This window comes from Labrenzia sp. CP4 (assembly GCF_001579905.1).
Lineage (GTDB): Bacteria > Pseudomonadota > Alphaproteobacteria > Rhizobiales > Stappiaceae > Roseibium > Roseibium algicola.
In genome coordinates this window covers 4,840,410-4,953,156 of the sequence record NZ_CP011927.1, presented here as the reverse complement: position 1 = coordinate 4,953,156, position 112,747 = coordinate 4,840,410, and the positions used below count along the sequence as shown (strand labels likewise).

The following is a 112,747-nucleotide window of genomic DNA, read 5'->3' as shown; positions in this document are numbered from 1 at the left end:
GCTGTTTACACCTTGTGGGTTTTGACCTTCAAAAGATGGTGGACTGCAGACCAGACCGGAATTCAGGAACCGCCACGGTCATCGTTACCTGGCCGGCGACCAAAGTATTTGATCAGGATCGCATCCAGCGTCCCGTCAGACTGCATCTCGCGAATGGTTTCGTCGTAGCGTCCGGGAAGGCTTTTGATGTCCGGGTAAGTCGAAGCTTTGGCAAAGACGTTGTAGTAGGGCTTCGTTATCAGCGGCAGCGGTAACGTCGCCAGCTGGTCCAGCCTCCCGGCCTTCTTTTCCTCGTAGAGCGTGCTGATGGTGTTCATGGGAACGGCATCCACACGCTTTGCCAGCAGCATGCCGATCTGGAGATTGTTGCTGGCGACCGTCTGAAAGTCGAGGCCGGCGTTGAGGAACTCCGGCGTATAGGCGAAATCCTGCGTGATACCGATCTGCAGCCCCTTCAGGTCTTCGTAGCCTTCGAAACGGATTGTTCCGGCATCTTCGGCGCGGATGAAGAAGCTCCAGCTGATGTCGATGTAGCTTTCGTCCGGATAGTTCAGGTACTCCATCCGGTCCGGCTTCTTGGAAAACAATAGCAGCATGTCCGCCCGTCCGGCGCGCGCTTCCTGTTGGATGCGAGTTCCGGAATCGATCAGTTCCAGCGAATAGGAAAGGCCGAGACGGCGCATGACTTCATCGAGTACTTCGACGTCGATACCCTTGTAGACCCCGTCTTCGACAAACTTGTATGGCTCTTCCGGGGTTGCCAGCACCACGAGGTCTCGGGCCGATGCTGTCCCGGCCAGCAAAGCCAGGGACAGAACAAACCCGGCGAGCCCCATCAAGATCCGGCCGAGCGTCTGCGTCAGGTATCCTGCGCCTGAAGTTGGCTTTTGATCGGGTGTCGTCATGGCGCGATCGCTTGGGTTCTGGTCGAAGTAAGAGCTTTCAGCTTTGGTATGCACTCTTAAGATAACATGAAATCCGGCACTTCCATTTGCCAGAGAGGGGCTATTTTCCTGAAAACCGTCAAATGGATACCGATCGGTTTCACACTGGAGCAACTTTTCACGGCCCTATGACAAATGTGAAAGAGGTACTGCTACAGCTTTCGCCCGGTCTTTTCTTTTCATGCAACCAAAGTAGACATTACCTGGCGATATATATCGCGAAGGTTGGTGACCGATTATTGGAGTTTGTTAAGAACCCCAACAAAAAACAGCTCCCGCTTCGTCACCGACACTCGCACTTTGAAAAAAATCATGTAAAACTTGAGATCATGATCAGCGTCATCATTGCGACAAGAAATTCCGAAACCGAGCTCGTTCACGCGCTTTCGGCCCTGGTGCCGGCAGCTGCAGAGGGCGTCATCCGCGAAGTTATCGTGGTCGATGGTGGTTCGTCGGACAATACCGAGAAGGTTGCCGACGCGGCCGGGTGTGTCTGGATCGGCCGGGGCAATGCTTCCCGCAGCGAACGCCTTGCCTATGGCGCCTCCATGGCGAGCCGGGGCGACTGGCTATTGTTCCTGCGGCCGGAAACGCTTCTGGAAAGCGGCTGGCATCATGAGGCCCAGGCCTTCATCGAGCGGGCAGCCCGTGCCTCCAACGGTCCACGGACCGCCGCAAGCTTCCGCCTTCGCTATGAGGCTTTCGGGCTCAGTGCGCGGGTAAGCGAGTCTTTTGCAGCCTTGCGGTCCCAACTGCTTGGCATGCCTTACGGCAACCAGGGCCTGCTAATCTCCAGGCAGTTTTATCAGAAGCTCGGCGGCCATCGGCCGTTGCCGGAGCTGGAAGATCTCGATATCGCCAAGCGTATCGGACGCGGGCGGATGGTGTTCTTGCGCGCTGCCGCGGTCTCTTCGGGTGAACCCGAGCGGGAAGGGCTGTTTTCCAGGTTCCGCCAGGCCTTCGCACGCTTTTGCGTCGGTACCCTGCGCATTCCAGCGAGCGTTGCCGTCAAGCTGCACGGCTGAACAAGGCACTGCAGAGTTCTGGGCGGATACGCTCTTCTTCGGTGTGGTGGGCTCACGCCTCCCGCAACTTGCCGCGCTTCAGGTGCTCGTCCAGCCTGGGCATGATCTCCACGAAATTGCAGGGCATGTGACGATAGTCCAGCTGCCATTTCAGGATACCGTCCCAGGCGTCCTTGCAGGCGCCCGGGGAACCGGGCAGCACGAAAATATAAGTCGCCCCGGCGACGCCGCCGGTCGCACGGGACTGGATCGTGGAGGTGCCGATCTTGTCGTAGGAGATTCGGTGAAAGACCTCCGAAAAGCCGTCCATGCGTTTTTCGAACAGAGGCTCCATAGCCTCCGGTGTCACGTCACGGCCGGTAAAGCCGGTGCCGCCGGTCGAGACGATCACATCCACGCCCTTGTCATTGATCCAGCTTTTGACGACCGCCTGAATGGCCGCAACGTCGTCGGTGACGATCTGCCTGTCCGCAAGCGTATGTCCTGCCTTTTCGATCCGGTCCACCAGCGTATTGCCGGAGCGGTCTTCTTCCAGCTTGCGCGTGTCCGATACCGTCAGCACAGCAATGTTGAGCGGAATGAACGGACGGCTTTCATCGAGACGGGACATGGCGAACTCCTTTGCTCTCCAGACATAGGCAATAGCCGCAATGGCTTCCAGAGGCAGCAAGCAAACTGTCGCGGCATTTTGATATTGAAATAAAATTACAAAAAATAACAAGATTGAGACACTTGCAAAAAAGTTAGGTCAGTATTATTGACTTAAATAACCAATCCAAAAATGCAACGAGCCAACAATGACAACCTGGGAAAGCCTATACGCCCGACGCGCCAGCCGCATGCGCGCCTCGGAAATCCGTGAACTCCTGAAACTGCTGGACCAGCCGGATGTGATCAACTTCGCCGGCGGTATTCCCGACCAGGCTCTGTTCCCCGCCGAAGCGTTCAAGGCAGCCTATCAGGAAATTCTGGCAGGTCCGGACGCGGGCCGCGCACTGCAATACGGCATGAGCGAAGGCAGCGCCCGCCTGCGTAACTGGATCGTCAACCACATGCGCCGCCTTGGCGTCGAGTGCGGGCCAGAAAATATTCTCGTCACCTCCGGGTCCCAGCAGGGGCTCGATTACATTGGCAAACTGTTCCTGACGGAAGGCGACACCGCGCTGGTGCAGTGGCCGACCTATCTGGGCGCGTTGCAGGCTTTCAATGCCTATGAGCCCGGTTACGACCGGCTTGACCCTGGAGCCAACCGCCCTGCGGAAGATTATGCGGCAACCGCGCGCGAAAAGGGCGGACGGATCAAGTTCGCTTACCTTTCTCCCGATTTTGCCAACCCCACGGGCCTGACGGTGGATCTGGCCGAGCGACAACGCCTTCTGGCACTGGCCGGAGAACTGTCCTGTGCAGTCATCGAGGATTCGCCCTACGAGGCGCTGCGCTATGACGGCGAACCGTTGCCACCGATGCTGGCGCTTGATTGCGAAGCCTCGGGGGGCATCAACAACGCCCGCACACTTTACTGCGGCAGCTTTTCCAAGTCGCTCTCACCGGGATTGCGCCTCGGCTGGATCTGTGCGTCGGCTGAAGTCATCTCCAGGCTGGTTCTGATCAAGCAGGCGAGTGACCTGAATTCGCCGGTGCTCAACCAGGAAGCCATGGCCCGGGTCGCCGAAAATGTCTTTGAAGCGCATACGGCAAAGACGAATGCGGTCTACAAGTCCCGACGCGATGCAATGCTGGCCGCGCTTGAGCGACACATGCCGGCTGGTGTCAGCTGGACCCGCCCGGAAGGGGGCATGTTCATTTGGATGACCCTGCCCGAAGGTATGGACGCGGCAACTTTGCTGGAAACCTCCATTGAAACGGCGCGTGTCGCCTTCGTTCCCGGCCGTGCGTTCCATCCGGATGGCACCGGGGCGAACACCCTCCGGCTCAGCTTCTCCTGCAACGACTATCAGAAAATCGAAGAAGGTATTTCAAGGCTTGGCCGCTTGATTACCGAAACTGTCACGTCCAAGTTGTAAGTCCTTCGAGGGAAGAAGCAGGGGCGGGTGTTGGAGCCAATGGCGCTGACCGACAAGCTGGACAATTATTGTGAGCGGATCGGGCCGGAGTTCTGGTCCGAGCCGCTCAATGCGCTCACCAATGCGGCTTTCCTGATTGCGGCCCTTGCCGGATACATGCTCTGGCGCCGCAAGACACCGGACGATCTCTTTGCCCTTGTCCTGATCGGCATCGTCTTCGTGACCGGCCTGGGGTCGTTCCTGTTTCACACCTTCGCGACACGTTGGGCGAGCCTTGCCGATGTCATCCCGATCGCGCTGTTTATCCATGTCTATCTCTTTGCGGCGCTGAACCGGTTTCTGGGTCTGTCCTGGTGGGCGGCGCTAGGCATCGTTATCGTGTTTTTCGCAGTCACGCCCTTTGCCGGGCGCGCAGTCGCACCGTTGGTCGGCTCATCTGCAGGCTATGTGCCTGCGCTGCTGGCGATCTTCGTGGTGGGGGCACTGTTTCTTCGCAAGAATGCGCGGTTCGGGCGCGAGGTGTTGCTGACAGGTGTCGTCTTTGCCGTATCACTGACATTTCGGACGCTGGACGGCCCGGTTTGCGATCAACTTGCCATTGGCACGCATTTCCTGTGGCATATCCTGAACGGGGTCGTACTGTTTTTGTTATTACGGGTTCTCATCAGGCAGCGCGCCGGTTAAATCACACAGAGTATTCACGAAATTGCAGATCATCCTTGCGGACAAGCCGCAGAGCTTTGCAGAAAAACAATATGACCTTAGGGAAGAGGCAGGAGACAGGGACCGTCATGAGCGACAGCAGCAAGACCGGAAGTGATCTGACCGAAGCGGCCCTGTTCTATCACGAGCATCCGCGCCCGGGAAAACTGGAGATCCAGGCAATCAAGCCGCTGGGCAACCAGCGCGACCTGGCGCTGGCCTATTCACCCGGCGTGGCCGCGCCGTGCCTTGCGATTGCCGACAATCCGGCACTGGCAGCCAATTACACCTCGCGCGGCAATCTAGTCGCCGTCATCTCAAACGGCACGGCAGTGCTCGGCCTCGGCAACATTGGTCCGCTGGCATCCAAGCCGGTGATGGAAGGCAAGGCGGTTCTCTTCAAGAAGTTCGCCGGCATCGACGTCTTCGATATCGAGGTGGCCCAGACCGACGTTGAAAAATTCGTCGATGCGGTTTCGGTTCTGGAGCCGACCTTTGGCGGTATCAACCTGGAAGACATCAAGGCGCCCGAATGCTTCATGATTGAATCGAAGCTCCGGGAACGTATGAAGATCCCGGTCTTTCACGACGATCAGCATGGCACGGCGATCATCGTCGGCGCCGCGGTTCGCAACGGTCTGGACCTTGCCGGCAAGAAGATCGAGGAAGCCAAGATTGTGGCGTCCGGTGCGGGCGCGGCTGCGCTTGCCTGCCTCAACATGCTCGTCTCGCTGGGGGCGAAGCGGGAGAACATCTGGGTTACCGACATTGAAGGCGTCGTCTATGAAGGCCGCGAGGCGCTGATGGACGAATGGAAGGCGGTCTTTGCCCAGAAGACGGATTTCAGGTCGCTCGATCAGGTAATCGACGGCGCCGATGTCTTCCTGGGGCTGTCGGCTGCCGGCGTGCTGAAGCCGGGCATGGTGGAAAAGATGGGCAAGGGCCCGCTGATCCTGGCGCTCGCCAACCCCAACCCGGAAATCATGCCGGAGGACGCCAAGGCTGTCCGTGACGACGTGGTCATGTGTACCGGACGGTCCGACTACCCGAACCAGGTCAACAACGTCCTGTGCTTCCCCTACATCTTCCGGGGCGCGCTCGACGTTGGGGCGACCACCATCAATGAGGAAATGAAGCGGGCCGCCGTCGAGGCAATTGCCGGCCTTGCGCGCGAGGAACCGTCCGACGTTGCAGCCCGTGCCTACGGTGGCAAGACCGAAACCTTCGGGCCGAACTACCTGATCCCTTCGCCGTTCGATCAGCGCCTGATCCTGCGCATTGCACCGGCTGTTGCCAAGGCGGCCATGGCAACAGGTGTCGCCACGCGCCCGATCGAGGATTTCACGGCCTATCTGGACCGGCTGAACCGTTTTGTCTTCCGGTCCGGCCTCATCATGAAGCCGATCATCCAGAACGCCAGCAAGGACCCGCAGCGGATCATTTATGCCGAAGGCGAGGACGAACGTGTTCTTCGTGCCGCTCAGGTGCTGATCGAAGACAATATCGCCAAGCCGATCCTGGTTGGCCGTCCGGACGTCCTGCAGCAACGCTGCGAACGCTTTGGCCTGCGCATTCGTCCCGATGTCGATTTCGAGTTCGTCAACCCGCAGGACGATCCGCGCTACCGTGAGTATGTCGACGAATATTTCGAGTGTGTCGGCCGCAAGGGCATGCCGCCCAACGCGGCGCGGACGGTCGTGCGCACCAACACCACGGTGATTTCCGCCCTTGCGGTGCGCCGCGGCGATGCCGATGCGGTCATTTGCGGTCTGGAAGGCCGGTTCATCCGCCATCTGCGGGATATCAAGCAGGTGATCGGCGTTTGCGAGACGGCCAGGGACCTTTCGGCCATGTCGCTGCTGATCAACTCGCAAGGGGCCATATTCCTGTCGGATACCTTCGTGACGGAAGACCCGACCGCAGAAGAGATCTCCGAAATGGCAAACCTCGCGGCAGAGGAAATCCGGCGCTTCGGTATTGAACCGAAGATCGCCCTGCTTTCGCTTTCCAACTTCGGTTCCCGCGACACGGCGTCCTCGCGCAAGATGCGCGAAGCGCTGGAGATGATCTGGAAGCGCTACCCGGAACTGGAAGTCGATGGCGAAATGCACGGCGACAGCGCGCTCAGCGTGGAGCTGCGCGAGCGGGTGATGCCGGGCAGCAAGTTGAAGGGAGAGGCCAACCTGCTTCTGTTCCCGAACCTGGATGCGGCCAACATTGCCCATAACCTTTTGAAGGTATCGACCCAGGCGCTTCATGTCGGACCGATCCTTCTGGGTACGGCCAAGCCCGCGCATATCCTGACACCGTCTGTCACCTCGCGCGGCGTGGTGAACATGTCGGCGCTTGCCAGTGTCGAGGCACAGACCCGGTCCGCCGGCTAGTCCTGCTTCAAATCGCGCCTTCTGTTGAACAAGGCGGACCGGTACAACCGGTCCGCTTTTCCATTTTTCAAACGGCCTGCCATGACCCTTGTGAAACAGCCAGCCGACTGCGTCAGCAAAACGGATATCCGCACCGCAATTGATGCGCTTGACGAAGAACTCCTGCAGCTCTTCGCCCGTCGCCAGGGCTATGTCCGGCGGATGGCGGACCTGAAACAGCATCCTGATGAGGCCTTTGATCACCAGAGGATTGAAACAATGGTGGCTGCTCTGAAAGACCGGGCGGAAGAATTGGGGCTGGAAGGCGCGCAGGCGGAAGCGGTCTGGCGGACGCTGATCGACTGGAACGTGGCCTTCGAGAAGCGAACGATCGCCGCACGGCTTGAGGCGCTGCAGGACGGGCCGACGAAACCGGGCTCCGATTTTTAGCACCGTGCCGGGTTTTCCAGACCGTTCGGGCTCCTACCTATCAGGGAGTATGGATCGTCCGTGGAGCCCCAATGACCCTGAATTCGCATCTTCTTCCAGGCGTGGCCGCAATGGCCGCAGCGCTCGTCCTGCCGATTGTCCCTGCCGCTTTAGCCCAGTCCGGGGTTCAGCTGGAAACCGTTGCCGCGGGATTGTCCTACCCATGGAGCGTCGCTTTCCTTCCGGAGGAGGGCTACCTGGTGACGGAACGCGACGGCACGGTAATGCACATTGATCCCTCCGGCAGGCAAAGCGAAGTTGGCGGTGCGCCGGAAGTGTTTGCGCAAGGGCAGGGCGGCTTGCTGGATATTGCCCTCAGCCCGGATTTTGCGTCGGACCGCACGGTGTTCCTGACCTATTCCCAAGGCTCGCCCGCTGGTGCCGGCACGTCCTTGTTCCGGGCAAGGCTGTCCAATGCCTTTGAAGGCGGCTTTGTGCTGGAAGACGGGCAGACCATCTTCTCCGGCAACAACAAGTCCTACGGTGGCCGCCACTTCGGATCGCGCCTTGCCTTTGCGCCCGATGGCACCTTGTTCATGACAGTCGGCGAACGCGGAGATGGCGAGCGCGCGCAGGACACATCGGACCACGCCGGGTCGGTACTGCGCCTGACGCGGGACGGGCAACCAGCGCCCGGCAATCCCTTTATCGGGCAGGAAGGCTACAAGCCGGAAATCTGGTCCTATGGTCATCGCAATCCGCAGTCGGCTGCGACCCATCCTGAAACCGGCGTATTATGGACAGTTGAACACGGGGCACGTGGCGGCGACGAAATCAATATTCCCGAAGCCGGAAAGAACTATGGCTGGCCGGTGATTTCCTACGGACGTCATTACTCAGGGGCAACCATCGGTCAAGGCACGTCGAAGGAAGGCATGGAACAGCCGGTTCACTATTGGGATCCCTCCATCGCGCCGTCCGGCATGGCCTTTGTAACCAGCGACCGATATCCCGACTGGAAGGGCGACATGCTGGTCGGTGCGCTGGCCGGGCAACACCTTGCCCGTGTTGACCTCGACGGCGGAACGGTTGTCGGCGAGGAAAAGCTGCTGACGGATCTTGGCGAGCGGATACGCGATGTCCGGCAGGGCCCCGATGGCTACGTCTATGTTCTGACAGACAGCGACGATGGCCGGTTGCTGCGACTGCAACCTTGAGGCAGGCCGAACTTTTTGAGCTGTAAGCGCTTTTGCGGCTTCTCTGCTTGACATTGGGGCAGTTCCCGACGATATACCGCACTGCAACCGCTGCCGCGTGAGCAGAGAGTGCGCCCCGGACAAGAGAAGTTACTTGGCGGGCAGTCGCAAGAGGGTTGCCACTTCAAGAACCCAATGAGGGGTTCAACCAGTTCCCAATTCACGCGAGGGTCTGGCGGCAGAGAGACCGGGTAGCGATGGCTGCCGGCTGTGCCGCATTCCAACTTCAAGTCGCACCGTCAATGACGTGCGGCTTAACAAGCGTTTGTTTCGCTTGAACCAAGGATTTTATATTGACCGACTTTCAAAGCCTGGGACTCTCCAATGGCCTTGTGACTGCCGTTACCGAAAACGGCTATGACGCTCCGACACCGATCCAGCAAAAAGCCATCCCGTTGATCCTGGAAGGCCGGGACCTCATGGGTCTGGCACAGACGGGTACGGGCAAGACGGCTGCTTTCGGCCTGCCGTTGATCGACCGGCTTCTCCTGGAGAAGAAAAGAGCCGTTCCCAAGGGCACACGGGCGCTGATTCTGGCCCCGACCCGCGAACTGGTGAACCAGATCGCAAAGAACCTGATTTCCTTCCTGAAGCATACGCCGCTGCGGGTTTCCTCCGTTGTCGGTGGTGTGTCCATCAACGGCCAGATCAAGCGGCTCTCAAAGGGTACCGACATTCTGGTGGCAACACCGGGCCGGCTGCTGGACCTGGTAGATCGTGAAGCGATCGACCTGCGCACCGCTTCCTACCTGGTGCTCGACGAAGCCGACCAGATGCTCGATCTGGGCTTCATTCATGCCCTGCGCCGGATCGCGGGCCTGGTGGCCGACAAACGCCAGACCTTGCTGTTCTCCGCGACCATGCCGAAGCAGATCAACGAGCTGGCACAGTCCTATCTGCGCAACCCGGAGAGGGTCGAAGTTGCTCCGGCCGGCAAGACCGCTGACAAGGTTACCCAGTCTGTTCATTTCATGGACAAGAACGACAAGGGCGACTTCCTGGTCGATCAGCTTCGTGACAAGCCGGACGGGCTGTCGCTGGTGTTCTGCCGCACAAAGCACGGTGCGGAACGGCTGATGCGCAAGCTGGCGCATTCCGGAATTTCCGCTGGCTCGATCCATGGTAACAAGAGCCAGAACCAGCGTGACCGCGCGATCAAGGACCTGCGGGAAGGCACCATCAACGTGCTCGTGGCAACCGATGTTGCCGCTCGCGGCATTGATATCCCGGGTGTCAGCCACGTTTATAACTTCGAGCTGCCGGAAGTTGCAGAAGCCTACGTTCACCGAATTGGCCGTACGGCCCGCGCCGGTGCGGAAGGTGAGGCGATTGCCCTGTGTGCTCCGGAGGAAATCGGTCTCTTCCGCCAGATCGAGAAGCTGATCGGTATCGATATCACGGTTGCCGGTGGTGAAATTCCGCCGATGTCCGCGGCTGCCGGGCGCGCAAAGCGCGGCGGAAACCGGAATGGCAACAGCAAGCCGGGCGGCAAGAAGCCGTTCCGCAAGCAGTCGTCCTCCGGCGCCAACGACAACGCGTCCGAAAACCGTCGTCCTCCGCGTCGCCGTCGTCAGAACACACGCAGAGATGCAGCCTGACGCCTGACGGGTTACGTCGCAGTTCATTGTGATGTGAAAAAAATTGCACCGGGAAGTGGCCTTCCCGGTGCCGAACCTTGTGGTCGATGGGTTTCAGAACTGTTGAAACAGTGCTGAATGAATTTGGTGGATGAACCGCCTGATCCGAACCAGAACCGCCGCCGGCTGGTTATGACCCTGCTGTCTTCCTGTCCACAAGGTATCCAACCGCTTGCGCGGCTCGATCTCGTTAAGCTTTCGGGAAAACCGCGGGAACTCCGCGAAGAACTTGTAGAAAGTCACCAAGATCTTGGTGATTTGCTACAAATTTGCCCCGTGAAAGTAAAAGTAAATTAACCAACGCGAGACTGCAATCACAACCAGCTGGTCGCTATTTGGTATGTGGATAAATAGATTTATCAGTAATTTCAGCTAGTTAGTTTGTTTTTGGTGAAATGGCGATGGATTTGACGAACAACCTCAGATGGAGTTGATGGTTGAGCTGTTGAAATAAACGCTTAGATTTCAAAGAATTGGCTAATTCATTTTCTTAATTTATTGTTATATAGAAAAAATTTATAGACCCTCTGAAGGTCGATAAGTTCCTTATCACCTTGTTTGTAAACGGAAAAAACCGGCAATAGTTATACTGTCAAATATCGCGATGTATTGATCGGTATTTTCGAACAACCCTTATTTTCCAGGCTCCGTGTTTTCAGTTGAGGCGTATTCCAGACGTTTTTTGACCAGTTGGTATAATTTTGTCTTTTGGAGTCATAACAAGTTTTTATTCGTCTCATTATTTATTTGACCTTGCCGTAGGGGGAGTTTATTCCGGCGCCATCACGGTTTTGGTTAACAGAATTAAACAAATCGAAACCCGAAAAAAATCCAGATCATCTCTGGGATAAATGTGCACGCTGGCTCCATCGGGACCAACGACCTCATAAGAATTGCCCGTTGTTAATACGGGTACGAACTTGTGGCGCGGGCAACCACGCGGCAGCAAGCGGAGTGGCATGTCCACTCGGCCTTGTCCGTGTGTTTGACAACCGCAACAGGCTGGACCCCCACATACGCTAGCCTGATTACGACCCATCGGCCGCAAGACTGCAGCACCGGGAAGGCTTCCTTTCCGGTGCTGTTCGTTTTTTCAAGGCACAAAAAAACCACGGGTTTCCCCGTGGCTTTCAATGTTTTCCAGTTTGGCAGCGAACCTTACATGTTCGGATAGTTCGGGCCACCGGAGCCTTCCGGAACGGTCCAGTTGATGTTGCCGTTCGGATCCTTGATGTCACAGGTCTTGCAGTGGACGCAGTTCTGCGAATTGATCTGGAACCGCGGCGCATCTTCGCCTTCCTCGATCCACTCGTATACGCCAGCCGGGCAATAGCGGTTGGACGGACCGGCGAAGACATCGTGTTCCGAGCGCTTCTGCAGTGCCTCGTCCTTCACCTTCAGATGGATCGGCTGATCTTCTTCATGGTTGGTGTTGGAGAGGAACACCGAAGACAGCTTGTCGAAGGAAACGACACCATCCGGCTTCGGATAGTCGATCTTCTTGCAGTCCTTGGCCGGCTTCAGGGTGTCGGCGTCCTTCTTGCCGTGTTTCATTGTGCCGAAGAAGGAGAAGCCGAACAGCTCGTTGGTCCACATGTCGAGACCGCCGAGGGCAACACCGATAGCGGTGCCGAATTTGGACCACAGCGGCTTTGCGTTGCGCACACGCCAGAGATCCTTGCCGATCGGGCTTTCGCGCCAGGCAGTGTCGTAATTGGCCAGCTCGTTGTGTGCTTCGCCGCGGCCGATTGCGGCCATTACTTCTTCTGCCGCCAGCATGCCGGACAGCATGGCATTGTGGGAGCCCTTGATCCGCGGCACGTTGACGAAGCCTGCGGAACAACCCATCAGCAGGCCGCCGGGGAACGAGAGTTTCGGCACGGACTGGAAACCGCCTTCGGTAATGGCACGGGCACCATAGGAAATGCGCTTGCCGCCTTCGAAGGTGTCACGGATTGCCGGGTGGGTCTTGAATCGCTGGAACTCGTCAAAGGGCGACAGCCAGGGGTTTTCGTAGTTGAGGTGAACCACGAAGCCGACAGCGACCTGATTGTCTTCCAGGTGATAGAGGAACGAGCCGCCACCGGTCTTGCCGTCAAGCGGCCAGCCGAAGGAATGCTGTACCAGGCCAAGCCGGTGCTTCTCCGGGTCGATCTGCCACAGCTCCTTGATGCCGATGCCGAATTTCGGCACGTCGCTGTCCTTGTCGAGGTCGAATTTCTCGATCAGCTGCTTGGCCAGAGAGCCACGCGCGCCTTCACCGATCAGAGTGTATTTGCCGCGCAGCTCCATGCCGCGTGTAAACATGGCATTGGGTTTGCCATCCCGGCCGATGCCCATGTCGCCCGTCGCAACACCAACCACGTTGCCATTGTCGTCATAGAGGATCTCGGCAGCTGCAAAGCCCGGATAGATTTCAACGCCGAGCGCTTCAGCCTTTTCGGCCAGCCAGCGGCAGACATTGCCAAGCGAGACGATGTAATTGCCGTGGTTGTTCATGAGTTTCGGCATGAACATGTTCGGCAAACGCATGGAACCTGCCGGCCCCAGCACGAGGAAGTGGTCGTCGGTAACCGCCGTCTTGATCGGCGTGTCTTCTTCGCGCCATTCCGGGAGCAGCTTGTCGAGAGCGATCGGATCAATCACGGCGCCGGAGAGAATATGCGCGCCGACCTCGGATCCTTTTTCCAGTACGACAACGCTCAGCTCTTCGCCCTTGTCGTTGGCAATCTGTTTCAGCCGGATCGCAGCTGCAAGACCGGCAGGCCCTGCGCCTACGATCACAACATCCACATCCATGCTTTCGCGTTCGCCAAGCGCTTCTTGTTCGCTCATCTTTTTCTCCCTCCGCCCAAAGGGCAACTTCTGCGCCGCCAGGTGCTCAAATCAAGTGAACCAGCGTATGGATAACGGCTGATGCCCAATTGTTAGAGCAACTTACCTGCGTCCGTTCGGAAGCAGCGCCTATTAGCCCTTACCGCCTATTTGCCCCATTTTGCAGCGCAAAACACGACATTTTTCATCGGCAATTGCGAAATTTCGCCGCTATTCCTTCAGTTGGGCATCAGATAGACCAAAGCAGGCGCAGGGCGTCAAGTGCTTAGTTAACGTTTACGTAAACGTAATTCGAGCGCATTCCCGACAGTTTCGAAAATGTGCACAGGCTTTGGAAAACCGGCCGGATTGGAGACGGTCTTGCGCTGCAAGCTTGTAGAAATGACCGGGGTGGTTAAACTCCGCGCCGGAGGCAGCCTCTTGCAACAGATCCCGAACGACCCGAGACACCTTGAAGCCCTGCTGGATTTTTATGCCGGTGCGGGTGTCGATTGTTTTCTTCAGGACGAACCCGTCGATTGGGTAGCGCTGACGCGTGCCCAGGCAGCGCAGCGTGCGCTGGCCGGTCAGCATGCGGCAGCTCCCACGCATGCTCAGCAGCCCCGGCAACAGGCCCCGGCAGGCAATTTCCAAGGGCAGACAGGCTCTCCCGTTCCGGCAGCTCCCGTCGCTCCCCAGGCGATTTCCGTGCCGCCCGCAGTTGCGGGGCAAGCGCCGGTCTTGCCTGACAGGGAAATAATCGCCGCAGCCCGGGATCTGGCGGCAACTGCCCCGACTCTCGAGGAACTGCGCAATTGCCTGGGCGGTTTCGACGGCTGCAACCTCAAACTGACCGCCAAGAAGCTTGTGTTTGCCGACGGCAATCCACAGGCAAAGCTGATGTTTGTCGGCGAGGCGCCGGGCCGCGACGAGGATCTTCAAGGCCTGCCTTTTGTTGGCCGTTCCGGCCAATTGCTGGACAGAATGCTGGGTGCGATCGGTCTGGATCGATCATCGGCCTATATCGCCAACGTGGTTCCCTGGCGGCCACCTGGCAACCGGACACCGACACCGCAGGAAACCGAGATCTGCAAGCCGTTCATTCTGCGCCAGATCGAACTGGTCAATCCGGACGTGCTCGTCTTTCTCGGCGCAGCATCCGCCAAGACTCTGCTCGGGGTACAGGACGGCATCCGAAAGATGCGCGGGCGCTGGATGACCTATCCCTGCAAGGGCAGGGAAATCTCGGCTATCGCCACTTATCATCCGGCGTATCTTTTGCGCAGTCCGCTTGAGAAACGATTGTCCTGGCGTGACTTTCTGGCGATCAAGCAGAAGTTGGAAGAAAAATCAGCGCATTAACCATCGGACCGCATGGATTTCTGCAATCATCCAGACGTTTCCTCGTTTGCTCGACCCTGCCTGGCAGGGTGGTTGAGCTTTCAGATTGCCCTCTTTATTAGATCGAAAGTGACCTTGCGTTAACTTGGGTTTCAGCCTACAGGTTGTATCGTTGAGTGTGTAACGCTGTGGGTGATTCCAACAACCGGTCATGACGATGGATGCAGACAAATGCATTTCGGCGCTCGTCGTCGACTTGGCGGACATGTCGTGTTTCGAAGCAACGGCCTATGATCTGACAGAGAAGGGCTGTTGGATTGCGTCCGACAGGGTTGACCTCCTGAAGGAGGAGGTGGGCTTGCGCTTGGCCGGATTCGACAAACTGGTCCGGGGGACCGTGATTGCCTACGGCGATCAGCAGGCGCAAATTTCTTTTCAGACCAAACGAGAGACGTCAGGCGAAAAACGCCGCGAGATCCGGCGGCAAGTCTGGATAACGGCAATCGTTTGCGGCAAGACCAATCCAGCGACAATGAGATGTCGGATCGTTGATGCCAGCAGGTCCGGATGCCGACTGGAAGGCGACAAGCTGGATCGACTTCCCGATGACATCGAGGTCTCCATTCCCGGTCTCGATCTGCCGATCAGTGCAGAAATTGTCTGGCGCAAGAACAACCAGGCCGGTGTCAGGCTCACCTGGCCGTTCGAAGCGTCGCCCAAGCCCAAACCGGAAGACGTTCTGGAGCGCATGAAAGAAGAAGACGAAAAGCCGAAACGCAAGCGCAAAAAGAAGATCAGCGCTTTCGGTGGTTGAACAGCGCTTGGGCGCGCAAAATCGTGCGACAAGGTTTTGACGGCCTGGAGTCTTTGCAAGCGGGCTTTGCGTACATATATCGGATGGAGTTTGTGAACTCTTTCAGGGCCTATTGCGCGTGATTTCATCCCTTCGCCGGTTTCTTCCCAAACCCTTTCGAAACGATAAGCCTGTCATTCCGGTCGTGCGCCTGCATGGGGCAATCGGTGGCGGTGGGCCGCTGAAGTCCGGATTGTCCCTGGCGACCGCGTCCATCTCCCTGGAAAAAGCCTTCTCGATGAAGAAAGCACCGGCGGTGGCCCTGGTGGTCAATTCGCCGGGTGGCTCACCTGTTCAGTCGAGGCTCATCTTCAAGCGGATCCGGGATCTGGCCAAGGAAAACGAGAAGGACGTTCTGGTTTTCGTTGAGGATGTGGCTGCCAGCGGCGGTTACATGATTGCGCTCGCAGGGGACGAGATCTTTGTCGATCCGTCATCCATCGTCGGCTCGATCGGTGTGGTTGCAGCCGGGTTCGGGTTCACGGAGATGATCAAGAAAATCGGCGTTGACCGGCGCGTTTATACCGCAGGTGAAAAGAAGGTGACGCTCGATCCCTTCCAGCCGGAAGTGCCGGAAGACATCGAATACATCAAGAGCCTGCAGCTCGAGATCCACGAGACCTTCATCGACATGGTGAAATCGCGTCGCGGTGACGTGCTCGCAGATGATCCGGATCTTTTCACGGGCAAGTTCTGGACCGGGCGCACCGGTGTTCAGCTTGGGTTGGTCGACGCGATCGGCGACCTGCGCGAAGTGATCAAGGACCGGTATGGTGACAAGGCCGAGCCGAAATTGATTTCGGCACCGCGTGGCCTTTTTGGCCGCAAGGCCGGACTTGGTGTCGGCCTTGCAAAGGGCCGACTGCTGGACGGGGTCGGCGAGGAGTTGATCTCCTCTGTCGAGGAACGGGCAATGTGGATGCGCTACGGCCTTTAAAAAGGCACAATGCCTGTGTGAAAATCGGGTGAGCAAGGGGAAAAGAAATGACCGAATTGATAGGCGTCGCCGCATTGGCTGTGGGAGGTTACTGGATCGTGCAGCGCGTGAAACGCAAGATGGCCGAGGTTGAGAACCAGATTTCCAGGGCAGCTGCAAAAGCCGATCCCAATGGCCGCGGTGCCAAGCTTGTGCTTGACCCGGTGAGCGGCAAGTACCGTCCGCAAGCCTGACGCAACGGCGGGCAGTTTGCCCGCCCGCCGTCAGGTGCTTTGTTTCAGCGGCTTCAATTTGCCGGTACCGCCCGGAAAAGCCCCCAGCGCGCTGTCCCGGTGCGCGCGGTAATCCCGAGCAGGACCAGCGTCACCACCAGCAGCATCAGTTCCGCCAGCGGACTGGACAGCCAGATGCCGCCCTCTCCGAAATAGACCGGCATAACGAACACCAGCGGCAGGAAGAACGCATAAGGCTTGGCAAGGCTCAACAGCGCTGCCCGGGCAGCGTCCCCCAGCGCCTGAAAGTAGGTCGCAACCATGAACAGCGGCCCCGCGACAAAGTAGAGCGCCATTATCACCGGAAGGATCCGGCCGACTTCCGCCGCCACGCCTGGATCATCGACAAATGCGAAACCGACCTGGTGTGAGAACAGCGTGAGCACGAGTTCGGCAAGGCCGCAGTAGACAAGGGCCACAACCAGGCCAGCCCGCAAGGTGCTGTCCGAGCGATGCCACAGACCTGCCCCGAAATTGTTTCCGATCATGGACTGTAGCGCCTGGGCAAGGCCCAGGAGAGGCAAATAGCAGAAGGTCATGACCCGGGTAACGATCCCGAATGCGGCGACCGTTGCCTCGTAACCGCTGGCACCGGCCGTCTGCAGCGCGGCGATGGTTGCGGCGGACCCCAGGGCGATGCCGATGAAGCTGAGGCTCTGAGGTGCACCAAGCATCAGGATATCGCGCCAGAAAGATGTCAGCGGATATCGCAGGAGCGCGGACGGTGACAATTCCGTTTTCCCGCTCAGTCTCAGACCCAGCATGATTGCAAGCGCCAGAGCCTGTGCCAGCACGGTTCCGGCCGCACTTCCGGCAACACCGTAATCGTAAACCGCGATCAGCAGATAATCGAAGGCGATGTTGGCCAGCGAAACAAGCAGGCTGAAGCCCGCCATTACCACCGCGAGGCCTTCGTTGCGCAGCGCGTCAGCATTTACCGACAGCACGAACATCAGTGGCGTGAAGGCAACCGTGATGGCCATGTAGGTATGGCTCATACCGGCAATCTCCGCCGAACCGTCAGCGGCGGCCCGGGTGAGGCCGTCACCTACACCCAGGAAGAGGGCGATCACGATGCCAGCGATGGCAAGTGCCAGGCCGTGGGCGCCGGCAAAAACCGCTTCGGCATCGGCACGAAGGCCGGCTCCGAGTTTGCGGGCAAGCACGCTGGACATGCCGCTGGCAACAAGTGTCGCCAACGCCGCAAGCAGCATATAGGCAGGAAACATCAGCGTGACGGCGCTGAGCGCATCCGGCCCGACGTAATGGCCGAGGAATATGGCATCGACCACGGTCAGCAATCCGTTCATGCTCATCACCAGGATGATGGGCAAGGCGGTTCTGGCAAGGGTCGGAAGGATTGGCCCATGCGTATAGGCGTTGGGCCGGGATATGTCGGAAGACATTCCGTTCTCCATCTATGGGCATTTCGATCGGGAAGGAGGGGCTCGCATTGCCACCAGCGCGAAATGCGTGGGGAACAGAAAGTCTTGAAGACCAGAATTTCACCGTGACTGTCGTCCGCGAGCGGCAGGCATTCTGAAGCCGGTGCGAGGGATACCTTGGTGCCGGCGCTCCGTCAATCTGAAACAGCCACGCCCGCTTCGCCTTGACCTTGCACCGACATCGTGGCACCTGTCGCCCAAACCGGCGATACGTGCACGCCGGGCACAGCCATATTTGCGGAACATCTTCATGTCGACTGAAACCCTGCCGGCGCACATGCGGCCGGAAAACTCCTTTCAAGGCCTGATCCTGACCCTGCAGCGCTACTGGGCCGACCAGGGCTGTGTTGTGCTTCAGCCTTACGACATGGAAGTCGGCGCCGGTACGTTCCACCCGGCGACCACGCTGCGTTCACTCGGCCCGCGTCCGTGGCGAGCTGCCTATGTGCAGCCGTCGCGCCGCCCGACCGACGGCCGTTACGGTGAGAACCCGAACCGTCTGCAGCACTACTACCAGTTCCAGGTTATCCTGAAGCCGTCACCGGCAAACCTTCAGGAGCTCTATCTGAATTCGCTCTACGCGATCGGCCTTGACCCGAAGCTGCACGATATCCGCTTTGTGGAAGACGACTGGGAAAGCCCGACCCTGGGGGCCTGGGGCCTCGGCTGGGAATGCTGGTGCGATGGCATGGAAGTCTCCCAGTTCACCTATTTCCAGCAGGTGGCAGGCTTTGAATGCTCGCCCGTCTCCGGCGAGCTGACCTACGGCCTTGAGCGCCTGGCGATGTATATTCAGGGCGTCGATAACGTCTATGACCTCAACTACAACGGCATGGAAGGCGATGCCAAGGTCACCTATGGCGATGTTTTCCTGCAGGCCGAGCAGGAATACTCGCGGCACAATTTCGAGCACGCGGACACCGAAATGCTGTTCCGCCATTTCAAGGATGCCGAAGCCGAATGTCGTTCACTGCTGGAAGCCGGTGCGAAAGCACGTGAAGCTGCCGGTGCCAATGTCCATCAGGTGGTGCTGCCAGCCTATGACCAGTGTATCAAGGCCAGCCATGCCTTCAACCTGCTCGACGCGCGCGGCGTCATCTCCGTGACCGAGCGCCAGAGCTATATCCTGCGTGTCCGCGAACTGGCCAAGGCCTGCGGCGCTGCCTTCCTTGAAACGGAAGCCGGCGGTGTCGGCTATCACAACCAGGCTGCGGAATAACGCATTCCGGCTTGAGGCGGATCTTTTTGATCAATCGAATGCGGGGCCAGGTTGGCCCCGTTTTCGTCAGGCAATATCCAGGTTGTTCATTTTACCGCTACCAGCAACCTGTGAAGGCTCACTCGGGTTCCGAGCCCGGCTCGGGCTCCAGTTCACAGGCGAAGCGCATGTCGCCGATGTCCAGGTGGCTTGCCTGTCGATTGCCGGAAAACCGGGTGTTTCCCCGCTCGAAACTTTCTCCCGAAGCGCCCGGAACCGGGTCAAGCAGGACTTGCGTATGTGCCTTTCCGCCAACAGGTCCGGAAAGCGTCGCGGGCCCTGGTTCCTGTGGGGAGAAGATGACGTGAAAGACCAGATCGCCATTCGAACAGCGATATTGGTCAGCAAGCGAAGCATGGGCCTCTTGCGTTGCCAGCACCAACGGCAGCACCGCAAGCGCTGGGATCATTCTGCAAAGTTGCAAGACGCACATTGGTGGCCGACCTTTCGTTCAGGCGTTTCGGGCAAGCTCGCCCAAGCTTATCTGCAATCCTGTGTCGAAGATTACAGAATGACTCAATTCAGGGGTCGGTCGCTTGAAGAAGATGACAAGTCAGCACCTCCCGGTTAGCTTCCAGAACACATTTTCTGGAGGTGATTGTCTTGTCCTGGTTCTTTCTTGCAGCGCTGATTGCGCTATCTGTTTTTGCGATCGTTCTTTACAACGGACTTGTCAAGAAACGGCAGATGGTCGAGGAGGGCTGGAGCGGCATCGATGTCCAGCTCAAGCGGCGGGCAAATCTCATTCCCAACCTTGTCGAGACCGTGAAAGGCTACGCCTCGCACGAAAAGGAAGCGCTCGAGGCCGTAACCAGCATGCGCGCGCAAGTTTCGGCAGTGCCCAAGGATGACGTTGCTGGCCGTGCAAAGGCAGAAGGAGAACTCAGTCATGCTCTCGGCCGCCTGTTTGCAGTTGCAGAAGCCTATCCAGACCTGAAGGCAAGTCAGAACTTTTCCGACCTTCACAATTCGCTGGACGAGATCGAAAACGCCATCCAGATGGCGCGCCGTTATTACAATGGCGCGGTCCGGAACCTGAATGTTGCGGTCGAGAGCTTCCCATCCAATCTGATTGCCAACCAGTTCAAGTTCGAAAAGGCCGAGTACTTCGAAATCGAAGACGAGGCTGACCGCGCGGTTCCCAAGGTCCAGTTCTGAGGTGCGCGCAATGCTGAACCGGATCACCGCGGGCATCCTGGCCGCCTTCGTCCTGCTGACTGCCGGACTTTGCGCGCAAGCTGACGAACGCATCTTGAAGTTCGTTTCCGACATTGACGTTGCGAGCAATGGCACGCTGACGGTCACGGAGACGATTACCGTTCGTGCGGAAGGCGATCAGATCAAGCGGGGCATTTTCCGCGATATTCCGCTTGCGGTGGAGGGGGCAAACGGGCGCATCTACAAGGCCGGCTTCAAGCTGCTCTCGGTGCTGCAGGACGGCACCCCGGCCTCCTACCACACCAACGAGAACAGTCGGGGTGTGCGGATCTATGTGGGGGATGAATACACCTTCCTGTCTCCGGGCAATTACACCTACAGCTTCACCTATGAAACCAATCGGCAAATCCGTTTCTTTGAAGACCATGACGAGGTCTATTGGAACGTGACAGGCAATGAATGGATCTTCCCCGTTGATGAGGCCATTGCGCGGGTCGTTTTGCCGGAAGGGGTGAAAGCCAGCGCATGGACGGCCTATACGGGCGGCTATGGCGAAACTGGAAACGCCTTTGAGGCACAGAGCGCCCAGGGTGGTTCTGAGATTATCTTCCGGACAACCGAGGTTCTGGGGTCCTACGAAGGCTTGTCGATCAACGTCAGCCTTCCGAAGGGCGCAATTGCAGCGCCTACGGAAGCCGAACAGCTGGAGTATTTCGTCGAGGACTACAGATCGGAGCTGATCGGCGGAGCAGGTATCTTGCTGGTGCTGCTCTATTATTTCGCAGCCTGGTGGATGGTTGGCCGGGACCCTGCCCAAGGTGTGATCTTTCCAAGGTTTACCCCGCCTGCGGGCATTTCTCCGGCACTTGCCAAGTATATCGTCAACCGGGGGTTCGGCGATGGCGGATGGGTGGCGTTATCGGCGGCCTGTCTCAGCCTGGCGGTCAAGAAGCGCTTGCGTCTTCGGGAAACGAATGGCGATACCTCCCTTGAGCTGATCGGCAAGGGACGGAAAGGAAAACACACGGAAGTGGAGCTGCCGCAAGGCGAGGCGGCGCTTGAGGCCTGGCTGAGCGGGCGCGGCAAGGCGTTGACGCTCAACAAGGACAACGGCACCTCTATCCAGACTTTGGGTCAAAAATTCCGTGCGGCAATCGAGCGGGAAAGCAGGGACGTCTTTTTCAAGGCAAACAAGGGCTATCTCATACCCGGTTTCATTCTGAGCCTCGTCACCATTGTTGCGCTTCTGGTCGTCGGTGGACTGCAACCCGGTCAGGAAGGGTTCGTCATCGTCTTTTTGGTCTTCTCTGTATTCGCAAGCCTAATGGCGGTCAGTATCGGCAAGGCCATTTTTCGCCTCTCCAGCATGAAATTGCGCATGGGGCTGATCTTCGTCGTTTTCGGCATTGCCGTTTCCGGCGCGGTCTTCGGTGCTTACCATGTGAATGGAGGGGTCGAATCCCTTCCCGTACTTCCGTTCATCGCGGTGGCACTGGTTGCCCTCAACATCCTCTTCTTCTTCCTGCTCGGCGCACCGACGGCGCTTGGCCGTCAGGCACTCGATGAAATCGAAGGCCTGCAGATGTATCTGAGCGTTGCGGAAAAGGAACGGCTCAACATGGAAAAAGTCCCGGACATGACCACTGAGCATTTCGAGGAGCTTCTGCCTTATGCCGTTGCACTGGGGGTTGAAAAGCCCTGGACAAAGGCCTTCGAAGCCTGGTTGACGACAGCGGCAGGGGCCGCCGCGGCGGCCAGCTACTATCCGGGTTGGTATTCCGGCAACCGTTTCGACGCCCGGCACGTGTCCGACAGCCTCGGCCGGACGGCAAGTGCTATGGCAGGCTCCTTCCAGTCGTCGCTTCCAGCTCCGAAATCGTCCAGCTCCGGATCGTCGGGTTCCTCCGGCGGCTTTTCCGGCGGCGGTGGTGGCGGTGGCGGTGGCGGCGGCTGGTAACGAGCTGAGGATCGTCAGCTCCGCCTTGCGCAAGCTGCTTCGAACGGCATAGTGGAAGCATCAAGCAGGAGCGGGGGTGCGGATGGCCGGCGAAACGATCACGCTAACGGAATTTGTCAGTTTCAATCTGGCAATCCTCGTCTACTTCCTGGGCGTGCGGCTGAACAAGAAGATTCTGGTTCTGGACAGGTTCAACATTCCGGAACCGGTCTCAGGCGGGCTGCTGGTCGCGTTCCTGTCCCTTGTGGTTTATCTGGGCCTTGGAACGGAAATCGGGTTCTCCCTGCAATCGCGTGATTACCTGCTGTATTGCTTCTTTACGGCAATCGGCTTGAACGCCCGGTTTGCAGACCTGGCCAAGGGCGGCAAGCCGCTCCTGATCCTGCTGATGCTCACCGTCTGTTACATGCTGCTGCAGAATGCGGTCGGCTCGGGCATTGCGGCGGCGCTGGGTCTGCCCACAGGGTTCGGCCTTCTTGGAGGCACCATTTCGCTGGTTGGCGGCCACGGCACGGCAATTGCGTGGGGGCCGAAGCTGGCCACCGACTATGGCGTTCCAGGGGCGGTCGAGATCGGTGCTGCGACGGCGACGCTCGGCTTGATCGCCGCCAGCCTTCTTGGCGGTCCGGTGGGCAAGTTCCTGATCGAAAAACGGGGAGGCAAACCGGATCCGAACCGCCCGGAAGAAGCCCCCATGATCGGCCTTGAGATGGAACGAGAGGCAGACACGAGCGTGACCCACACCGGGCTGATGCGCTCGCTGCTGGTTCTCAACATCGCCATTGGCCTCGGCGTCGCGCTTCAGGAAGCCTTAAGCGCGGGAATAGGCCTCGATCTGCCGGTGTTCGTCTGCTGTCTCTTCTGTGGCATCGTGCTGTCAAACACCGTGCCGCTGGTCTTTCCGAAAATGACCTGGCCGGCCCGGTCCAAGTCCCTGGCGGTCTTGTCGGACCTTGCACTTGGCATTTTTCTGACGATGTCACTCATGAGCCTGCAGCTGTGGACCATTGCGGGACTGGCGGGGCCGATGCTGCTCATTCTTTTCACGCAGGTCGTCGTTGCGGCCGCCTTCATCATCCTGGCGCTTTATCCGTTGATGGGCCGGAACTACAACGCGGCGGTGCTGGGGGCGGGCTTTGCAGGGTTTGCACTGGGCGCGACACCGACGGCCATTGCCAACATGACCGCAATCACCAAACACTTCGGCCCGGCAACCCAGGCATTCCTGATCCTGCCACTCGTGTCCGCATTCTTTGTAGATCTGGCCAATGCGGTCATCATCCTTCTGTTTCTCGGAGGATGAGGGGCGCGGTCAGGCGGCGTCTGTCTTCTCGCTGAAGGGAAACCGTCCGTCGACCTGGGATTCCAGCAGACTGCAGGCTTCGTCTGAAGTAACGGCCGCTGCATAAAGGAAGCCCTGACCGTAGTGACAGCCGTTGGAATTCAACGCGTCATGGACCGCGCTTTCCTCGATCCCTTCCGCGACAGCGTCGATGTCTAGCCCCTTGGACAGGACCAGTATGGCCTCGACGATGGCGGCACACTGCTTGTCTTCCAGCATGCGTTCGGTGAAGGACTTGTCGATCTTGACCTTCTTGATCGGGAAATCGCGCAGATAGCTCAGGCTGGAATGGCCTGCGCCGAAATCGTCGAGCGCAATGGAAATGCCGGCTTCCGTCAGCTCGGTCAGGATGCGTTTGGCCGATTCCGGGTTCTTCACCAGCGACGTTTCGGTGATCTCCAGCACCAGCCGTCTGGGCGGAAATTCGAATTTCTTCAAGATGGCATTGATCTGGGTCGGCAAGGCCGGATCCTGCAACTGCACCGGCGACAGATTAAAGGACAGGTAGAGATCGTCCGGCCAGGTGGTAGCGACCTTGCAGGCGTCCTCCAGCAGATGCTGGGTCAGCTCGGAGATGATGCCGCAGTCTTCGGCAATCGGGATGAACTGCAGCGGCGGTACCTTGCCGAAATCGGCATCGGTCCAGCGTGCAAGGGCTTCGAAGCCTGCGATGCGGCCGGAATCCATGTCCAGGATCGGCTGGTAATAGGCCTTCACCTCATGTTCCGAAATTGCGCGGCGCAGACGCTGTTCCAGTAGCGTGCGATGCAGGATCGAGGCATCCATGTCGACCTCGAAGAACCGGTAGGTCGAGCGCCCAGAGGATTTGGCCCGGTAAAGGGCAATATCGGCCCGGCGCAATAGCTCCGTGACCGCGTGGCCGTCGTGAGGGTAGAGGGCGATGCCGATACCGGTGCCGATGGAAATCTGGCGGTCGCCGAACTCGAAACGATCGTTGATCCGCGTCAACAGTCGCCTGGCGAAGCCGGCTGCCTCGGATTTGTCCTTGAACACAGGGGAGACGATGGCAAATTCGTCCCCTCCGAGACGGGCGACAATGCCTTCCTTGCCGAGAGTTTCGGCCAGTCGGTCGGCAAAGCTTCGCAGCAGATTGTCGCCAAAGGCATGACCATAGACGTCGTTGATCGGCTTGAACCCGTCAAGGTCGAGCATCATTACGGCACGAAAGCAGTCAGGCTTCACCTCACGGGTCAGATCGGCAAAGGCCTCCAGCAGCCGGCGGCGATTTGGCAGCCCGGTCAGCGGGTCGTGCTGGGCAAGGGCCAGGGCTTCGGAATGAGCCGACGATCTTGCCTTCAGCTCCTTGCGCAAACGGCGCGTTGCCCACGTGCCATATCCCAGACTGAAGATGGCGATGCCCAGAAGGAGGCTGGTGACCACGTCGAACGTCATTTGCGAATTATGAATTTGGTAGGTCGGGAAAAGTACTGGAAGGACCTTAACCCCAGTAAAAATGACAAGAACTATCGCAAGTAACGCAACTATAGATCGTGTCATATATCTGTTGTCTGCAACTTCCCGGTTCGCCACAAGGTCGGTCCCAATACATACAACTGCTAACAAGTCGCGCAGTTTCACATGCAATCCTTGAAGAAGAGTGAAACAAAGCAGACGGACTGGCGTCAAAATGGGCAGGTCGCCCGTTGTCCGGTTCCGCGAAAGGGGGTGACAAGTCTCCGTTGTCTTGGTAACGGACGGCGCAAACCGTTTCCGGTGTTATTCCACCAGACCAAAGGTCCAGATATCCATGCCCGATCTTCTGCTTGAACTTTTCAGCGAAGAGATTCCGGCCCGCATGCAGCGCAAGGCGGCCGAAGACCTGAAATCTCTCGTGACCAATGCCCTGGTGGATGCCGGTTTGCCGTATGAGGGTGCTAAGGCCTTCGCGACACCGCGGCGTCTGGCCCTGCATGTTGCCGGTGTTCCCGCTGGCTCTGCCGCCACGCGTGAAGAACGCAAGGGACCGCGCGTCGGGTCTCCCGAAAAGGCACTGGAAGGCTTCCTGAGAGGCGCCGGGCTGACGTCGATCGATCAGGCGACCATTCAGACGGACCCGAAAAAGGGCGATTTCTACGTTGCGGTGATCGAAAAGCCGGGCCGTTCGGCGATCGACGTCATTGCCGAGTTCATGCCGGGCATCCTGCGCAACTTCCCCTGGCCGAAAGCCATGCGCTGGGGCACTGGATCCACACGCTGGGTGCGGCCGCTGCACTCAATCGTCGCGACCTTCGGTCCTGAAACGGAAGAACCGGACGTGGTTCCGTTCGAATTCGATGGCATAAAGGCGGGCAAGACCACACGCGGCCACCGCTTCCTGGCGGATGAGGCCTTCGACGTGCGCCGTTTCGACGACTATGCGCCTTCGCTTGAGAAGCACAAGGTCGTGCTGGATGCCGACCGCCGCAAGGACATCATCCAGAATGACGCCAAGGATTGTGCGCTGGCGCTAGGCCTCGATCTGGTGGAGGATCCGGGTCTTCTGGAAGAGGTTGCCGGGCTGGTTGAATGGCCTGTGGTGCTGACGGGCAGCTTCGACGAGGATTTCCTGACGATCCCGGACGAGTGCATTCAGCTGACCATCAAGGTCAACCAGAAGTGCTTCGTGCTGAAGAACCCGGCCACCGGGCGCCTTGCCAACAAGTTCGTGCTGATTTCCAACATCATTGCCGACGATGGCGGCAAGCTGATCGTGGCCGGAAACGAGAAGGTTATCCGCGCACGCCTGTCCGATGCCCGCTTCTTCTGGGAAACCGACCTGAAGTCGAAGCTTTCGGACAACCTGCCCAAGCTGGATGAAGTCAAGTTTCACGAAAAGCTCGGCAGCGTTGGCGAGCGGGTGAAGCGTTTGATCGCGCTTTCGGCCGAACTGGCTACGGTTGCCGGGGCGGATGAAACCAAGGCCAGACGCGCGGCGGAACTCGCCAAGGCGGACCTTGTCTCCAACATGGTGTTCGAATTCCCGGAATTGCAGGGCCTCATGGGCCGCTACTATGCAACAGCCCAGGGCGAGGATGCGTCGGTGGCAACGGCTATCGAAGAGCATTACAAGCCGCAGGGACCAAGTGACAGCGTGCCGACCGACCCGGTCGCCGTTGCCGTGGCCCTTGCCGAAAAGCTGGACCTTCTCGCAGGTTTCTGGGCCATCGATGAAAAGCCGACCGGCTCCAAGGACCCTTACGCGCTTCGCCGCGCGGCTCTGGGCGTGATCCGGATCATTCTGGAAAACAACCTCAGGATCAGGCTGGGCGATGCCATTCGTTCCGCTCTGGATCTTCAAGGTGTTGAAGCGAGCGATCCCGCAGCTCTTGTTGCCGATCTGCTGTCCTTCTTCGGCGATCGCCTGAAAGTCCACTTGAAGGATGAAGGCGCGCGCCACGATCTGATCGACGCGGTCTTTGCATTGGTAGGCCAGGACGATCTCCTGATGGTGGTTCGCCGCGTCGAGGCGCTTGGCAAGTTCGTGTCGTCCGACGACGGCACCAACCTGCTGGCTGGTTACAAGCGTGCGGTGAATATTCTGAAGGCCGAGGAAAAGAAGGACGGTAGCCCTGTTTCCGGCAAGCCGCATGCGGATCACTTCCAGGAGCAGGCCGAAATCGATCTGGCCGCTGCCATCGATGTGGCCCGGGCTGAAGCGGCCGACGCCGTGGCAAGCGAGAACTTCGAAGGGGCAATGGAAGCGCTGTCGAAATTGCGTGCTCCGGTCGATCGTTTCTTCGACGATATCCTGGTCAATGCCGAGGACGCCACGCTGCGCATGAACCGCCTGCAGCTCCTTGCTGAAATCCGCGATGCGACCCACGTGGTGGCGGACTTCTCGAAAGTGGCTGGGTAAACGGAATTAGCCGGTTAAGCGAAACGGAACTGACAAACAAAAAGGCGGGCCTTGAGCCCGCCTTTTTCGTTCTGTGTCTCAACGTTTAAGTTTGAAGGTCCGGCGTCTCTTACTCGGCAGGTGCAGCAGCGAGCCGGTCAACGGGTTTTTCCTGGATCGGCCAATGCACGATGGCGGCGAAGATGCCGAGGGCGATGCCCAGCCACCAGATGGCGTCATAGGAGCCTGTTTCGTCGTAGATCTTGCCGCCGAGCCACACACCCAGGAACGAGCCGACCTGGTGCGACAGGAAGACGAAGCCGAACAGAGTTGCCATGTAGCGCGGCCCGAACATGACGGCAACGAGGCCGGATGTCGGCGGCACGGTCGACAGCCACAGGAGGCCCATCACACCGGAGAACACGAGCACCGAGGCAGGCGTGACCGGCAGCATGATGAAGGCGAAAATCGCGACGGCGCGGCCAAGGTAGATCAGCGACAGGAAGATCGGCTTGGAATAGCGGCCGGAAATATATCCTGACAACAGCGAACCCGCGATGTTGCAAAGACCGATGAGGGCGATGGCCGTGGCACCCCAGGCGGGGTCAAGGCCAAGGTCGGCGATATAGGGCGGCAGGTGCACCGTGATGAAGGCGACGTGAAAGCCGCAGACGAAAAAGCCGAAGGTGAGCAGGATAAATCCGCGTGTTCCAAAGGCTTCGGAAATGGCGGAGGTCAGCTTCTGGTCATTCGCCGGATTGCTGTCTTTCGGCATCTCAGACTTGCCCTTGAGCGCGATCGCCAGAAGCGGAACAATTGCCACAAGGCCGGCGAAGACGATGAGGGTCTGCTGCCAGCCGATGCTGGCAATCAGCGTGCCGCCAAGTGGGGCAAACAGGAACTGGCCGAGAGATCCGGAGGCTGTGCCGATACCGAAGGCCAGCGTTCTCTGTGATGGCGAGACGGCGCGGCCGAAAGCCGCCAGAACCAGCGAGAAGGACGAACACGCAATGCCGAGCCCGATGAGCACACCTGCTGAAATGTGCAGGGCGACGGTGCTTTCCGCGTCGATCATCAGCAAAAGGCCGGCACAGTAGAGGACTGCGCCAAGTGTCATGGTCTTCCAGGTTCCGAACCGGTCGGCCATCATGCCGGCGATCGGCTGTCCGATGCCCCACATAAGGTTCTGGATCGCCAGTGCCAGTGCGAAGATCTCGCGGCTCCAGTCCCTGGCCTCGGTCATGGGCTGAAAGAACAGGCCCATGGCAGAACGCGGCCCGAACGAAATGAGGGCGATCAAACAGCCGCAGGAAATCACCAGCGGTATATTCGGGCCGACCCGGCCGGTGGAAGAAGCTGTTGTCATGGATGAGTCTCTGATCGTGAAATTACGATAGGTATAGTCTGAAGCAGTCCAATCGCAAAACGCGTAATTTTGATGGATTGATCAACGTTGCAAATGGAACAGCAAAACTTGGATCACGCCAGTGCGTCGCGCGTTCGCGGTGTAAACGCAGCAACAGATGCTGTGAGAGCCCGGTTGGTTTTGCCGTTTGCATCTCGTGTGTGAAGGCGATAATTGTTAGCCGGCTTTCCGGAAATGGAAAAGTTGCGCCTTAAGCTCAGGAAAACAAAGGCAAATCGGATTTCCCGCGAGAATTTTTCGGATTTTTGTAGATTTTCGATTTGCTGATGACTATATAAACTCCTAAAGAGCAAAAGTATGGGCATCACCGCCCGTTTTCTTTTGCCTCTGATATGCTCAAGTTGAGTATAATTAAATAGCGGCACAAAATACCCCTCGCGCCGCGCAAAAAAGGGAGGTCGCCATGACCATTGCCCAGACCAAAGCACCGGTTGGAGCACCGATTGCCGCCGGACTGACGGCACTGGAGCGTTTCGGCAAGCTGGAGCGCCCGGACCTGCGTTATACGCCGGAGGTCGCAGAGGCGACTGCGCCGATCTACGAGAAGGTCAAGCACATCATCCCGGCCATCGAATGGCCTGCTCTGGCGCCGACCATCCACGCGATCAACAAGCTGAAGAAGCAGCGCAACGCGGTTATCCTGGCGCACAACTACATGACGCCGGATATCTACCATGGTGTTGCCGATATTGTTGGCGACAGCCTGCAGCTGGCCATCGAGGCGACCCGCACCGATGCGGAAGTCATCGTCCAGTGCGGCGTGCACTTCATGGCCGAGACCTCGAAAATCCTGAGCCCGGAAAAGACCGTGCTGATCCCGGACATGCGTGCAGGCTGCTCGCTGGCTGAATCCATTACCGGTGCCGATGTGCGGGCTCTGCGCGAACGGAACCCCGGCATCCCGATCATCACCTACGTGAACACGTCTGCCGATGTGAAGGCGGAATGCGACATCTGCTGCACGTCTTCCAACGCGCTGCAGGTCGTGGAAAGCTTCGGCGTCGACAAGGTGTTCCTGATCCCGGACAAGTATCTGGCCGCAAACGTCGGCAACAAGACCGACGTCGAGGTTCTGGTCTGGGACGGTGCCTGCGAAGTGCATGAGCGCTTCACCGCGGAAGAGCTGCGCGACTATCGCAAGATCGAACCGAATGTGAAGATCATTGCCCATCCGGAGTGCCCGCCCGAAGTGGTCGCGGAAGCCGACTTCGCCGGTTCCACCGCGCACATGATCGACTGGGTCAAGACAAAGCGTCCGGAAAAGGTGATGATGATCACCGAGTGCTCCATGGCGGACAATGTTGCCAGCGAAACGCCGGGTGTCGACTACATCCGCCCTTGCAACCTTTGCCCGCACATGAAGCGGATCACGCTGAACAAGATCCTCGACACTCTCCTGGAGATGAAAGAGGAAGTGGTCGTCGACCCGGCGGTGGCCGACAGGGCCCGCACCGCGGTCGAGCGGATGATCAACTTGAAAATCTGACCGGCTTCGGTCTAAACCGCATCTATGCGATTGCTTCCGGGCCTGCCGGCCCGGGAGTTTCTTTGGGGCTCTGGCCCCGTCTGTTCCAGGAAGTTTCCCATGGCCGTGTCGGTTGAGGATTTTGCACCTGCCTATATAGGCAAGGATGTGGATGATGTCGTCATTCTGGGGGGAGGTCTGGCAGGCCTTTTCTGCGCGCTGAAGCTCAGCCCGCGTCCGGTCACCGTCATCACCAACGCACCGATCGGGCAGGGAGCGTCCTCTGCCTGGGCGCAGGGCGGTATTGCCGCTGCGATCTCCGAGCAGGACTCGGTGGAAAAACACCGCGACGATACGCTGGCCGCCGGCTGCGGCATCTGCGAGGAAAAGATCGTCGAAGAGATGACCCGCGAAGGCAGTGCCCGGGTTCATGACCTCTTGTCCTATGGCGTTCCGTTCGATCAGGATCTTGAAGGCCGACTGAAGTTTTCACGCGAAGCCGCTCATTCCCAGAGCCGGGTCGTACGTGTGCGCGGCGACATGGCAGGCCGCGCGATCATGGATGCCCTGATCGCCGCTGTTCGCAAGACGCCGTCGATCCGCATTCTGGAAGGCTACATCGGCGAAAGCTTCATTGGCGAGGGACGGTATGTAACCGGGGTCCTGGCGCGCCGGCGCGGCGGCCTGGAACGGCTGATTTTCCCGGCAAAGGCCGTGGTGCTTGCTTCCGGCGGCATCGGTCACCTCTACGAACTGACGACCAACCCGCACGAAGCCAACGGTCATGGCCTTGCCATGGCGGCCCGCGCCGGTGCGGTGATTGCCGATGCCGAATTCGTGCAGTTTCACCCGACCGCGCTTGATCTCGGCAAGGATCCGGCACCGCTGGCAACCGAAGCCCTGCGCGGCGAGGGAGCTACCCTCGTCAACAAGGCCGGCGAACGCTTCATGGAAGGTGTTCACCCGGAATTGGAACTGGCGCCGCGCGACATCGTTGCCCGGGCCATTCACCGGGAAGTGTCCGAAGGCCGAGGGGCCTTCCTCGACTGCCGGACAGCGATCGGCGAAAGGTTCAAGGACGATTTTCCGACCGTCTTCGCGGCAGCCTCCGCAGCAGGCATCGATCCGGCAAAGGATCTGCTGCCCGTGGCGCCCGCGGAGCATTACCACATGGGCGGGGTCCTGACCGATGCCAACGGCCGGACGTCGCTTGACGGTCTGTGGGCCGCGGGTGAGGTGGCTTCAACCGGTGCCCACGGCGCCAACCGCCTGGCATCCAATTCGCTGCTGGAGGCCGTCGTTTTTGCCGCGCGCATCGCGGAAGATATCCAGGGCCTGATGCCGACCCCGCGCAGTGCCTACTGGAACGAGATGGACGATGCTCCGGGCTTGCCGAGCCAGCGCAACGTCGAGGAGCGGGAAGCGATCACCGTTCTGCGCAAGACACTGGCGCGCAATGTCGGCGTGCTGCGCGACGCGGCCGGCCTCAAGACGGCCCTGGCCGATATTGCGCAGGTTGAACAGAATTGCGTGCGCCAGTCGATCCTCAACATGATGGTCGCCGGGCGTATCATCACCGCGGCGGCACTGAAGCGCGAGGAAAGCCGTGGTGGGCATTTCCGCAAGGATTTCCCGCAGGAAAACCCTGACATGGCAAGCCGCTCCTACACCACCTTGAAGGAAGTCGAAGCCATCACCGCCGAGGCCCTGGAAACTGCCTGACCGGAGAGGCGCATGACCCGTAGATTTTTGCCCGAGCTGCCACGCCTGATGGTGGATGAAGCCGTCAAGGCCGCTCTTCTGGAAGACTGGGGCCGGGCGGGTGACATCACCAGCCAGGCAACGCTGCCACCCGATGCAAAAGCCTCCGCCGTGATTGCCGCGCGCAAACCGGGGGTTCTCGCCGGATTAGCCTTCGCCGAAAGCGCCTTTCGTCAGACGGATGCCGGTTTGCATTTCGAGGCCGATCTGGCAGATGGTGACCGGTTGTCGCCCAAGGCAGTTGTCGCCCGGATCGAGGGGCCAGCCCGCGCGCTTCTCGCTGCCGAAAGGGTGGCATTGAACTTCCTGGGTCACTTGTCAGGCATTGCGACGGCTACGTCGAAATTCGCCGATCTGATCGCACACACCAAGGCGGACATCGTCTGCACCCGCAAGACGACACCGGGTCTGCGTGCGTTCGAGAAATATGCGGTCAAATGTGGCGGCGGTTCCAACCATCGCTTCGGTCTCGACGATGCGATCCTGATCAAGGACAACCACATCGCGGTCGCCGGCGGTGTGACGCAAGCCATCGAAGCCGCCAAGGCTTTCGCCGGTCATCTGGTGAAGATCGAGGTGGAAGTCGACACGCTGGAACAGCTGGACGAGGCACTTGCCGCCGGTCCTGACGTGGTCATGCTCGACAACATGCCGCCCAAAGTCCTGAAGCAGGCTGTTGCAAAGGCCGGAGGCAAGGTTCTGCTGGAAGCATCCGGTGGAATAGAGCTCGATACGGTCAAGGCCGTCGCCGAAGCCGGGGTTGACCTGATCTCCTCAGGCTGGATCACCCATTCGGCTCCGGTTCTGGATCTGGGTCTGGATATCGAGATCGGCTGAGATCCCTTTACCGGCTACCCGTTCGGTGTTCTGCCCTGTCTGCCATCCCGTCTCTAAGTCATCCTGAGAAGGACCGTCAGGTCCATCTCGAAGGATGGGCTGCTTGCTCTGAAGTTTGCCGGCCATCCTTCGAAACAGCGCTGCGCGCATGCTCAGATGAGGGGGAGCAGTGGGACGACAGTCGCGTCTGTTTTAATCAGTCACCGAACTCACGCAGCTGCAAGATACAGCCCGCCGAGTGCCGTCAGCACACCCAGGCTGCGAATGATGCGTGGTGCCCAGGCGGGATCGTTCCGGGTGGCCACATTGGCGCCGTAGCCAATCAGGAGCCCGGCTGCATGCAGAAGCGCGGTCGCCAAAACAAAGCCACCGGCATAGGAAAGTTCGCCAGCCGAGCCGATTTCACCGCCGTGGGCATGGCCGTGACAAATGCCGAACACACCCACCAGTGCCGCACACACGCCAAGTGGCAGGCGCAAGGCAAGGGCGACGACGACACCCAGAACCACGACCGATGTCAGAATGAACGGTTCGACGTAGGGCAGCGGAACGCCGGCAAGCGAGAGCAGGAATCCGACGATCATCGCACCGACGAAGGCGGTCGGCAGAGCCCAGACCGCGCGCCCGCCAAGAAGGGCGGCCCAAAGGCCAACGGCAATCATCGCCAGCACGTGATCGGTGCCGAACAGTGGATGTGTAAAGCCGGCAGCAAAGGAACCGTGTTCGGACGGATCCAGATGGGCAAGGGCGGGAGAGGCGGTCAACAGGCCGAACGCGGTGGCAAGGCCGAGGCGGTAGAGCATGAAATGTTCCTTCGGTTGGTCACTCCGGTGCCCCGGGATGGGTCGCACCGTTCATGAAGAGCTCAAGACCTGTGTACTATCGATGATTCTGGGAGCCTGTAAACCACAACGGCGGTCTCTTTCGTGAGGCGTGTGCCGGGTAGCGCAACGGAAGAACTGCGACAATGTAGTCCGGTTTCCCGATAGGGAGCAGCTTTTCAGGCTGCTAAATTTCCGGCTGAAGATTCTTCAAGATCGGTTCGAGCCGATGAAGATGGTGAAGGCAGGATACCTGTGAGCGCTAGATTGGACGAAGCACAAGTTTCCCCAGGGCGGAAATCCTCTCCGGCCCCCGGCCGAAGCGAAGGGGATGACGGCGGAGAGGCGCTTGCCTCGCGAACCGTCGAGATCTGCTTTCTGCTCATGAGAAATTTTTCCCTGCTCTCCTTTGCCTCTGCAATCGAGCCTCTGCGGATCGCGAACAAGGTGTTGAAACGCAAGGCCTTCACATATCGCTGCTGCAGTCTGGACGGCAGCGATGCCGTTGCCAGCAACGGCAGCACCATACGAGCCGACTGCGCCATCGGCGATGTCGAACGGCCGGATCTTCTTGCGGTCTGCAGCAGTGACGATGTGGAACGCATTGGGCTGACACTGGCTCAGAAGGTTGCCATCCGGAAACTGGCCAACCGCTCCAGCCGGATCGCAGGCATCTGCACTGGTGCCTATGTGTTGGCCGACTTCGGCCTGCTGGACAACAGGAACTGCACGATCCACTGGGAATATGCCGATTTCTTCAAGGAACGGTTCCCGGATGCGCGGCTGGTGGACAGCCTCATTCAGACGGACGGCAAGTACATGACCTGTGCCGGGGGAACCTCCGCGCTCGATTTGATGATCGGCTTTGTGGCCCAGGTCCACGGTGGCGCGGTTGCTGCGGACGTCGCCGAAATTGCCCTTCATCACGACTGGCGCAGTGGCAACGAGCGGCAGCACAAGCACATGCGTGATGATCTGGAATCCGTCTCGCAGCGGGTGCGCAGCAGCATCGCCCTGATGACGGAGAACGTCGTCGAGCCGCTCTCCTTGCAGGAGATCGCGCAGAAACTGGACGTCAGCCCCCGCCAGTTGCAGCGGGAATTCCAGAAATATCTGAAGTGCAGCCCGCAGGAATATTACGCAAAGGTTCGTCTGGACATTGCTCGCCAGCTCGTCTGCCGCACCTCAATGCGCATGATCGACATCGCGATGGCCTGCGGCTTTGCCAGCGCGTCCCATTTTTCGAAACGCTACCGGTCTGCCCTCGGCACAAGTCCTGCCGCGGACCGTCAGCAGCATGGCCGGGTTTTCGAGTTCTAGAAGGGCTTACTCGGCTGCGGGCTTCAGGCTTGCCATCAGGTGATGGAATTTCTCGCCCTGTACGGAAACGTGCCGACGGATGGCAGCCGCCGCCCGTTCACCGTCGGCAGCCTCGATGGCGGCAACGACGTCTTCATGTTCGGCCATGGATTGTTTCATGCGCCCGCGCACGCGCAGCTGCACCCTTCGGAAGGGCTGCAGACGCCGTTGAAGGCGAAGGCATTCCTGCTCCAGAAAACGGTTGCCTGACTGGCGGTAGATGATGGCGTGGAACTGCTCGTTTTCCAGATAGTAGCCATCCGTGTCCTGCGCCTCGACGGCATGTTTGCAACGCTCGTTCGCAGCGTGAAGATCGGCAAGGGCAGTTTCGGAAATACGCGCGGCAGCCAGGCGCGCACTCACGGCTTCCAGCTCTGCCATCACTTCGAACATTTCGATCAGTTCCACCGGACCGGGTTGCCGGACGAAGACACCGCGGCGGGGTATCTGCACGACCAGACCGGACTGGGAAAGCCTGTGAAGGGCTTCCCGGACCGGTGTTCTGGAAACCGAAAACCGGCCTGCAAGCTGAACCTCGTCCAGCCTGTCGCCATCGGCGAAAGTGCCGTCGAAAATCAGCCCTTCAAGCGCATCCGCGATGCGGTCGGATCGTTTTCTTTCCATGTTTCGCATTTAGCATAGGAGTTTTTCGCGCGCAATATTGTCGATCTTGTATACAAAATTACTTGACAGAAAAACATCACATGAGGGTAAGATCAAATTCCGGTTCCCGTCCGGAACCATCAGGGAGGAAAAAATGAACTTCAAATTCTCAGCGTCGGTTGCTGCCGTGACGCTTTTCGCCAGCGCGCTCACCGCCAACGCGACCGAGCTGCGCCTGTCTCACCAGTGGTCCACCGGCGACGTTCGCCACAAGGTGGCCCAGATGGTTGCCGACGACGTGGCGGCGGCCGGTGTCGATCTCGACATCAAGATTTTCCCGTCCCAGTCGCTTTTGAAGGCGCGCGAACAGTATAAGCCGCTGTCTCGCGGTCTGCTGGACATGACCGTTCTGCCGCTCAGCTATGCCGGTGGCCAGCAACCTGCCTATAACCTCACCCTGATGCCGGGTCTGGTGAAAAACCATGACCATGCAGCCCGCATGAACGAAAGCCCGTTCATGGAGGCTATTGAAGGAATCATGGCCGAGGACGATGTGATCGTGCTGGTGCACGGTTACCTGGCCGGCGGCTTTGCAGCCAAGGACAAGTGCATCACCAAGCCGGAAGACATGCCGGGTCTTCAGACCCGCGCTGCGGGCAAGGCCTTTGAGCAGATGCTTGCAGGCGCAGGCGCTTCGATTGCCTCGATGGCGTCTTCGGAAGTCTACAATGCCATGCAGTCCGGTGTTCTGGACGCGGTCAACACCTCGTCCTCGTCCTTCGTCAGCTATCGCATTTACGAGCAGGTGTCCTGCTACACCCCGGCTGGCGAATATGCGCTCTGGTTCATGTACCAGCCGCTCCTGATGAACAAGGCCAAGTTCGAAAGCCTCACCGAAGACCAGCAAAAAGCGCTGCTGGCGGCTTCTGAAAAGGCGCAGGCTTTCTATCTCGAAGAAGCCAAGAAGGAAGATGCGGCCTCTGCAGAAGTCTTCCGTGAGAACGGTGTCGAAATCGCCGAAATGACCGCAGCGGACTTCGATGCCTGGCGGGCTCTTGCCAAGGAAACCTCCTACAAGGCGTTCGTGGAAGAAACCCCGAACGGTCAGCAGCTTCTCGATCTGGCATTCGCCGTCGAATAAGCGACTGAACTTGCGGGGCGGCCTGAAATCCGCCCCGAAACCTGTTCCAAAGGACCTCATTTCAAGGAGTGACCCATGGCGGGCCACAGTACGGCTGCGGTAGCGCATGCCGGCAGCAACCCCTTCTTGCGCGTTGTCGCAGCGATTTCGACCGTGGCCGGCTGGTGTGCGGCAGCGATGATCGTTGTCGCAGTCGTCGTCACTTGCCAGATGATCTTCGTGCGCCTCGTGCTCAACGCTTCCACCGTCTGGCAGACCGAAACGGTCATTTATCTGGTCATCGCCGCAACCCTTGTGGGGCTGCCTTACGTTCAGCGGCTTCGGGGGCACGTCAATGTCGACCTGTTTCCCCTGTCGCTGGCACCACGTGCCCGCTTCGTGCTGGCCTGCATCACGCTGTCAATCTCGATCCTGGTCATGGCGATGATGCTCTTCTACGGCACTGAATTCTGGTACCTCGCCTGGTCGAAGGGCTGGACCTCAGACACTGTCTGGGGCGTCAGGCTCTGGATCCCGTATCTGTCGATCCCCGTAGGGTTCGGACTGCTGTTGCTGCAGCTCGCCGCAGATCTTTACGCGGTTCTCATCGGTATCGACAAACCCTTCGGTCTGGAGGACAAATAATGGATCCCTTGCTGCTCGGCGCCCTGGTGGCGGTCGCCACCATCCTGGTCCTCTTCTCCGGCATTTCCGTTGCGATCGGTCTGTTGATCGTTTCCGCCGGCTTCCTGCTGGCATTCGACGGCTTCCGGTCGCTCGAACTGATGCCCGAAATCCTGTTCGGCAAACTTGATAACTTCGCCCTTCTGTCGATCCCCATGTTCATCATCATGGGCGCCTCCATCGCCTCCACTCGGGCGGGGGCCGATCTCTACGAAGCTTTGGAACGCTGGCTCACCCGGGTACCCGGTGGACTGGTCGTCTCGAACCTTGGTGCATGCGCCCTGTTCGCTGCCATGTCCGGGTCTTCACCCGCCACCTGTGCGGCCATCGGCAAGATGGGTATTCCGGAAATGCGCAAGCGCGGTTATCCGGATGGTGTCGCCGCCGGCTCCATCGCCGCGGGGGGCACGCTCGGCATCCTGATCCCGCCGTCCGTCACGATGATCGTCTACGGCATTTCAACCGAAACCTCGATTGGTCGTCTGTTCCTGGCAGGTGTCATTCCCGGCCTGATGCTGATGGGCCTTTTCATGGCCTGGTCGCTCTATTCGACCTGGCGCAGCGGCAATGCCAGCGTGCTCAGCGCGGGCAACTATTCCTGGGCGGAAAAGTTCGAGATCCTGCCGCGCGTCCTGCCGTTCATGCTCATTATTCTGGGTGTGCTCTATGCCATGTACGGCGGCATCGCGACACCGTCTGAAACCGCTGCCGTCGGCGCTTTGCTCTGTCTGCTGATCGCGGTCATCATCTACCGGCTCTGGAGCCCGAAACTGCTCTGGACGGTGCTGCGCGACAGTACGCGGGAAAGCGTGATGATCCTCTTCATCATCGCGGCAGCCGGTGTCTTCTCCTACATGCTGTCGTCGCTTTTCATCACGCAGGCGATTGCAGAATGGATCGGCACGCTGTCCGTCAACCGCTGGATCCTGATGGCGGCAATCAACGTCTTCCTGCTGATTGCCGGGTTCTTCCTGCCGCCCGTCGCGGTGATCCTGATGGCGGCACCGATCCTGCTGCCGATCATCACCACAGCCGGCTTCGATCCGATCTGGTTCGCGGTTGTCCTGACCATCAACATGGAGATCGGTCTGATCTCTCCTCCGGTCGGGTTGAACCTCTACGTGATCAACGGCATCGCTCCGGACATTTCCTTGAAGACGATCCTCACCGGGTCCCTGCCATTCGTGGCGTGCATGTTCGTGGCGATCGTCATCCTCTGTCTGTTTCCGGAACTGGCCACCTGGCTGCCGGACGTGGTGATGGGAGAAGCGCGGTGATGTTTCTGGCCGATCTGCTGACGACCGTTTTCGAACGAAGATACCTGTCGAAGGGGGCGGACAAGGCGGATGACCGTCCGCTCGAGGCGCTCGTCGCCGATCTGATCGGTGCAACCGGGGAAGTCTCCGGGCAAAATCTTGCCCGGCAGATCCTCAGCCGGTATGGCGCCCTCAATGACGAGGAAAAACGTGCCTTCTTCCGTCATCTCGCGGACGGTCTGGCCGTATCGGCTCCGGCTGTCAGATCGGCGTTGGAGCATTATGAGAAGGGGCAGTCGAAGGCCAGTTACCGCGAATTCATGGAGGCTGTCGAACCGCCGCGGCAGGAACTGATCCGGCGGCTCAACCAGGTTCCGGACGCAACCCGGCTTCTGGTCGGCATGCGCGAGGACCTGTTGCGCCTCAGCAAGGGCGATGATGCCCTTCAGGCGCTTGATCTGGACTTCCGGCATCTGTTTGCCAGCTGGTTCAACCGCGGGTTCCTGGTGCTTAGGCCGATCAATTGGGAAAGCCCGGCCCAGCTTCTGGAAAAGATCATCGCCTATGAAGCCGTTCACGCGATCGACAGCTGGAGCGATCTTCGCCGGCGTCTGGAACCTGTCGACAGACGGTGCTTCGCGTTTCTGCATCCGGCAATGCCGGACGAGCCTCTGATCTTCGTTGAAGTTGCCCTGACAAAGGGAATTCCAGGCTCCATCCAGGGTCTTCTTGCCGAAAACAGAACCCAGATCGAAGCAGATACGGCGGATACTGCGGTGTTTTATTCGATCTCCAACTGCCAGGCCGGCCTTGCCGGCATTTCCTTCGGCAACTCGCTTATCAAACAGGTGGCCGCGGATTTGTCGCTTGAGCTGCCCAAGCTCAAGACATTCGTCACCTTGTCGCCGATCCCGGGGCTGGTCCGCTGGCTGGAAGGCGAGGGGATCGACCACGGCTCTGCCGACGAGGATACCTTGCGCAAGCTTGCTGCCCGGTACCTGATGACCGCAAAGCGCAAGGACGGTCTGCCGCTGGACCCTGTTGCCCGCTTCCACCTTGGCAACGGCGCATTGGTTCACCAGGTGCACGCAGGCGCGGATCTTTCCGACAAGGGAATGAAGCAGTCTGCCGGCGTCATGGTCAATTATCTCTACGATCTGGAGAAGGTAACCCAGAACCATGAGAGGTTCGCTTCGACCCGGACAATTGCCGCTTCATCTGAAATCAAATCACTCAGCACTGCTGGAGAAAATGCGTTCACTTTAGAGCTATCCGCACTGAACTGAATGCGGCTAATAAGCTCTAACAATATAGAATCGATCAGCTTTTTGGCCTTGCAAGGTTAGATCGAAAGCCTGCTGATCCAGGAGCCCCATAGATGACAAACCCACTCTACGACCAACTGTTCGGAAAGCATGCCGGCAAGAACACACCCTTTCTGATCTTTCAGGACGGCTCCATCCTGACCCATGCTGCGTTTCTGGAAAGCGCGGCGCAGATTGCCCATGTTCTGACCGACAACGGCATGGTGGCTGGCGACCGGCTCGCCGCCCAGGTCGAAAAGTCAGCCACGTCTCTGGCTCTTTACGCGGCCTGTGCTCAGGCGGGGATCGTGTTCCTGCCGCTCAATACGGCCTACACCGTCGATGAGCTCAGCTACTTTATCGAAAACAGCGGTGCCAGGACCGTGGTCTGCGACGGTGGCAGCAAGACCTTGCTGGACCCTGTCGTCTCTAAACTCGGCGCCCGCCTCGAGACGCTCAACGCTGACGGAAGCGGGTCGCTGACGGATCAGGCCAAAGCCAAACCCCCGGAATTTGCAACAGTGGAACGGGCGCCGGACGATCTGGCCGCTTTCCTTTACACCTCCGGCACGACAGGGCGGTCCAAGGGGGCAATGCTGACACAGGCGAACCTGTTGTCGAATGCCGCCACCCTGGCGGAACTCTGGCGCTTCACCGACAAGGATGTGCTGCTGCATGCCTTGCCGATCTTCCACACTCACGGGCTTTTCGTTGCGACCAACGTGTCGCTGGCTGCTGGTGGTGCCATCCTGTTCCTGCCGAAATTCGATCTCGACGCCATGATCGATCTGATGCCCAAGGCAACGACGATGATGGGTGTGCCGACCTTCTACACCCGACTGCTTCAGGACGAGCGTTTTACGGCGGACCTCACAAAGGGCATGCGGCTGTTCATTTCCGGAAGCGCGCCGCTGCTTGCCGAAACGCACCGGCAGTTCGAGGAAAGGACCGGTCACCGGATCCTGGAGCGATACGGCATGACCGAAACCAATATGAACACCTCCAACCCGTATGAAGGCGAGCGCCGCGCCGGGACGGTCGGTTTCCCGCTCCCGGGCGTGGAACTGAAGATCACGGACCCCGCGACGGGCGACACGTTGCCGGCCGAAACGGTTGGCCAGATAGAGGTGCGCGGCCCGAACGTCTTCAAGGGGTATTGGCAGATGCCGGAGAAGACCGCTGCCGAATTGCGGGAGGACAGCTTCTTCATCACCGGTGATCTCGGGATGATCGACGCAGACGGCTATGTCCATATCGTCGGGCGCAACAAGGACCTGATCATTTCCGGCGGCTACAACATCTACCCGAAGGAAATCGAGTTGATCCTGGATGCCCAGCCCGGGGTTCGGGAAAGCGCCGTCATTGGTGTGCCGCATTCCGATTTCGGAGAAACAGTGCTGGGCCTGGTGGTGCCGGATAGCCCGGAAACGCCCGATCTGGACGCGATCCTTGCTGTTGCCGGAACATCGCTCGCCCGTTTCAAGCATCCGCGGAAGCTTGTTCTGGTCGACAGCCTGCCGCGCAACACCATGGGCAAGGTCCAGAAGAACGTTCTTCGCGAGCAGTTCAAGGACACTTTCGCAACCGCTTGATCTCAACCGTTTGATCCGGCCGGCGTTAGATGCCGGCCGTGAATGCAGTTTGCAGGCCGACCTTCCGGGTTGGTCTGCAATCCATACTCGTGCTAGCTCTGAAGAAGGACAGTCGGGGCAGGCACATGAGTGAACGTGAGAACGAAGACCGCAAGATCTCGGCAAGCGATCCGGTAATCAGGCTGACCCGCTACGCGCAGGTTCCGATCCTGGCCGGTCTGTCTGTTGCCATGGTGCTGTTTCTCGTCACCTTCTTCGTCGATATCTACGACGCGATCCAGAGCTTCGAGTTTCTGGACCGCAAGAAGACGATCCTGCTGATTCTCAATCTGCTCGACATGGTGTTCATCGCCAATCTGGTGATCATGGTGGCGACCAACACCTACAACACCTTCCGGCTGAAGGCCCTTGTGCAGGGCGATGACTACATCCAGCAGGGCGAGAAGGCCTACAGGCGGATGAAGCACCGGATCGTTTCGACGATCATCATCATCTCATCGATCCACGTATTGAGCGAACTTCTGGAATTTTCCCAGACCACACCGCTTCAGGTTGCCGCCCTTCTGGGGTTTCATCTCGTCCTTCTGGCAACCTATGTGGTCACCAACGTCTTCAAGTCGAGCGACTGACGGGAAAGCACGGGCCACAGGCATCTGAGGACGCCTATGGCACGAGCAGGCCGAAGAAGGACGTGGGGAAGGCCCCGGGCGGCAGGATCAGTTCCAGCCGCCGGCGTAGGTCTTGTAAAAGATGTGCAGGCCGACTTTGCCGCGTTTTGCCATGGACTTCGCCCACCGCGGGTTGACGTAGGTCGCATGATAGTGGGTCGAAGCGTCGACCATCTTCGAATAGCGCTTGCCGTCAGCGACATCCCTTGCCAGCTTCTGGGCGGTTGCCCAGGCGGTCGGGCTGGAAATGCGATCCTTGATACCATCGCAGGCAAAGGAGAACTGGCAGCGGTTGCGTTTGTGGCGGTTCTGGTAAACGACGCCGCAGATGCTGTCCGGGTAGGCCGGGTTCTTGACTCGGTTCAACACGACCTGCGCGACGGCCACCTGGCCATCTTCGCTTTCACCGCGAGCTTCGAAGTAGATGGCCTCGGCAAGGCAGCGCTGCTCTTTCTTGTCTCCAACGGACAGTGGCAGGGGCTTTTGCGCCCACCAATGCGGGTTGTCGGGATCTTCCGGCGGCGGCAGCTCCTGCTCGTACATGGCAGCGCCGAACAGCGCGTCGAAGGGTTCCTTGGTTTCCTTCACGCTTTCAGGAGCGTAGGCGGAAACGAGGGAGAAGCTGGCGGCAGCGGCATTGCGCGCCATCATGACCTTTTGCAGGTCCAACGGCCCACCTTCCGGGAAACCATCCTTGCCGTTGCTGGCGAGCATGCTGGTTTCCTGGGAGTTGAGCGGCTGTGCCTTGACGAAGGCGACGCGCGGCAGATCCTCGTGTTTCTTCTCCGTCGAGATCAGGCTCGACATGGCGTAGAGATTGCCGGCTGCCCTGTCGACCATCTGGCGGTCCGGCGCCATCGTGATCAGGCGGTCGCTTTTGGCGGTGCTGTTGGTGAGGATCGTATCGGGCACTTCGGTCGGCCTGGCGTTCATGGCGACCTCTTCAAAACCGACGAGTGGCCTGGCCTCGAAATCTTCATCTGCCGACGTCAGTGTCAGGATCGGTGCAGAGATATGGTCGGGTACCGGCGTCGTGCCGAGCGCCAGTTTCGGTGCAACCTTCGTCGTGAAATTCGCTGGCTCAAGATACATCATCCAGCGCGGCGATTCCGCCTTGCGCGAGTTGACGAGCGAAAAGATGTCCTGGTTTCCAACCGATCCGCCGATACCGAGCCAGACCAGTGGGCAGGCAACAAGAACATATTTGAGCCGGCGCATACGCGCACGGACCGGGCCGAAATCTTGTGTCACTTTAGAAGAAAACCGCTTTCCGTTGCGGGACTTAAGGCCAGACATACGCAGCCAACTCCAACTCGTTACACATCGTCCCGAAAACGCCGGACGAACAGCGTGAACGCTGTGTAAACAACGACGCTGAAATTGAAGATGTCTGCTTAACCTTGAAAGAGCGTTAATAAGACTGGAATTCGTGGAAAATCGTGGAAGTTTTCGCGCCGATAGGAGGAGTTATGGTTAATATTACTAAGGACTTAACTTTAATGGCCGTGTCGAAAAAAATCGCAGAAAGCCGTCAGCGCCCGCCTACACGAAGCCCGGGGGCAGGCCGTTCGCTCAACAATTGGTGGCGGAACCGGAACAGGGCGGCCGGGCGGCCCCCGGTCGCGGTCGACGTTGCACCGGTCGGTTCGACAAGGTCGGCGTTTTCTACCAGGCGGCGGAAATTCTGCTTGTGCAGATGGCGTCCCGAAATGGCCTCGACAGAGGTTTGAAGCTCGGTGAGCGTGAAGGTCTCCGGCATCAGTTCGAAGATCACCGGTCGGTATTTCAACTTGCCGCGCAACCGGGAAATGGCTGTCGCCAGCACCCGGCGATGGTCGAAGCGCATCGACGCGCCGAGAAAAGGCAGGTTTGACCGCCGCAGGGCCGCTGGCCGTCCATCGGTCCGGGCTTCTTCGACGAGGCCAGCCTCATAAAGAAGTTCGAACCGCTCCAGCGCCCTTTCTTCATCCCAGGAAGTCCCGCCGGTGCCAAAGGCAAGGCGCACCCGTTCCTGACGCCCAAGTGGTTTGGGCGGCTCACCCGAAGGCGGCGGTTCGCTGGACCAGGCGTCGAGAGCCGGCAGAATGTCCCGATCCAGGACATCGGGACGCCCGGTGCGCCAGTCTTCCCAGGGGAAATAGTCGTACCAGGAACGCCATGCCGAATCGTGCCGCAGGAGCATGCTTTCCGAATCCGGGGTCTGACGTGTCAAAGCCAGATATCCGACCGAAACCACATGCGGTCCTTCATCACCGAAGACCCGGTGCCGGCCACGGTCGCCGAAAGTGTAAAGCTGTTCGACATATCCCAACCTCAGCGCGGTCTGGTTTTCCACCCAGGAACGCAGGCCGATTTCGAAGGTGCGGTGACGGATCGGGTCGAATGGACCAAACGGAAGGCTGTCGAGTGTTGCCTCACCCGGCGCGGTCGTGCCGCTCTCTCCTCCGGTTTGCTGGCCTGTCTGTGTACTGGCCTCCTTCGCATCGTTCACGTGAACGATCTGGGGCAGGCCTCCGGCAACCGATACGATGACGGCATTCAATCCGATTTCAATATTGGCTTGCCGGTGGGGCATTGCGTCTCCGTGGTTGGTCGTCAGTCGATTGGCATGACAAAGGGGTTGCCTTCAAAGGCATTTGCACCGCGGCCGATGCCCCGGATCGCGTCGATCATGCGGCCATCACGGCCGAGGATCTTGTCGCCCATCGCAACAATCCGGGCGTTCGGTGTGGCCGACGGCGACCGCGCCCGAAGGATCTTCGCAAGATCGTATTCATCCGCATTCGGGTTGAGCGCACAAGCTGCCACATAGGCACCGGCCGTCGAGCGGCTGATGCCTGCCCAGCAGTGTATCACCAGCGGTTCCTGCCGGTCCCAGGATCTCACGAAGGACAGAAAAGCCTCCACTTGCCTTTCACTGGCCGGAATCAGCCCCTTCACCGGCGTTACAATGTCGTTGAAGGCAAGAAACAGATGGCGCTCCGGCAAGATACCGACGGGTGTCGGCACGTTCATTTCGGCGTTGATCAGGGTGATCACGGATTTGGCGCCGGTGGAGACCACCGTTTCGGGCAATTTAGACAGGGAACAAACGTGCAGCATGACAGAACCGGTTCTTCGTATCCGTCAATAAACTAGGGTCATTCGTGGGCAAGGTCACCCGTTAGCTTGTCTGCTTTTCGGGTTGTTCCCAGCTTCGCGCAGGGCTTCGATCGCTTCAAAGCGCTGCATGAACATTTCCTGGGCAGATTTCACCGGCAGAGGCTCAAGGCCGTAACGCAACTTGCCGTTCGCATCGAGCGGAAAACCACGTGGCTTGCCGAAAATCTTGGCAGCTTCGTCTTCGTCGAAACCGGCCAGTTCCACAGCCTCGAAATAGGCACAGATGATGTCGGCGCGCTTTGCGAGCTTCTTCACGGTCACGGGAATTGCCGCGGGCAGACCGAACCGCAGATGGATTGCCCCCTGCAGGCGGGATTCCACTCCCTTGTAGGCTTCACCGATGACGGACTTGAAGGGAGATATCATGTCACCGATGACATATTCCGGCGCATCATGCAGCAGAACAGCCAGGCGCCAGTGCGGCGGCAGGTCCGGTTTCAGCATCATGGCGATGTCTTCTACGATCAGCGAATGTTCCGCGACCGAGAAGGCATGGTTGCCATAGGTCTGTCCGTTCCAGCGGGCGACACGGGCAAGGCCGTGAGCGATGTCGGAGATCTCGACGTCAAGCGGTGAGGGGTCCAGAAGATTGAGCCGTCTGCCGGACAACATGCGCTGCCAGGCGCGCGGGGGCTGGTCGGTTCGGGCAGAGGCCATCGGTCCTCAAAGATCTCGCGGTTTCAGTCCGCGGTGCTGGGCTCCGGCAAGGAAAACGATGCCCAGTCGGGCACCTTGACCAGAATCTCCGCGTCACCGCATTGCAGAGGGATGCCGTTGTCCTTGGCTTGGGCTACCTTGTCAAGACGGAGCAGGGCAAGGCCCACAGCGCTGTCGCCGGTACCGGCACTGGACCCGAGCGCCCCGACGGATTTGCCGCCGGCCATGATATCGGCGCCCTTTTCGGGGAGCATCGCGCCGCTTTCGATCTGAACGAACCGCTTGCGGGCGCTGCCCCGGTGCTGCATGCGCGAAACCACTTCCTGACCGACGTAACATCCCTTGGAAAAGGAGACACCGCCAAGCTGATCTAGATCGGCATCGTGAGGGAAAATATCCGAGTAGTCGTAGTCTTTCAGACCTTCCGGCACGCCTTTTGAAATGCGGTGAAGATCATAGGCTGCAACGTCCGCGGGTGAACCGTCGAGCATTGCGGAAAGATCAGCCACTGAACCGGAAATGCGCATCCCGAGCGCTGGCAGCCGCGGATCCGTGACGCAGGCCAGGGCTGCCTCCAGACCAAGGTTCAAAGCGTTGCCCGCTTCCGAAGCGTCATCCCAAACCGCAATCACTCCGACGTCTTCAGGCAGCAGTTCCAGTTCCACCTTTGCCCGCAGCCGATAGAATGTCAGCCGTTTCAGAAGGTCGGCTGCCGTTTCAGAGGGGGCATCCAGCAGATACCCGGTTTCGACGCGGTAAATCAGGAAATCGAACAGGATCTTGCCCTGGGGCGTCAGCAGGGCACCTGCGCGTGCGCCGCCTTCCGTCATGCCGTCGATATCTGCCGTCACCAGGTTTTGCAGGAAATGCTGTGCCTCGGCACCGCCAACGCGGATCAACGAGCGGTCGGACAGGTGGGCATAGGACAGGGTCGACACGGCAGGCTCCATGGAACGGATGACTGATTCAGAAAGGTTGACTGGCCAGTTTCACTTGAGTGCCACATAGGCGCTTTCCCCACCGTGGGCAAGGTTCTGAATCTGTCGACCCCTGTCTGGTCCTTTGCCGCAGGGCCGCGTATAAGCCCGTTGAATAGACCTGCCGATAGACCCGAATTAACGCGGAGGAGCCACATGAGCGCGACCTATGACCTGATCCTGAAGGGCGGAACCGTAGTCAATCAGGACGGCGAGGGGCAGCGTGATGTCGCTGTTCGCGGCGGCCGGATTGTCGGCATAGGCTCCTTCGACGCTTCACAGGCAGGCGAAACGGTCGATTGCACGGGGCTGCATGTCCTGCCGGGCGTTATGGACACCCAGGTGCATTTCCGCGAGCCCGGTCTCGACCACAAGGAAGACCTGGAATCCGGTTCCCGTGCTGCCGTCATGGGCGGCGTTACCGCGGTCTTCGAGATGCCGAACACCAATCCGCTGACGACTTCCGAGGCAGCCCTTGCCGACAAGGTGCAGCGCGGACACCACCGCATGCACTGCGACTTTGCCTTCTGGGTTGGCGGTACGCGGGATAACGTCAAGGACATTCCTGACCTGGAACGACTGCCGGCGGCAGCGGGCATCAAGGTGTTCATGGGGTCTTCCACCGGCGACCTTCTGGTGGAAGACGACCAGGGCGTGAAGGAAATCCTGTCCGTAACCCGCCGCCGGGCGGCCTTCCACTCCGAGGACGAATTTCGCCTGCGCGAACGTCAGGGAGAACGTGTTGAAGGCGACCCAAGCTCCCATCCGATCTGGCGTGACGAGATCGCAGCACTTCAGTGCACCCAGCGTCTTGTGGGCATTGCGCGCGAAACCGGCGCCAAGATCCACATTCTGCACCTGTCTACGGCAGAGGAGGTCGATTTCCTGATCGACCACAAGGATGTCGCCTCCATCGAGGTGACACCGCACCACCTGACATTGACGGACGAAGCCTACCACCGGCTGGGTACGCTGGTTCAGATGAACCCGCCGGTGCGTGCACCGCGCCACTCGGAACGTCTCTGGTGGGCCTTGCAGCAGGGCATTCTCGACATCTTCGGTTCCGATCATGCCCCGCATCTTCTGGAAGAAAAGCAGAAGCCCTATCCGGCGTCCCCGTCGGGAATGACCGGTGTGCAGACGCTGGTTCCGATCATGCTGGATCACGTCAACGCAGGCCGCCTCAGCCTCGCGCGTTTTGTCGACATGACCAGTGCAGGCCCGGCCCGTCTTTTCCAGACGGCGCTCAAGGGCCGGATCGCAGTCGGCTACGATGCCGACTTCACCGTGGTGGACATGAAGCGCAAGGAAACGATCCGCAACGAGTGGATTGCCTCCAAGTGCGGTTGGACACCTTATGACGGCAAGGACGTTACCGGCTGGCCAGTTGGGACTGTTGTCCGCGGGCAGCGCGTCATGTGGGACGGCGAGCTGACGACACCTTCGCGCGGCGAACCTGTCCGTTTCCTGGACGGACTGAAAGCCTGAGAAAAGCCACTCCTGCGGGAACCGTTGGCGTGAATGGGCCGTTTTTCCCATTCAGGCGCCGTTCACGTTGCGGCTGCTAGCTGTACAAAATGTGATGTGAATAACAGCCGCGAGCTGGGTAATGTGCGACTTTGCGGCTGAAAGGTCGAAGGAAACCAATAAGTAACCGTGTTTCCTAACCCGATCTACACAGATGTTGGTTACAGTTTTAATCGAGCTTTATGGGTATTTGCGTTGGGGAGCTCAGGGATGTTGTCTTTGGAAATGAATAGCCGGAGCAGGCACAAGCGCTCGCTGCTCAACTTGACCGGTGCCGCAGTTATTTCGTTCGCCGCCATGTCGGCCGCATTCGCGCGTGACGCCGCTCCGGAAACGGATGTGGCAAGCGAACCGCCATTGCACATGCTGGTGTCGCTGGACGAGCAGAAGATCAAGGTCTATCGCGGCCTGGATCTGATCGAAGTGTCGTCGATTTCCTCCGGGAAGCGCGGCCACAGCACACCGACCGGTGTGTTTTCCATTCTGGAAAAGAGGCGCAAGCACTTTTCCAACCTCTACGACAATGCGCCGATGCCATTCATGCAGCGTCTGACATGGTCGGGTATTGCCCTGCATGTCGGCAGGTTGCCCGGCTATCCGGCTTCGCACGGTTGCATTCGTCTTCCGAAAGCCTTTGCACAGTCGCTTTACAGCATGACCGAGCGCGGCATGCATGTTGTCGTGACACGGGGCGAGGCGAACCCGCTTGGTGTGCATCACGCTGTATTGCCGCAGCCCTATGTGCCTGAAACCGAGGTCGCAAGCCTGACGGACGAGACCATTGCAGCCGATCCGGCTCTGCGTGGTGCCATTCAGGAAGCGCCCCTGCAGGCTAACCTGCCGGCAGTACAGCCGGAAAATCCTTATTTCGATCAGCCTCTTCGGATGATCATCACGCCGCAGAAAGCACCAAGCCGCATTCAGGTGCTGCAACAGCTGCTCAACCAGATGGGCTTCAATGCCGGTCCGGAAGACGGTGTCATGGGCCGCAAGACCCGTGCAGCAATCAGCCTGTACCAGGAAGGTGCCGAGCTGCCGGTAACCGGTCATCTGACCAATGCGCTTGAGTTCCGCATCCATGCCGATGCCGGATACGAAGAGCCGAAGAATGCAACGCTGCGGATCCGTCGCAAGTTCCGCGATGTCTATTCCGCCCCTGTCTCGATCAAGGATATCGACCAGGAAATCGGAACGCACGTTTTCACCGCCATGGATTTCAAGCCAGGAGACTCGTCGGTCGAGTGGATGGCGGTATCTGCCGAAGGTGAACGCGGTGGCGCGTCGATGGACGTTCTCGACCGGATCGAGATGTCCAAGAAGGTCGCGCTTGAAGTTTCCAGGATGCTGACCCCGGGTTCGTCCCTGACGGTCACGGACCGAAACTTCACCCGCAACACGGGTCTTGGCACCGACTTCGTGGTTATCACGCGCTAGGTTCGGATCTCCCAACGGTCTGGACGGAAATACAGCCCCCGCTTCGGCGGGGGCTTTTTTGTTTCGTTTCCGCTAGGAAGGCTTCCCATCGATGAAGACGCTCCTGACTGCCGAGGCAAGTCTTCACCGGCGGTTTATTATCCGGATAACGGCTCGATTCTCCGCAAACGTCACCAAACTGTCGCGTCCGTCACGTATCGGAAGGCAGTTTATTGGCGCAGGTGACTCGGGAGAAAGACATGGCGCAGAGCACGCTCACCGCATCGAAGAAACGTCTCAAGAATGCGGTTCACCGTTCCGAAGCCACCTCCAAGGACGGTTTTCTCGAGCGCTTGTTCACATTCGCTTTCAAGGGCCTTGTCTATCCACAGATCTGGGAAGATCCGGATGTCGACATGAGGGCTCTTCGCCTGACGCCGGACTCCCGAATGATCACGATCGCGTCGGGCGGCTGCAACGTCATGTCCTACCTGACGGCAAATCCGGCCGAGATCACTGCGGTGGACCTCAACCGTGCACATGTGGCGCTGGGCCGGCTGAAACTGGCGGCAGCCAAACATCTGCCGAATTACGAGGTCTTCTACAGGTTCTTCGGTGAAGCAGACGAAAAGGCCAATGTTGCCGCTTATCAGCGTTTCCTGAAAGACAAGCTCGATCCTGAAACGGTCGCCTACTGGGAAGGCCGTGACATGGCCAATTGGGGCCGCAAGAGGATCACGCTGTTCTCGCGCGACCTCTATCATCACGGTTTGCTGGGCTATTGCATCGGGGCGGGACACCTGATCGCAAGGCTCTATGGCATCGATCCGAAGCACATGGTCAAGACCAGGTCGCTGGAAGAACAGCGCACCTTCTTCGATACCGCACTGGCACCGCTGTTCGACAAGCGTCTGGTGCGCTGGGCTACGTCCAAGAAGATGTCGCTCTACGGCCTCGGCATTCCGCCGGCGCAGTATGACGCCCTGGTATCGGCCAGTGCCGAACGCGACATGTCTGCGGTTCTGCGTCAGCGGCTTGAGAAACTCGCTTGCGACTTCTCCATGCAGGACAACTATTTCGCCTGGCAGGCCTTCGGCCGTGGCTATGCTCCAAGCGGTCAGGACAGCACCGGTCCGGCCGGGCCTTTGCCGCCATACCTAAAGCGCGAGCATTTCGAGGAAATCCGTCAGCGTGCGGGCCGGGTCCGTGTGCTCAATCGCAATTTGACCGAACACCTTCAGTCGGTTCAGGACAATACGCTTGACGCCTATGTGCTGCTGGACGCCCAGGACTGGATGACAGACCATCAGCTCAATGCACTCTGGACCGAGATAACGCGGACCGCGCTTCCAGGTGCCCGGGTCATCTTCCGCACCGCTGCCGAACCGACACTTCTGCCGGGCCGCGTATCCGACCAGATCCTGAACCGCTGGACCTACGAGGAAGAGGAAAGCCTGGAGCTTGGCCGTCAGGACCGTTCCTCCATTTATGGTGGCTTCCATCTTTATGTGTTCAACGGCTAAGCTGGCCGTCCTGCGTACGGAAACATAGCGTCATGACCCAAGCCGTCGAAACAGCCCGGCTGATGGATGCCGTCTATCGCCATCAGCGCCATTTTTACGACCTGACCCGCAAGTTCTACCTGCTCGGGCGCGACAAGCTGATCCGAGAGCTTCAGCCGCCGCGAGACGGCGTCGTGCTGGAACTTGGCTGCGGCACCGGCCGGAACCTGATTGCGGCTGCAAAAGCCTATCCGGACGTTCGTTTCTACGGTCTCGACATTTCCAGGAACATGCTGGAAACCGCCCAGAAGAACATCGACAAGGCAGGCCTGACAGACCGGATCACGCTTGTGGAAGGCGATGCCGCAAACCCGGCGGCAACGGAAGGTTTTGGTGTTCCGGCTTTCGACCGCGTCTTTTATTCCTATACGCTGTCCATGATCCCGATCTGGCGCGAAGCATTGGCGGCAGGTGCCGCGCGGCTGGCGCCGGACGGGCGGATCCACGTGGTCGATTTCGGTCAGCAGGAACGCTTGCCTGGCTGGTTCAAGCGCGTCCTGTTTGCCTGGCTCAAATCCTTCCACGTATCTCCACGAGCCGACCTGGAAGGCGAGTTGAAAGCCCTGGCTGCCAGCATCGGCGCAGTTGCCTCTTTCCATAGCCTTTACGCCGGCTACTCCGACTATGCGGTGATCTCGAAATCGCAGTAACCGAGGCACGCGAAAACACGTCGGATCGCTACGGAACCGGCGTCGAAGTTACGGACACCCCTGTTCGGCCCAAAGCCGCAACGCATTCTTGAAAGAGCCGCCGTAGGGGTGCTGTTTCTCTATGGTTCTGGACTTGTCTGTGACATAGGTCTTGGCCTGGTCGCACAGGTTCGCCTGCTCCCATTGATGACAGGCGGCACAAGTCTTGTCCTTCCAGACCGCTTCCGGCAGGCCCTCGATCGGCGGGAATTTCGGCGATCCGGTGATCAGCTCCGAAATGCTTCGGGTGGCGATATCCGGCTCTCCCATGGCAAGGGGGGCGTTGAATGCTATGACGGCTGACGGCCCCCCCGGATCGGCGGCAGGTGAGCCTTGCTCGGCGATGGCCGGCGCGTCTTCCTGCAGCGGCTGACTGGCGACCGGGTCCGTGCTCTGCTCCTTGTTGACGATCGTTTGCAGCTCCAGGCGTGCGAGTTCGGCAAAGGCACCGTTCGGATATGCATCCAGATAGGTTTGATAGGCGCTTGCGGTTCCCTCTCGGCGCGCTGTTTCGATCATGTCACGCTCGCTTGTCTGAGGCGTGGCAGGTTCGGATTCCTGTTGTGGGGCAGGTGCCGCCTGCGCGGTGGGCTGCGTTTCCTTCTCCATCAGCGCCGTCAGGAGTTCCCTGGCTTCTGCGGAGTATCGGCTGTCCGGGTGCGCGCGCAGGAACAAGAGGACCTGCAAGGGGTCCTTGCTGAGTTTCACCGTGTCCCAGATCTGGCGCAGCTCGACTTCCTCGGCAGAGGGAGCCTTTGCCGGGACAAACTGAAAATCAACGGTGAGGGAGGATGTATCCCACGGGGTCTGCTGGTTGCCGGTCTCCTTCAGAACATCGACCCGCACCGCCTTGAAAAGGGTTTCGACGGGCATGCCAGGTGTCGGCATGTGCCGGGCCAGCGCTTCGGTGAAGGGGCTGTTGCCGCCGATACCATCAAGCGCGATGTCGCCCGGTGCGGTGGAATAGGAGAGGAAGGTGCCTCTGGGGGCCTTCATTTCTGCCAGACCGTTGTCGCTGAGGTCCGGGATGGAAACGAACGGATTGTTTCGGCAGGCATCCAGAATGACGATGTTGGTCCGGTTCCGTGCCGAGAACATCTGCCGCAGAACGGCCTGCGCAGGGACCCCGACCAGGCTGAGGTCGGCAGCGTCCTGAAGTTCGATATCGACCGGAAGGAGAAAGTTTGCACCGAACGATTGCACGCCGTGGCCGGCATAATAGAACAGCCCGGTTGCGTCCTCGCCCGCGGCTCGCAATTTGCTGCCGAACTGCGAAATCGCCGTGATCATCTCGTTCTGGCTGGAGTCGGTGACGAGGGTAACCTCGAAGCCGACCTTGCGCAGCGCGTCGGCCATCAGGCTTGCGTCGTTTACCGGATTGTCCAGCGGCGTCACGGTCGTGTAGGCGCCATTGCCGACAACCAGAGCCAGCCGCGGTTCCGCGTGAGCCCTCTCAGACATCGCGCCGATGGTCACTGTCAGTGCCAGGAGGATTGCGATTGCAAAGCGGTGCATGTTGGACCTATTCGACAACGACAAACTCTATCCGCCGGTTGCGTTGCTTTCCTTCCGCGGAGGTGTTCGGAGCGACGGGACGGCTTTCGCCATACCCGACACTCCTGATCCTGCTGTCGGGAACGTTCTTGGAGACAAGATACTGCTTGACCGCGCCCGCCCGGCGTTCGGACAGGGCCAGGTTTGATGTATCGCTGCCATCACTGTCGGTATGTCCTCCGACTTCAATGGTCAGCTCCGGGCATCTCATGATGATGTCAACGAGGCTGTTCAGGAGTGGCTGGCTTCGCGGATCAAGCTGCGAACTGCCGCTTGGAAAGTAAATGTTGTCCGTGCGGGACAGGATCTCGAACCGGCCGGTGCAAGCCTCGTTATCCAGGTTGCCTTCCAGTTCAAGCGCGGTGCTTGCAGCTGGCTGAGAAGCGGCCGCCTGCTGGGTCTGATCGTCGGCATCGTCCTCGTCCGTTTCGCCCGATTTGCGGGCGAAGACGAAATCGAAGGAGACCGTTGCCGATGGCACGATGACGACGCCGGCGGCTTCCTCGAGCTTCTTGATACCGCCACCGAGGGCGAAGTCGGAAGCTGCGACAGACACCGGCGCGGTACTCGAAACGGCAACCAGGTCTTCGCTCAGATAGGTCACCGTAACATTGGCCTCGAACGGTTTTGAGACGCCGTGAAGGTCGAGATTGAAGGCAAGCGGGATCGTCTTGCGTTTGACGGTCGGAAGATCAGCCAGGGCTGACGCATCAATTTTCGTCGAGATGACGGCTTCAGGGAACTCGAACGTTTCGAAGAAGAGAAACCGCATGCGCACGTTTCTGAGGTCGATTTTCGTATCGATTGAGTCAAGGAAGATGCGGACGCTGGCGTTGCCGGCATCGTCTATGCCGCCTTCAAATTCCGCGAAGGAACTGGATTCCACAATGGTCAGGTTCTTGACCGACTGGAAGCGCAGGGAAGATGCATCCCGTTGCAGGGTCCAGCCGCCTTCAAAGAATTCTTCCGATGCATTGGCAGGCGACTGAATAAGGACCACTGTCACCAGCGCAAGGAAGAGCATTTTCCAGGCGAACCGCACACCATTCATCTTCCTACCCCTTCGACCCGGACGGCGTTGATCGCCAATTTTCGTAGCGTCCTGAAAGTTTTACAACGTCAGCGGGGGAATGCAACGGGCCGCTGCCGGGTTTCCCGTATTGGTCGCTCGGGTTGGTAAAGAAGCCGGCAGGCCAATGCTCCGCGATATGTGTCAGCGATAGGTCCGCTCCTCTATCGGCGTGAGCCTTATCTTTTCCAGCAGCATGTCCAGAAGAGCCTGTTCGGCGCGGTTCAGTTTCGCCTTCGGGTTCCAGACCACATGAACGTCGATCTCCGGCAGCGCGTCATAGGGTGGGAGTTGCCACAAAAGACCCTCTCGAATATCCCGCTTGGCAACGTGGACAGGCAAGGGGCCGATGCCCAGTCCGGCAATGATCATGCGCCGGACTTCTTCCAGGTTGGCCGATGTGCCGACGATCCGGTCTTCAAGATCCGCTTCCGCCCGCATCAGCGTTACCGGACGAAGGGCGTCTTCCAGCCGGTCGGTCACGAAGCTGACGGCGGACTGGCCGGCAAGATCGGCCTTTGTCAGGTTGGTCTTGCCGTAAAGCGGGTGAGGCGGACCGCAGAAGAGGCCGAAAAACTCCCGGAAAAGGCGCAGGTACTCAAGCTTTGGATTGCGTTCGCGCACCAGGCAGACGGCGAGCGAAGCCCGGCGGGACGTAACGGCTTCCAGTGCGTCCTTGCTGGCCGAAACGTTGATGGTGAGTGTTGCTGCCGGGTGCCGTTCGTGAAACTCGCGCAGGGTGTCGTCATAGAGAGGCGAAACCACGTGACTGGCCATGGCGATTTCGACGTGGCCGCGGATCTCGTCGGTGACGTCGCGCATCAGGGTCCCGAGCCTCAGGATGGAACCCTGGATCTCGATGGCTTCCTTCAACAGCAATTGGCCGGCTTCCGTCAGCTCGAACTGACCCGGCTTGCGATTGATGAGCTTGCGTCCCAACCGGTCCTCCAGCCGCTTCAGTGCGCTGGAAACGGTGGGCTGCTTGAGGCGCAGTCTGTCAGCCGCCCGCGTCACACTTCCGGACTGGGCCAGGACGATGAAGGTTCTCAGCAGGTTCCAGTCCAGTTCGCGGGCAAGCCGTTCCGCCTGGATAGGGCGTAATCCATCAGCCATTGATTAGATCTATAGTTATAATTTTCATTATCTATTTGATCAATGAACACCTGCCTGCGACGCTGAAGTCAAGCAATTTTGACAAGGCATCTGGCAGGGTTTGAGCGCATGAGCGTCGAGGCGCGGGAAAAACGACAGCCATGGATACTCCTTTCCCCTGCGCTCACAGCAGTGGGGCTGCTGCTTTTCGTGCCGCTTGTTTTTATTGTCGTCTATTCGTTCTGGCTGCGCACGGCCACGGGCGCTGACCAGGCGGGCTTTTACCTGGACAACTGGAACGAGGCGCTGACCGATCCCTTCTATCGGGACATCCTGCTCGGTACGTTGCGGATTGCCGCCATCACCACATTTGCCTGTGCCGCCATGGGTTATCCGGCGGCTTATTTCATTGCCCGTTCACGAGGCAACAAGGCCTTGCTGCTACTGTTGCTGATGCTGCCTTTCTGGATCAGCTACATCATCCGGACCATGTCCTGGATCAACATCCTGGGTGTATCCGGTGCGGTCAACTGGGCCCTGCTCAACCTCGGCATCGTCTCCGAACCGGTCCAGATGCTCTACAACGAGCCGACCGTGATCCTTGGCCTCGTGCATTTCCTGCTGCCCTTCATGGTGTTGAACGTCTATGTGGCGCTGGAAGGGATCGACGTTTCGCTGGAGGACGCGGCCTGTTCCCTCGGCTCCACCCGCTGGCAGGCATTCCGGGAAGTCACCTTGCCGCTGTCCCTGCCGGGGCTCGCCGCGGGAGGTCTGCTCTGTTTCGTGCTGAGTGCGGGCACCTACATCACACCGCTGGTTCTGGGTGGTCCGACGGACGCCATGTTCGCCAACCTCGTTTTCGAGGCGATCATCACACAGCTCAACTGGCCGCTCGGCTCTGCGCTCTCGCTCATGCTGCTCGCCGTCCTCGGCGCCCTGGTGCTGATCTACAACCACTATCTCGGCATGGGCCAACTGATGAAGGGGCTTGGCTGATGGGGTGGCAACTGATCCGGGCCTACACGCTGCTGGTCTATCTGTTCATGTTCCTGCCGGTCGCGGTGGTGGTTCTGCTCAGCTTCAACGCCAGCCAGTTCGGCAGCTTTCCGATGACCGGCTTCTCGTTCCGCTGGTTCGTCGAACTGGCCGGAAACGACGCCATCCTGCGGGCATTCCAGACCTCGATTGTCCTTGGTGCGCTGACGGCGCTGATCTCCACGACACTTGGTGTTCTGGCAAGTCTTGCCCTGGTGCGCTACGACGTGCCCGGCCGCAACCTGATCTCCACCCTCCTGATTGCGCCGATCCTGGTGCCGGAGGTGGTGCTGGCGGTCGCCTTGTTGCTGTTCCTGAATTTCCTGTCGATCAACAAGAGCTTCTTCCTGCTCCTGATGGGGCACGTCATCTTCACGCTGCCCTTTGTCATCCTTGTGGTGCAGGCCCGTCTTGTCGGCATCCGCCGCGACTACGAGGAAGCCGCACTCAGCCTTGGCGCAAGTCCCGTGCAGGCCTTCTTCCAGATCACGCTGCCGCTGCTGGCCCCGGCGGTCTTCGCGGGTATGCTCTTCGCCTTCACCATCAGCTTCGACGATATCACCGGCACCTTGTTCTGGAAGCCGGGCGGCGTCGAAACCGTGCCCACCCAGATCTTTGCCATGCTGCGCAATTCCATCTCCCCGGAGATCAACGCGCTCGGCACCGTGATGATTTTCCTGACCGTCGGCCTGCCGCTTCTCGGGCTGGCAATCGCCCGGCGGATGGCCATGCAGCGCGGCGGTTAGAACCGCGCGATCAAAGCAAGAAACCGACACAAGAACCAGAGTGGAAAACAAGATGGACAATACCAAACGCTATGAGCGTCTGCGCGAACGCTATCTCAACGGTGATCTCGACCGCCGCAAGTTCCTTGGCCTGATCGGGGCAGCCGGTCTCGCCTACGGTGTGCAGACACCCTTTGCCCGCCATGCCATGGCTGCGACGGAGGAAGTCCGCTTCGATGGTTGGGGCGGGGTCGTCTCGGAAGCCTTCCGCAAATATGCCTTCGATCCCTACACCGAAAAGACCGGCATCAAGGTCGTCGACGGAACGTTCGGCGGCGGTGATGAATATCTGTCGCGCGTCAAGGCCAGCCAGGAAGGCGAATACAATATCGCGCACCTGTCAGGCGTCTTCGACTACGCACGCTACGTCAATCTCGGGCTGAACTCGACGCTCAACGAGGACAACATCCCGAACCTGAAATACGTGATCCCGAAACTCACCGACGTCTTCCGCGGTGTCACCGACGGCAAGCTGTCCTGCGTGCCTTATGACTACGGCACCACAGGCATTGCATATAACCGGAAATACATCTCCGACGACGAAGCCAAGGAAAAGGGTGCAAAACTCCTGATCGACGAAGCCTACAAGGGCAAGATCGGCGGCTGGTCCGACTGGCGCACCCGCATCTGGTACGCATCGCTGCAGACCGACCAGGATCCGAACAACGCAACGGATATGGATGCCGTCTGGCAGGCTGTGCGCACCAACCGCGATCTGCTGTTGAAATACTGGCAGTCCGGTGCGGAACTGATGAGCCTTCTGGCCGAAGAGGAAATCTACGTTACCGAGGGCTGGTCCGGCCGGATCTACGCCCTTCAGGAGCAGGGCCATGACATCGGCTATATCGATCCGCCCAACGGTTTCGGCTGGCAGGAATGCCTGTTCGTGATCAAGGGCTCGCCCATGGAAGCTTGCGAGGAACTTCTGAACTTCATGCTGGCGCCCGAAACCTCGATCGCGGTCGCCGAAGGCCAGAACTACCCGCCGGCGCTTGACCCGACAAAGGTTGATCTCGGCAAGAAGATCCCGACCCTTCCGGCGTTCGATCCGACCGGCACGCTTGACGGTCTGACCTTCGCCAATCCGGAATACTGGAACAGCCACGAACAGGACTGGTCCAAGATGTTCGGGCGGATCCAGAAGGGTTACTGAACCCAGTACGGCCCCATCACTGACCCAGCACCTTCCGGCAGTTGCTGCCGGAAGGTCGTCTTCTCCCCAGGACCTGGAGAATTTGCGTGAGCGCGGTTTCCCTCAACAATATCGTCAAGAAGTTCGGTGGCTTTACCGCCGTTCACCGGATGAGCATGGACATCCCGGACGGAAGCTTCGTAACGCTGCTCGGCCCTTCCGGATGTGGCAAGACGACCACCCTCAGGATGATCGCCGGTCTCATCGACCCTTCCGAAGGCGACATCACCATCAAGGGTCAACGCATCAACGATGTGCCGATCCACAGGCGAAACCTTGGTCTCGTCTTCCAGAACTACGCGCTCTTTCCCCACAAGACGATTGCCGAAAATGTGGCTTTCGGCCTGAAATATCGCGACATCCCGAAGGCGGATGCCGAAAAGAAAGTGCGCGATGCGCTGGAACTGGTTCAGCTGCCCCATGTCAGCGACCGTTATCCCAAGCAGCTTTCCGGTGGTCAGCAGCAGCGTATCGCGCTGGCGCGGGCCATCGTCATAGAGCCGGACGTGCTGCTTCTGGACGAACCGCTGTCCGCACTCGACGCCAACCTGCGCGAGGACATGCGCGTCGAGCTGAAACGCATCCAGCATCAGATCGGCATCACCACCGTTTTCGTTACCCATGACCAGTCCGAAGCGCTCGCCATGTCCGATCGGATCGTGGTGATGTCCAACGGACGGGTGGAGCAGATCGGCACGCCGCAGGAGGTTTACAACACGCCTGCAAGCGAGTTCGTTTCGCGCTTCCTGGGCATCTCCAACATTCTGCCAGCGACGTGCCAGGCGGTGAACGGGCAGGAGCTGTCCCTTGAACTGCCTTACTTCGGCAAGATCAATGTGCCGAGGGAAAAGGCCCCCAATCTTTCACAGGCCGGTCCTGCACAGCTTGTTATCCGGGCTGAAAAACTTCTGCTGGCGGAAAAATCCGCTCCGGCGGATGATCGCATCGCGCTCGACGGCAAGGTCGAGGCGGTGGACTACCAGGGTCAGGCGGCACGGTATTTCGTTCGTGTCGGCGACCAGCAACTTCAGGTGATCAACATGATCGATCAGCACCCTTTCGAGGAAGGCTCGGACGTCTCCGTTCGCTTCCGTCCGCGCGACTGCGCAGCCCTGCCTGGAGCTGCTTCATGAGCCGTCCGCAAACCTCTCATCTGTTCTATCAGTCTCGTCAGCGCCGGCCTGTTCTGGACCAGGCGCGCGGCGTCTACATGTGGGACGTCGACGGCAAGCGCTATCTCGACGGTTCGTCCGGGGCGATGGTCTGCAACATCGGTCATTCCAACCCGCGCGTGCTGGAGGCAATGCGCAAGCAGATGGACAAGTCCACCTTCGGTTACCGCCTCCATTTCGAGACAGAGCCTGCGGAACTGCTGGCCGCCAGGACCGCCGCACTGGCGCCCGAGGGGCTGGAAAAGGTCTTCTTCGTTTCCGGCGGGTCGGAAGCGGTGGAGAGCGCCATCAAGCTGGCCCGCCAGAACGCCATCGCGATCGGACAGGCGCAGCGTTACAAGATCATCTCGCGCGAACCGAGCTATCACGGCTGCACGCTCGGCGCTCTGGCCCTGACAGGCTACGCACCCCTTACCGCGCCGTTCGACCCCATGATGCGGCCGATGCCGAAGATCCCGGCACCGCGTGCCTATCTCGACGGACTGGATCCGGACGACGAGGCAACGGGCAGACACTACGCCGACATGCTGGAGGCAAAGATCCTGTCCGAAGGCCCGGAAACGATCCTGGCCTTTATTGTCGAGCCGATTGGTGGCGCCTCCACCGGCGCGCTCGTGCCGCCGAAGGGGTACATGCAACGCATTCGCGAGATCTGTACGCGCTATGGCGTCCTGCTGATCCATGACGAGGTCATGACCGGTGGCGGGAGGACCGGAAAGTTCTTCGCCGGTGAACACTGGAATGTCGATCCGGATATTCTGGTGATCTCCAAAGGCTTTGCTGCTGGTTATGCGCCTCTGGGCGCCATGATTGCGCACAAGGACATCGTCACCAACGTGCTCGACAATGGCGGTTTCCTGCATGGTTTCACCTATGCCGGCAATCCGCTTGCCTGCTCTGCCGGTCTGGCGGTGCTGGAGGAGATCGAGCGGGAAAACCTGTGCCAGAACGCGGCCGAGACCGGGGCGCTCCTGAAGAGCGAACTGAAGAAGCTTATGGACCGCTATTCGATCATCGGCGACGTACGCGGCGAAGGGTTGTTGCTGGCCTTCGAACTGGTCGAGGACCGTGCAAGCCTGAGACCGCTCGCAAAGGAACTGAACGCCTTCAACGAACTGGTCGATATTGCTTATGAGAACGGCCTTATCATCTATTCCCGCCGGACGCGGGGCGGCTACAGCGGCGACCACTTCCTGATTGCGCCGCCCATGATCTCGACACCGGATCATGTTGCCGAGATCATCGAAGGTCTCGACCTTTCTCTCCGCCAGTTTCTCGACAGGATTTCGCAGCAACGGGCCAGAGCCAGCTGACATTCAAGACATGACAGACAAGATCATCATCACCTGTGCCGTCACGGGCTCCATTCATACACCCACCATGTCGCCTCACTTGCCGGTGACGCCTGCCGAGATTGCAGGCCAGGCGATAGGCGCTGCCGAGGCGGGCGCCGCAATCCTGCATCTTCATGCCCGAAATCCGGAAACCGGCCAGCCGTCGGCGCGGGAGGCCGATTTCATGGCCTTCCTTCCGGAGATCAAGGCGGGCTGCGGCGCGGTGCTCAACCTGTCCACCGGCGGCAGCGCCATCATGAGCCTGGAGGACAGGCTTGCCGGTCCGCTGAAGGCAGAACCGGAAATGTGCTCACTCAACATGGGCACAATGAACTTTGCGCTCTATCCGCTGGCCGACCGTTACGACGCGTGGGTTCATGACTGGGAGCAGCCTTTCCTGCGCGGAACGGATGATCTCGTCTTCAAGAACACTCCGCGGGATATCGAATTCGTGCTGACACAGATGGGCCAGCAGCGCGGTGCGCGTTTCGAGTTCGAATGCTACGATGTCGGGCATCTTTACATGCTGCGCCACTTCGCCGACCGGGGTCTCGTCAAGCCGCCGTACTTCATCCAGTTCGTCTTCGGCGTTCTGGGCGGTATCGGTGCGGACCCGGAAAACCTGCAGCACATGAAGCGGATGGCGGACAAGCTTTTCGGCGACGACTATATCTTCTCCGTTCTTGCTGCGGGCCGACAGCAGATCCCTTTCGCCACCATTGCTGCCAGCATGGGCGGGCACGTCCGTGTCGGGCTGGAGGACAATCTTTACATCGCCAAGGGTGAGCTGGCCCGCTCCAACGCGGAGCAGGTCACCAAGATCCGCAAGATTGTCGAGGAACTCGGGCGAACGGTCGCAACACCGGAAGAAGCCCGGCAGATGCTGGGCCTCAAAGGGGCCGGCGAGACGGCCTTCTGATCATGAGCAACATAACGATCAGGCGGGCGGAGCGGGCTGATGCCGAAAGGCTTCACGCAGCGCTGCTCCAGCTTTCGGCCGATATGGGCGACACTCACGTCGCCAGTCTTGATGATGTGATCCGTCACGGTTTCTCGGAAACACCCGCCTTCTTCGCGCTGCTTGCGATCCGGCCGTCTGACGACCGAACGCTCGGGGTGTTGCAGGCCTCGCCTGTCTTTTCGACGACGCGTGGCGGCACCGGTCTCTATGTTTCCGATCTTTGGGTCGATGGAGAAGCGCGCGGAGAAGGGCTGGGCCAGCGCCTGCTTGCCGCCAGTCTGGATCTTGCGCCTGATAGCTGGACGCCGATCTTTCTGAAGCTCGCCGTTTATCACGACAATCCGGATGCACGCCGTTTCTATGAACGGCTCGGTTTTGCGCCTCGGGAAGGCGAAACCGTCTTCGATCTGCGCGCACCGGCACTCGACAAATTGAGGGACCGCTCATGAAAGCCATATTTGACGACCGCCAATGGGTGCACGATCCCAAGCATTTCATGGCGAACGGCACCAGGCTGGCCAATCCGGAACAGCCGAAGCGCATCGAGGTCCTGACCGAAGGTGCCAAGGCGGCAGGTTGTCGTTTCGAGGTGCCGGACGATCACGGCCTCGGCCCGATTGCGGCTCTCCACTCTGCGGAATACCTCGTTTTTCTTCAGACCATCCATGAACGCTGGAGCCGGATCGAGGGCGCATCCGACGAGGTCATTCCGAACATTCATCCGGACCGGCGCACGGCAAGTTATCCGCGCTCCGCAGTCGGTCAGGCCGGGTTCCACCAGGCCGATACCAGTTGTCCCATCGCAGCCGGGACCTGGGAAGCGGCCTATTGGTCTGCCCAAAGTGCGGTCCACGGCGCGGACTTGATGGCGGCCGGGGAACAGGCCGCCTATGTGCTGTCGCGCCCTCCCGGTCACCATGCATTCGCCGATCTGGCGGGCGGCTTCTGTTTTCTCAACAACTCCGGCATTGCAGCCGAAAGGCTTCTGAAGGCAGGCAAGCGTCCGGCGATCCTCGACATCGACGTCCACCACGGCAATGGTACGCAAGGCATCTTCTATGAGCGCGGTGACGTTCTCACCGTTTCGCTGCATGCCGATCCGGTGCGGTTCTATCCGTTCTTCTGGGGCCACGGCCATGAGCGCGGCGAGGGCGCGGGACGGGGCTGTAATCTCAACCTGCCTTTGGCACGCGGCACCGGGGATGACGAGTACCTGAAAACCCTGGAAACGGCCTTCGACCACATTCGGGCCTTCGGCACCGATATTCTGGTTGTTGCCCTGGGGCTCGATGCTTATGAAAAAGATCCTCTCAAGGGACTCGCCATCACCACACCCGGGTTCGGACGGATTGGTGCTGCCATCGCGAAGCTCGGCCTGCCGGTGCTGTTCGTGCAGGAAGGCGGTTACCTGTCGGAAGAACTTGGCCAGAACCTCACCAGTTTCCTGAAAGGGTTCCAGGACGCATGATCGAGACATCGGATTTTCTGATCATCGGCGGCGGCATTGCCGGCACCGGGGCTGCGGCACGGCTTGCGCCGGACGCAAAGGTCACCGTGCTGGAAATGGAAGATGCGCTTGGCCGGCACGCGACCGGTCGCTCCGCCGCCATCTTCATCCGAAACTACGGCAATGCCACATTGCGGGCCTTGAATGCAGCTTCGGAGCCGGTTCTGAAGAACCCGGAAGGGATATCGGAGGAAAGCCTGCTGTCGCCCCGTGGTGAAATGCTGATTGCGACCGAGGACGAACTGGACGCGTTCAAGGCCTATCTGGACGGTGCCGACGGTATGGAAGTCCTGACGGCGGAAGAAGCTGTCGCCCTGTTTCCACTGCTTCGCAAGGAAACGATTGCCGCTGCTGCCATCGAGCGGGACGCGCAAGATATCGACGTCGACAGGTTGTTGCAGGGCTTTGCCCGGCTTGCACGAAAGGCCGGGGCGCGGTTCGTCACGGAAGCGCCCGCGCAACGCATTCTCAGAAGCGGCGGGCAGTGGCGTGTCGAGACGCCCAAGGGGGCCTTCGAAGCGCCGGTCCTCATCAATGCAGCCGGGGCCTGGGCGGATCAGATCGCGGGTCTGGCAGGCGTTCGCAAGGTCGGCCTGGTGCCCATGCGCCGCTCGGCGGCCATCGTGCCGCCGCCGGATGGTATCGATGTCACGAAATGGCCGCTCGTCGCCAGCGCATCGGAGCAATGGTATGCCAAACCGGATGCCGGCAAGTTCATGGTTTCGCCCGCCGATGAAGATCCTGTCGAACCGCATGATGCCTGGGCCGACGACATGGTTCTGGCCGAAGGGCTGCACCGCTTCGAACAGGCCGTGACCATGTCCGTCACGCGCGTTGAGCGGAACTGGGCGGGCCTGCGCAGCTTCGTTGCCGACCGTACACCCGTGGTCGGTTTCGCGCCGGACGCGGAAGGGTTTTTCTGGCTTGCCGGTCAGGGCGGCTACGGCGTACAAACGGCACCGGCGCTGTCCCGGCTCGTTGCGGATCTTTGCCTCAAACACCCGAGCGAGCTGCCCGAAAAGGTCGTGGCCGCTCTCGATCCCGCCCGCTTGTTCTGAGCGGGCGTCTGTTTCAAGACAAGAAGGAATTCAAACATGTCCGACATCAAACGGCTGGAAGTTGGCCCGCGCATGAGCCAGGCTGTCATCCATGGCGGTCTCGTCTATCTTGCTGGCCAGGTCGGCAATCCGGGTGACACTGTCACCAACCAGACCCAGACGATCCTGGAGCGCATCGATGCCCTTCTGGAGCAGGCTGGCAGCAACAAGAGCCGCATTCTCCAGACCACTATCTGGATGGACGACATGAAGGACTTTGCCGAGATGAACAAGGTCTGGGACGCCTGGGTCGATCCGGCAAACCCGCCGGCACGCGCTACCGGTGAAGCCAAACTGGCAGCCCCGGAATACAAGGTCGAGATCATCGTCATCGCGGCACTCGCTTAAAGCGAAGTTGGCCGGTTCGAAGTCAGGGACTCCGGTTTCACCCACCGGCGTCATCCCGGCCAAGCGCAGCGCGAGCCGGGATCGGGGAGCCAAGGAGCTATCTTTTGAGGCCGCTCAAACGAGAGGCCCCGGCTCACCGGTCCCGGATCTCCGCTCCGCTGCGTCCGGGAAGACGTACCGAGGGCTGTCTTCAAAAGAATCCGCCGCTCAAAAGTGTCGGGCGGGTCAATCTGAATGACGCAAAAGGCTGTGCGTTAAAAGAGAAAAAGCGTGTCGCCTGAATTCGAAAGATCGCGACACGCTTTATTTGTTGACGCTGACTTCATACTTCGAGATTGCTGGCAGCTTCGGCAACAAGCGAGCGCGCACGATTTGCGTCGGCTATCTCATGCGCCAGCAGCAAGGCGAGCTTGGCGAGGTAAAGCTCCCGTTGAGCGGATCCGATGGCATCCAGCTGTTCGGCCAAGGCCTCGTAAACGGTTTCCAGATCGGCGGGCGTCATGCTTGTCCTCCAGCGATTGCAAGCTCGAGAGCTTCGCGGATTGCCTCTGGTGAAGCGGTTTGCCAGCGCGCTGCAATGTGCATGTCAGGCCGGACGAGATAGGCACTGCCGGGTGAAGCTGCCAGCACTTCGGCCGCTTCCGTGCCCGGCCGCAGCACGATCGGGGTAAGGTCGAGGCCCTCAAGCTGATCTGCCAGCGCCGTATCGAAAGTCATCAGCGAAAACCCGTCGCCGAGCAGGTCGGACAGGAACCCGTCACCAACGCGGGCGTTCGGCAAGACAGCGCCGGGTTTTGGTCCACCTTCGAAGTTTTCGTCGTCCGGGGTAACAAGCGGACTTTCCGCATAAGTATAGGGCGTCATCTGGCGCGGGTTGGCGAGCTCTCCCGCAAAGGAGTGGCTGAGCGAAAGATTGAGAGCTGCGTCGCGCATCAATTGCCAGCCTGCCGTCGGAGGTGTCATGAAACGGGCAGACTTGGAGGCGTTCCGAAACACATCCAGCGTCGCCCCACGCCGCTCTGGCGTGTAGCTGTCGAGGAGATCCGGACCGGCCTTGCCGTTCAGTACCCAGGCGAGTTTCCAGGCAATGTTATGGGCGTCGGCGAGACCGTTGTTGAGGCCACGTACTCCAAAGATCGGCACGATGTGCGCGCTGTCGCCGATGAAAAACACCCGGCCGTCGCGGTAGTCATCCAGCGCCAGGGTGTTGGCCGAATAGATGCTCCACCATTCCAGGCCCCAGTCCCCGTCATAACCGATTTCCGTCAGAACCGCGGCCACTGAGGCACGCACGGTGTCCTCGCGGATGGCTTCGGCTTCGTCCTCGCCATCGCGAAGCTGATAGTCGATGCGCCAGATATTGTCGGGCTGCTTGTGAACAAGGATCGTTCCGCCCCGGCGACAATCCGGATCGAACAGGGCGCGTCGGATCGTCGGGTAATCATGCTCCATCTGGACGTCGGCAATCACGTAGCGGCCTTCAAAATTCTCGCCCTTGAGCCGCAGAGCGCGCAAGCTCCGGACGGTGCTGCGAGCACCATCCGCCGCCAGCAACCAGTCACAGGTCATCTGGTAGGTGCCAAGCGGATCCTCGATTGTCAGTCGCACACCCTGCTCAAGATCCTCCAGACCGCAGACCCGGCTTTGCCATCTCGTTTCGATCAACGGCTCCCGCTGGATCGCATCCCACAGGTACTGCTCGATATATTGCTGTTCGAGGTTGTACATTGGCCGGTATTTCTCGCGCGGACTGTCCGGCATCTCAAATTCGAGGATCTGCCTGCCGCGATAGAAGCTGCGGCCCGTGGTCCAGCCGAGCGATTTTTCCAGGAAGGGCTCGACTGCGCCAAGCCGGTCGAGAATGTGGTAGCTCTGCCGGGCGATACAGATCGCGCGGCTGCCGTCGTTGAAGGTGGACTTCGCGTCCACCAGGACGCAAGCAATTCCTTCGCGGGCAAGTGCCAGCGCGGCAGTCATGCCGACCGGCCCCGCTCCGGCAATGGCAACACGTGCAGGCCGGGTCAGATGCGCACGGTCCGTCGGCGATTCGAAATGCGGATAGGTGAAATAGAGCGAGTCCGTTTCGGCACGTCCGGCTGGCCTCATTTGAGGATCCTCCCTGATTGTTGGCAGAAGATTAGGAGCCTTGCCGTCTCGCGTCTGTCCCCTTTCGGGGAGGACATGCTATCAGCATTTCATGAGCACTCCGGACGGACACACCACAGCCTGTCACATCGAAGCCTGCCTTGCGGATCTGGGCACGGATCGGTTTGCCCAGACCTTTGTCTCGTTTGTCGAAACGCTCGGTGTCGACCAGATCATGGTTTTTGCAATCGAGAACACGCAGGCTCGCTGCCTGCTGTCGTGGCACTTCAGCCGCTCCGTCATGGCCGGAAAACTTGCCGAGACCTATCTCGACGGCTGGTTTCTCAAGGATCCTCTGTTGCCCGATCTGGTGGCGTCGCCGCCTCAGTCCGTGACCTTGAGCCGGCTCGCCGAGATCGAGGGCCGAATGAGCACAGACTACCGGAAGCTCTTTTTCGAAAATCCCGGCATGCTGGCAAAGACGACATTGCTTGCGGTCGGAGAAAAACTGCGCCTTTTCGTCAGCCTCTATCAAAGCGATCCTGCCGCTCCCCTGTGTGATCCGGATCTTGCACGCCTTGCAGGCCGTCTGGCTCTGCTCCATTTCGAAAAGGCATCGGACACGGATCTGCCACCGCCTTTGGCGGCGCTCAGCGAGCGGGAGCGTTCGGTGTGTTTGGGCATCCTGTCCGGTCGCAAGGCGGAGGCGATTGCAGCAGATCTCGATGTCGCTCCTTCGACAGTCATCACATACCGCAAACGCGCCTACGCAAAGCTTGGCATTACCTCCAGAGCCGGCCTCTTCGCAATCTGCGGGAAGTAGCTGCATCTCGTCAGGGCGAGCCGCGTCAGAAACCTGCAACTCGTTGACAGGTACCAGGGGCGCTCCTAATGATGCTCTCATGTGCGAAGAAGATACTCATATCGTGTCCCGGCTCGCTTGCATCCCAATAGGCGGGATGCAGGCTGATTGTGTACGCTGAGTTTCAAGCGTTTCGCGCACCTGCACCCCCCGCCGGATCGGGCGGGGCTTTGCCTGTTGCGGTGCGCGCCGTCCATCGGCACTCTGATGGAGAAATAAATGGCACAAAACATCTATGACGAACCGGCCTTTTTTGAAGGCTACAGCCAGCTGCCCAGGTCGCAGTTCGGCCTTGACGGGGCTCCCGAATGGCCTGCTATCCGGGCACTGTTGCCAGAAGCAAATGGGCTGCACGTTGCAGATCTCGGCTGCGGGTTCGGCTGGTTTGCCCGCTGGGTCCGGAGCGCTGGTGCTGCGCATGTACTCGGTTTCGACTTGTCTGAAAACATGCTTGCCCGTGCGCGGGACGAAACCGAAGACGATGCGATCGTTTACCGGACTGCTGACCTGGAAACCCTGAAGCTGCCTCAGGCTGCCTTCGACCTGGTCTACAGCTCGCTCGCCTTTCACTATATCGAGGACTTCAACCGGCTGGCCGGAGAGATCTTCAGATCACTAAAGGCAGGAGGCAGTTTCGTCTTCAGCATCGAACACCCGATCTTCATGGCACCAGTAGAACCTGGATGGATCGAGCTGAACGGCCGGAAGTCTTGGCCGGTCAACCAGTATCTTCGCGAAGGAACACGGGAAACCAGTTGGCTGGCCGATGGCGTCGTCAAATACCACCGTACCATCGGCTCCACGCTCAACACGCTGATCGCGGCAGGTTTCACGGTTGATCATGTACTGGAATGGTTCCCCGGCGAAGAGCAGATCGAAGCCATGCCATCGTTGGCGGAAGAGATGGAGCGCCCGATGATCCTGATCGTCAAGGCACGCGTTTGAGTCCGGAGCGCAGGCGGTTCAAGAACGGCCGCCTGCGCTTCCTGCGCTCAAGGCACTCATCTGCCTTGCCGTTTCCTCGTCTGCGGGAAAGAAGGCCTCGATGGCGATTTCGGACAAGGTGACATCCACGGCCGTGCCGAACACCGTCGTGGTGCTCAGAAAGCTCAAGGTTCCGGTGGGGCCTTGCAGATAAAGCGGAACGGCGATGCGTCCCTTCTGTGACGGTGCCTCGTTTCGTGATTTGCGCGACCGGTCCGGAGCCATCTCGGCGAGTTCGTCCCTGAGCGCGGCAAGCTTCGGGTCGGCGGACTGATCTACCTCATGTGCGAGGCGTGCAAGAATATGGGCGTGCCATTCACCTAGGTTGAGGATGCGCGGGGCCAGACCATCAGGGTGCAGGCTGAGACGAAGCACATTTACCGGTGCTTCCAGCAGATGTGGCGCGACGCCGTCCAGCAGGGCAAAGATCGCCTGATTGGCGGCCTGCAGCTCCCAATGCCGGTTCACGGCAAGGGCAGGGTGGGGCAGATGTCCGTCGAGGATCTGCCGGACAACAGCGGTTGCCGCGGCAAGTTCAGGCTCATCCAGCCCGTGCTGCGGATATTGCGGGGCATGGCCTGCCGCGACGAGAATGGCATTGCGTTCACGCAAGGGGACATCCAGCTGTTCGGCAAGATGCATCACCATGTCCCGGCTCGGACGAGACCGTCCTGATTCCAGAAAACTCAGGTGGCGCTGAGAGATATCCGCTTCACTGGCCAGTGCAAGCTGGCTCATTCGCCGGTGTTGTCGCCACTGGCGCAGCAGGTCACCCGCCGTTTCCGCTGTTCGTTTCATGAGCATTACCCTGTCGGCGCAGTTTCGAAGATTCAATTACCTGCGAAGTAATCGACTTCAGAACATCGATTGGCAATCCTCTTGTCATCGCCACTCGCAGTGTGCGGGTGGATTTCACGAGTGGAGACAGATGATGACCAAATCGAATTCAGGTGTTCCGTTACAGGTGGTTCTAAGGTTTGACGCGCTCACCTGTGCGGTGATGGGTGTCCTGCTGGTCGGCGCATCCGGATGGATTGCCGGATTGACGGCACTTCCAGGCGAGCTCCTGTTCTGGGCAGGTCTGGCCTTGTTTCCGGTAGCGGTTTTCATGGGAGTGTTTGCGTTTGCCGGTCAGGTGCCTGTCTGGGCGTCAAGCCTGGTAGTTGCCGGCAATCTTCTTTGGGTGCTGGCCAGTTTGCTGCTGCCGTTGACGGGCCTGATTGCTCCCAACGTGCTGGGCTGGGCGTTCCTCTTGGCGCAGGCCGTTGTCGTGCTCTGCTTCACCTGGCTGGAGTGGAAAGCCGCAAGGCCGCAGCCCGTCATTGCGCAACCGCTAGCTTGAAGAGGCCGGACCATGACCTGTTACGCCATCGGCCATCTGCGCGAAATCGAAATGGGGCCCGACATCGTGGCCTATCTGGAAGGGATCGACGCAACGCTGGCACCCTTTGACGGTCGCTTCATCATCCATGGTGGCGAGAAACATCAGCTGGAAGGCGCGTTCCAGGGGGACCTCATCGTGATTGCCTTTCCTGACCGGGTACGGGCCGAGGCCTGGTATGCATCGCCGGCCTACCGGACGATCCTGCCGCTGCGCCTGAACAAGGCGGTGGGCGAGGTGTTCCTGATCGAAGGTGTCGACGCGGATCACAAGGCAACGGACGTGCTTTCGTGATCTTCCGACGAAGTCGCAGCACGAAAAGGAAAGGCCGGTCCCGATGAGGAACCGGCCTTTTGACTTGTTGTCCTTGCCTGCGTCCTAGAAGCTGATGGCAACTCCCATCAACGGGCCGTGTGTGACCGTGTCATAGCTGAAGGCGGATCGGCCGGACTTGTCGTTGTCGTAATCGACGCCGGTTGCCTTGTATTGCAGATGCAGCGCGACACGATCGTTGAAGTGATAGCCGACACCGCTTTGCAGACCCCAGGTGAAGTCCGACACCAGGCCAAAACCACCGACGTTTCCGCTGCCGAACAGCGACCATTTGGGTGCCACGAATACCTGCCCGCGAACGCCGATCACCGGATCGATCCATTGTTCGGTGATTGTTCGGGTAAAGGTGTTGGCTGGCGTGTTGGCACTGACCTTCAGCTGATTGTACCACCAGCGACCCCCGGCATAGGCTTCGGCCCAGTTCCGGTCCTGACGCCAGAAGCGGTAGCCGAAGAAGGCTTCGGTCACCAATTGCTTGACGCCAGCATCGATACTGCCGCCGACACGTGGGAAACTCCGGCCCTTGCCAAGGTCCATGTAGGCCACGTCCAGTGTTGCGCCGAAACGATTGTCGTAAAGCGCCTCGAAATGACCCATCGCCCCGAATTGTAGGTTCTCGAAAATGGTTCCGGGGGAAACGTCGAGCGACGTGTCGGGCAATCGGCCGATACGGCTGTTTCCCTGAATGGTCGGGGCAAGCAGGTAAGGCGCGATGACGAACTTCCACGCTCGGTCGACACGCACATCCGGTGTTTCAACCGGAGCAGGCGCTTGTGCCAGATCGGCAGCCTGAGCACCCCCGGTCAGCAGGCTGGCCAAAATCAGTAGAAATGCAGCTCTTTTCATATTACCCCGCCCCTGTTGGGTGCCTATTTCGGGAAAAGAAAGGTCACTGCAGCCCGCGCGCCGAAGCCCTCGGGGCCGTTGTCGGAACTTGCTGCATAATACCGAACACCTGCCTGAAAGCTGATGGGTTGCTTGTCGATGGTCACAAGTTTGGCAACCATGGCGTTGATCGGCACGGACCATTCGTCCGACGTCCAGTCATAGGTGCTTTCCGAGTTCAGCGTGAAGGTCCAGGCGTCGTCGGTCGTGTAGGACAGGAACGGCTGCAGGAAGGTCGAATTGACGTCGCTACGATTATCGTCACCTGCGTATGACCAGACGTGGTTAACTAGCCCGCCATAGGTCCACGGGCCGGATTGACGCAGCACAACGCCCGTCGGACCGGCGCCCCATTTGCGGGTGCTCAACAGGTCGTCGGTACCTGTGGGCAGCAGCAACACCGGACCAAGGCCCCAGATGATCCCGCCGGACGTTGGCTCCTTTGGCGAAAAGAAGAAGCTCTGCGTCGTGTCGCTGAGACCGAACTGCGTGCCTGAATTTCCGGCAATGTCATCCTGCCAGACAACGGGCAGGATCGTTCGAGAGATCAGGTTCCAGTCCTCGTTGAGCGAGAACGGCACCACGGGCTGTATGTTGAGCGTGACCTTGTTGCCGTCGGCGGGGCCAAATCCGTGATCGTAGTTCCATTGAAACGGGACGCTGATGAGAGACGCCACGGGATTGGAGAGCTTCTTGGCAAGTTCGGAATCCTGAGCACCTGCCGGTGTCATCTGGAAGAAAAGCGCCAGAGCGCTCAAGGTAACCAATTGCTTCATGGTCTCATGCCTTCCATGCTCAAGAGAACTGCCCTTGCAGGGGCCTGATCATCTATGTGACCCAGAAGCTCCTTCCGGGTTTTGTGGATGTACTTCTGGAAATGGCAATCAGGAGTATAGCATGCCTTTTCGTCTTATTGCTGTGAAAGCTGTTGCCTGTAGGATTGCAACGTCGGGTCCGAAGGATTGGCAACCAGGGCCTTTTGCAGACTGAGCTGCGCTCCCGCCATGTCACCGACCGCCATCTTGATGCGTACCTGCATTACCCAGGCATTGATCATTTGCGGATCCAGCAGCGTGACTTCCTCAAAGGCTGCTATGGCTGCCGGGATATTGCGAAGAACGAGCGCAGTTCCACCAAGCACGAGCTGGGTCTCCGGAAAATCCGCCTTGTTCGCGAGTGACTGCTGCCATTCGGTTGTGGCTCTGGACGCAGCCTCGGCCATTTGGTCCGGCATATGGGCAATGGGAGCGCCGATCATGAGACGGGCCGCGGCAATCCGGACGGCTTTGACCGGATCACTCAAGGCAGGAATGATCCGCGGAAGCCGCTGGGTTGGCGGAACCGGTTGCTGTAACGCCAGCGCTCCGGCGCGGACGATTGGCTCCGGATCTGCCAAAAGGTCGGTGACGGCCTCGGCGATCTCCGGTGTCACAACAGGCAGCAGCAGGTCCAGCGCGCTCGCCCGCACGATGCCCGGGTAGCTTGCCTGATGGGCAACTGCCAGAAGGTCCGCGGCGTTCACGCCCGGGTTCTGCCGTGCCGCGGAAAAGATCTCCGCAAAATGCGGCCCACGGTGACGACTGTCCGGAAACCGCTTTTCAAGTTCTCCCGCCGCCCAGGCGGCAGACTTGTCGGCGTGGCAGTCGTTGCAGGCATTCGGCGTGCCGAGCTTTTCCGAAAGATCCGGCCGTGGAACGCGGAAGGAATGATCTCTTCGCCCGTCGATACCCATATAGACGCGCTCGATCATGTGGCAGGATTTGCACTCGGCGCCCGGCGTCTCCGGCTGATGGAAATGATGGGAAGGGTCGTCATAGAGCTTGCCCGTCAGCGACGGAAACGCCTCGTTGCCTGCGGGACTGTGGCATTGTGTGCAAACGGCGTTGCCTTCCGCGCGCAATTCTCCGCTGTGTGGCTCGTGGCAATTGCTGCAGCTCACGCCCTTGGCATACATCTTTGACTGCAGAAATGAGCCGTAGACATAGACCTCGTCAAGGATCTGCCCATCGGCGTGATAAAGGCCTTCGCGTAGTGGCGACAGGCGGTACGCATCATGGAACGGTGTGCCAGGCACAGGATTGCCGTCCTCAAAGGCTTCGCGGCGTGAATGACAACCTGCGCATTGCTGGATTTCCGCTTCCGGCTGGCCTTTTGCAAACACCGGCAGAAGACCGGTCGGTCCGGTTCCGGGGAAGGGGCTTTTGCCGTAGGTCTCCGGGTCTTTCGCCCAGGCAAGATGGGCTGCGCCCGGTCCGTGGCAGGCTTCGCATCCGACGCCGATTTCCGCCTGACTGCTGGAGTAGGTCCTGGTGCCGGGGTCATAATTCTTTTCAAAGCCGGTGGCGTGGCACTCGGCGCAGCGGGCGTTCCAGTTCTTGTAAGGTCCGGTCCAATGCAGCCCGTCTTCAGGCGGTGGAGCATCGTCTCCGTAAAGGTGGTACCAGCGCTTGTTCTGCTGGTCCCAGACCACGTCGAAAGACTGAACCCGTCCCGGTTCCGTTTCGACAAGATACTGTTGCAGCGGAGCAATTCCGTCGACGCCGATCACCTTGAATGTTTGCGTCTTACCCGGAACGTCGCTCGTCTCGATGAAATAGTCGCCGTCGCGTGCGAAGAAGCGGCTGGTGCGCCCCTTGTGCGTGAACTGCGAATTGTCGAAGTTCGCGTCGACCGTATCCGGTCCGGGCTCCATCCATGCCTTGGAATGGTGCGAAGCGCGCCAGGCGCCGGCTTCCGCCTCGTGGCAACCGGTACATGATGCTGTGCCGGCATAGTCCGGAACAGCGGCAGAAAGGTTTTCGGCTGCATTGGCACTCTGGAACCAGAGCACGGCAAGGAGCGCGACGAGCAAACGGGTGAACAACATTCTGTGCGCTCAAACCTCTCCGTCAAAGCCGCTGGGTAAAACGAGACGTCTGACTGCCGGCACTGCCTGGCGCTTGTGCAGGCTCCATGCGGAGAAGCTGCTGCCTACCGGCTGCTTCTCCGCACGGCTTCGTCTCGCCGATGCCTAGTCGAGGTCTGAACAGGGAACGACGTGTTTCTGGCCGGCAGCATCCGTTACCTGGCAACCATTGTCGCTGTTCGAACTGGCGATTGCAGATCCGACCAGCGCACCGGTTGCTGCGCCAACGGCCGCTCCGGCCAGGTAGCCGCCAGTCGGGCCGTAATAGGGGCGGCCGTAGTAGCCATGGCTGCTGTTGTTTTCCACGACCACGTTGTGGCCACCATGATACCCGCCGTGGTAACCGCCGTGATATCCTCCGTGGTAGCCCCCGTGATAACCGCCATGGTATCCGCCGCGGACAACGTCATGGGACATTGCGATCCCGCTGCTGCCGAGGAGCAGGGCAGCGCCAACACCAAGAAGTCTGATCGTGCGAAGCCTCATTCCTTTTCCTCCAGTTCCAGCGTTTCCTTGACGTCTTCCCAATAGGCGAGCCGCTCTTCACAGTTGATGCTTTCCAGATCGCGAGCAGAGCCAAAGCCGACGGAGGCCGCATAGTCGTAGGCGGCATCTTCACCGTGGTCGTAAAGGACGTGCACAAACAGGTGGCGGGCCTGGTCACGGAACGCCTTTTTCTGGTCGTCCGGCGTGCAGGCGTAGGCATTGCCGACATCCAGTCCGAGTGTCCGCATGCGCTCTTCCATGCGTTTTTGTATCTTTTGGGGATCGTGCGCCAGCGCCGGGCCGGCAAATGCCAGTCCTGTCATGAGGGCGAGGCAAAAAATTCTTTTCATGATCTATCCTTGCAGCTTGCATCGCTCTCGGCCAGTCCCTTCAGGACTCCGAGCCGGGCGCGGTGCACTCCAGTTGCTGTTCAATTCATGTGTCTTTTCCGGTTAATCTATTCCGGAAAGATCTGCTTCCAATCGTCTTTCATGCTGATGATATGCCAACCTTCCTTCGGGGCGTCGTCCAGCCCCTTGTTCAGCGACCCGAAATGGGTATCACGATCATAAGCATATTCTCTATCTGCATCATCATGATGGACAAACATGCCGAGGCGCTTGCCGGAACCGGCAGTCGTATATTGCAGCATCTGATAATCGCCGTCGGAATTGCCGAAGGCGGCCAACGGGCGTTTGCCTATGTGGGTCAGGATGCCGACGGGCTTGCCAGCCTTGTCGTCGACAAAGGCAATCTTGGGTGTCCGCATCAAGGTGGGAACGCCGTCGACGACGTCGTATTCAGTGACAATCGATGAGCCGACCACCTGCTCAGGCGGTATACCGTAGATCTCTTCGGTCCAAGGACGCATGAATTCGATGCCGCCACCGGAGACGATGAAGGTCTTGAAGTCGTTGGCACGCAGATAGGCGAGAAGTTCCAGCATCGGCTGATAGACAAGCTCGGTATAGGGCTTGTCGAATTTTGGGTGCTTGGCGGTTGCGATCCAGTCGGTGACCGTCTTTTCGAACTCATCCGTGCTCATCCCGGCATGAGTCGCTGCGACGATCTCCATCAATCCCTTTTCACCGGCCTTGCCGAGGGCTTCCATGTCGTTTTCCAGGACGGCCTGGAAAGGCTGGGTCGTCTTCCATTCCGGGTGGTCCGGTGCCATTGCCTTCACCCGGTCGAGCGCGAAAGCAAGCTGGGTGTACATGGGATGCTCGACCCACAAGGTGCCGTCATTGTCGAAGGTTGCGATCCGCTCTCCCGGTGCCACGAAATCCGCGCCACCTTCGCTCGTTACGGCTTCGACGAATTCGACGATCGCCTGCTTGTTCGCGCCATCGTTCCACGATGGCAGCGGGTCGGTTTGTGCAAGGGCACCCGATATCCAGACGCTTGCTCCCAACAGGCCGGAGACCATTGCGCCGAAGAGGAATTTGACCTTCATAGCTGCAACCTTCCAAATTCGTGTTGTTCAACGCGATGTCCGCCCCGGACGTCGCCGGGGCGGACACTCATTTACTTCGAAGATCAGTTGCCGGTTGGCAGGCCGATCGAGAAGCCGTCCTTGGCAAGAGCCTCCTGAACATATTTGAACCGCTGATACTGGCTGAGCGTGATCGGACCGGTATAGGTTTCCGACTGCAGCTTGCGCGGCGGATATTTGACGTAGGACTTCATGAGTTCCGTCACCTCGTTGTTGATCACCGGCAAATACCAGGTGCGTTCGGTGAAGTTGTTCATGAACATGTCATAGCGCTCCTGCGGATCGTCCAGCAGGTTGAACACCTGCGGAACAGTAGCAACATAGCTGTCGGGACCCTTCCAGCCAAGGTTGCTGTCGACTGCCAAGCCGCCGGTGGTTGCGCCATCGTCGCCGCGCAGGTTGAAAACGGCCTTGTAGTTGCCGACACGCGCTGCCCCTGGGGAAAGCTCGTTCTCGGTGAAATAGAACCACGCTTTGCGGCCGGAGTCTCCGGAACCTTCCCATACAGGTGTCATGTCGTAGCTGTCGAACATGATCGGCTGGCCTTCGCGGTCTTCGGTCGGCAGCGTAATGCCGGCGGCAGAAGCGAAAGTGGCCATCAGGTCGAGACCGCCGACAACAGCGGCACTTTTCGTGTCCGGTTTGACGTGACCGGGCCAGCGGACGATTGCCGGAACGCGGTTGCCGCCTTCACGCACGGTGCCCTTGGTGCCGCGGAACGGCGTGTAGCCGGCGTCCGGATAAACGTCCTGCCAGGCGCCGTTGTCCGTGGTCCAGAAGACAATCGTATTGTCGGAGAGACCGAGCTCGTCGAGTTTATTGACCAGATTGCCGATGCGGCTGTCCAGCTCGACGACGGAATCTGCATATTTGGTCTTGGAGATTGATTTTCCTTCAAACTCCGGCGCCGGCATGTTCGGCTGGTGCACCTTCATGAAGTTGACGTTGATGAAGAACGGCGTATCGGGCTTTTTGGCGGCTTCTTCCAGAAACTCGAGCCCCGCCTTTTCAACGTAGCCATCGAAATAGGGAATGCCGACCACACCCTTGTCCGGCGTATCGACGTATTGGCCGTTGATCTTGAAGTCCTCTGTCGGTTTTTCACCGGCCTTGCCGGAGAGGGACCCCTTTGTGACCTTCGCGAACATCTCGCGCAGGTCCTTCGGCATATCCGGGAACCAGGTCGGATCGGCATAGGTGTAGGCGTTGAGGTGGTAAAGACCGACGTATTTCATCACGTCATAGCCCTGGGCATTTGGCAGCGCGTAGTCCGCTTCACCAAGGTGCCATTTGCCGGTGAAATAGGTGTCGTAGCCACCGGTCTTCAGAACCGACGCCAATGTCCACTCGGCAGCGGGAAGGCCGCCACCCTGGCCCTGGAAGGCCACCGTTGTCATGCCGGACCGGTTGGGAATACGGCCTGTCTGCATGGCGGCACGTCCCGGCGTGCAGCTGGGCTGGGCGTAGAAATGCGTGAACATCATGCCGTCGTCAGCCAGCTTGTCGATGTTCGGCGTCGGCATGCCGCGGGCTTCACCACCCAGATACGGGCCAGTGTCGCCGTAGCCGGTGTCGTCCGACACAATGAAGAGGATGTTGGGCTTCTTTGCGTCTTGCGCGAAGGCGACACCTGACAGCGCTGTGCAGGCCATGCCTGCGACCGCCAGTCCGGTTACTATTCTGGTCAACATACCTAATGGCTCCTTTTTGGACCATTCGTGGAGTAGGCCGATGACGGCCCGTCGATAGGTGTGCTTCCTGTCAGGAAGCTTGAAATTTCCCGTTCGAGTTCTTCAATTACGGAGCGATAGTCGGCAGCCTTTGCTTCATCGTTCTGCCAGCGTTCGAGGGCGCAACATGCGGTTGCGTAGTCCTCGCACAGTGACAAGAAGGCAGGATGAGAGTTGCAGAGGCGGCGGACAGCAAGTTCGTCCACGTTGAAACGACGCATGATGAGAGGTGCTGTCGGCATGACGACATTGCCCCGTTGTCGATGGCTCCAGGAAAATTCCACCAAGATTACCTACGGGATTCAAGCCACTTACAAGGTATGAACAGGTACGAACAGGAGTCTTATGCAATCTGTTGTTCGTCTTTTTGCGTTAAGTCACCTGTTAAAGATGACAAAGCTCATGGCATTGGACTATCGTTCGGTTAAAGTTATTTTCCGGCACTTTCAGGGGGAAAGATGCGGACTGGCAGGCAACAAATAGTTGCAGCGGGAGATGTGGAGGAGTTCGATTGCCCGGCCCGCGTTCGGGAGGAACTATCCCGTGTCCTGCAAAGCGATCATTTTCACGCAACCCCCAAGCGCCGCGCCATGTTGACGTTCCTGATCGAGGAAGCGTTGGCCGGGCGCGCGGACACTTTGAAGGGCTACGCTATCGGATTGGCTGTCTTCGGTCGTGACGAGAGCTTCGATCCGCAGTCAGATCCGATCGTGCGTCTGGAGGCTCGCCGTCTGCGCCATGATCTGGACAGCTACTATATTGCCGAAGGTGCGCGAAATCCGATCCGGATTTCCATTCCCAAGGGCCAGTATGCACCTAAGTTTCATGACAATCTGGCCAGTGTAACTGCACGGGACGGCTCGACCACCGGCAACGGCGAGACGGCGGATTCTCATGTGCCGGAAGAGATCAAAGCGCCACCAAGACCTCCACGAACCTCGCCCAGGCTGCCTTGGCTGGTTGCCGGAGGAGCAGTCCTGTTGGCACTCCTGGCTCTTGGAGCGCTTGTCGTGATGCAATTCCTGCCGGTACAGCAGCAGCGTCTCGAGGCTTCGAAACCGTCCGTGATGGTTCTTCCATTCAGCGTGACGTCGACGGATCCAGAACAACAGATACTGGCGGCGGGTATTGCCGAGCAGATCATGACTGCCCTGAGCCGGTTTCCGGACTTCCGTATTTTCTGGCCCCCCGTCGGAACTAAGACAGCCGAAACCTTTGACCCGGTTGAAATCGGCCGGCAGGAAAACGTCTCTTTCCTGATTACCGGGTCTGTCGGATCGGAAGACGGGCTCATCCGTGTCAGTGCGAAACTGGTGCACAGCTCCAGCAAGCGGGTGCTCTGGTCGGGCAGCTACGATCGCATTCGCAGCCGAACAACGCTGCTGGAAATCGAAAAAAGCATCGCCTCGGAAATCGCGACCATTGCCGGTCAGCCCTACGGTGTTATCAAGTCGGAACTTGCCGGTAGCCTGCCTGTCGGAAGTGAACCGAGCAACGACAGTTTCGAATGTGTACTGCGTGGCTACGTCTATCGCAGGAACTTTTCAAGGCAACTGCACGCAACAGTCCAGGAGTGCCTGAACAGCGCAGTCAAACGTGACCCGGGTTATGTCGAAGCCTGGGCCATGCTGGGCTGGCTCTACCTGGATTCTGCACGCTTCGGTTTGGTCGCAGTCGGAAAAAAGGAACTTGCCTTCGACAGCGCCCTGAACGCCGCGTCACATGCCCTCAGTCTCGATGGCGACAACATTCTCGCACTCAAGGCGCTTTCCTCGATCAATCATTACATGGGAAATATCGAGGAAGGGGAAAGGCTCGCCAAGAAAGCGCTCGATCTCAATCCCAACGATCCGGACACGCTGGCTCAACTGGGCTGGCGACTGGCCGTGGTGGGCAAGTTCGAGGAAGGCATTCCTTATCTGGAAAAGGCGATCGAGCGTACGCGGAACGCGCCTGGATGGTATTTTCACCTGATTGCCATAAACCACATGCTGAACGGCCGCTACGCCGAGATGCTGACGGCCGCGAAGAAGGGTGTTCTGGATGGATCAGGGGTGAGCTGGTGCCTCGTTGCTGTTGCCCAATCGAAACTTGGCAACAAGGCGGCAGCTCGTGCTGCGTTGGAAAAGATGGCGGACGTTTCTCCCGGCCTACGCCGTGACCCAGGTACTTTCCTGCGCTCCCATCAGGCGAGCGAGCAGATTGTCAGTTCCCTGATGGCAGGACTGAAAGAAGCAGGCTGGACCGCCGCTGCCGGACAGTGAGGTTCGGCATTTTTTAAATTAGTAAAGGTCGTCGGCTGGCGAAGCAGCTCGGAAGCTTTCCGGGACGGTTGTGCTGTTTGCGGCAGCCGTTCCGGAAAGCGTGTTCTGAACTAGTTGCGGGCGGTTAGCAGCCCGGTGTCATCGAAGTGCCTTCGGACATTTCGCCTGCGCAAGCGTCCGGGTCGCCATCCGGGCCCTGGTCTACTGAACTCAGGCCGCCGATCGGAGGCGCCGCGCTACCGTTCTCCAGGCCGTCGCCGGACTGGTTGCTGGATTGGCAGCCGCCCAGGGCCAGAAGCGAAATCAGAAAGGCAGCGGAGAAAAATCTTACAATCATATTGGTCACTCGCATGCGCCGCAGATGGCGGGAGTTGGAAGGCGGGGCGCAAGTACGTGCTTTTCGCGTAATGAACTTCTTGCGCTCGTATTGATTGTCACGATTTTTTGTTTTGCTGCAATAGCCCCATCGGTCCCGGCGCCCGATTTATCTGGCGGTTTGCGTTCTGAGGGGGGCTTTTGTCAGTCACCGGCCACGAAGTAATGAAGCGTGCCGTCAGGACCGATGCCGACGCGATAAAACGTCCAGGCTCCGAAATCCTGCATTTCAGCAAAGTCGCCTGCGGTAACGATCCGGAATAACTCCACTTTCTGATCAGGTGTCAGATCGTGAAGGGGGTAACGGGCAAAATACGGCCAGAGATACATTTCCTGGGGTGTGCCTGCATCTACATGCAAGAACCCTGCATCCATGATGTCGGCGAGAATGGCCAGGATCTCGAAGCCTTCGCCGTCACCGGAGATTTCCTTCAGAAAGTCTATCGGGTCCTCGATTTGCCCGAACGAGACCGTAGGCGGCAGTTCGTTGCTCTCGAACACCATGCGCAGCCGTTCCATGTTGCCCGAAAGCGCTGCTTCCTTCAGCTGGGCCTGCATGCGCTGCACAGGCTTCGGCAGATAGGACGTGCTGTAGAGCACCTGAGGCAACTCGGCGCTGGCCGGCGCAGGTGCTTTGGAACCTTCTGCGGCTGCCGGCTCTCCAGTTTCAGGCGCTGCGAGGTCTTCCGCCGGAATTGCGGGTGCATTTTCAGGCTCGGACGGCGCAACCGGAATTGTTTCCACCTGGACAGTCTTGGCGAAACCAGGGGCTGCGAGCGCTGTGCTCGCCAGAAGACCGGCGGCAATAACCGCAGCCTGATAAATCCGACTCATGAAAGTTCCTCGTTTATCCGCACCTGCCAGCTCCCGTCGTATCACACCGGAACAAGCAGGCATCGCCCCGCGTCTTTCCTTAAACAATTCATGCGAGACTGAAAACATCGGGACTGGAATTTCCTCTTGTCTTGTCACGACGCCGCGGGGCCGCTATCGAGAGGTCCGTTCGCTTTAAAAGTAATATCAAGGGTCTAGAAAAGGACCGGCCGTGTCGTTTTTCGAATATGCGCTGATCGGGTTTTTTGTTGGCATTATCACAACAGCCCCGGTTGGTCCTGTAAACATCATGGCCATTCAACACGCCGTGCATGGCGGGTTTCGACAGGGTGTCTTCGTGGGGCTGGGGGCTGTCGTTGCCGACACCATCTTTGCGGCTGCTGCGATTTTCGGCATCTCCGCGGTCACCAATTTCATCGAAGGCCAGTTCGACCTCATCGAGATCGTCGGCGGAGCTCTGCTGATCATTTTCGGCATCAAGATCTGGAACACCCATCCGCATCTGACCCGGAACGGCAATCCGAGAGAACATGGATTTTTGGCCGATGCCACCGCAGCCTTTTTCATGGCGATCACCAATCCGGGTGCAGTGCTTGCCTTCGTGGCGATATTTGGTGGTCTCGGAGACTATCGCCCCCAAACGGGGGATCATTTCGGCGCATTGGTGATGGTTGCCGGTGTCACGGCAGGGGCGACCACTTGGTGGGTGCTGGTCTCGGCGTCCGTTTCACACTTCAAGTCGCGCATCGACGATCTCTGGCTGGATCGTGCCAACCATATTGCCGGATTTCTGCTGGTCGTGTTCGGCGCGCTGATCTATCTCAAGCTGGCGCTCGAAGCGGCAGGCGTTGGGCTGATCACGTAGCACGGGCCTAGCGTAAATACACCTGAATCAAAAAGGCCGGGCGACCGGCCTCTTCAGAATGCGTGTCGTGAGCGTGCGTTTTACTGAAGTACGCGGTTCACTGTGTAGTCGCCCTGCAGGATGCGGTCCGGCAGGCCTTCAGCCAATTTGGCCACGGCATCTTCACCATAGGCAGCAACCAGATCCGCAAGTGCAGTGAACATCGCCGCGTGAGCGACGGCGTCCGCATCTACACCATTGGCGATGGCTTCGGCCCAGGCGTCGGAAATGAAGCCGAGTGCAGCACGTCTGATGTCTTCGTCTTCAGCAAATTCGGCTTCCATTGCCGCGTCGGCGTAATCGTCGTTTATCATTCGCTTCCTTACCGGTCCTTCCCGAACGCAAGAGGGACAACTCCCGCGTGTTCCTGCCCCGAATCTTGAGTAATGATCCTAGCACGGCGAACCGCGCTGATAAGTAACCGTGAACGCAAACTTAACGGCCACCCACAAATTTGATTCAAAAGGTTAACCAACTCGTAACGATTTGAAGATTTCTGCGAAAATTACCGACCATAGCGACTGGTGACGTCGCTGATGATGACCTCGCCTTCGCTCAAGTACTGTCCCATTGCGAGACGGGCAGCCTCTGTGCACTCTCGGTAAGCAACTGAGAAACCACGATAACCCTGGTTAAATCGCTCAATGAACCTTCGGCGGCGATTCTCGTCCAGCGTTTCAGCGTCCAGGAAATCTTCCATGCGGTCACGCCAGCTCGGGTTATCGCTTTCCTTGCACAGCGGTCGCAGGAAATGCAGCGCTCCGAATATCTCCGACAGACGCATGAGTTGCTGTTCGTAAGGGGGCGCGTCGATCGCGGTTTCCTGCGCCGATACAACCTGCACCGGGCACATGGCCGCAAGGACCAGAACAACAGCAGTCCGGGACAGGAAAACGTGCATTCGGCGTTTGATCATGGGCGGATCATGCTGAACCCGGCGCCGCACCGCAAGCACTATGGCAAGTTGATCCAAAGATTAGAGGTCTGGTTGCTTGGCTGAAGGGATAGCCAGGTGCCGCCGAATGCGGTCCGGCGTACCAGGTGTGGTCAGCAGCCCGTCGAGATCTTCCAGGCCGACCCAGTCGAGCGCCGCGGCATCATCGGCGGCAACTGCAGTTCCCGATACATAAGGCCCACAAAAGACGGTCAGGATGAAGTGCGTGACGACACGGCCGTCATCATCTCTCTGGATGGAATCGAAGGTCTCGACAGGCTCGCTGATCGCCGCAGTGACACCGGTTTCCTCCAGCAGTTCACGCGCGGCCGCTTCCTGAAGGGTCTCCCCAAGCTCGATCACTCCACCAGGCAAACTCCAGTGATCCTTGAAAGGAGGCCTGCCGCGCTTCACCAGCAGGGCACGGCCATCACGATGGCACAGGACACTGACACTGGCGCGTGGCGCTTCCGGATAAAACCTGGACATGGAACCTCGGCGGACGGAAAGACGGCTGATTCTGTCCGGGCACAATAAGCCCCAAGGCGTTATGCGAACAGAGCGTCGATTTCCGCCTGTGCGCCTTCGCCTTCGTGCTGAGTCGCTTCGGGTTCCACATGGCCGTGGATGACGGCACCGGCAACGGCTATCAGCGGCTTGATTTCGTTCGTGGCCCGGTCGGCAATGTCAGTCGCGATCATTGCGGGATCCGGTGTCTCGCGCAGCTGGTCCTGAATCTTGCCCACGAGCCTGTTGATGCCCGCAACCTGTTTTTCCAGGTGTTCGCGCAAGAAGTTCGGGGCGGCATGATAGGCCATGATGGCCAGGTTCTTGTCCTTGAAACTCGAGTTCTCGAAATGGCCCTCATAGTCGAGCGGCTCCCACTCCAGAACATCTTCGGCGCAATCCGGCATATCCGGCAGCATTTCCAGAAGCATCATGACTTCATTGAAATGGTTGAGATAATCGGTCGCCAAACCGGTTTGGGGATTAATGTTTGCCTGTTCCAGCCTTTCGGCTGCCAGCTCCCCGGCGCCCAAAACTGGATGCAAACATTCCATACCGGTCCCCCTGTTATTGACTTGGGGCCTACGGTACTTCTTTTTTATTTCCAATTGCCTAACTTGGCGGAACCCTGTTTGCCCCGCTTCAGGGGCCCCAACCGGAGTAAAACGATGTGCGGCCGCCTGGCTCTGACGACACCACCGGATGCTGTGCGCAGCTTCTTCGACTATGTCGATCAGCCCAATTTTCCGCCGCGATACAACATTGCGCCAACCCAGCCGCTGGCCATCGTGCGGCAGACGCTCGACGGCACACGCCGCTTTCATCTTGTGCGTTGGGGCTTGATGCCGCCCTGGGTCAAGGACCCGGCAAGCTTCACGCTTCTGATCAATGCCCGGGCGGAAACAGCGTCGCAAAAACCGTCGTTCCGCAATGCCATGCGTCATCACAGGTGCCTCGTGCCGGCGTCCGGCTTTTACGAGTGGCGTCGCACGCCGGAAGGCAAGCAGCCTTTCTGGATCCGTCCGGCGGAGGGCGACGTCATGGGCTTTGCCGGCCTTTGGGAAACCTGGTCGGATCCCGATGGCGGTGACATCGACACGGGCGCAATCCTGACGATCCAGTCCAACCGGATGATGTCTGCGATCCATCACCGGATGCCGGTGATCCTGAAACGGGAAGATTTCGGAACGTGGCTGGATGTTGCCAACGTCGACAGGCGTGAAGCCGAAAAGCTGCTGCAGCCGGTAGAAGACGATTTTCTGGTCGCGACGCCGGTTTCCAACCGGGTGAACAAGGTCGCCAATGACGATGCTGATGTGCAGCGCGAGATATCGCCGGAAGAAATGTCGGTGCCCTTGAAAAAGGTTGCCAAGCCGTCAGCTGCGGGGAAATCGCAGGAGGACAAGAACCAGCTCGATCTGTTCTGAACCGTCGCAGGCATCAGAATTGCCGTGCAAAAGTCGGCTCATGGCTGTAGGGCAGGGGCGCAGCCGCAAGGATGGATCATGAGCAACGACGACACGCCTGAATTTGAGCTAGACGAGGCCTTGGAAGACGACGCATCGGAGAACGAAGCGTTGGCCGAAGCCTATAATCGAGGTCTCGCCCTGCAGAAATCGGGCGATCTGGCAGGTGCCGCGCAGGCCTATCGCGAAGCCCTTGCGCTGGATCCGGACGACCCGGGCGGTGTCAGCATTCGTCTGGCGGCAATCGGTGCGGAAGCCGCCCCTCAGAAAATGCCGGATGCCTATGTCGCGACCCTATTCGATCAGCACGCTGATGTGTTCGACGACATTCTGGTCGATGAGCTTGGTTACTGCGTGCCTCTGCTGGTTCGCGATCTCGTCCAGAAGCTTGAGATTGGCCCATTCGATCGATTGCTCGACCTCGGCTGCGGCACGGGTCTTACAGGTATGGCTCTTGCCGATTGCACTGGCCACCGGACCGGCGTCGATCTCTCCGAGCGGATCGTTGAACTTGCCTATGACCGGGAAGTCTATGACGACCTTTATGTGGGCGAGGCCGTCGCATTCCTTGAGGAGTTCGAGGAAGACGATGGCTCTCGTCCCAGCTGGGACATGATCGCGGCAACCGACGTGTTTCCCTATCTGGGGGCGGTTGAACCATTTCTTGCCGGTGCAGTTGACCGTCTGAAACCGCGCGGTTACCTGGCTTTCTCCACCGAAACCCTGTCTGAAGAAGCACTTGAAGGGCGTCCCTACATGGTCGGGCCGAAAAGCCGGTTTGCGCAAGGGGAAGGCTATATTCGCTCATCTCTGGATGCGGCGGGCTTCGACATTCTCGCGATGGACCCCATCACCGTTCGTCTCGAGGACGGAGATCCTGTCCCCGGGCACCTTGTGATTGCGCGGCTGCGCTAGAGCCCATGCGCTGAAGAGCATTTTTTCGGTTCGATATTCAACGGGAAGGCCAGGGATCATCTGCCGTTCCATCATGGCCGATGGCACGGCAGACTATCGCCTTTCCGTCAGTCAGCCCTTTGCATGCACAGATAGGGTTCACCGTCGGACGTTCGCTTGACGGCAACACCGTCACCGTTGATCAAAACGACGACCCGACTGCGAAAAGCAGAAAAACTGTCGAAGGTGACCACATCCACGGGCGTGTCGAACTTGATGGTCACCCGGTATTGGCCTGCAGGACCAACCCGTGTCAGCGACAGCACCTCTCCTTCGAAAGGCTGCTTCATGTAGGTGCCCGAGACACGGTTGCCGACGGCAAACTGCATCTGGTTTGGTCTTGCGGCTGTCGCGGATACGGTGTTCCAGTCCTTGAAGCCGTATTGGGCGGACAGGAGTTCGAGCGCCTGGCTGTGGGAGATATCCTGCCCCTTGGCAGCTAGCGCGGCGCGCAGGCGCTTGGCCTGTGCTTTGAGATTGGCAACGCTGGGCAGCGTCATGGGATTACCTTTCCAAGAAAGGCAGGCGGTAAGGTGTTCGCCAATTGGCGGCGACCCTTCATGGGGCCCGCGTTGCCATCAGCCTGCACTGTCTCGTGAAGGTCGATCAAAGCTGCAAGATGTCTTGCGCAAGGGAATTCACCATGGCCGAAGCCTGCGGGCGGCCGGATCCCTCAAACCGGCGCAAGGCATACGCCCCGGTTCGAGGTCTGTCAACGCGGCAAAAAGAAAGCCGCTGGCGCGGCTTCAAGGAGAGGGAGGTTAAGATGAAACACCCGGCGGTTCTTACCGCCTGAGTTCGACCGCGCCCCGTCGGACGCAGAAGGGTGATTGCCCTGAATTGGGGGCAGGGCAATCGCGGAGACGGGCAAGCCCGCCGCCGCAGGTTTTCCGAGGGAGGGGTGTCCCCGGAAACAGATCAGGCGTGGACCAGCCGCTTCAGGAGTTCGACTTCCTGTGCAAGGGCCTTGTCCTTGGACACCATGTCCTCGATCTTGCGGACCGCATGCAACACGGTGGTGTGATCACGGTTGCCGAACCGCCGGCCGATTTCCGGCAGCGAGCGTCCGGTCATCACCTTGGCGATATACATCGCGATCTGGCGCGGACGGACCAATGTGCGCGCCCGGCACGACGACAGGAGATCCGCCTTGGTAACGCTGAAATGCTTGCACACCACCTGCTGGATCTCTTCCACCTTGATGGAGCGCGGCTCGCCGATCCGCACCAGGTCGTGCAGGGTCTTTTCCGCCAGGTCCATCGTCACCGGCTGTTTTGTCAGCTGGTTGTGAGCGAACAGGCGATTGAGAGCGCCTTCCAGATCGCGGGCCGAAGCGATCACGTAGCGCGCGATGTAGTCGGCTACATCTTCGGGAACGGAGAAGCCCGGATGTGTGCGACGCGCTGCGGTGATCCGCTTCTTCAGGATATCGTGGCGCAGCGCATAATCGGTTGACTGGATGCCGACGACTTCACCTTTCTGGATCCGGTAGCGCAGCGCATCGCCAAGCGTATCGAGGTCTTCAGGCGAGCGGTCGGCTGCCATGATGATCTGGGTCGGCGACTCCATGAGCAGTTCCAGCGTCTTGCTGAACTCGTCCGCGGCCTGCTTGCCATGCAGGAACTGGAGATCGTCAACTAGGAGCAGGTCGATGGAGCGCATTGCCTGGCGCAGCACCGGGAAGGCCGGCGTTCTGAGAGCAGGCACCAGGTGGTACATGAAGAATTCAGCCGACAGATAGGCAACCTGCCGTCCCGTCTTGCGAGCTTCGGCCGCCGCTGCCTGCAGCAGGTGGGTTTTGCCGATGCCGGTGGACGAATGGATATAGAGCAAGTCCAGCGTGCCCTGGTGGCCGGCAGCCATCTGGCGCACGGCGGCACAGGCAAGGCTGTTCGAAGCGCCTTCGGCAAAGGTGTCGAAGGTCAGTTTCGGATTGAGAGACGCACCGTTCAGGAAATCCGCCGCCGCATCCTCGTTGCTGTCCGCAAGGCACGGAATGACCGACATGCCATGGGACGCGCCGAATTGGGGCGTGCTGCTGAAGGGGCCGGGACGGCCGCTGATCCGCCGGGCGGAGATCGCCTTGGGGGCAAGACCGACATTGAGTTGACGAGGACGCAGAGCACCGCGAACGGTTAGCTCGATACGGTTGATATCGTCCTGCTCACGTTTCCAGAGTCCGACGAGCTGCTTCTCGTAGTTGTTCTGGATCCAGTTTTTCAGGAAGCGGGTGGGTACCGACAGGCGGACTGCATCGCCCGTGGTTTCTTCGTGGTTTACTCTGCCGAACCAGTTGGAAAATACATCGTCACCGAGCTCGTTTCTCAGTTCCTTTTTCACACGATCCCATTGATCCGAACCAGCTAAGTTCTGAACCTGCATTGTGGCCTCCATTGGAGGGACCGTTTGGAACCGCTCCCCCCCGTGCACTGTCTATGAGCAACGACGTTCCGCCTCGCTGCCCGTTTCTTTCGTTAGGTCTTTTGCCCATTTTGGGTCTCCAGACCGGATGGCTTATTAGCGCCTATGAAACACCATTAACCTTTTGCTTACCATATTTACAAATAGCTTATTTTTATGAGGTCATAGACGTTTCATATTGTAATTTTTGTAGATGACGGGCACTGCGCATGTAAATTTTACATAGCGAATCTTGCGTTTCGTCATCGTCAGGACATGCCGCAAGTCCCGACCCAGTTTTTCTCCTGTCGCTGTTTCCGCTCTGCCTGTGAGCTTGAAGACGATTTTAGGAAAAATTTAACTTTTCAGGATTTTTTCTGCGAGTTTTCAAAAGGACGCTGTCAAATTAAGAAGTTTAGCCAAGGAAAAAGCCGGCTTAAATCGAAAGATAATGTCGTTTATGACAGGGGTGCGTACGCGCCGGTTCACCCGTGACATGGTGACTGAATCGGCTAACGTTCCACCTAACCGGTCTGGCAGGTCCGTATGGTGGTGGAAGCTGGGGAAAATGGGGGGCCTGAAAACAGGCTTTATGACCGGCAAAACCAGAACCCGGACCTGGTTGCCGTTCCCGTAAACTGCTGACAGATCAGGATCCTGACCGTATCAATGCATACGTTGATGGGGCATTCGTATTTGGCAGATCGAACGAACCTTATCCCCAGCACCGAAGAAACTTCGGCAACCTGCAAGTTTTGACAATTGATCCCTTGAGGCTGTTGCGGGCGGGGCAGGCCTCCCCGGCACTAGGTGCTTTTACATAGCTGAGACCTGGCGCTTTCCAAGTAGAGATCAGTAAATCACGAAGTTCGGCTACGCCGACGTGGCGAAACCGGCTTGGGGTGCGCCGGCTCCGCAGCTTGTCAGCTCAAGTTGTCGTCTTGAAAACATTCGCAACAGTCGAGAACAGATTGTTTCTGTTCGTGTGCACATCTATCGGAAACTTTGGGCCGGTGTTCTCCCAGATGGGCGCGTCGTTGGGCAGGCCGGGACCCCGTTGCACCGAAACGAGGCCAAAGCCGTCGTTGTCCCAGTATCCGTTGGGGAAACCGGGCGCAGGCGGGCCGCCCCACCAGGTGTAGATGTTGGGGGCTTCAGGCTGGTTCCACAGTTCATCGCAATATTCGAAGTAGTAAAGCCCGATACAAAGCGGATGAGCAAAGGCCTGAGGCAGCATTTTCTGCGCAACTTGCGCCGCCTTGCTGCAGGTCTGATCGTCGGCATAAATGGTTCCGGGATTGTTCGGGTCCCGGTGACTGGTTGCCGGCATGCCCCACTCGGTGAAGAGAACGGGTTTCAACGCCTTTGGCGGCAGGCTGCCGTAGTCCTTGAAGATGCTTTCAAAGGTCTCGGTCTGGTAGGTGTTGACGCCCCAGAAGTCGATGCTCGGGCAGTTCTCCATGTAGGAGGACGCCTTCAGGGGAATGTTCGGGTCGTCGTGGGTGGCCATGCCGGCCAGCTTGCCAGGAGCTTCTTCCTTGACGATGGCTGCCATTTTCTCCACCTGGCCCCACCAGAAAGTGGCCCATTCCGGATTGTTGTAGCAAACGTCGGCGCCGTCCTGTTCGTTCTGAATGGTGAACCCCATCACCGCCGGATGATCTGCTACGGATCTGACGGTCTCCCGCAGGACATTCGTCCAGTAGTCGATCTCTACCTGTGAGGCCTGGTCGTATTGGGTCTTCCAGAACATCGTGGCAGGCAAGGGGATGCCGACCAGGACGGACCGGCGCATCTTTGCTTCTGGCGGAGCAGACTTGTCCCAGGCCAGGTCCAGAAAGTTCTTATGCGTGAAATAGTGGCCGTTGTCCCAGGGGGAAGGGAAGGTTCCGTTGCCTTCCAGCTGCCGTGACAGCATGCAGTAGACCCGTAGTGCATTGTTGTGGAGGTTTCTGAAATTGGGGAAGTCGCGGGACAGCAAGGGTGACCAGCTGGAAATGAAAGTGGAGCCTGCTTCGAAGTCGTCCCAATACCAGTCACCCAGGGCGGGGGCATAGGAGTTGGAACCGTTGATCGGGGCAGGGGAATAGCAGACCCCTTTCAATTTGACCTTCTCGGTCGTGGGCTGTTGTCCGTCTTCGGTGAGTTCGCAGTAAAGATTTGCGGTTCCATTGCTGTCGACGGAACATGTCCATTTGGTTGTCGTCATGGTGGGTCGCCTGAAATAAAGGGTTTTTGCGGAAGTCTTGCGCTCAGAAATGAGATACTTTTTCGTGCAATCTCACAATAATGCAACCAAAGAGTGCTGAATAAAGCTTTAAGAATACATCCCTCATTGAAGCGGATTTGGAATGCAGACCACGCTGGCAAAGCCGCTTTGACTTGAGAGGTTCGGACAGCAAAAAAATGCCGGCGCTTTTGGCACCGGCACTTCTTGTTTGTCGATATCTGCCGATGACCGGCTTTCAAACGTGCGGACGTAATGTCTGCCTTCAAGAGCAGGCGAAGCGCCCTAGAGAACGCGGCCCGGGTTCAACAGTCCCTTGGGGTCGAATGCGTCCTTGATCCGCTTCATGAGATCCAGCTCAATCCCCTGCTTGACGTCCTTCAGGAGATCGCGCTTGAGGCGGCCGATGCCATGCTCTGCGGAGATGCTGCCGCCGAACTCGCCGACGATGCCATGAACAATGGTGTTCATCTCATCCCATTTCGCCAGGTAGCCTTCCTTGTCGGCGCCCACCGGCTGGCTGACATTGAAGTGGATATTGCCGTCGCCGATATGACCGAACGGAACAGGCCGGCATCCGGGCACGAAGTCCTCTACCGCGGCCATGGCCTTGTCCAGGAAGTTCGGGATCGAGGCAACCGGCACGGAAACGTCATGCTTGATCGAGCCACCCTCGGGCTTCTGCACTTCCGACATCCCGTGGCGGATGTGCCAGAAATCCTGAACCTGGGTCAGGTTCTGGGCAAAGGCGGCGTCTTCCACCAGGCCTTCTTCAAATGCTTCGCCGAGAATGCTTTCCATCAGGTCCCGCACCGGAAAGGCTTCAGAACCACTGGACAGCTCCATCAGCACGTACCAGGCATGTTCGCCCTCTAGCGGGTCTCGTGCGCCTTCCAGGTGGCGCAGGCAGAATTCGACGCCAACGCGCGGCATGATTTCAAAGCCGGTCAGAACCGGTCCGGCCTGTGCCTTGGCAAGGGTGAACAGCTTGAGGGCGGCGTGCGGGTCCGGCAGGCCGACAAAAGCGGCCTCAAGCTTCTTGGGCCTGGGGAAAAGTTTCAGCGCTGCGGCTGTAATGATGCCCAGAGTACCTTCACCACCGATAAATAATTGTTTCAAATCATAACCGGTATTGTCCTTGCGCAGGGTTCTGAGACCGTTCCAGATCTCCCCTGTCGGCAGCACCACCTCGAGGCCCAGAACCAGATCGCGTGTGTTGCCATAGGCCAGAACGGCGGTGCCGCCCGCGTTCGTGGAAATGTTGCCGCCGATCTGGCAGGAGCCCTGCGCCCCGAGCGCAAGCGGGAACAACCTGTCGACGTTTTCAGCTTCATTCTGAAGCGTCTCCAGCACCACACCGGCCTCGGCCGTAATGGTGAAGCCGGCCGGATCTACCGCACGAACCTTGTTGAGGCGTGACAGCGAAAGGACGATTTCATCCCCGGTTTCCTGCGGAATCTGGCCACCGACAAGGCCAGTGTTGCCGCCTTGCGGCACGACCTTGAGATCGTTCTGATACGCATAGGTCATGACGGCGCTCACCTCTTCGGTGCTGCCCGGGCGCAGCACCATGGGAGTGACGCCCTGATACAGGTCGCGCCATTCGGTGAGGTAGGGAGCCTGGTCGTCCGGACTTGTCAGAACGTTGGCTGCGCCGATCATCTCGGCGAAGCGGTCGGCATGGGCAGTACGCTCCATGAGCGGGGTCCTCGTGAAGTTTGACAGTAAAATTCGGGCGCCAACATAGTGTCTGAAAGCGCTGGCGTCGACGGTTCATTCCGTCACCGTGTCTCTTGAAGGAACAAACCCCTTGTGCCATAGGAAGCCAGCCCGCTGGGGTGGTATTGGAATTCTTTCGGAGACGACGATGGCGGAAACGCGCGGACTGATGAATGGCAAACGCGGCCTGATCATGGGTGTGGCGAACAACAAGTCAATTGCCTGGGGCATTGCCAAAGCACTGGCCGACGCGGGAGCTGAACTGGCTCTGACCTACCAGGGTGATGCGTTGAAGAAGCGCGTGGAGCCACTGGCAGACCAGTTGAACGCCATTGTTGTCGGCCATTGCGACGTGACCGATGGCGCCTCCATCGATGCGGTCTTCAAGACGCTGGAAGACAAATGGGGCAAGATCGATTTTCTCGTCCATGCCGTTGCCTTCTCCGACAAATCCGAACTGACCGGCCGTTTCGTCGATACGTCTTCCGATAACTTCGCCCGCACCATGGACATTTCCTGCTACTCGCTGACGGCTGTCACCCAGCGCGCCGAGAAGCTGATGCCCGACGGTGGTTCCATTCTGACGCTGACCTATTACGGCGCCGAGAAGGTTATGCCGCATTATAATGTCATGGGCGTTGCCAAGGCCGCGCTGGAAACCAGCGTGAAGTATCTGGCGATGGACCTCGGCCCGCAGAACATTCGCGTCAACGCGATTTCCGCTGGGCCGATCAAGACGCTGGCTGCCTCCGGTATCGGCGACTTCCGCTACATTCTGAAGTGGAACGAATACAACTCTCCTCTGCGCCGCACGGTGACGATCGAGGAAGTCGGCGACAGCGCGTTGTTCCTGGTGTCAGACCTCGGCCGTGGTGTTACCGGCGAGATCCAGCACGTTGACTGCGGCTACAACATTGTCGGCATGAAGGCGGTGGACGCCCCGGACATTTCCGTCGTCAAGGATTGACCGTTTCGAATGGCCGGTTTCGCACCGGCCATTTTCATATTGTCCGGCCCCGCCCGCCAGGGGTGATCCCGCATACCGGAAACTGAAATGACATCTGTGCTGAGTGCCCCGAAATCCGACCTGCTGCCCAGGCTGCACGATCCGGAGTTCCTGATCTTTGTCCGCCATGGCCAGACGGACTGGAACTTCGAAGGGCGCATGCAGGGGCAAAGGGACATTCCGCTGAACGACACGGGGCGCGGCCAGGCTAGCGGCAACGGCAAGCGTCTCAAAGCGTTTCTGGAGCAGGAGATGATCGATCCCGCCGGTCTGGATTTCGTATCCTCACCGCTCCACCGCACGCGCTCGACAATGGAGTTGCTGCGCCAGTCCATGGACCTTTCGGTGGAGGCCTACCGCCTTGAGGATCAACTCAAGGAGATCACCTTCGGCGACTGGGAAGGCTTCACGCTGGAAGAACTGGCAGAGGAAGAGCAGGATCTGATTCTGCAGCGCCGCGCCGACAAGTGGGGCTTCGTTCCCCCCAAGGGCGAAAGCTACAAGATGTTGGCCGAGCGTATCGGGCGCTGGCTGGTGACCGTTGATCGGCCTTCGGTCGTCGTGTCGCATGGCGGTGTCTTCCGCGTCCTGCGCGGCTTGCTGGAAGGGCTGGACACGGTTTCTGTTCCCAAGCTGGATGTGCCGCAGGACAAGGTCTTTGTCTGGCGTAAGGGCGCTTTCGAGATCGTTTGACAGCCCCTTCGTCGGCGTTCGATTGTAGCTTGCGACAGCCTGTTGCAGGTCTGCATGCGGGAAAGATCTGTCTGCGGAACTCACCAATCCAGTCTTGAAACAAGCCGGAACCAATCCGCCATATCAAAGATCTGCGGCATTCCTCCATTGGCTCAGTAGATACCCTGGGCATACAGGGAAATCTTCGCTTTTGCGACAACGCTATTGGCAGCTTGTCCCATGAGGGTGGCGTAATTCCTGAGCGTCGCACGGTCGGCCTTCTGCTTGTTGGTGCAGACAAAGGTCATCACGCTTCCCCATTCCCGTTCCGGCTCGTAGCCGAACTTGCTCAGGCCATAAAGCTCACGCCCTGTCACGATGAAGAAGCCGCGTCCGTAATCGTAAATTTCACCCGGATTGCGGATCTTGGTAACGAGACAGAATTTCTTGTGGGTGTGAATCGCCCCCAGGATCCAGCAGTCGTTGATGCACACCGACCAGCGTGCAAGCTTCTGGACATTGATTGGAAGACCGGGGGTCAGGTTGAAATGCGTCGGGTCTTCCAGGTTGAAGCGCCGGTAAAGCTGTTGGGTCTGCGCCAGTCTCCCGACATACATCTCGCCACCGGAACGGGCGACTTTGTCGTAGACGGCCCACGCGGTGTGTCTTGATATGTGTGACAGGCTGATCTTGCTGTTTGCATCGCCAGGTGATTCAAATTGGGTCCGGTTGGTGTCCCAGGGGTTCTGCCTCAGTTCGTTCAGCTCATAGTGATTGTAGGAAAGTGTCAGTAGATCCTGATCGAAAGCGGTTCTTGAATACGTCATTTCGGTTTCCTCTGGTACAACGGGCCATGAGCGTTTGCTGTTCGAAATGTACGCATGTGAAGGCCGCTTTACGTGTGACCTTGGGCACTGCAAAGGAGCCCCCGACCATCCGTGCCTCAGGCTTGTCCAGTGATGGTGATCGGGCGAAGCAGCTGCGGCGTAGATGTTTACAGCGATTGCGAGGGAACCTGGAGACAATCCGGGTCAGGTGCCGTGTCCGCCAATGAATTTTATAGCGAACTGCCAAGCTTTTCAGATTTCAGCACGGTCGGGGATCTGGCCGATTACCGGCCGGTGCCGGACGACTGGTACGTTCTTGCTGCCGACATAGTTCGCTCCAGCGATGCGGTCGCACAGGGCCGGTACAAGGAAGTCAACATGGTTGGCGCCGCGGTGATCGCCGCGGTGTTGAACCGGATCGGCAGCGACCGTGTACCGTTTGTCTTCGGCGGAGATGGCGCGATGCTGGTCGTGTCCGAACACGATGTCGAGGCAGCCAGCGACGCGCTGGCCGGTGTTGTCGGTCTGGCACGCCAGGTCATGGAGCTGGAGCTGCGCGCCGCTGCAATTCCGGTCGCTCATCTGCGGGATCTTGGGGGCGACGTCCGTGTGCGCAAGTACCAGCTCAGCCCGGGCAATCACCTGGCCATGATCCTGGGGGATGGCCTGGCCGTCGCGGACAATATTCTGAAAGATCCGGAAAAAGCACGTCCGTTTGAGATCTCTCTCCCCGATGCCGCGTTACCGCCGCTCGATGGGCTTTCCTGCAGATGGGAACCGCTTCCTTCACGAAACGGACACATCGTTTCCCTGATCGTCAAGCCGACCGGACGTATTCCAATGCAGGATGTCCTGCGGGGGCTGGCCGATAAACTCGGCTATGATCCCTCGAGGGATGACAGCCGGATGAGACTGGCGGACAAGACGCGTCTTCGTTTTCGCTTTCCACCAACCGGCACGCGTCATGAGGTGCGCCTGGGCTCACCGGGAAAAGACTTTCGCGGATGGGCAAAGGCGTTGCTGGAGGCGATGGTCTTCGTCGTCAGCTATCACACGGGCTGGCGCATCGGCCCTTTTGACCCGAAACGATACTTTCCCGAACTTGGCCTCAACACTGACCATCGCAAGGTCGGCGACAGCCTTCAGCTCGTGCTGGATCTGACACCGGAGCAGTTTGCAGGGGTCGAAGACTATCTGAAAGCTGGTTATGCCGCCGGGGATCTGGTGTTCGGGCTGCATGTGTCCACGTCCGCTCTGATGACCTGCTTTGTCGAGGATATCGGCAAAAGCCGGCATATCCATTTCGTCGACGGGGCTGACGGCGGGTTTTCTCTGGCAGCTGCCGAATTCAAGAAACGGCAGGCGAACATGGTTCCGAAGGCGGTTGGTCAGGCCTGACTGCGCAGCGCGCCGTGCCGTTCCAGGGCGGGCATTGGGTGTGCAAAATTCTGTTTCAGGATCATCATCGCAAGGTCGCTGTCGGGAACGGCCTTTGATATGAGGAACCCCTGGATGACGTCGCATCCGTGGCGTTTCAGCCAGTCACGCTCGCCTTCGGTTTCCACACCTTCGGCAAGGACACTGATGTCGAGGCTCTTGGCAAGATTGATCAACGCACTGGTGAATTTCTGCAGGGCGGGGTCGGCATCGACGCCGGAAATGAAGCTCCTGTCGATCTTGACCCGGTCAACCTTCAGATCGCGCAGGCTCGAAATGCTTGAATGGCCGGTTCCAAAGTCGTCCAGTTCGATGAAGAACCCCAGTTCCGACAGGCGGGCGATATTCTGCTTGATGGGGGTGGCCGTGATTTCGTCGATCATCACCGCTTCCAGGATTTCCAGGCTGACATCTGCAGGCTGAAGTCCCAGGTCAAGCACCTGCCTGTGGAGCGCATCCACCGCCTTGGCGCTTGTCAGCAGACTGGCGGTCACGTTCAGGCCCAGATGTATGGCTGGCCTCGTCTTGCCGCTCAGGCTGGCGGCAAACTTCAGCGCCCGGCTGCGCACGGCCTCCTCGATCTCCTCCAGATACCCGACTTCCATTGCGGCGGGCAGGAAAGCGCCTGGATACCGGATCTCGTCTTCATCAATCCACCGGGCGAGGGCTTCTGCGCCGACAACTTCGCCCGTGTGAATATTCACCTGCGGTTGGAACCAGGCAACGATATTGCCGTTCTTGAGCGCATTCTGCAGCTCTTTGGCAATCTCGTCACTTTCCTCGAAGGCAGCGCGCATTGCAGGGGTGAAGCGATCGAACTTGCGCGGCCCCTTTTGCTTGGCCGCTCTCAGGGCCAGAGCCGCATCGGTCAGCAAATGATCGAAGACCTGCTCGCCCGGACTGCTGATGAAGATGCCCGCATTCGCCTCGATGGCCGACCTGTTGTTGCCGATGATCCGGTCGGTCGCAATTTCCTGGAGAAGTGTGAAAGCCAGTTGCTCGAACTGCGCCGCCTTCTTGAGGCGCGGACGCAGAAACAGGAACTCCGTTCCACCTGTCCGGCACAGGAAGTCTTCCGGTTCCGCGTGCTGGGTCAGCTGTTCGGCCACCTGGCGCAGAAGTGAATCGCCGTTGTGGTCCCCGAACCGGTCGTTCACCTTCTTGAACTGGCGCAGGTCTATCAGGATTGCACCCGTGCGCGTTCTCGGCTCTGCCGGTGGCAGGTTGCGTATCGTATTCAAAAGGGCGCGGCGGTTCGGCAGTCCGGTCAGGGGGTCGTGAAATCCGAGATTTTCGAATTCCTGCTGCGTCCTGTCGGCAAGTGCGCGCGACAGGGCGATGGCAATTGCAAAAGCTGCAACAATGACCAGTCCGCCGACAAGTCCGGCAAGTGTAACCGCAAACAGTGTCTCGGATCGCTGCCTCTGCAGGTCCATCAGGAGATAATCGACGGTGGACTGCCAAAGGTCGAACGCGGCACTGACCAGGGCAGGCTGCATCTCCACCACGGGCTGGGCGATGACATCCGCCCCCTTTGAGGCGGTGATTGTGGAAGAGAGCAGTTTCGAACCTGCGGTCTGAAAGGCGACGTTCGTTGTCCGGAAGGCTCTCGCCTGTTTTTGCAGGAGATCGGCTTGCTCACCGGTCAGGTCGTTAAAGTAATCAACCGTGTCCCGCGATGCCCCGTCGGCGGCAATCTTGTACTGGCCTCCCTGCACGGGGATCAGCATCTTGTCCCAGACGTTGATCTCGCCCCGGCTGGAAATGCTTTTCGCATTGCTTGCCATGATCGCGGATTCGATCACAACGGTCGGCATGGTGTCGGTGATCAGATGCGGAAGTTTTGCGGTCTCGAAAGATGAAGTCGAACTCAGCCTGGTGACCTGGGAGATCATCGAGGCGAGGATACGGGCCTGCCGAAGTGCGAGCGGAATGTTGCCTTCGTTCAGGAAGGTGTCGAGCGGCTGAACGAGGTCGGCGGAAAGCTCATTTCCCCCGAGAGTTTCCAGGCGTTCGCGCAGTTGGACCGGCGTCTCCCTGATCTTGCCGGTGAGCGCTTTCTCCTGCATCAGCGGCCCGAGTGCCTCGATCAGGTGCAGCCCGGCCAGGCTGTGGTCGATTGAGTTGACCTTCTCGAATTTATTATGAAACCAGAGTGAGGCAAAGAGCAGGCTGGGTGCCAGCAGAAATACGATCAGTCCAGTCAGCCAGCCCCTGATCCGCAACGTTTTGCCTCTTGGTGTTTATTAGATCCCAACGTGTAATAACGGTAGAGGTTTAAGGATTAGCAAATCAAGGGTCGAATTTTTGCGAACGGTTCGCGCGATTTCCTAGGTCGTTAATTCAAGACATCGTGAAACGCGTACCAAGGACGTCAGCTTCCATTCGATATCTACTTGCCTTTAATTTTGACAAGGGTGGTGGACGAATGGACTTGCCAAAAATACCTGTATTCCCGGCTGCGGGCTTGAGCTTGCGGGCGCGATGGCGTATCGCTCGGCGCCTGACAGTTCAATTGCAAGCCTCGGTCACCGTTCATGTCGCATAACAGTTTTGGTCATCTTTTCCGGGTCACCACCTGGGGCGAAAGCCACGGTCCCGCTATCGGTTGCGTGGTGGACGGCTGCCCGCCGCTCATTCCCCTGACGGAGACCGATATTCAGGGCTTCATGAACAAGCGCAAGCCGGGCCAGTCCCGCTTCACCACGCAGCGGCGCGAGCCGGATGAAGTGAAGATCCTGTCCGGTGTCATGGTTGACGAGGACGGTATCCAGAAAACGACCGGGACGCCGATTTCACTGTTTGTCGAAAACACCGACCAGCGCTCCAAGGACTATTCGGAGATCAAGGACCGGTTCCGTCCCGGCCATGCCGATTTCACCTACGACGCCAAATACGGTATCCGCGACTATCGTGGCGGTGGCCGGTCCTCAGCGCGCGAAACCGCCATGCGCGTTGCCGCCGGGGCCGTCGCACGCAAGGTATTGCAGGGCGTAACCGTTCGCGGCGCTTTGGTGCAGGTTGGACCGCACAAGATCGACCGGGCCAACTGGGACTGGGCGGAAGTCGACAACAACGCCTTCTTTTCTCCGGACGCAAAGGCCGCCGCATTCTGGGCGGACTATCTGGACGGCATCCGCAAGGCCGGGTCTTCCGTCGGTGCCGTCATCGAAGTCGTTGCCGAAGGTGTCCCCGCCGGTTGGGGCGCGCCGATCTACGGCAAGCTGGACACGGATCTTGCTGCTGCGATGATGTCGATCAATGCGGTCAAGGGGGTCGAGGTCGGCAACGGGTTCGATGCCGCAAGCCTGACAGGTGAAGACAATGCAGACGAGATCCGCCTTGATGATGTCGGCCGTCCCGTCTTCCTGAGCAACAATTCCGGCGGTATTCTGGGCGGGATCTCCAACGGCGATCCCTTGGTTGTCCGGTTCGCGGTCAAGCCGACGTCTTCGATCCTCACCGAGCGCAAGTCGATTACCAGCAAGGGTGAAGAGGTCAACGTCATGACGAAGGGCCGGCATGACCCTTGCGTCGGCATTCGCGCGGTGCCGGTCGGCGAAGCGATGATGGCTTGCATTCTGGCGGACCATTTCCTGCGTCATCGCGGCCAGATCGGCTGACGAGCAACTTCGCAGCGTTACAACTCGTTACAATTCCGGAAGGCAAGGGCCATGGACCTTGCCCGTCATCTCTCTAGTTTTATCTCCAGCATGACGTCTCATGCATTTCAGGGAGTAATGACATGAATGAAATGACGCCTGTGCGCCGTATGACGGCAAAGGATTTTCCTCAGGAGCTTCTGGATCTTTATGATTTCTACGCGCATGGAAAGATTACCAAGCGCGAGTTCATGAACGGGGCAGCAAAATTCGCGGTTGGTGGACTGACGGCGGCCATGCTGCTGGATCAGCTTTCTCCCAATTATGCGTTGGCACAACAGGTTGCTCCCGATGATGCGGGGATCGTCACCGAACGCATCACTTACCCGTCACCAAACGGCCATGGCGAGGTCAACGGTTATCTGGTGAAGCCCGCAGGTGCGACCGGCAAGCTGCCGGCGGTGCTGGTCGTGCATGAGAACCGCGGTCTCAATCCATATATCGAGGATGTCGCGCGCCGCCTCGGCAAGGCCGGGTTCATGGCGCTGGCGCCGGACGGACTGACCTCGGTCGGCGGTTATCCGGGCAGTGACGATCAGGGTCGCGAATTGCAGCGTACGGTCGATGGCACCAAGCTGATGAATGATTTCTTCGCCGGCTTCGAGTATCTCCTCAACAGTGACGACAGCACCGGCAAGGTTGGGGCGGTTGGTTTCTGCTACGGCGGCGGTGTGGTCAATGCAATTGCGGTCGCCTATCCGGAGCTTGCCGCGGGCGTGCCTTTCTATGGACGTCAGCCGGATCCTGCGGATGTCTCCAAGATCGAAGCGCCCCTGATGCTGCAATATGCCGAGCTGGACGAGCGCATCAATGCGGGCTGGCCGGCGTATGAGGAAGCTCTGAAGGCCAACGGCAAGACCTACGTGGCGCATATGTATCCGGGCGTGAACCACGGCTTCCATAACGACACGACACCGCGCTACGACGAAGAGGCTGCAAAGCTCGCAGAGCAGAGAACCGTCGACTTCTTCAAGGAAAACCTGATGTAGGGTTGCCTGGGTCTGCTCGTCTCACCTCATCCCGGTTCCGGCTTTGCCCGGCCGGGATGATCACGATGAGCAGGCTTGGTTTGGTCGTCTTCCAACAAATTCCGGCCCGACTTGGTGCCGGGGCCGCGATATCTCAGACAAACTTGAAGGCGCGGATGCGGCTCAGGATTTCTTCCGGGTCGGCTGCAAGCGTGTGCAGGTTGATCGCAATCAGCTCCCGGCCATGCTCGCGCGGCGTGCGCTTCCAGTTGCGCATCATGAACTTTTTCCAGACCGGAAAGGTCTGTGCCTTGGTGACGGCGTCATCCAGTGAACGGGTCAGGAGGACGTCCAGCCGGACCAGCTCGATGTTGCGGACGGACGTCCGTTTGACGTCCGTCATCCGGATTGCGGCCCAGTCGATGAAACCGATGCGTTCCACATAAAGCCCGTCTTCGTTGGCGCCGAGCTGTGGCTTGCCTTTTTCGATCATCGGATAGTGCCAGAAGGCAATTGCGAGCGGGGCGAGGGCGGCGAGGGCCAGCAAGGGAAGATTGCCGACAATCCCGATCACGGCGAACAGAATGCCGAGGATGAGGCTGCCGTAGACAATGCTTTCGCTCTGACTGCGGTTAAAGCCGACGGTGAAGGGCACCGGTGTCGGCTTCACGTTTTCCTCTTGTTTGACTGCCTCTTTCTTCGCCGCCATGAATGGCCCCTTCCGAAGGATCCTCAGGTGTCGAGGATCTCTGTTTCGTCAATCTTGATGTCGAAGCCTTCCAGCCCAACGTAATGACGCTCACGGGAGGCCAGCAGGCGAATTGAACTGACGCCCAGGTCCTTCAGGATCTGTGCACCAAGCCCGACCTCACGCCATTGTTCCTGTCTAGCTTGTGCGGAGCTGTGTTCCTCGGAATCAGCGGCTTCAAAGTCGGATCTCGGCCGCTTGGACTGACGGGCAACGCCCACCGACCCTTCGCGGAGATAGACGATGACACCCCGGCCGCGATCCGCAAAGTGTTTCATGATCTGGTCGAGTGGCTGGACGTCTCCGAAGACATCATCAAGCACGGATTCCAGTTGCAGGCGCACCGGCACGCTGCGGCCGTCCAGAATGTCGCCGTAGACGATGGCCAGATGGTGCATCGGGTCATATGGGGTGGAATAGGTGGTGGCATAGGCCGGGCCGAAAACCGTGTCGACGGGCTGTTCGTTGACCCGTTCCACCAGTTTCTCGGTACGCTGGCGCCAGGCGATCAGGTCGGAAACGGAAACCATCTTCAGGTCGTGCTCGGCTGCAAACTCGGCAACCTGCTGGCCGCGTTTCACGGTGCCATCGTCATTGACCAGCTCACTGATGACGCCAACCTGCTCCAGGCCGGCGAGACGGCACAGGTCGACGGCAGCTTCCGTATGGCCGGAGCGGATCATGACACCGCCTTCCTTGGCCACCAGCGGGAAGATGTGCCCGGGGCGGACGAAGTCGTCAGCGCCGACATTGGGGTTTGCAAGTGCGCGTACGGTAGAGCAGCGCTCTTCGGCCGAAATGCCGGTGGTCAGTCCCTGGCGGTAGTCCACGGAAATGGTGAAGGCGGTCGCAAGCGGAGCATCATTTTCGGCAACCATAGGGTCAAGACGCAGGCGCCGTGCATGGGCAACCGTCATCGGCGCACAGATGATGCCTGAGGTGTGACGCACCATGAAGGCCATCTGTTCCGGCGTGACCTTGGCGGCGGCAACAATCAGATCGCCTTCGTTCTCGCGGTCGTCATCGTCAGTCACGACCACCATTTCTCCACGTTCGAATGCGCGGATTGCTTCTGCGACACGGGCCTGGGACACGGGATGCTCCTTGGTTGTAGACAGTCCGAGAAAGTCGTTGGGGGTTACAGCGCCATTGGTGGCAATGGCGATCTTGCGGGCCATATCCCGCGAGACCCAGACATTGGGGTCATTGCATAGGGCGGTTACGGAGGCAGGCGACAGGTTGGCGCGGCGCGCAAATGCGCTGCGGCTTTCCCCTGTCTGCAAGAGCCATAGATCCAATCTCATGGCGTTCGATATACGCCTGATTGTTTTCAGCCTCAAGAGAAGGAATGAGATTTTTCAGTAATACTGAAAGATCAGTCGCTTTTGATAAACTCCGCGACGCGGGAGACAAAGGCAGGCACCATCCAGCTCTCTTCAAGCCCTGCCGCCTTGGAGATACCCGTCAGGTCTTCGCTGAGATAAGACGTAAAATAGGGCTCGTGGAAAAGCTGCGGAAAGACCGACAGAAGGCCGTCATATTCCGGCACGTCTCCGGTTTGCAGGCTGTCGACGAAAAGGAAGGAGCCGCCGGGTTTCAGAACGCGTGCGACCTCCGAGACGACCTGACGCCGGATTTTCGGCGGCAGTTCATGGAACAGGAAGACGCAGGATACGACGTCGAGAGAATTGTCCGCAAACGGCAGGGTTTCGGCCAGGCCGCAGATATAGCCGGCACGGCGCGACGGCAGGCGCTCACGGGCAACGTTCAGATAGGGTTCCGACAGATCGAGCCCCGTGCCCTTGAGGCGCGGAAATGCGGCCAGGGCGGGCCGCAGGAGACCGCCGGTGCCGCAGGCGATATCAAGATACGAAACGTGGCGTTGGTCCTTGCGGCGCAAGATCCTGGCGAATGGTACCAGGGCCCGTCGACGCATGGCGGCAGTGGCACCAGAAAAAAGCACATCCACCTGGAAGTCATAGAGCCTGGCACTTTCCTCCGACAGCCAGCCATCGGTCTGAAAGTGAAAGTTCTGCCGGTAATAGCGCGGCAGTGCTGCGGCAAACCCCTCGGTGGAATTGACCTCCTGATGTGCACCGCTTGCGCGACGGCGTGCCACCTCCGGCACGTCCTTGAAGAAGGCACGGCTGGTCGCGATCAGCTCGCCCGGCGTCATGGTGCCATCGGAAGGCAGTGGATAAATCCCGTTCTCGACGGATTTCAGATCATCCGCAAACAGCTTGACGATGTCCGACAGCATGCGCCTTTGGCTCGGCACCGGGCCGGTCGGCACCACCTTCGGCGTTTCCGGAAGCTGTTTCTGGAGATCCCGGTTCATCCGCCGCATGGCTTCGGAATGAAGAGTGTAGAGCGCGACCCGGCTGCCTTGGTAAAGCGCATAGCGCGTTCGCCGGGCAAGGCTCAGGAGGGGCGGCAGGCTGCGGGTTCCTTTGACAGGTCCGAATTCCTCATCCGCCGCGCTCATGGCTCACTCCCTGATCAAGGTCTTGTCAACACCGCCACTGCTTCAATATGGGGCGAATAGTGGAACTGGTCCACCGGTGTGACGCTTTGCAGCACGTAACCGCCGTCGAGCAGGATGCGCAGATCCCGGGCAAGCGTCGCCGGATTGCAGGAGACGGCAACAATCGTCTTGACCTTGGAAAGCGCCAGTTGCTCTGCCTGGGCTTGAGCGCCTGCGCGCGGCGGGTCGAAAACCACGGCGTCGTAAGGCTCCAGCTCTTCCTTTACCAGCGGCCTGCGTGACAGGTCTCGCCGTTCAAAGGTCACCTTCTTCAGGCCTTGGGGTTTGCGCAGGGCCTTGTCAAAGGCGGCCAGTGCCGCAGCATCGCCTTCGACCGCATGCACATTTGCCTGTCGGCCGAGCCTGAGCGCGAATGTGCCGACACCGGAAAAGAGATCTGCAATTGTCTTGGCCTTGCCGACACCGTCAATTACCAGCTTGGAAAGTGCATGTTCCGCCGCCAGTGTCGCCTGGGCAAACCCACCGGGCGCGGCAACAATGCCGATGCCGCCCATGTCGAGCAGCGGCGGGCGCAGCTCCAGAATGACTTCACCGTTGACCGAAAGCCGGGCAAGGTTCTGATCGACGACCTTTTGCGACAGGGCCGGGATCTTGCGCTCGTATCCCTTGTCGGCCTTGTCGAGAGCCACATCCAGACCGGTGGTTGTTACCAGGACGGTCATCCGCAGTTCACCCTTTTTCGGCAGCACTTCCGAGGCAAGGGACTTGAGACCGGGCAGCGCTTCAACGATGACCGGGTCGAGCACCGGGCATTCGGCGATATCGACCAGCCTGTGGCTGGCCTTTTCATGGTAACCGAGCAAGGTGTGGCGTCCGGCGCGGGTGGCCGTCAGTACAGCCCGGCGTCGCCCTCCCATGGTCGCAGCTATCGTCCCGGAAACTTCGGTCTCGATGCCGCGGTCGCGCAAGGCCTTTTCGACAAGGCCGCTTTTCCAGACAAGGTATGGCTCTTCCGCAAGGTGCTGTACGGAACAGCCGCCGCAGGCGGAGTAATGACGGCACACGGGTTCGATCCGGTCCGGCGACGGCTTTTCGATCACAGGCTTTTGGGCGCGCCCGTCCACGACTTTCGCCCGGACGATTTCCCCGGGCAGGGCCCCGGCCAAGTAGATCGGCCCGGTCTCCGTCTCGGCAACGCCGTCGCCGCGGTGACCGAGCGTGGTGATTTCAATCTCTCTCTCGCTCATGGGCGAGCGATAACGCCAAGTAGGGGTTTGGGCAAGTCTTGATCATGGGACGTGCTTTCCGCTCCCTTGATGGAAACAGGCTTTTGCGCTTTCACCAGACGTCGAAGGAGATGAAAGGCGACAGCCCTCAGTCGGCTTTCTTTCCGTAGAGCAGCCATTCCGCATTGCCGTCACCACCCTTGACGGGCGAGGGGACGAGGTCGCCTGCCTGCCAGCCGGGAATGGTGTTCAACCACACTTGCAGGGATTTTGCGGTTTCTTCGGCAATTGTCGGATCGACCAGACCGCCTTTGCCGATTTTGTCCTTGCCCGCCTCGAATTGCGGCTTCACCAGAAAGACGCCTTCAGCACCCGGTGCAGCCAACGCAAGAGCGGGAGGAAGGGCAAGCTTTAGCGAGATGAAGCTGACATCCGAGACAAGCAGAGCCGGGGCGTCTCCTCCAAGGTCCTGTGAGGTCAGGTCCCGGGCGTTGAGGCCGTCGCGTGCGGCCACCTTCGGGTCTGACTTCAGACTGTCGTGCAGCTGACCATGCCCGACATCGATGGCGTGAACCTTGTTGGCCCCACGTTCCAACAGAACCTGGGTAAATCCGCCTGTGGACGCGCCGATATCGAGGCAGATCCGGCCTGCGGGGTCGACCGTGAACCGGTCGAGGCCTTCGATCAGCTTCAGCGCAGCCCGGCTGACAAAACCGGAAGCGGGATCTTCAACCGTGATGCTGGCGTCCGCCGAAGTCTTCTGCGCCGGTTTGGTGCATAGATGACCATCGACGCTCACCGTTCCGCGCAGGATTGCGTCACGCGCCCGTGCGCGGCTCGGAAAGACACCCGTATCGACAAGATGTTGGTCGAGGCGTTGTTTGGACATGCAGCCTTCAGAAGCAGCCGGCGATTGCCGAGATCAGGCGGTCGGCATAAACCCGCTCACCGGCGTACAGCCACAGAAACGCCGAAAGCGCGACGAGGCCCGTCGCGCCGGCGGTCAGTCCCATGAACAGCGGCAGGCGCATCGTGTCCGGCTTGCTCCAGCTATCGCCTCAGGAAGAGGCGGGCGCGTTGTCGATCAGCCTGCGCAGCTTCTTCAGGGCATTTTCCTCCGCCTCGCCATAGGCAATGGTTCCGACGAACTTGTTGTCGGCGCTCATCAGGTAGACGGCAGCGGAATGGTCCATCGTATAGTCGCCATCGTCAAGTGGCACCTTCTTGGAATAGACCCGATAGGCCTTCAGCATCGCATCGATCTGTTCCCGCGAACCGGTCAGCGGAACGATACGCTTGTCGAATGCCCAGACATAGTCACGCATGACTTCGGGCGTATCGCGTTCCGGATCCACAGTGACGAAAGCATAGTTGAGCTTGTCCGCATCCGCTCCGAGTTCAGCCATCCAGCCCTGAAGTTCGGAAAGGGTGGTCGGGCAGACGTCCGGACAGAAGGTGAAGCCGAAGAACATCACTGTCGGCTTGGTGGAGAAGGTCTCGTCGGTCACCGTTTCGCCTGTGCCGCTGACAAGTTCGAACGGGCCGCCAATGGCCGCAAGCGGCTCGATCAAGGCACCGGTGCCCTTGTTGCCGGCAGTCTGCTGATAGACCAGAACACCGGACACGACAGCGAGCACGGCAACAGCAGCCCAGGCCACGTACCGGAAGAGTTTCAAACCAGACATCGGTTTCGTCCTGCTTTGGCCAGAGCCTTCAGTGCCGGCTTCGAGACGGGCTGGCGGCTCTGACGCTTGAAAAAGAAATTGCCGGGCGTTGCCTCTTCACCGAGACAACGCCCGCTGACGGGGCTCAGTTCTTGCCGTGATCCATCTTGCTATGGTCCATCGCACCATGCGCAGCTTCACCATCAGGTGCCTTGGCGCCCATCTTGGCAACAGGAAGTTCAATGGCAACGTCCCCGGCCTTTTCAAAGGTCAGGACAACCGGAATGCTGGTGCCTTCTTCGAAGGATTGGTTCAGGCCCATGAACATGATGTGGAAGCCGCCCGGTTGAAGCGCAACCGTTTCGCCAGCTGGGATGTCGACGCCATCTTCCATCTTGCGCATTTTCATCACGCCGTCGGTGACCGCCATCTCGTGGATTTCGACCTTCGCGGCGACATCGGAACTGACCGCGACAAGGCGGTCTGCGTCGGTACCGTTGTTGACGATCTCGACGAAACCACCACCGGCCTTTGCTTTGGGCGGGGTCGCGCGGGTCCATGGGTGGGTCAGCGTCAGTTCACCAACCTTGTAGTCACTGGCAAGGGCGGACAGGGAGACAAGCGAAAGGGCGGCTGCGGCCGCAACGGATTTCCAGAGTTTCATAATGCTATTCCTTGAGGTCTGAGAAGTTGGATATTCTTTCAGATCAAGGAAGGAGGAGCCCTGATGGCAGTGGCTCGATAAGGAGCGGCCAGCACAGCCTGTTGCCCTGCCGGAACACGTTCAGTGGCGGAAATCTCGGGTGACAGGTTCAGAGGGGCGAAAGCACTCGCAAGGCAGGGCGCGATAGCGCAGCCATGAACACAGACCGGGCCGCATTGGCATGTCAGCGGGTTGTGTGGACCAGGAAGACTTTGTTCCTGCCCGGAGGGCTGGCAGAGACTGGTAAGGCCCGCGGCAACAGCTGCGTCCGGCGTCAGTGCGCTGGCGAGAACCAGCAGAACAAGCCGCATTGCAAAGGCAAGGGTTGCCAGCGCCACCAGAGGGTGGCGCTCCTGCCTTAGCTGTTGCAGCTTTGTGACGCGCGCATTCATGCTAGCGGCTATAAGCCGGTTGCAATGCCGTGTCGAGGGGCGAAACCGCGCAGGTGCATGGGCTGAGGCCTGTCACCCGCGGCGTGGCGGTGTCAGCTCTTTGGCGATGTCTTGTCTGCAGTCGCATCCGGCGCTTCTTCCGTTGCGGCGCCTTCAGCGGACGCGTTGTTTTCTTCTGCCTCTGCATCGGATGACGATTCGAAATTGTAGATGTCATCTTCGTAGGCGGGGAAATCTTCAGGTGCGATGACATATTCTTCTGCTGCTGCATCCAGCGGTTCAGCCGAGATAACCGAACCGACCTGTGCCGTGGAGGCGTATTCGAAGTCGGTCTTTTCTTCCGCTGTCGGTGCCTGACGGGTCAGGACACGGGCAAGGATGAAGATCACCATCAGGATATTCGAACCGATGATCATGATGTAGAGCCCGGACGGGCCGGTGTTGCTCATGATCATCGAGGCGGCCAGCGGCCCGATGATCGATCCGATCCCGAACGACAGCAGCATGCCGGACGACGTGGCGACAAAGTCTTCCGCTGCCGCGTGGTCGAAGGCGTGTGCAACCGCGATTGCATAAAGCGGTTGGACGACCATGCCCATGGCCACGGCGCTCAGTATGGCAACCGTGAAGTCCTTCGGCGAGAAGAACACGATAGCAGCCGAGACGGCAGCGGTTGCTATCCCCAGCCCTGCGATCACAAGACGCCGGTCAATGCGGTCGGACAAACGCCCAACCGGCCACTGTGCGATAAGCCCGCCACCGACGATGGCTGCCGCATAAAAGGCGGCTTCCTTGGTCGAGAGGCCGATCTGGGACCCGTAGAGCGAAGACAGCGTCAGCAGGGCTCCTTGCGAACTGCCGATAAACAGCACGCCGATGAAGGCGGCAGGGGAATTCTTGTAGAGCTTGACGGGCTGGAACCGCACCAGCGTGATCGGCGCAGGTTGGGTCGAGGTGGTCAGCGAAACGGGCATCACCGCAAGGGACACCATCACAGAGGCAATCGCGAAGGGGATGAAATCGGCAATATTCATCGACGCGATCGAGATCTGGCCCAGCATCAGGGCGCCGAACAGGATGACGATGTAGAACGACATCACCGTGCCGCGGTTCTCGTTGGACGCGCTTTCGTTGAGCCAGCTTTCGACGATCATGTAGAAGCCGGCAAGGCTGAAACCGGAGATCATGCGGATGATCATCCAGGCATAGGGATCGATGAGTACGGGATGCAGGATGGCGGCGGCCGACATCAGCGAGACAAGTGCGGCAAAGGCACGAATGTGCCCGGCCCGCATGATCACCAGAGGCGCGCCGAGACAGCCAAGCACCATGCCGAAGAAATAGGCCGAAGAGACCAGACCGATTTCGAAGTCGGTGAAGTAAAACCGTTCGGCGGCCAGCGGCAGTAGTGTCGTCTGCAGACCGTGCCCGAATATGAGCAGGGCAACTGACAACAAGAGAGCGGACACGGAAAGAAGGGTCTGAGCCATGGCTGCATCCTGACGATGGATCGCCGCAGCTCCAACAGAAGCGTCGCGGCCGGTATCGTGCTCCAGAAATAAAACAAAAGCGCCGGATTGATCCGACGCGTTTGTTTCTTTCGACCAGCCTTTTCAGGTATGGCGGCCTGTGTCAATCAGGTTTGAAACCCGCTCCCCAATCGACTTTGTCCATTGCAGCATGTCGCGTGCTGGAGCCGGTAGCCTGAAGACCGGTCAGGCGCGTTGCGGCGCGCTGACGGAGGCCGTTCCGAGTGCGGTGAAGACGGTCTTCAGGATGCCGTCGCAGGTGAGGCCTGCCCGGGCATACATCAGGTCCGGCTTGTCGTGGTCGAGATAGGCATCCGGCAAGGCAAGGGACCGCACTTTCAGTCCGTTGTCCAGCAAGCCTTCCTCGGCAAGCCGGGTCAGCACATGGCTGCCGAAACCACCAGCGGAGCCTTCTTCGATCATCACGAGAACTTCATGCTCGCGGGCAAGACGGCGGATCATGTCCATGTCGAGCGGCTTTGCGAAGCGGGCATCTGCGACTGTGGTCGAAAGACCGGCCGCATCCAGTTCGTCCGCAGCCTTGAGGCATTCACTCATGCGGCCACCGAAGTTGAGAAGGGCAACCTTGGTGCCCTCCCTGCGGATGACCCCCTTGCCGATTTCAAGCACGCTGCCGCATTCCGGCATTTCCAGGCCGACACCTTCGCCGCGCGGATAGCGGAAGGAGATCGGGCCTTCGTCATAGGCAACGGCAGTTGCCACCATGTGGCGCAGCTCCACTTCGTCCGAAGCCGCCATGACGACAAAGCCGGGAAGGCAGGTCAGGAAAGCGGTGTCGAAAGCGCCGGCATGGGTCGGGCCATCCGCACCAACGAGGCCTGCACGGTCAATCGGGAAACGCACCGGCAGACCCTGGATCGCCACATCGTGGACAACCTGATCATAGGCGCGCTGCAGGAACGTGGAGTAAATCGCGCAGAAGGGCTTGAAGCCTTCGGTCGCAAGACCCGCGGCAAAAGTGACCGCATGTTGTTCGGCGATACCGACGTCGAAGGTGCGTTTCGGAAAGGCTTCGCCGAACAGATCAAGGCCTGTTCCGTCCGGCATGGCAGCTGTAATCGCCACCACCTTGTCGTCCGTTTCCGCTTCCTTGATCAAGGAAGTTGCAAAGACGTTGGTGTAGCTGGGCGCATTGGCCTTCGGCTTGGACTGCTTGCCGGTAACGACATCAAACTTGGCAACGCCGTGATACTTGTCCTTGGCCCCTTCGGCAGGAGCATAACCCTTGCCCTTCTGCGTGACCGCATGGATCAAGATCGGGCCATGGTGGGTGTCGCGGACATTCTTCAGAACAGGCAGCAGGTGTTCCAGGTTATGACCGTCCACCGGACCGACATAATAAAAGCCGAGTTCCTCGAACAGCGTGCCGCCCGTCCAGAACCCGCGGGCATATTCTTCAGCCCGAGCCGCCTTTTCGAACATGGGCTTGGGCAGGTTCTTCACCAGGTTCTTGGCCGCATCGCGCAGGGTCTGGTAGGTCGGGCCTGAAACGAGCCTGGCCAGATAGGCGGACATGGCGCCGACCGGCGGCGCAATGGACATGTCATTGTCGTTCAGGATGACGATAAGGCGAGAGCCGAGATGGCCGGCGTTGTTCATCGCCTCGTAGGCCATGCCGGCGGACATGGCGCCGTCACCGATCACCGCTATGACGTTATTGTTTCCGCCCTTCAGATCCCGTCCGGCGGCCATGCCGAGGCCTGCCGAGATCGACGTCGAGGAATGAGCTGCACCAAACGGGTCAAAGTCGCTTTCGGCGCGTTTCGTGAAGCCGGACAGGCCATCGCCCTGGCGAAGCGTGCGAATGCGGTCGCGGCGTTCCGTCAGGATCTTGTGCGGATAGCACTGGTGGCCGACGTCCCAGATGAGCTTGTCTTCCGGCGTGTTGAACACGTAGTGCAGCGCGACAGTAAGTTCCACGACGCCAAGCCCGGCGCCCAGGTGTCCGCCAGTAATCGACACAGCGTCAATCGTTTCCGCACGCAACTCTTCGGCGAGCTGCTTGAGTTCGCTTTCATCGAGCAGGCGCAGATCGGCCGGGGACTTGACCTTGTCAAGA

At 59.2% G+C, this 112,747-nt stretch carries 105 protein-coding genes (1 of these 105 running past the window's edge); 54 read left to right on the top strand and 51 right to left on the bottom strand.

Annotation, left to right across the window (positions count from 1 at the left end):
• Positions 1-62: 62 nt before the first annotated feature.
• Entirely contained in the window at positions 63-905 is an 843-nt protein-coding gene (locus tag ACP90_RS22665) for a transporter substrate-binding domain-containing protein (RefSeq protein WP_208993388.1), read from the bottom strand.
• 368 nt (positions 906-1,273) lie between these two features.
• On the opposite strand from ACP90_RS22665, the gene ACP90_RS22660 reads away from it, so the two are divergent.
• Positions 1,274-1,969, top strand: coding sequence for a glycosyltransferase (locus ACP90_RS22660; RefSeq protein ID WP_062490209.1), 696 nt, complete (start codon positions 1,274-1,276; stop codon positions 1,967-1,969).
• A gap of 52 nt (positions 1,970-2,021) precedes the next feature.
• On the opposite strand, the gene moaB is transcribed toward ACP90_RS22660, so the two are convergent.
• Positions 2,022-2,579 (bottom strand): molybdenum cofactor biosynthesis protein B, encoded by a 558-nt coding sequence (gene moaB / locus ACP90_RS22655; RefSeq protein WP_062491892.1) that lies wholly within the window; start codon positions 2,577-2,579, stop codon positions 2,022-2,024.
• Positions 2,580-2,766: 187 nt separating this feature from the next.
• On the opposite strand from moaB, the gene ACP90_RS22650 reads away from it, so the two are divergent.
• From ACP90_RS22650 to ACP90_RS28320, 7 genes are all read left to right on the top strand, one after another.
• Positions 2,767-3,993, top strand: a complete 1,227-nt coding sequence (locus ACP90_RS22650) for a PLP-dependent aminotransferase family protein (protein WP_062490207.1) — start codon at positions 2,767-2,769, stop codon at positions 3,991-3,993.
• Between the two features lie 39 nt (positions 3,994-4,032).
• Positions 4,033-4,677 (top strand): ceramidase domain-containing protein, encoded by a 645-nt coding sequence (locus tag ACP90_RS22645; RefSeq protein ID WP_062490206.1) that lies wholly within the window; start codon positions 4,033-4,035, stop codon positions 4,675-4,677.
• Positions 4,678-4,784: 107 nt separating this feature from the next.
• Positions 4,785-7,079: an NADP-dependent malic enzyme gene (locus tag ACP90_RS22640; protein WP_062490204.1), complete on the top strand. Its 2,295-nt coding sequence runs from the start codon at positions 4,785-4,787 to the stop codon at positions 7,077-7,079.
• A gap of 81 nt (positions 7,080-7,160) precedes the next feature.
• Positions 7,161-7,508 (top strand): chorismate mutase, encoded by a 348-nt coding sequence (locus ACP90_RS22635; protein WP_062491890.1) that lies wholly within the window; start codon positions 7,161-7,163, stop codon positions 7,506-7,508.
• Positions 7,509-7,579: 71 nt separating this feature from the next.
• Positions 7,580-8,704: a PQQ-dependent sugar dehydrogenase gene (locus ACP90_RS22630; RefSeq protein ID WP_208993387.1), complete on the top strand. Its 1,125-nt coding sequence runs from the start codon at positions 7,580-7,582 to the stop codon at positions 8,702-8,704.
• A 332-nt stretch (positions 8,705-9,036) separates the two neighbouring features.
• Positions 9,037-10,341 (top strand): DEAD/DEAH box helicase, encoded by a 1,305-nt coding sequence (locus tag ACP90_RS22625; protein WP_023001956.1) that lies wholly within the window; start codon positions 9,037-9,039, stop codon positions 10,339-10,341.
• A gap of 117 nt (positions 10,342-10,458) precedes the next feature.
• Positions 10,459-10,677 carry a hypothetical protein gene (locus tag ACP90_RS28320; protein ID WP_139314097.1) on the top strand — a complete coding sequence of 73 codons (219 nt, stop codon included), beginning with the start codon at positions 10,459-10,461 and terminating at the stop codon, positions 10,675-10,677.
• Positions 10,678-11,538: 861 nt separating this feature from the next.
• Here the strand turns inward: ACP90_RS28320 and ACP90_RS22615 are convergent.
• The gene (locus tag ACP90_RS22615) at positions 11,539-13,215 is read right to left on the bottom strand and encodes an electron transfer flavoprotein-ubiquinone oxidoreductase (protein WP_062490202.1); all 1,677 of its coding nucleotides are present in this window, start codon (positions 13,213-13,215) and stop codon (positions 11,539-11,541) included.
• Between the two features lie 381 nt (positions 13,216-13,596).
• On the opposite strand from ACP90_RS22615, the gene ACP90_RS22610 reads away from it, so the two are divergent.
• The 4 genes from ACP90_RS22610 (at position 13,597) to ACP90_RS22595 (ending at position 16,558) form a co-directional block, all read left to right on the top strand.
• Entirely contained in the window at positions 13,597-14,556 is a 960-nt protein-coding gene (locus tag ACP90_RS22610; RefSeq protein WP_082809951.1) for a uracil-DNA glycosylase, read from the top strand.
• 196 nt (positions 14,557-14,752) lie between these two features.
• On the top strand, positions 14,753-15,349 hold the full coding sequence (locus tag ACP90_RS22605; RefSeq protein ID WP_158514210.1) for a PilZ domain-containing protein: 597 nt from the start codon (positions 14,753-14,755) through the stop codon (positions 15,347-15,349).
• Between the two features lie 118 nt (positions 15,350-15,467).
• Positions 15,468-16,325, top strand: coding sequence for a S49 family peptidase (locus tag ACP90_RS22600; protein WP_062490199.1), 858 nt, complete (start codon positions 15,468-15,470; stop codon positions 16,323-16,325).
• Positions 16,326-16,372: 47 nt separating this feature from the next.
• Positions 16,373-16,558 carry a hypothetical protein gene (locus tag ACP90_RS22595; RefSeq protein ID WP_023001949.1) on the top strand — a complete coding sequence of 62 codons (186 nt, stop codon included), beginning with the start codon at positions 16,373-16,375 and terminating at the stop codon, positions 16,556-16,558.
• 53 nt (positions 16,559-16,611) lie between these two features.
• On the opposite strand, the gene ACP90_RS22590 is transcribed toward ACP90_RS22595, so the two are convergent.
• Positions 16,612-18,003: an MATE family efflux transporter gene (locus tag ACP90_RS22590; RefSeq protein WP_062491884.1), complete on the bottom strand. Its 1,392-nt coding sequence runs from the start codon at positions 18,001-18,003 to the stop codon at positions 16,612-16,614.
• A 289-nt stretch (positions 18,004-18,292) separates the two neighbouring features.
• On the opposite strand from ACP90_RS22590, the gene ACP90_RS22585 reads away from it, so the two are divergent.
• Positions 18,293-19,261 (top strand): glycine--tRNA ligase subunit alpha, encoded by a 969-nt coding sequence (locus tag ACP90_RS22585; RefSeq protein WP_055657898.1) that lies wholly within the window; start codon positions 18,293-18,295, stop codon positions 19,259-19,261.
• Between the two features lie 118 nt (positions 19,262-19,379).
• On the opposite strand, the gene ACP90_RS22580 is transcribed toward ACP90_RS22585, so the two are convergent.
• The gene (locus tag ACP90_RS22580; RefSeq protein WP_023001946.1) at positions 19,380-19,709 is read right to left on the bottom strand and encodes a hypothetical protein; all 330 of its coding nucleotides are present in this window, start codon (positions 19,707-19,709) and stop codon (positions 19,380-19,382) included.
• Positions 19,710-19,897: 188 nt separating this feature from the next.
• On the opposite strand from ACP90_RS22580, the gene ACP90_RS22575 reads away from it, so the two are divergent.
• From ACP90_RS22575 to gltS, 3 genes are all read left to right on the top strand, one after another.
• Complete coding sequence (locus ACP90_RS22575) at positions 19,898-20,458, top strand: LemA family protein (protein ID WP_082444678.1); 561 nt, start codon at positions 19,898-19,900, stop codon at positions 20,456-20,458.
• 10 nt (positions 20,459-20,468) lie between these two features.
• The gene (locus ACP90_RS22570) at positions 20,469-22,415 is read left to right on the top strand and encodes a DUF2207 domain-containing protein (protein ID WP_062490197.1); all 1,947 of its coding nucleotides are present in this window, start codon (positions 20,469-20,471) and stop codon (positions 22,413-22,415) included.
• Between the two features lie 82 nt (positions 22,416-22,497).
• On the top strand, positions 22,498-23,718 hold the full coding sequence (gene gltS / locus ACP90_RS22565; RefSeq protein ID WP_062490195.1) for a sodium/glutamate symporter: 1,221 nt from the start codon (positions 22,498-22,500) through the stop codon (positions 23,716-23,718).
• 9 nt (positions 23,719-23,727) lie between these two features.
• Here gltS and ACP90_RS22560 read toward each other — a convergent pair whose 3' ends face one another.
• A complete protein-coding gene (locus ACP90_RS22560; protein ID WP_208993386.1) occupies positions 23,728-25,170 on the bottom strand; it encodes an EAL domain-containing protein in 1,443 nt (480 codons plus the stop codon).
• 355 nt (positions 25,171-25,525) lie between these two features.
• Here ACP90_RS22560 and glyS point away from each other — a divergent pair, with 355 nt between their 5' ends.
• The gene (glyS, locus tag ACP90_RS22555; RefSeq protein WP_062490193.1) at positions 25,526-27,613 is read left to right on the top strand and encodes a glycine--tRNA ligase subunit beta; all 2,088 of its coding nucleotides are present in this window, start codon (positions 25,526-25,528) and stop codon (positions 27,611-27,613) included.
• Positions 27,614-27,722: 109 nt separating this feature from the next.
• On the opposite strand, the gene ACP90_RS22550 is transcribed toward glyS, so the two are convergent.
• Positions 27,723-28,958, bottom strand: coding sequence for an MFS transporter (locus ACP90_RS22550; protein ID WP_062490191.1), 1,236 nt, complete (start codon positions 28,956-28,958; stop codon positions 27,723-27,725).
• 463 nt (positions 28,959-29,421) lie between these two features.
• On the opposite strand from ACP90_RS22550, the gene nadA reads away from it, so the two are divergent.
• From nadA to nadC, 3 genes are all read left to right on the top strand, one after another.
• A complete protein-coding gene (gene nadA, locus ACP90_RS22545) occupies positions 29,422-30,504 on the top strand; it encodes a quinolinate synthase NadA (protein WP_055657911.1) in 1,083 nt (360 codons plus the stop codon).
• A 99-nt stretch (positions 30,505-30,603) separates the two neighbouring features.
• The gene (locus ACP90_RS22540; RefSeq protein ID WP_023001938.1) at positions 30,604-32,205 is read left to right on the top strand and encodes an L-aspartate oxidase; all 1,602 of its coding nucleotides are present in this window, start codon (positions 30,604-30,606) and stop codon (positions 32,203-32,205) included.
• 12 nt (positions 32,206-32,217) lie between these two features.
• Entirely contained in the window at positions 32,218-33,081 is an 864-nt protein-coding gene (nadC, locus tag ACP90_RS22535; RefSeq protein WP_062490189.1) for a carboxylating nicotinate-nucleotide diphosphorylase, read from the top strand.
• A 209-nt stretch (positions 33,082-33,290) separates the two neighbouring features.
• Here nadC and ACP90_RS22530 read toward each other — a convergent pair whose 3' ends face one another.
• Complete coding sequence (locus ACP90_RS22530) at positions 33,291-33,884, bottom strand: HupE/UreJ family protein (RefSeq protein WP_023001936.1); 594 nt, start codon at positions 33,882-33,884, stop codon at positions 33,291-33,293.
• Positions 33,885-34,286: 402 nt separating this feature from the next.
• Between ACP90_RS22530 and ACP90_RS22525 the strand changes: the two genes are divergently transcribed.
• Entirely contained in the window at positions 34,287-35,222 is a 936-nt protein-coding gene (locus ACP90_RS22525; RefSeq protein WP_023001935.1) for a GlxA family transcriptional regulator, read from the top strand.
• A 6-nt stretch (positions 35,223-35,228) separates the two neighbouring features.
• Here ACP90_RS22525 and ACP90_RS22520 read toward each other — a convergent pair whose 3' ends face one another.
• Positions 35,229-35,885, bottom strand: coding sequence for a GntR family transcriptional regulator (locus tag ACP90_RS22520; protein ID WP_055657918.1), 657 nt, complete (start codon positions 35,883-35,885; stop codon positions 35,229-35,231).
• 133 nt (positions 35,886-36,018) lie between these two features.
• Here ACP90_RS22520 and dctP point away from each other — a divergent pair, with 133 nt between their 5' ends.
• From dctP to ACP90_RS22490, 6 genes are all read left to right on the top strand, one after another.
• A complete protein-coding gene (gene dctP, locus ACP90_RS22515) occupies positions 36,019-37,005 on the top strand; it encodes a TRAP transporter substrate-binding protein DctP (RefSeq protein WP_023001933.1) in 987 nt (328 codons plus the stop codon).
• A gap of 75 nt (positions 37,006-37,080) precedes the next feature.
• The gene (locus ACP90_RS22510; protein ID WP_055657921.1) at positions 37,081-37,629 is read left to right on the top strand and encodes a TRAP transporter small permease; all 549 of its coding nucleotides are present in this window, start codon (positions 37,081-37,083) and stop codon (positions 37,627-37,629) included.
• Positions 37,629-38,945, top strand: a complete 1,317-nt coding sequence (locus ACP90_RS22505) for a TRAP transporter large permease (RefSeq protein WP_023001931.1) — start codon at positions 37,629-37,631, stop codon at positions 38,943-38,945. The genes ACP90_RS22510 and ACP90_RS22505 overlap by 1 nt, the downstream gene beginning before the upstream one ends.
• Positions 38,945-40,210 (top strand): malonyl-CoA decarboxylase, encoded by a 1,266-nt coding sequence (locus tag ACP90_RS22500; protein WP_023001930.1) that lies wholly within the window; start codon positions 38,945-38,947, stop codon positions 40,208-40,210. Before ACP90_RS22505 ends, ACP90_RS22500 begins: the two co-directional genes overlap by 1 nt.
• A 92-nt stretch (positions 40,211-40,302) precedes the next feature.
• Positions 40,303-41,820: a malonyl-CoA synthase gene (locus tag ACP90_RS22495; protein WP_062490188.1), complete on the top strand. Its 1,518-nt coding sequence runs from the start codon at positions 40,303-40,305 to the stop codon at positions 41,818-41,820.
• Positions 41,821-41,945: 125 nt separating this feature from the next.
• Positions 41,946-42,449 carry a YqhA family protein gene (locus ACP90_RS22490; RefSeq protein ID WP_062491880.1) on the top strand — a complete coding sequence of 168 codons (504 nt, stop codon included), beginning with the start codon at positions 41,946-41,948 and terminating at the stop codon, positions 42,447-42,449.
• A gap of 87 nt (positions 42,450-42,536) precedes the next feature.
• Here ACP90_RS22490 and ACP90_RS22485 read toward each other — a convergent pair whose 3' ends face one another.
• From ACP90_RS22485 to ACP90_RS22465, 5 genes are all read right to left on the bottom strand, one after another.
• Entirely contained in the window at positions 42,537-43,784 is a 1,248-nt protein-coding gene (locus tag ACP90_RS22485) for a cell wall hydrolase (protein ID WP_031269700.1), read from the bottom strand.
• Between the two features lie 235 nt (positions 43,785-44,019).
• Positions 44,020-45,063, bottom strand: a complete 1,044-nt coding sequence (locus ACP90_RS22480; protein ID WP_062490186.1) for a hypothetical protein — start codon at positions 45,061-45,063, stop codon at positions 44,020-44,022.
• A gap of 20 nt (positions 45,064-45,083) precedes the next feature.
• Positions 45,084-45,590, bottom strand: coding sequence for a tyrosine phosphatase family protein (locus tag ACP90_RS22475; protein WP_062490184.1), 507 nt, complete (start codon positions 45,588-45,590; stop codon positions 45,084-45,086).
• Between the two features lie 54 nt (positions 45,591-45,644).
• Positions 45,645-46,307, bottom strand: a complete 663-nt coding sequence (locus ACP90_RS22470) for an HD family hydrolase (protein ID WP_062490183.1) — start codon at positions 46,305-46,307, stop codon at positions 45,645-45,647.
• A gap of 23 nt (positions 46,308-46,330) precedes the next feature.
• Positions 46,331-47,245 carry a folate-binding protein YgfZ gene (locus ACP90_RS22465; RefSeq protein WP_286145703.1) on the bottom strand — a complete coding sequence of 305 codons (915 nt, stop codon included), beginning with the start codon at positions 47,243-47,245 and terminating at the stop codon, positions 46,331-46,333.
• Positions 47,246-47,440: 195 nt separating this feature from the next.
• Here ACP90_RS22465 and ACP90_RS22460 point away from each other — a divergent pair, with 195 nt between their 5' ends.
• The 4 genes from ACP90_RS22460 to ACP90_RS22445 all read left to right on the top strand — a co-directional run bounded on the left by ACP90_RS22460 (position 47,441) and on the right by ACP90_RS22445 (position 52,436).
• Positions 47,441-48,772: a dihydroorotase gene (locus tag ACP90_RS22460; protein ID WP_062490179.1), complete on the top strand. Its 1,332-nt coding sequence runs from the start codon at positions 47,441-47,443 to the stop codon at positions 48,770-48,772.
• A gap of 249 nt (positions 48,773-49,021) precedes the next feature.
• Positions 49,022-50,245, top strand: coding sequence for a L,D-transpeptidase (locus tag ACP90_RS22455; RefSeq protein ID WP_062490177.1), 1,224 nt, complete (start codon positions 49,022-49,024; stop codon positions 50,243-50,245).
• A 239-nt stretch (positions 50,246-50,484) separates the two neighbouring features.
• Positions 50,485-51,747, top strand: coding sequence for a DUF3419 family protein (locus ACP90_RS22450; protein WP_062490175.1), 1,263 nt, complete (start codon positions 50,485-50,487; stop codon positions 51,745-51,747).
• Positions 51,748-51,779: 32 nt separating this feature from the next.
• Positions 51,780-52,436 carry a class I SAM-dependent methyltransferase gene (locus ACP90_RS22445; RefSeq protein ID WP_062490172.1) on the top strand — a complete coding sequence of 219 codons (657 nt, stop codon included), beginning with the start codon at positions 51,780-51,782 and terminating at the stop codon, positions 52,434-52,436.
• Positions 52,437-52,484: 48 nt separating this feature from the next.
• On the opposite strand, the gene ACP90_RS22440 is transcribed toward ACP90_RS22445, so the two are convergent.
• The 3 genes from ACP90_RS22440 to ACP90_RS22430 all read right to left on the bottom strand — a co-directional run bounded on the left by ACP90_RS22440 (position 52,485) and on the right by ACP90_RS22430 (position 56,211).
• Positions 52,485-53,990 (bottom strand): caspase family protein, encoded by a 1,506-nt coding sequence (locus ACP90_RS22440; RefSeq protein ID WP_062490171.1) that lies wholly within the window; start codon positions 53,988-53,990, stop codon positions 52,485-52,487.
• 7 nt (positions 53,991-53,997) lie between these two features.
• Complete coding sequence (locus tag ACP90_RS22435; protein WP_062490169.1) at positions 53,998-55,080, bottom strand: OmpA family protein; 1,083 nt, start codon at positions 55,078-55,080, stop codon at positions 53,998-54,000.
• A gap of 162 nt (positions 55,081-55,242) precedes the next feature.
• A complete protein-coding gene (locus tag ACP90_RS22430) occupies positions 55,243-56,211 on the bottom strand; it encodes a LysR family transcriptional regulator (RefSeq protein ID WP_062490167.1) in 969 nt (322 codons plus the stop codon).
• A gap of 108 nt (positions 56,212-56,319) precedes the next feature.
• Between ACP90_RS22430 and ACP90_RS22425 the strand changes: the two genes are divergently transcribed.
• The 10 genes from ACP90_RS22425 (at position 56,320) to ACP90_RS22380 (ending at position 65,621) form a co-directional block, all read left to right on the top strand.
• Positions 56,320-57,186, top strand: a complete 867-nt coding sequence (locus tag ACP90_RS22425) for an ABC transporter permease (RefSeq protein WP_062490165.1) — start codon at positions 56,320-56,322, stop codon at positions 57,184-57,186.
• Entirely contained in the window at positions 57,186-57,971 is a 786-nt protein-coding gene (locus ACP90_RS22420; protein WP_055657952.1) for an ABC transporter permease, read from the top strand. Before ACP90_RS22425 ends, ACP90_RS22420 begins: the two co-directional genes overlap by 1 nt.
• A gap of 52 nt (positions 57,972-58,023) precedes the next feature.
• Positions 58,024-59,163 carry an extracellular solute-binding protein gene (locus ACP90_RS22415; RefSeq protein ID WP_062491878.1) on the top strand — a complete coding sequence of 380 codons (1,140 nt, stop codon included), beginning with the start codon at positions 58,024-58,026 and terminating at the stop codon, positions 59,161-59,163.
• An 86-nt stretch (positions 59,164-59,249) separates the two neighbouring features.
• Positions 59,250-60,335: an ABC transporter ATP-binding protein gene (locus ACP90_RS22410; RefSeq protein ID WP_055657954.1), complete on the top strand. Its 1,086-nt coding sequence runs from the start codon at positions 59,250-59,252 to the stop codon at positions 60,333-60,335.
• Positions 60,332-61,687 (top strand): aspartate aminotransferase family protein, encoded by a 1,356-nt coding sequence (locus ACP90_RS22405; RefSeq protein ID WP_062490164.1) that lies wholly within the window; start codon positions 60,332-60,334, stop codon positions 61,685-61,687. Before ACP90_RS22410 ends, ACP90_RS22405 begins: the two co-directional genes overlap by 4 nt.
• 10 nt (positions 61,688-61,697) lie before the next feature.
• Complete coding sequence (locus ACP90_RS22400; protein ID WP_062490162.1) at positions 61,698-62,627, top strand: 3-keto-5-aminohexanoate cleavage protein; 930 nt, start codon at positions 61,698-61,700, stop codon at positions 62,625-62,627.
• Between the two features lie 2 nt (positions 62,628-62,629).
• Positions 62,630-63,118, top strand: a complete 489-nt coding sequence (locus ACP90_RS22395) for an N-acetyltransferase (RefSeq protein ID WP_023001909.1) — start codon at positions 62,630-62,632, stop codon at positions 63,116-63,118.
• A complete protein-coding gene (locus ACP90_RS22390) occupies positions 63,115-64,137 on the top strand; it encodes a histone deacetylase family protein (protein WP_062490160.1) in 1,023 nt (340 codons plus the stop codon). Before ACP90_RS22395 ends, ACP90_RS22390 begins: the two co-directional genes overlap by 4 nt.
• Entirely contained in the window at positions 64,134-65,234 is a 1,101-nt protein-coding gene (locus tag ACP90_RS22385; RefSeq protein WP_062490159.1) for an FAD-binding oxidoreductase, read from the top strand. The genes ACP90_RS22390 and ACP90_RS22385 overlap by 4 nt, the downstream gene beginning before the upstream one ends.
• A gap of 36 nt (positions 65,235-65,270) precedes the next feature.
• On the top strand, positions 65,271-65,621 hold the full coding sequence (locus ACP90_RS22380) for a RidA family protein (RefSeq protein ID WP_023001906.1): 351 nt from the start codon (positions 65,271-65,273) through the stop codon (positions 65,619-65,621).
• A gap of 322 nt (positions 65,622-65,943) precedes the next feature.
• Here ACP90_RS22380 and ACP90_RS22375 read toward each other — a convergent pair whose 3' ends face one another.
• A complete protein-coding gene (locus ACP90_RS22375) occupies positions 65,944-66,123 on the bottom strand; it encodes a hypothetical protein (protein WP_023001905.1) in 180 nt (59 codons plus the stop codon).
• Positions 66,120-67,727: an FAD-dependent monooxygenase gene (locus ACP90_RS22370; RefSeq protein WP_062490157.1), complete on the bottom strand. Its 1,608-nt coding sequence runs from the start codon at positions 67,725-67,727 to the stop codon at positions 66,120-66,122. The genes ACP90_RS22375 and ACP90_RS22370 overlap by 4 nt, the downstream gene beginning before the upstream one ends.
• Positions 67,728-67,818: 91 nt before the next feature.
• Between ACP90_RS22370 and ACP90_RS22365 the strand changes: the two genes are divergently transcribed.
• Together ACP90_RS22365 and ACP90_RS22360 are read left to right on the top strand one after the other, a co-directional pair.
• The gene (locus tag ACP90_RS22365; RefSeq protein ID WP_062490154.1) at positions 67,819-68,529 is read left to right on the top strand and encodes a helix-turn-helix transcriptional regulator; all 711 of its coding nucleotides are present in this window, start codon (positions 67,819-67,821) and stop codon (positions 68,527-68,529) included.
• A gap of 258 nt (positions 68,530-68,787) precedes the next feature.
• A complete protein-coding gene (locus ACP90_RS22360) occupies positions 68,788-69,513 on the top strand; it encodes a class I SAM-dependent methyltransferase (protein ID WP_062490152.1) in 726 nt (241 codons plus the stop codon).
• Positions 69,514-69,531: 18 nt separating this feature from the next.
• Here ACP90_RS22360 and ACP90_RS22355 read toward each other — a convergent pair whose 3' ends face one another.
• The gene (locus tag ACP90_RS22355) at positions 69,532-70,350 is read right to left on the bottom strand and encodes a helix-turn-helix transcriptional regulator (RefSeq protein ID WP_062491876.1); all 819 of its coding nucleotides are present in this window, start codon (positions 70,348-70,350) and stop codon (positions 69,532-69,534) included.
• A 130-nt stretch (positions 70,351-70,480) separates the two neighbouring features.
• Here ACP90_RS22355 and ACP90_RS22350 point away from each other — a divergent pair, with 130 nt between their 5' ends.
• Together ACP90_RS22350 and ACP90_RS22345 are read left to right on the top strand one after the other, a co-directional pair.
• A complete protein-coding gene (locus ACP90_RS22350) occupies positions 70,481-70,894 on the top strand; it encodes a hypothetical protein (RefSeq protein WP_062490150.1) in 414 nt (137 codons plus the stop codon).
• 12 nt (positions 70,895-70,906) lie between these two features.
• Positions 70,907-71,227: a DUF1330 domain-containing protein gene (locus ACP90_RS22345; protein WP_062490148.1), complete on the top strand. Its 321-nt coding sequence runs from the start codon at positions 70,907-70,909 to the stop codon at positions 71,225-71,227.
• Positions 71,228-71,311: 84 nt separating this feature from the next.
• On the opposite strand, the gene ACP90_RS22340 is transcribed toward ACP90_RS22345, so the two are convergent.
• From ACP90_RS22340 to ACP90_RS22305, 8 genes are all read right to left on the bottom strand, one after another.
• A complete protein-coding gene (locus ACP90_RS22340; RefSeq protein WP_062490146.1) occupies positions 71,312-72,112 on the bottom strand; it encodes a hypothetical protein in 801 nt (266 codons plus the stop codon).
• A 23-nt stretch (positions 72,113-72,135) separates the two neighbouring features.
• A complete protein-coding gene (locus ACP90_RS22335) occupies positions 72,136-72,927 on the bottom strand; it encodes a hypothetical protein (protein WP_062490145.1) in 792 nt (263 codons plus the stop codon).
• A 134-nt stretch (positions 72,928-73,061) separates the two neighbouring features.
• Positions 73,062-75,017, bottom strand: a complete 1,956-nt coding sequence (locus tag ACP90_RS22330; protein WP_062490143.1) for a multiheme c-type cytochrome — start codon at positions 75,015-75,017, stop codon at positions 73,062-73,064.
• Positions 75,018-75,161: 144 nt separating this feature from the next.
• Positions 75,162-75,542, bottom strand: coding sequence for a hypothetical protein (locus ACP90_RS22325; RefSeq protein WP_055657981.1), 381 nt, complete (start codon positions 75,540-75,542; stop codon positions 75,162-75,164).
• Positions 75,539-75,892 (bottom strand): hypothetical protein, encoded by a 354-nt coding sequence (locus ACP90_RS22320; RefSeq protein WP_145915829.1) that lies wholly within the window; start codon positions 75,890-75,892, stop codon positions 75,539-75,541. Before ACP90_RS22320 ends, ACP90_RS22325 begins: the two co-directional genes overlap by 4 nt.
• 107 nt (positions 75,893-75,999) lie before the next feature.
• The gene (locus ACP90_RS22315) at positions 76,000-76,968 is read right to left on the bottom strand and encodes an HAD family hydrolase (protein ID WP_082809949.1); all 969 of its coding nucleotides are present in this window, start codon (positions 76,966-76,968) and stop codon (positions 76,000-76,002) included.
• 110 nt (positions 76,969-77,078) lie between these two features.
• Positions 77,079-78,686 (bottom strand): arylsulfatase, encoded by a 1,608-nt coding sequence (locus ACP90_RS22310; RefSeq protein ID WP_082809831.1) that lies wholly within the window; start codon positions 78,684-78,686, stop codon positions 77,079-77,081.
• 41 nt (positions 78,687-78,727) lie between these two features.
• Positions 78,728-79,006, bottom strand: a complete 279-nt coding sequence (locus tag ACP90_RS22305) for a hypothetical protein (RefSeq protein ID WP_062490138.1) — start codon at positions 79,004-79,006, stop codon at positions 78,728-78,730.
• Between the two features lie 255 nt (positions 79,007-79,261).
• Between ACP90_RS22305 and ACP90_RS22300 the strand changes: the two genes are divergently transcribed.
• The gene (locus tag ACP90_RS22300) at positions 79,262-81,028 is read left to right on the top strand and encodes a hypothetical protein (RefSeq protein WP_145915828.1); all 1,767 of its coding nucleotides are present in this window, start codon (positions 79,262-79,264) and stop codon (positions 81,026-81,028) included.
• 124 nt (positions 81,029-81,152) lie between these two features.
• Here the strand turns inward: ACP90_RS22300 and ACP90_RS22295 are convergent, their stop codons facing one another.
• On the bottom strand, positions 81,153-81,365 hold the full coding sequence (locus ACP90_RS22295) for a hypothetical protein (RefSeq protein WP_077290667.1): 213 nt from the start codon (positions 81,363-81,365) through the stop codon (positions 81,153-81,155).
• Between the two features lie 182 nt (positions 81,366-81,547).
• On the bottom strand, positions 81,548-82,237 hold the full coding sequence (locus ACP90_RS22290) for a hypothetical protein (protein ID WP_062490132.1): 690 nt from the start codon (positions 82,235-82,237) through the stop codon (positions 81,548-81,550).
• Between the two features lie 211 nt (positions 82,238-82,448).
• On the opposite strand from ACP90_RS22290, the gene ACP90_RS22285 reads away from it, so the two are divergent.
• Positions 82,449-83,102 carry a LysE family transporter gene (locus tag ACP90_RS22285; protein WP_023001887.1) on the top strand — a complete coding sequence of 218 codons (654 nt, stop codon included), beginning with the start codon at positions 82,449-82,451 and terminating at the stop codon, positions 83,100-83,102.
• An 80-nt stretch (positions 83,103-83,182) separates the two neighbouring features.
• Here ACP90_RS22285 and ACP90_RS22280 read toward each other — a convergent pair whose 3' ends face one another.
• The 4 genes from ACP90_RS22280 to ACP90_RS22265 all read right to left on the bottom strand — a co-directional run bounded on the left by ACP90_RS22280 (position 83,183) and on the right by ACP90_RS22265 (position 85,136).
• The gene (locus ACP90_RS22280) at positions 83,183-83,455 is read right to left on the bottom strand and encodes a hypothetical protein (protein WP_006933467.1); all 273 of its coding nucleotides are present in this window, start codon (positions 83,453-83,455) and stop codon (positions 83,183-83,185) included.
• Between the two features lie 191 nt (positions 83,456-83,646).
• Complete coding sequence (locus tag ACP90_RS22275; protein WP_062490130.1) at positions 83,647-84,057, bottom strand: TIGR02301 family protein; 411 nt, start codon at positions 84,055-84,057, stop codon at positions 83,647-83,649.
• Between the two features lie 60 nt (positions 84,058-84,117).
• On the bottom strand, positions 84,118-84,564 hold the full coding sequence (locus ACP90_RS22270) for an NUDIX hydrolase (RefSeq protein WP_062490129.1): 447 nt from the start codon (positions 84,562-84,564) through the stop codon (positions 84,118-84,120).
• Between the two features lie 59 nt (positions 84,565-84,623).
• A complete protein-coding gene (locus ACP90_RS22265) occupies positions 84,624-85,136 on the bottom strand; it encodes a hypothetical protein (protein WP_031269690.1) in 513 nt (170 codons plus the stop codon).
• Positions 85,137-85,250: 114 nt separating this feature from the next.
• On the opposite strand from ACP90_RS22265, the gene ACP90_RS22260 reads away from it, so the two are divergent.
• Positions 85,251-86,009: an SOS response-associated peptidase gene (locus tag ACP90_RS22260; RefSeq protein ID WP_062490128.1), complete on the top strand. Its 759-nt coding sequence runs from the start codon at positions 85,251-85,253 to the stop codon at positions 86,007-86,009.
• 78 nt (positions 86,010-86,087) lie between these two features.
• Entirely contained in the window at positions 86,088-86,963 is an 876-nt protein-coding gene (locus tag ACP90_RS22255; RefSeq protein WP_062490126.1) for a methyltransferase, read from the top strand.
• A 107-nt stretch (positions 86,964-87,070) separates the two neighbouring features.
• On the opposite strand, the gene ACP90_RS22250 is transcribed toward ACP90_RS22255, so the two are convergent.
• The 4 genes from ACP90_RS22250 to ACP90_RS22230 form a co-directional block, all read right to left on the bottom strand.
• Positions 87,071-87,502 (bottom strand): glyoxalase superfamily protein, encoded by a 432-nt coding sequence (locus tag ACP90_RS22250; protein WP_062490125.1) that lies wholly within the window; start codon positions 87,500-87,502, stop codon positions 87,071-87,073.
• Positions 87,503-87,920: 418 nt separating this feature from the next.
• The gene (gene dnaA / locus ACP90_RS22240; RefSeq protein ID WP_062491873.1) at positions 87,921-89,384 is read right to left on the bottom strand and encodes a chromosomal replication initiator protein DnaA; all 1,464 of its coding nucleotides are present in this window, start codon (positions 89,382-89,384) and stop codon (positions 87,921-87,923) included.
• Positions 89,385-90,330: 946 nt separating this feature from the next.
• On the bottom strand, positions 90,331-91,611 hold the full coding sequence (locus ACP90_RS22235; protein WP_062490122.1) for a hypothetical protein: 1,281 nt from the start codon (positions 91,609-91,611) through the stop codon (positions 90,331-90,333).
• A gap of 303 nt (positions 91,612-91,914) precedes the next feature.
• Positions 91,915-93,327, bottom strand: coding sequence for an FAD-binding oxidoreductase (locus ACP90_RS22230; protein ID WP_062490120.1), 1,413 nt, complete (start codon positions 93,325-93,327; stop codon positions 91,915-91,917).
• Between the two features lie 169 nt (positions 93,328-93,496).
• On the opposite strand from ACP90_RS22230, the gene fabI reads away from it, so the two are divergent.
• Together fabI and ACP90_RS22220 are read left to right on the top strand one after the other, a co-directional pair.
• A complete protein-coding gene (gene fabI, locus ACP90_RS22225) occupies positions 93,497-94,315 on the top strand; it encodes an enoyl-ACP reductase FabI (protein ID WP_023001876.1) in 819 nt (272 codons plus the stop codon).
• A gap of 87 nt (positions 94,316-94,402) precedes the next feature.
• Complete coding sequence (locus tag ACP90_RS22220) at positions 94,403-95,047, top strand: histidine phosphatase family protein (RefSeq protein ID WP_082809829.1); 645 nt, start codon at positions 94,403-94,405, stop codon at positions 95,045-95,047.
• Between the two features lie 152 nt (positions 95,048-95,199).
• Here ACP90_RS22220 and ACP90_RS22215 read toward each other — a convergent pair whose 3' ends face one another.
• On the bottom strand, positions 95,200-95,853 hold the full coding sequence (locus ACP90_RS22215) for a hypothetical protein (protein ID WP_062490119.1): 654 nt from the start codon (positions 95,851-95,853) through the stop codon (positions 95,200-95,202).
• 213 nt (positions 95,854-96,066) lie between these two features.
• Between ACP90_RS22215 and ACP90_RS22210 the strand changes: the two genes are divergently transcribed.
• A complete protein-coding gene (locus ACP90_RS22210; RefSeq protein ID WP_208993385.1) occupies positions 96,067-97,251 on the top strand; it encodes a DUF3095 domain-containing protein in 1,185 nt (394 codons plus the stop codon).
• On the opposite strand, the gene ACP90_RS22205 is transcribed toward ACP90_RS22210, so the two are convergent.
• Positions 97,242-99,515, bottom strand: a complete 2,274-nt coding sequence (locus ACP90_RS22205) for a bifunctional diguanylate cyclase/phosphodiesterase (RefSeq protein WP_062490117.1) — start codon at positions 99,513-99,515, stop codon at positions 97,242-97,244. The two genes, ACP90_RS22210 and ACP90_RS22205, sit on opposite strands and share 10 nt — an antisense overlap.
• A gap of 312 nt (positions 99,516-99,827) precedes the next feature.
• On the opposite strand from ACP90_RS22205, the gene aroC reads away from it, so the two are divergent.
• A complete protein-coding gene (gene aroC, locus ACP90_RS22200) occupies positions 99,828-100,913 on the top strand; it encodes a chorismate synthase (RefSeq protein WP_062490115.1) in 1,086 nt (361 codons plus the stop codon).
• 140 nt (positions 100,914-101,053) lie between these two features.
• Positions 101,054-101,941, top strand: coding sequence for a YghX family hydrolase (yghX, locus tag ACP90_RS22195; protein WP_031269684.1), 888 nt, complete (start codon positions 101,054-101,056; stop codon positions 101,939-101,941).
• Positions 101,942-102,074: 133 nt separating this feature from the next.
• Here the strand turns inward: yghX and ACP90_RS22190 are convergent, their stop codons facing one another.
• From ACP90_RS22190 to dxs, 11 genes are all read right to left on the bottom strand, one after another.
• The gene (locus tag ACP90_RS22190) at positions 102,075-102,629 is read right to left on the bottom strand and encodes a hypothetical protein (RefSeq protein WP_023001869.1); all 555 of its coding nucleotides are present in this window, start codon (positions 102,627-102,629) and stop codon (positions 102,075-102,077) included.
• A gap of 23 nt (positions 102,630-102,652) precedes the next feature.
• A complete protein-coding gene (ribB, locus tag ACP90_RS22185; RefSeq protein ID WP_031269683.1) occupies positions 102,653-103,972 on the bottom strand; it encodes a 3,4-dihydroxy-2-butanone-4-phosphate synthase in 1,320 nt (439 codons plus the stop codon).
• Positions 103,973-104,043: 71 nt separating this feature from the next.
• Positions 104,044-105,153 (bottom strand): class I SAM-dependent methyltransferase, encoded by a 1,110-nt coding sequence (locus tag ACP90_RS22180; protein ID WP_062490113.1) that lies wholly within the window; start codon positions 105,151-105,153, stop codon positions 104,044-104,046.
• 14 nt (positions 105,154-105,167) lie between these two features.
• Positions 105,168-106,400, bottom strand: coding sequence for a class I SAM-dependent RNA methyltransferase (locus tag ACP90_RS22175; protein WP_062490110.1), 1,233 nt, complete (start codon positions 106,398-106,400; stop codon positions 105,168-105,170).
• Positions 106,401-106,527: 127 nt separating this feature from the next.
• On the bottom strand, positions 106,528-107,268 hold the full coding sequence (locus tag ACP90_RS22170) for a TlyA family RNA methyltransferase (protein ID WP_062490109.1): 741 nt from the start codon (positions 107,266-107,268) through the stop codon (positions 106,528-106,530).
• Positions 107,269-107,275: 7 nt separating this feature from the next.
• Positions 107,276-107,410, bottom strand: a complete 135-nt coding sequence (locus ACP90_RS28825) for a hypothetical protein (protein ID WP_286145701.1) — start codon at positions 107,408-107,410, stop codon at positions 107,276-107,278.
• A 27-nt stretch (positions 107,411-107,437) separates the two neighbouring features.
• Positions 107,438-108,064, bottom strand: a complete 627-nt coding sequence (locus ACP90_RS22165; RefSeq protein ID WP_062490107.1) for an SCO family protein — start codon at positions 108,062-108,064, stop codon at positions 107,438-107,440.
• A gap of 124 nt (positions 108,065-108,188) precedes the next feature.
• A complete protein-coding gene (locus tag ACP90_RS22160) occupies positions 108,189-108,707 on the bottom strand; it encodes a copper chaperone PCu(A)C (protein ID WP_062490105.1) in 519 nt (172 codons plus the stop codon).
• 38 nt (positions 108,708-108,745) lie between these two features.
• Complete coding sequence (locus ACP90_RS22155; RefSeq protein ID WP_145915827.1) at positions 108,746-109,084, bottom strand: hypothetical protein; 339 nt, start codon at positions 109,082-109,084, stop codon at positions 108,746-108,748.
• 146 nt (positions 109,085-109,230) lie between these two features.
• A complete protein-coding gene (locus ACP90_RS22150) occupies positions 109,231-110,628 on the bottom strand; it encodes an MFS transporter (protein WP_062490101.1) in 1,398 nt (465 codons plus the stop codon).
• 225 nt (positions 110,629-110,853) lie between these two features.
• A protein-coding gene (gene dxs / locus ACP90_RS22145) for a 1-deoxy-D-xylulose-5-phosphate synthase (RefSeq protein ID WP_062490100.1) crosses the window boundary here: on the bottom strand, positions 110,854-112,747 show its 3' portion. The gene runs 68 nt beyond the window's last position; the window shows 1,894 of its 1,962 coding nt (coding positions 69-1,962); the start codon falls outside the window, past its right edge; it ends in the stop codon at positions 110,854-110,856.

What these genes read in the sequence shown, in the direction of transcription:
- ACP90_RS22665 (WP_208993388.1), bottom strand. Translation starts at nt 905, where the DNA reads ATGACGACACCCGATCAAAAGCCAACTTCAGGCGCAGGATACCTGACG.
- ACP90_RS22485 (WP_031269700.1), bottom strand. Translation starts at nt 43,784, where the DNA reads ATGTCTGGCCTTAAGTCCCGCAACGGAAAGCGGTTTTCTTCTAAAGTG.
- ACP90_RS22585 (WP_055657898.1), top strand. Translation starts at nt 18,293, where the DNA reads ATGTCGACTGAAACCCTGCCGGCGCACATGCGGCCGGAAAACTCCTTT.
- ACP90_RS22170 (WP_062490109.1), bottom strand. Translation starts at nt 107,268, where the DNA reads ATGTCCAAACAACGCCTCGACCAACATCTTGTCGATACGGGTGTCTTT.
- ACP90_RS22180 (WP_062490113.1), bottom strand. Translation starts at nt 105,153, where the DNA reads ATGAGCGCGGCGGATGAGGAATTCGGACCTGTCAAAGGAACCCGCAGC.
- ACP90_RS22415 (WP_062491878.1), top strand. Translation starts at nt 58,024, where the DNA reads ATGGACAATACCAAACGCTATGAGCGTCTGCGCGAACGCTATCTCAAC.
- ACP90_RS22550 (WP_062490191.1), bottom strand. Translation starts at nt 28,958, where the DNA reads ATGACAACAGCTTCTTCCACCGGCCGGGTCGGCCCGAATATACCGCTG.
- ACP90_RS22445 (WP_062490172.1), top strand. Translation starts at nt 51,780, where the DNA reads ATGACCCAAGCCGTCGAAACAGCCCGGCTGATGGATGCCGTCTATCGC.
- ACP90_RS22400 (WP_062490162.1), top strand. Translation starts at nt 61,698, where the DNA reads ATGACAGACAAGATCATCATCACCTGTGCCGTCACGGGCTCCATTCAT.
- ACP90_RS22490 (WP_062491880.1), top strand. Translation starts at nt 41,946, where the DNA reads ATGAGTGAACGTGAGAACGAAGACCGCAAGATCTCGGCAAGCGATCCG.
- ACP90_RS22315 (WP_082809949.1), bottom strand. Translation starts at nt 76,968, where the DNA reads ATGGTCTCCGGCCTGTTGGGAGCAAGCGTCTGGATATCGGGTGCCCTT.
- ACP90_RS22615 (WP_062490202.1), bottom strand. Translation starts at nt 13,215, where the DNA reads ATGAGCGAACAAGAAGCGCTTGGCGAACGCGAAAGCATGGATGTGGAT.
- ACP90_RS22375 (WP_023001905.1), bottom strand. Translation starts at nt 66,123, where the DNA reads ATGACGCCCGCCGATCTGGAAACCGTTTACGAGGCCTTGGCCGAACAG.
- dctP (WP_023001933.1), top strand. Translation starts at nt 36,019, where the DNA reads ATGAACTTCAAATTCTCAGCGTCGGTTGCTGCCGTGACGCTTTTCGCC.
- ACP90_RS22150 (WP_062490101.1), bottom strand. Translation starts at nt 110,628, where the DNA reads ATGGCTCAGACCCTTCTTTCCGTGTCCGCTCTCTTGTTGTCAGTTGCC.
- ACP90_RS22230 (WP_062490120.1), bottom strand. Translation starts at nt 93,327, where the DNA reads ATGGAGCGTACTGCCCATGCCGACCGCTTCGCCGAGATGATCGGCGCA.
- ACP90_RS22250 (WP_062490125.1), bottom strand. Translation starts at nt 87,502, where the DNA reads ATGACGCTGCCCAGCGTTGCCAATCTCAAAGCACAGGCCAAGCGCCTG.
- gltS (WP_062490195.1), top strand. Translation starts at nt 22,498, where the DNA reads ATGGCCGGCGAAACGATCACGCTAACGGAATTTGTCAGTTTCAATCTG.
- ACP90_RS22215 (WP_062490119.1), bottom strand. Translation starts at nt 95,853, where the DNA reads ATGACGTATTCAAGAACCGCTTTCGATCAGGATCTACTGACACTTTCC.
- ACP90_RS22160 (WP_062490105.1), bottom strand. Translation starts at nt 108,707, where the DNA reads ATGAAACTCTGGAAATCCGTTGCGGCCGCAGCCGCCCTTTCGCTTGTC.
- ACP90_RS22560 (WP_208993386.1), bottom strand. Translation starts at nt 25,170, where the DNA reads ATGACGTTCGACGTGGTCACCAGCCTCCTTCTGGGCATCGCCATCTTC.
- ACP90_RS22435 (WP_062490169.1), bottom strand. Translation starts at nt 55,080, where the DNA reads ATGAATGGTGTGCGGTTCGCCTGGAAAATGCTCTTCCTTGCGCTGGTG.
- ACP90_RS22305 (WP_062490138.1), bottom strand. Translation starts at nt 79,006, where the DNA reads ATGCCGACAGCACCTCTCATCATGCGTCGTTTCAACGTGGACGAACTT.
- ACP90_RS22635 (WP_062491890.1), top strand. Translation starts at nt 7,161, where the DNA reads ATGACCCTTGTGAAACAGCCAGCCGACTGCGTCAGCAAAACGGATATC.
- ACP90_RS22265 (WP_031269690.1), bottom strand. Translation starts at nt 85,136, where the DNA reads ATGGAATGTTTGCATCCAGTTTTGGGCGCCGGGGAGCTGGCAGCCGAA.
- ACP90_RS22480 (WP_062490186.1), bottom strand. Translation starts at nt 45,063, where the DNA reads ATGCCCCACCGGCAAGCCAATATTGAAATCGGATTGAATGCCGTCATC.
- ACP90_RS22280 (WP_006933467.1), bottom strand. Translation starts at nt 83,455, where the DNA reads ATGATAAACGACGATTACGCCGACGCGGCAATGGAAGCCGAATTTGCT.
- ACP90_RS22510 (WP_055657921.1), top strand. Translation starts at nt 37,081, where the DNA reads ATGGCGGGCCACAGTACGGCTGCGGTAGCGCATGCCGGCAGCAACCCC.
- ACP90_RS22385 (WP_062490159.1), top strand. Translation starts at nt 64,134, where the DNA reads ATGATCGAGACATCGGATTTTCTGATCATCGGCGGCGGCATTGCCGGC.
- ACP90_RS22420 (WP_055657952.1), top strand. Translation starts at nt 57,186, where the DNA reads ATGGGGTGGCAACTGATCCGGGCCTACACGCTGCTGGTCTATCTGTTC.
- ACP90_RS22525 (WP_023001935.1), top strand. Translation starts at nt 34,287, where the DNA reads ATGAGAAATTTTTCCCTGCTCTCCTTTGCCTCTGCAATCGAGCCTCTG.
- ACP90_RS22470 (WP_062490183.1), bottom strand. Translation starts at nt 46,307, where the DNA reads ATGGCCTCTGCCCGAACCGACCAGCCCCCGCGCGCCTGGCAGCGCATG.
- ACP90_RS22440 (WP_062490171.1), bottom strand. Translation starts at nt 53,990, where the DNA reads ATGCACCGCTTTGCAATCGCAATCCTCCTGGCACTGACAGTGACCATC.
- ACP90_RS22335 (WP_062490145.1), bottom strand. Translation starts at nt 72,927, where the DNA reads ATGAAGCAATTGGTTACCTTGAGCGCTCTGGCGCTTTTCTTCCAGATG.
- dnaA (WP_062491873.1), bottom strand. Translation starts at nt 89,384, where the DNA reads ATGCAGGTTCAGAACTTAGCTGGTTCGGATCAATGGGATCGTGTGAAA.
- nadC (WP_062490189.1), top strand. Translation starts at nt 32,218, where the DNA reads ATGACCCGTAGATTTTTGCCCGAGCTGCCACGCCTGATGGTGGATGAA.
- ACP90_RS28825 (WP_286145701.1), bottom strand. Translation starts at nt 107,410, where the DNA reads ATGCGCCTGCCGCTGTTCATGGGACTGACCGCCGGCGCGACGGGCCTC.
- ACP90_RS22355 (WP_062491876.1), bottom strand. Translation starts at nt 70,350, where the DNA reads ATGAAACGAACAGCGGAAACGGCGGGTGACCTGCTGCGCCAGTGGCGA.
- aroC (WP_062490115.1), top strand. Translation starts at nt 99,828, where the DNA reads ATGTCGCATAACAGTTTTGGTCATCTTTTCCGGGTCACCACCTGGGGC.
- ACP90_RS22320 (WP_145915829.1), bottom strand. Translation starts at nt 75,892, where the DNA reads ATGAAAAGAATTTTTTGCCTCGCCCTCATGACAGGACTGGCATTTGCC.
- ACP90_RS22275 (WP_062490130.1), bottom strand. Translation starts at nt 84,057, where the DNA reads ATGATCAAACGCCGAATGCACGTTTTCCTGTCCCGGACTGCTGTTGTT.
- ACP90_RS22570 (WP_062490197.1), top strand. Translation starts at nt 20,469, where the DNA reads ATGCTGAACCGGATCACCGCGGGCATCCTGGCCGCCTTCGTCCTGCTG.
- ACP90_RS22395 (WP_023001909.1), top strand. Translation starts at nt 62,630, where the DNA reads ATGAGCAACATAACGATCAGGCGGGCGGAGCGGGCTGATGCCGAAAGG.
- ACP90_RS22450 (WP_062490175.1), top strand. Translation starts at nt 50,485, where the DNA reads ATGGCGCAGAGCACGCTCACCGCATCGAAGAAACGTCTCAAGAATGCG.
- ACP90_RS22360 (WP_062490152.1), top strand. Translation starts at nt 68,788, where the DNA reads ATGGCACAAAACATCTATGACGAACCGGCCTTTTTTGAAGGCTACAGC.
- ACP90_RS22650 (WP_062490207.1), top strand. Translation starts at nt 2,767, where the DNA reads ATGACAACCTGGGAAAGCCTATACGCCCGACGCGCCAGCCGCATGCGC.
- ACP90_RS22350 (WP_062490150.1), top strand. Translation starts at nt 70,481, where the DNA reads ATGATGACCAAATCGAATTCAGGTGTTCCGTTACAGGTGGTTCTAAGG.
- ACP90_RS22590 (WP_062491884.1), bottom strand. Translation starts at nt 18,003, where the DNA reads ATGTCTTCCGACATATCCCGGCCCAACGCCTATACGCATGGGCCAATC.
- ACP90_RS22505 (WP_023001931.1), top strand. Translation starts at nt 37,629, where the DNA reads ATGGATCCCTTGCTGCTCGGCGCCCTGGTGGCGGTCGCCACCATCCTG.
- ACP90_RS22380 (WP_023001906.1), top strand. Translation starts at nt 65,271, where the DNA reads ATGTCCGACATCAAACGGCTGGAAGTTGGCCCGCGCATGAGCCAGGCT.
- ACP90_RS22370 (WP_062490157.1), bottom strand. Translation starts at nt 67,727, where the DNA reads ATGAGGCCAGCCGGACGTGCCGAAACGGACTCGCTCTATTTCACCTAT.
- ACP90_RS22295 (WP_077290667.1), bottom strand. Translation starts at nt 81,365, where the DNA reads ATGATTGTAAGATTTTTCTCCGCTGCCTTTCTGATTTCGCTTCTGGCC.
- ACP90_RS22330 (WP_062490143.1), bottom strand. Translation starts at nt 75,017, where the DNA reads ATGTTGTTCACCCGTTTGCTCGTCGCGCTCCTTGCCGTGCTCTGGTTC.
- ACP90_RS22595 (WP_023001949.1), top strand. Translation starts at nt 16,373, where the DNA reads ATGACCGAATTGATAGGCGTCGCCGCATTGGCTGTGGGAGGTTACTGG.
- ACP90_RS22530 (WP_023001936.1), bottom strand. Translation starts at nt 33,884, where the DNA reads ATGCTCTACCGCCTCGGCCTTGCCACCGCGTTCGGCCTGTTGACCGCC.
- ACP90_RS22235 (WP_062490122.1), bottom strand. Translation starts at nt 91,611, where the DNA reads ATGACGACAACCAAATGGACATGTTCCGTCGACAGCAATGGAACCGCA.
- ACP90_RS22190 (WP_023001869.1), bottom strand. Translation starts at nt 102,629, where the DNA reads ATGGCGGCGAAGAAAGAGGCAGTCAAACAAGAGGAAAACGTGAAGCCG.
- ACP90_RS22605 (WP_158514210.1), top strand. Translation starts at nt 14,753, where the DNA reads ATGGATGCAGACAAATGCATTTCGGCGCTCGTCGTCGACTTGGCGGAC.
- ACP90_RS22165 (WP_062490107.1), bottom strand. Translation starts at nt 108,064, where the DNA reads ATGTCTGGTTTGAAACTCTTCCGGTACGTGGCCTGGGCTGCTGTTGCC.
- ACP90_RS22340 (WP_062490146.1), bottom strand. Translation starts at nt 72,112, where the DNA reads ATGAAAAGAGCTGCATTTCTACTGATTTTGGCCAGCCTGCTGACCGGG.
- ACP90_RS22520 (WP_055657918.1), bottom strand. Translation starts at nt 35,885, where the DNA reads ATGGAAAGAAAACGATCCGACCGCATCGCGGATGCGCTTGAAGGGCTG.
- ACP90_RS22630 (WP_208993387.1), top strand. Translation starts at nt 7,580, where the DNA reads ATGACCCTGAATTCGCATCTTCTTCCAGGCGTGGCCGCAATGGCCGCA.
- ACP90_RS22455 (WP_062490177.1), top strand. Translation starts at nt 49,022, where the DNA reads ATGTTGTCTTTGGAAATGAATAGCCGGAGCAGGCACAAGCGCTCGCTG.
- ACP90_RS22660 (WP_062490209.1), top strand. Translation starts at nt 1,274, where the DNA reads ATGATCAGCGTCATCATTGCGACAAGAAATTCCGAAACCGAGCTCGTT.
- ribB (WP_031269683.1), bottom strand. Translation starts at nt 103,972, where the DNA reads ATGAGATTGGATCTATGGCTCTTGCAGACAGGGGAAAGCCGCAGCGCA.
- ACP90_RS22500 (WP_023001930.1), top strand. Translation starts at nt 38,945, where the DNA reads ATGTTTCTGGCCGATCTGCTGACGACCGTTTTCGAACGAAGATACCTG.
- ACP90_RS22475 (WP_062490184.1), bottom strand. Translation starts at nt 45,590, where the DNA reads ATGCTGCACGTTTGTTCCCTGTCTAAATTGCCCGAAACGGTGGTCTCC.
- ACP90_RS22405 (WP_062490164.1), top strand. Translation starts at nt 60,332, where the DNA reads ATGAGCCGTCCGCAAACCTCTCATCTGTTCTATCAGTCTCGTCAGCGC.
- ACP90_RS22310 (WP_082809831.1), bottom strand. Translation starts at nt 78,686, where the DNA reads ATGGCCTGCACAGCGCTGTCAGGTGTCGCCTTCGCGCAAGACGCAAAG.
- ACP90_RS22270 (WP_062490129.1), bottom strand. Translation starts at nt 84,564, where the DNA reads ATGTCCAGGTTTTATCCGGAAGCGCCACGCGCCAGTGTCAGTGTCCTG.
- ACP90_RS22425 (WP_062490165.1), top strand. Translation starts at nt 56,320, where the DNA reads ATGAGCGTCGAGGCGCGGGAAAAACGACAGCCATGGATACTCCTTTCC.
- ACP90_RS22460 (WP_062490179.1), top strand. Translation starts at nt 47,441, where the DNA reads ATGAGCGCGACCTATGACCTGATCCTGAAGGGCGGAACCGTAGTCAAT.
- ACP90_RS22365 (WP_062490154.1), top strand. Translation starts at nt 67,819, where the DNA reads ATGAGCACTCCGGACGGACACACCACAGCCTGTCACATCGAAGCCTGC.
- ACP90_RS22390 (WP_062490160.1), top strand. Translation starts at nt 63,115, where the DNA reads ATGAAAGCCATATTTGACGACCGCCAATGGGTGCACGATCCCAAGCAT.
- ACP90_RS22645 (WP_062490206.1), top strand. Translation starts at nt 4,033, where the DNA reads ATGGCGCTGACCGACAAGCTGGACAATTATTGTGAGCGGATCGGGCCG.
- ACP90_RS22580 (WP_023001946.1), bottom strand. Translation starts at nt 19,709, where the DNA reads ATGATCCCAGCGCTTGCGGTGCTGCCGTTGGTGCTGGCAACGCAAGAG.
- ACP90_RS22610 (WP_082809951.1), top strand. Translation starts at nt 13,597, where the DNA reads ATGACCGGGGTGGTTAAACTCCGCGCCGGAGGCAGCCTCTTGCAACAG.
- ACP90_RS22640 (WP_062490204.1), top strand. Translation starts at nt 4,785, where the DNA reads ATGAGCGACAGCAGCAAGACCGGAAGTGATCTGACCGAAGCGGCCCTG.
- ACP90_RS22345 (WP_062490148.1), top strand. Translation starts at nt 70,907, where the DNA reads ATGACCTGTTACGCCATCGGCCATCTGCGCGAAATCGAAATGGGGCCC.
- ACP90_RS22175 (WP_062490110.1), bottom strand. Translation starts at nt 106,400, where the DNA reads ATGAGCGAGAGAGAGATTGAAATCACCACGCTCGGTCACCGCGGCGAC.
- fabI (WP_023001876.1), top strand. Translation starts at nt 93,497, where the DNA reads ATGGCGGAAACGCGCGGACTGATGAATGGCAAACGCGGCCTGATCATG.
- ACP90_RS22290 (WP_062490132.1), bottom strand. Translation starts at nt 82,237, where the DNA reads ATGAGTCGGATTTATCAGGCTGCGGTTATTGCCGCCGGTCTTCTGGCG.
- ACP90_RS22255 (WP_062490126.1), top strand. Translation starts at nt 86,088, where the DNA reads ATGAGCAACGACGACACGCCTGAATTTGAGCTAGACGAGGCCTTGGAA.
- ACP90_RS22540 (WP_023001938.1), top strand. Translation starts at nt 30,604, where the DNA reads ATGGCCGTGTCGGTTGAGGATTTTGCACCTGCCTATATAGGCAAGGAT.
- nadA (WP_055657911.1), top strand. Translation starts at nt 29,422, where the DNA reads ATGACCATTGCCCAGACCAAAGCACCGGTTGGAGCACCGATTGCCGCC.
- glyS (WP_062490193.1), top strand. Translation starts at nt 25,526, where the DNA reads ATGCCCGATCTTCTGCTTGAACTTTTCAGCGAAGAGATTCCGGCCCGC.
- ACP90_RS22220 (WP_082809829.1), top strand. Translation starts at nt 94,403, where the DNA reads ATGACATCTGTGCTGAGTGCCCCGAAATCCGACCTGCTGCCCAGGCTG.
- ACP90_RS28320 (WP_139314097.1), top strand. Translation starts at nt 10,459, where the DNA reads ATGAATTTGGTGGATGAACCGCCTGATCCGAACCAGAACCGCCGCCGG.
- ACP90_RS22325 (WP_055657981.1), bottom strand. Translation starts at nt 75,542, where the DNA reads ATGAGGCTTCGCACGATCAGACTTCTTGGTGTTGGCGCTGCCCTGCTC.
- ACP90_RS22495 (WP_062490188.1), top strand. Translation starts at nt 40,303, where the DNA reads ATGACAAACCCACTCTACGACCAACTGTTCGGAAAGCATGCCGGCAAG.
- ACP90_RS22260 (WP_062490128.1), top strand. Translation starts at nt 85,251, where the DNA reads ATGTGCGGCCGCCTGGCTCTGACGACACCACCGGATGCTGTGCGCAGC.
- moaB (WP_062491892.1), bottom strand. Translation starts at nt 2,579, where the DNA reads ATGTCCCGTCTCGATGAAAGCCGTCCGTTCATTCCGCTCAACATTGCT.
- ACP90_RS22430 (WP_062490167.1), bottom strand. Translation starts at nt 56,211, where the DNA reads ATGGCTGATGGATTACGCCCTATCCAGGCGGAACGGCTTGCCCGCGAA.